Annotated in this window: 99 protein-coding genes, 2 tRNA genes and 1 pseudogene (2 of these 102 running past the window's edge); 49 read left to right on the forward strand and 53 right to left on the reverse strand. The window is 71.9% G+C overall.

The window, feature by feature from the left end:
* Positions 1 to 207 carry the 5' end (the start) of a translational GTPase TypA gene (gene typA, locus ACTWPW_RS03025; RefSeq protein ID WP_443167882.1) on the reverse strand. The gene continues 1,644 nt to the left of window position 1, outside the view, so 207 of the gene's 1,851 nt are visible here — the first part of the coding sequence; it begins with the start codon at positions 205 to 207; its stop codon lies beyond the left edge, outside the window.
* Positions 208 to 455: 248 nt separating this feature from the next.
* Here typA and ACTWPW_RS03030 point away from each other — a divergent pair, with 248 nt between their 5' ends.
* From ACTWPW_RS03030 to ACTWPW_RS03050, 5 genes are all read left to right on the forward strand, one after another.
* A complete protein-coding gene (locus tag ACTWPW_RS03030; protein WP_443167883.1) occupies positions 456 to 1,199 on the forward strand; it encodes an AMP-binding protein in 744 nt (247 codons plus the stop codon).
* A 52-nt stretch (positions 1,200 to 1,251) separates the two neighbouring features.
* A complete protein-coding gene (locus ACTWPW_RS03035; RefSeq protein WP_443167884.1) occupies positions 1,252 to 3,666 on the forward strand; it encodes a LuxR C-terminal-related transcriptional regulator in 2,415 nt (804 codons plus the stop codon).
* A gap of 78 nt (positions 3,667 to 3,744) precedes the next feature.
* Entirely contained in the window at positions 3,745 to 4,125 is a 381-nt protein-coding gene (locus tag ACTWPW_RS03040) for an AMP-binding protein (RefSeq protein WP_443167885.1), read from the forward strand.
* Between the two features lie 88 nt (positions 4,126 to 4,213).
* Positions 4,214 to 6,640: a LuxR C-terminal-related transcriptional regulator gene (locus ACTWPW_RS03045; protein WP_443167886.1), complete on the forward strand. Its 2,427-nt coding sequence runs from the start codon at positions 4,214 to 4,216 to the stop codon at positions 6,638 to 6,640.
* Positions 6,641 to 6,677: 37 nt separating this feature from the next.
* Positions 6,678 to 7,415, forward strand: a complete 738-nt coding sequence (locus ACTWPW_RS03050; RefSeq protein WP_375111343.1) for an alpha/beta hydrolase — start codon at positions 6,678 to 6,680, stop codon at positions 7,413 to 7,415.
* A 237-nt stretch (positions 7,416 to 7,652) separates the two neighbouring features.
* On the opposite strand, the gene ACTWPW_RS03055 is transcribed toward ACTWPW_RS03050, so the two are convergent.
* The 3 genes and pseudogenes from ACTWPW_RS03055 to ACTWPW_RS03065 all read right to left on the reverse strand — a co-directional run.
* Complete coding sequence (locus ACTWPW_RS03055) at positions 7,653 to 9,086, reverse strand: aldehyde dehydrogenase (RefSeq protein ID WP_375111342.1); 1,434 nt, start codon at positions 9,084 to 9,086, stop codon at positions 7,653 to 7,655.
* Between the two features lie 124 nt (positions 9,087 to 9,210).
* The gene (locus tag ACTWPW_RS03060) at positions 9,211 to 11,319 is read right to left on the reverse strand and encodes a hypothetical protein (RefSeq protein WP_443167887.1); all 2,109 of its coding nucleotides are present in this window, start codon (positions 11,317 to 11,319) and stop codon (positions 9,211 to 9,213) included.
* 74 nt (positions 11,320 to 11,393) lie between these two features.
* A pseudogene (locus ACTWPW_RS03065) lies at positions 11,394 to 12,269 on the reverse strand (M14 family zinc carboxypeptidase); the annotation flags it as partial.
* Between the two features lie 166 nt (positions 12,270 to 12,435).
* Here ACTWPW_RS03065 and ACTWPW_RS03070 point away from each other — a divergent pair.
* The gene (locus tag ACTWPW_RS03070) at positions 12,436 to 13,332 is read left to right on the forward strand and encodes a coiled-coil domain-containing protein (protein WP_375111340.1); all 897 of its coding nucleotides are present in this window, start codon (positions 12,436 to 12,438) and stop codon (positions 13,330 to 13,332) included.
* Here the strand turns inward: ACTWPW_RS03070 and ACTWPW_RS03075 are convergent.
* Positions 13,314 to 14,627, reverse strand: coding sequence for a GH1 family beta-glucosidase (locus ACTWPW_RS03075; RefSeq protein WP_443167888.1), 1,314 nt, complete (start codon positions 14,625 to 14,627; stop codon positions 13,314 to 13,316). The two genes, ACTWPW_RS03070 and ACTWPW_RS03075, sit on opposite strands and share 19 nt — an antisense overlap.
* Before the next feature lie 91 nt (positions 14,628 to 14,718).
* On the opposite strand from ACTWPW_RS03075, the gene ACTWPW_RS03080 reads away from it, so the two are divergent.
* Positions 14,719 to 15,357 carry a TetR family transcriptional regulator gene (locus ACTWPW_RS03080; protein WP_375111338.1) on the forward strand — a complete coding sequence of 213 codons (639 nt, stop codon included), beginning with the start codon at positions 14,719 to 14,721 and terminating at the stop codon, positions 15,355 to 15,357.
* Positions 15,358 to 15,418: 61 nt separating this feature from the next.
* Here ACTWPW_RS03080 and ACTWPW_RS03085 read toward each other — a convergent pair whose 3' ends face one another.
* Entirely contained in the window at positions 15,419 to 16,342 is a 924-nt protein-coding gene (locus tag ACTWPW_RS03085) for an aldo/keto reductase (RefSeq protein ID WP_443167889.1), read from the reverse strand.
* A 90-nt stretch (positions 16,343 to 16,432) separates the two neighbouring features.
* On the opposite strand from ACTWPW_RS03085, the gene ACTWPW_RS03090 reads away from it, so the two are divergent.
* Both ACTWPW_RS03090 and ACTWPW_RS03095 read left to right on the forward strand, forming a co-directional pair.
* Positions 16,433 to 16,792 carry a MerR family transcriptional regulator gene (locus ACTWPW_RS03090; protein ID WP_364115179.1) on the forward strand — a complete coding sequence of 120 codons (360 nt, stop codon included), beginning with the start codon at positions 16,433 to 16,435 and terminating at the stop codon, positions 16,790 to 16,792.
* A gap of 36 nt (positions 16,793 to 16,828) precedes the next feature.
* The gene (locus ACTWPW_RS03095) at positions 16,829 to 18,280 is read left to right on the forward strand and encodes a penicillin-binding transpeptidase domain-containing protein (RefSeq protein WP_375111335.1); all 1,452 of its coding nucleotides are present in this window, start codon (positions 16,829 to 16,831) and stop codon (positions 18,278 to 18,280) included.
* Positions 18,281 to 18,284: 4 nt separating this feature from the next.
* Here the strand turns inward: ACTWPW_RS03095 and ACTWPW_RS03100 are convergent, their stop codons facing one another.
* Positions 18,285 to 20,135, reverse strand: a complete 1,851-nt coding sequence (locus ACTWPW_RS03100) for an ABC transporter ATP-binding protein (RefSeq protein WP_443167890.1) — start codon at positions 20,133 to 20,135, stop codon at positions 18,285 to 18,287.
* Positions 20,136 to 20,218: 83 nt separating this feature from the next.
* On the opposite strand from ACTWPW_RS03100, the gene ACTWPW_RS03105 reads away from it, so the two are divergent.
* The 5 genes from ACTWPW_RS03105 (at position 20,219) to ACTWPW_RS03125 (ending at position 26,943) form a co-directional block, all read left to right on the forward strand.
* Positions 20,219 to 22,573 (forward strand): ATP-binding protein, encoded by a 2,355-nt coding sequence (locus tag ACTWPW_RS03105; protein WP_375111333.1) that lies wholly within the window; start codon positions 20,219 to 20,221, stop codon positions 22,571 to 22,573.
* A 331-nt stretch (positions 22,574 to 22,904) separates the two neighbouring features.
* A complete protein-coding gene (locus tag ACTWPW_RS03110) occupies positions 22,905 to 23,678 on the forward strand; it encodes an AMP-binding protein (RefSeq protein ID WP_364115187.1) in 774 nt (257 codons plus the stop codon).
* 154 nt (positions 23,679 to 23,832) lie between these two features.
* Entirely contained in the window at positions 23,833 to 25,134 is a 1,302-nt protein-coding gene (locus ACTWPW_RS03115; protein ID WP_443167891.1) for an ABC transporter substrate-binding protein, read from the forward strand.
* Positions 25,135 to 25,198: 64 nt separating this feature from the next.
* On the forward strand, positions 25,199 to 26,086 hold the full coding sequence (locus ACTWPW_RS03120) for a carbohydrate ABC transporter permease (protein ID WP_364115191.1): 888 nt from the start codon (positions 25,199 to 25,201) through the stop codon (positions 26,084 to 26,086).
* Positions 26,083 to 26,943 (forward strand): carbohydrate ABC transporter permease, encoded by an 861-nt coding sequence (locus tag ACTWPW_RS03125; RefSeq protein ID WP_375111331.1) that lies wholly within the window; start codon positions 26,083 to 26,085, stop codon positions 26,941 to 26,943. Before ACTWPW_RS03120 ends, ACTWPW_RS03125 begins: the two co-directional genes overlap by 4 nt.
* Here ACTWPW_RS03125 and ACTWPW_RS03130 read toward each other — a convergent pair.
* The 9 genes from ACTWPW_RS03130 to ACTWPW_RS03170 form a co-directional block, all read right to left on the reverse strand.
* Positions 26,933 to 27,937 (reverse strand): 2-hydroxyacid dehydrogenase, encoded by a 1,005-nt coding sequence (locus ACTWPW_RS03130; protein ID WP_443167892.1) that lies wholly within the window; start codon positions 27,935 to 27,937, stop codon positions 26,933 to 26,935. The two genes, ACTWPW_RS03125 and ACTWPW_RS03130, sit on opposite strands and share 11 nt — an antisense overlap.
* The gene (locus ACTWPW_RS03135; protein ID WP_443167893.1) at positions 27,934 to 28,557 is read right to left on the reverse strand and encodes a histidine phosphatase family protein; all 624 of its coding nucleotides are present in this window, start codon (positions 28,555 to 28,557) and stop codon (positions 27,934 to 27,936) included. The genes ACTWPW_RS03130 and ACTWPW_RS03135 overlap by 4 nt, the downstream gene beginning before the upstream one ends.
* The gene (locus ACTWPW_RS03140) at positions 28,554 to 30,002 is read right to left on the reverse strand and encodes an FGGY-family carbohydrate kinase (RefSeq protein WP_443167894.1); all 1,449 of its coding nucleotides are present in this window, start codon (positions 30,000 to 30,002) and stop codon (positions 28,554 to 28,556) included. The genes ACTWPW_RS03135 and ACTWPW_RS03140 overlap by 4 nt, the downstream gene beginning before the upstream one ends.
* Complete coding sequence (locus ACTWPW_RS03145) at positions 29,999 to 31,474, reverse strand: FGGY family carbohydrate kinase (RefSeq protein WP_443167895.1); 1,476 nt, start codon at positions 31,472 to 31,474, stop codon at positions 29,999 to 30,001. Before ACTWPW_RS03145 ends, ACTWPW_RS03140 begins: the two co-directional genes overlap by 4 nt.
* Positions 31,474 to 32,697, reverse strand: a complete 1,224-nt coding sequence (locus tag ACTWPW_RS03150; RefSeq protein WP_375111521.1) for a sugar ABC transporter permease — start codon at positions 32,695 to 32,697, stop codon at positions 31,474 to 31,476. The genes ACTWPW_RS03145 and ACTWPW_RS03150 overlap by 1 nt, the downstream gene beginning before the upstream one ends.
* Positions 32,698 to 32,702: 5 nt before the next feature.
* Positions 32,703 to 33,470, reverse strand: a complete 768-nt coding sequence (locus tag ACTWPW_RS03155) for an ATP-binding cassette domain-containing protein (RefSeq protein WP_443167896.1) — start codon at positions 33,468 to 33,470, stop codon at positions 32,703 to 32,705.
* Positions 33,470 to 34,567: an ABC transporter substrate-binding protein gene (locus ACTWPW_RS03160; protein ID WP_375111325.1), complete on the reverse strand. Its 1,098-nt coding sequence runs from the start codon at positions 34,565 to 34,567 to the stop codon at positions 33,470 to 33,472. The genes ACTWPW_RS03155 and ACTWPW_RS03160 overlap by 1 nt, the downstream gene beginning before the upstream one ends.
* A 131-nt stretch (positions 34,568 to 34,698) precedes the next feature.
* Positions 34,699 to 35,664 carry a sugar-binding transcriptional regulator gene (locus tag ACTWPW_RS03165; RefSeq protein ID WP_375111324.1) on the reverse strand — a complete coding sequence of 322 codons (966 nt, stop codon included), beginning with the start codon at positions 35,662 to 35,664 and terminating at the stop codon, positions 34,699 to 34,701.
* A 124-nt stretch (positions 35,665 to 35,788) separates the two neighbouring features.
* Complete coding sequence (locus ACTWPW_RS03170) at positions 35,789 to 36,766, reverse strand: ArsR/SmtB family transcription factor (protein ID WP_375111323.1); 978 nt, start codon at positions 36,764 to 36,766, stop codon at positions 35,789 to 35,791.
* 59 nt (positions 36,767 to 36,825) lie between these two features.
* Here ACTWPW_RS03170 and ACTWPW_RS03175 point away from each other — a divergent pair, with 59 nt between their 5' ends.
* Positions 36,826 to 38,025, forward strand: a complete 1,200-nt coding sequence (locus ACTWPW_RS03175) for an MFS transporter (RefSeq protein WP_375111322.1) — start codon at positions 36,826 to 36,828, stop codon at positions 38,023 to 38,025.
* Here the strand turns inward: ACTWPW_RS03175 and ACTWPW_RS03180 are convergent.
* Positions 38,022 to 39,005 carry a LacI family DNA-binding transcriptional regulator gene (locus ACTWPW_RS03180; protein ID WP_375111321.1) on the reverse strand — a complete coding sequence of 328 codons (984 nt, stop codon included), beginning with the start codon at positions 39,003 to 39,005 and terminating at the stop codon, positions 38,022 to 38,024. The genes ACTWPW_RS03175 and ACTWPW_RS03180 overlap by 4 nt on opposite strands.
* 68 nt (positions 39,006 to 39,073) lie before the next feature.
* Between ACTWPW_RS03180 and ACTWPW_RS03185 the strand changes: the two genes are divergently transcribed.
* The gene (locus ACTWPW_RS03185) at positions 39,074 to 40,246 is read left to right on the forward strand and encodes a CynX/NimT family MFS transporter (RefSeq protein WP_443167897.1); all 1,173 of its coding nucleotides are present in this window, start codon (positions 39,074 to 39,076) and stop codon (positions 40,244 to 40,246) included.
* A gap of 19 nt (positions 40,247 to 40,265) precedes the next feature.
* Positions 40,266 to 40,934: a hypothetical protein gene (locus ACTWPW_RS03190; protein ID WP_443167898.1), complete on the forward strand. Its 669-nt coding sequence runs from the start codon at positions 40,266 to 40,268 to the stop codon at positions 40,932 to 40,934.
* Here the strand turns inward: ACTWPW_RS03190 and ACTWPW_RS03195 are convergent.
* Entirely contained in the window at positions 40,903 to 41,445 is a 543-nt protein-coding gene (locus ACTWPW_RS03195; protein WP_375111318.1) for a cysteine dioxygenase, read from the reverse strand. The two genes, ACTWPW_RS03190 and ACTWPW_RS03195, sit on opposite strands and share 32 nt — an antisense overlap.
* A 20-nt stretch (positions 41,446 to 41,465) precedes the next feature.
* Positions 41,466 to 42,407: an amidohydrolase gene (locus tag ACTWPW_RS03200; RefSeq protein ID WP_443167899.1), complete on the reverse strand. Its 942-nt coding sequence runs from the start codon at positions 42,405 to 42,407 to the stop codon at positions 41,466 to 41,468.
* 241 nt (positions 42,408 to 42,648) lie between these two features.
* Here ACTWPW_RS03200 and ACTWPW_RS03205 point away from each other — a divergent pair, with 241 nt between their 5' ends.
* Positions 42,649 to 43,638 (forward strand): LacI family DNA-binding transcriptional regulator, encoded by a 990-nt coding sequence (locus ACTWPW_RS03205; protein ID WP_375111316.1) that lies wholly within the window; start codon positions 42,649 to 42,651, stop codon positions 43,636 to 43,638.
* Here the strand turns inward: ACTWPW_RS03205 and ACTWPW_RS03210 are convergent.
* Both ACTWPW_RS03210 and ACTWPW_RS03215 read right to left on the reverse strand, forming a co-directional pair.
* On the reverse strand, positions 43,633 to 44,973 hold the full coding sequence (locus ACTWPW_RS03210) for an aromatic amino acid ammonia-lyase (RefSeq protein WP_443167900.1): 1,341 nt from the start codon (positions 44,971 to 44,973) through the stop codon (positions 43,633 to 43,635). The two genes, ACTWPW_RS03205 and ACTWPW_RS03210, sit on opposite strands and share 6 nt — an antisense overlap.
* A gap of 9 nt (positions 44,974 to 44,982) precedes the next feature.
* Positions 44,983 to 45,363, reverse strand: a complete 381-nt coding sequence (locus ACTWPW_RS03215) for a phage holin family protein (RefSeq protein WP_364115225.1) — start codon at positions 45,361 to 45,363, stop codon at positions 44,983 to 44,985.
* Between the two features lie 134 nt (positions 45,364 to 45,497).
* On the opposite strand from ACTWPW_RS03215, the gene ACTWPW_RS03220 reads away from it, so the two are divergent.
* Positions 45,498 to 45,779: a hypothetical protein gene (locus tag ACTWPW_RS03220; RefSeq protein ID WP_364115227.1), complete on the forward strand. Its 282-nt coding sequence runs from the start codon at positions 45,498 to 45,500 to the stop codon at positions 45,777 to 45,779.
* A 236-nt stretch (positions 45,780 to 46,015) separates the two neighbouring features.
* Here ACTWPW_RS03220 and ACTWPW_RS03225 read toward each other — a convergent pair whose 3' ends face one another.
* Positions 46,016 to 46,849 carry an FAD:protein FMN transferase gene (locus ACTWPW_RS03225; protein WP_375111314.1) on the reverse strand — a complete coding sequence of 278 codons (834 nt, stop codon included), beginning with the start codon at positions 46,847 to 46,849 and terminating at the stop codon, positions 46,016 to 46,018.
* A gap of 69 nt (positions 46,850 to 46,918) precedes the next feature.
* Entirely contained in the window at positions 46,919 to 47,620 is a 702-nt protein-coding gene (locus tag ACTWPW_RS03230; protein ID WP_375111313.1) for a hypothetical protein, read from the reverse strand.
* Between the two features lie 51 nt (positions 47,621 to 47,671).
* Between ACTWPW_RS03230 and ACTWPW_RS03235 the strand changes: the two genes are divergently transcribed.
* The 3 genes from ACTWPW_RS03235 (at position 47,672) to ACTWPW_RS03245 (ending at position 49,361) form a co-directional block, all read left to right on the forward strand.
* Positions 47,672 to 48,064 carry an OsmC family protein gene (locus ACTWPW_RS03235; protein ID WP_375111312.1) on the forward strand — a complete coding sequence of 131 codons (393 nt, stop codon included), beginning with the start codon at positions 47,672 to 47,674 and terminating at the stop codon, positions 48,062 to 48,064.
* Between the two features lie 248 nt (positions 48,065 to 48,312).
* Complete coding sequence (locus ACTWPW_RS03240; RefSeq protein ID WP_375111311.1) at positions 48,313 to 49,239, forward strand: nucleoside hydrolase; 927 nt, start codon at positions 48,313 to 48,315, stop codon at positions 49,237 to 49,239.
* A gap of 45 nt (positions 49,240 to 49,284) precedes the next feature.
* Positions 49,285 to 49,361 (forward strand) — tRNA-Lys (locus ACTWPW_RS03245).
* Between the two features lie 48 nt (positions 49,362 to 49,409).
* Here the strand turns inward: ACTWPW_RS03245 and ACTWPW_RS03250 are convergent.
* The 3 genes from ACTWPW_RS03250 to ACTWPW_RS03260 all read right to left on the reverse strand — a co-directional run bounded on the left by ACTWPW_RS03250 (position 49,410) and on the right by ACTWPW_RS03260 (position 51,150).
* Positions 49,410 to 49,742: a hypothetical protein gene (locus ACTWPW_RS03250; RefSeq protein ID WP_375111310.1), complete on the reverse strand. Its 333-nt coding sequence runs from the start codon at positions 49,740 to 49,742 to the stop codon at positions 49,410 to 49,412.
* 81 nt (positions 49,743 to 49,823) lie between these two features.
* Complete coding sequence (locus ACTWPW_RS03255) at positions 49,824 to 50,252, reverse strand: nucleoside deaminase (protein WP_375111309.1); 429 nt, start codon at positions 50,250 to 50,252, stop codon at positions 49,824 to 49,826.
* Between the two features lie 31 nt (positions 50,253 to 50,283).
* Positions 50,284 to 51,150, reverse strand: a complete 867-nt coding sequence (locus ACTWPW_RS03260; RefSeq protein ID WP_443167901.1) for a DUF4429 domain-containing protein — start codon at positions 51,148 to 51,150, stop codon at positions 50,284 to 50,286.
* Positions 51,151 to 51,200: 50 nt separating this feature from the next.
* On the opposite strand from ACTWPW_RS03260, the gene ACTWPW_RS03265 reads away from it, so the two are divergent.
* Entirely contained in the window at positions 51,201 to 51,782 is a 582-nt protein-coding gene (locus ACTWPW_RS03265) for an HD domain-containing protein (RefSeq protein ID WP_443167902.1), read from the forward strand.
* On the opposite strand, the gene ACTWPW_RS03270 is transcribed toward ACTWPW_RS03265, so the two are convergent.
* Positions 51,779 to 52,489: a FadR/GntR family transcriptional regulator gene (locus ACTWPW_RS03270; RefSeq protein WP_375111306.1), complete on the reverse strand. Its 711-nt coding sequence runs from the start codon at positions 52,487 to 52,489 to the stop codon at positions 51,779 to 51,781. The genes ACTWPW_RS03265 and ACTWPW_RS03270 overlap by 4 nt on opposite strands.
* 146 nt (positions 52,490 to 52,635) lie before the next feature.
* On the opposite strand from ACTWPW_RS03270, the gene ACTWPW_RS03275 reads away from it, so the two are divergent.
* The 5 genes from ACTWPW_RS03275 to ACTWPW_RS03295 are packed head-to-tail and all read left to right on the forward strand — an operon-like array spanning position 52,636 to position 59,119.
* The gene (locus ACTWPW_RS03275) at positions 52,636 to 54,240 is read left to right on the forward strand and encodes an ABC transporter substrate-binding protein (protein WP_375111305.1); all 1,605 of its coding nucleotides are present in this window, start codon (positions 52,636 to 52,638) and stop codon (positions 54,238 to 54,240) included.
* A complete protein-coding gene (locus ACTWPW_RS03280; RefSeq protein ID WP_375111304.1) occupies positions 54,237 to 55,196 on the forward strand; it encodes an ABC transporter permease in 960 nt (319 codons plus the stop codon). The genes ACTWPW_RS03275 and ACTWPW_RS03280 overlap by 4 nt, the downstream gene beginning before the upstream one ends.
* Positions 55,193 to 57,208, forward strand: coding sequence for a dipeptide/oligopeptide/nickel ABC transporter permease/ATP-binding protein (locus ACTWPW_RS03285; protein WP_443167903.1), 2,016 nt, complete (start codon positions 55,193 to 55,195; stop codon positions 57,206 to 57,208). The genes ACTWPW_RS03280 and ACTWPW_RS03285 overlap by 4 nt, the downstream gene beginning before the upstream one ends.
* Positions 57,201 to 58,190, forward strand: coding sequence for an oligopeptide/dipeptide ABC transporter ATP-binding protein (locus tag ACTWPW_RS03290; protein WP_443167904.1), 990 nt, complete (start codon positions 57,201 to 57,203; stop codon positions 58,188 to 58,190). The genes ACTWPW_RS03285 and ACTWPW_RS03290 overlap by 8 nt, the downstream gene beginning before the upstream one ends.
* Positions 58,187 to 59,119: a dihydrodipicolinate synthase family protein gene (locus ACTWPW_RS03295; RefSeq protein WP_375111301.1), complete on the forward strand. Its 933-nt coding sequence runs from the start codon at positions 58,187 to 58,189 to the stop codon at positions 59,117 to 59,119. The genes ACTWPW_RS03290 and ACTWPW_RS03295 overlap by 4 nt, the downstream gene beginning before the upstream one ends.
* Here ACTWPW_RS03295 and ACTWPW_RS03300 read toward each other — a convergent pair.
* The 6 genes from ACTWPW_RS03300 to ACTWPW_RS03325 form a co-directional block, all read right to left on the reverse strand.
* Positions 59,111 to 59,380 carry a DUF1876 domain-containing protein gene (locus ACTWPW_RS03300; protein ID WP_375111300.1) on the reverse strand — a complete coding sequence of 90 codons (270 nt, stop codon included), beginning with the start codon at positions 59,378 to 59,380 and terminating at the stop codon, positions 59,111 to 59,113. The two genes, ACTWPW_RS03295 and ACTWPW_RS03300, sit on opposite strands and share 9 nt — an antisense overlap.
* Before the next feature lie 95 nt (positions 59,381 to 59,475).
* A complete protein-coding gene (locus tag ACTWPW_RS03305) occupies positions 59,476 to 60,432 on the reverse strand; it encodes a sugar kinase (protein ID WP_443167905.1) in 957 nt (318 codons plus the stop codon).
* The gene (locus ACTWPW_RS03310) at positions 60,429 to 61,220 is read right to left on the reverse strand and encodes an IclR family transcriptional regulator (protein ID WP_443167906.1); all 792 of its coding nucleotides are present in this window, start codon (positions 61,218 to 61,220) and stop codon (positions 60,429 to 60,431) included. The genes ACTWPW_RS03305 and ACTWPW_RS03310 overlap by 4 nt, the downstream gene beginning before the upstream one ends.
* 48 nt (positions 61,221 to 61,268) lie before the next feature.
* Positions 61,269 to 62,381: a winged helix DNA-binding domain-containing protein gene (locus tag ACTWPW_RS03315; RefSeq protein WP_443167907.1), complete on the reverse strand. Its 1,113-nt coding sequence runs from the start codon at positions 62,379 to 62,381 to the stop codon at positions 61,269 to 61,271.
* Positions 62,382 to 62,463: 82 nt separating this feature from the next.
* On the reverse strand, positions 62,464 to 64,014 hold the full coding sequence (locus ACTWPW_RS03320) for a clostripain-related cysteine peptidase (protein WP_443167908.1): 1,551 nt from the start codon (positions 64,012 to 64,014) through the stop codon (positions 62,464 to 62,466).
* The gene (locus tag ACTWPW_RS03325) at positions 64,014 to 65,009 is read right to left on the reverse strand and encodes a hypothetical protein (RefSeq protein ID WP_443167909.1); all 996 of its coding nucleotides are present in this window, start codon (positions 65,007 to 65,009) and stop codon (positions 64,014 to 64,016) included. Before ACTWPW_RS03325 ends, ACTWPW_RS03320 begins: the two co-directional genes overlap by 1 nt.
* Positions 65,010 to 65,219: 210 nt before the next feature.
* On the opposite strand from ACTWPW_RS03325, the gene ACTWPW_RS03330 reads away from it, so the two are divergent.
* From ACTWPW_RS03330 to ACTWPW_RS03345, 4 genes are all read left to right on the forward strand, one after another.
* On the forward strand, positions 65,220 to 68,681 hold the full coding sequence (locus ACTWPW_RS03330) for a helix-turn-helix transcriptional regulator (protein ID WP_443167910.1): 3,462 nt from the start codon (positions 65,220 to 65,222) through the stop codon (positions 68,679 to 68,681).
* Between the two features lie 84 nt (positions 68,682 to 68,765).
* Complete coding sequence (locus ACTWPW_RS03335) at positions 68,766 to 69,797, forward strand: substrate-binding domain-containing protein (protein ID WP_375111293.1); 1,032 nt, start codon at positions 68,766 to 68,768, stop codon at positions 69,795 to 69,797.
* Between the two features lie 46 nt (positions 69,798 to 69,843).
* Positions 69,844 to 70,845 carry a hydroxyacid dehydrogenase gene (locus tag ACTWPW_RS03340; protein WP_443167911.1) on the forward strand — a complete coding sequence of 334 codons (1,002 nt, stop codon included), beginning with the start codon at positions 69,844 to 69,846 and terminating at the stop codon, positions 70,843 to 70,845.
* A gap of 48 nt (positions 70,846 to 70,893) precedes the next feature.
* Positions 70,894 to 72,822 carry a serine/threonine-protein kinase gene (locus ACTWPW_RS03345; RefSeq protein WP_443167912.1) on the forward strand — a complete coding sequence of 643 codons (1,929 nt, stop codon included), beginning with the start codon at positions 70,894 to 70,896 and terminating at the stop codon, positions 72,820 to 72,822.
* Between the two features lie 11 nt (positions 72,823 to 72,833).
* Here the strand turns inward: ACTWPW_RS03345 and ACTWPW_RS03350 are convergent, their stop codons facing one another.
* From ACTWPW_RS03350 to ACTWPW_RS03360, 3 genes are all read right to left on the reverse strand, one after another.
* Positions 72,834 to 76,736 (reverse strand): protein kinase domain-containing protein, encoded by a 3,903-nt coding sequence (locus tag ACTWPW_RS03350; protein WP_443167913.1) that lies wholly within the window; start codon positions 76,734 to 76,736, stop codon positions 72,834 to 72,836.
* A gap of 106 nt (positions 76,737 to 76,842) precedes the next feature.
* Positions 76,843 to 77,397, reverse strand: a complete 555-nt coding sequence (locus ACTWPW_RS03355) for a GNAT family N-acetyltransferase (protein ID WP_375111289.1) — start codon at positions 77,395 to 77,397, stop codon at positions 76,843 to 76,845.
* Positions 77,398 to 77,409: 12 nt separating this feature from the next.
* Positions 77,410 to 77,895, reverse strand: coding sequence for a shikimate kinase (locus ACTWPW_RS03360; RefSeq protein WP_375111520.1), 486 nt, complete (start codon positions 77,893 to 77,895; stop codon positions 77,410 to 77,412).
* A 62-nt stretch (positions 77,896 to 77,957) separates the two neighbouring features.
* Between ACTWPW_RS03360 and ACTWPW_RS03365 the strand changes: the two genes are divergently transcribed.
* Together ACTWPW_RS03365 and ACTWPW_RS03370 are read left to right on the forward strand one after the other, a co-directional pair.
* Complete coding sequence (locus ACTWPW_RS03365; protein WP_364115281.1) at positions 77,958 to 78,239, forward strand: hypothetical protein; 282 nt, start codon at positions 77,958 to 77,960, stop codon at positions 78,237 to 78,239.
* A gap of 13 nt (positions 78,240 to 78,252) precedes the next feature.
* Entirely contained in the window at positions 78,253 to 78,636 is a 384-nt protein-coding gene (locus ACTWPW_RS03370; RefSeq protein ID WP_364115283.1) for a ChaB family protein, read from the forward strand.
* A gap of 224 nt (positions 78,637 to 78,860) precedes the next feature.
* Here ACTWPW_RS03370 and ACTWPW_RS03375 read toward each other — a convergent pair whose 3' ends face one another.
* The 3 genes from ACTWPW_RS03375 to ACTWPW_RS03385 form a co-directional block, all read right to left on the reverse strand.
* Positions 78,861 to 80,690 (reverse strand): transketolase, encoded by a 1,830-nt coding sequence (locus ACTWPW_RS03375; RefSeq protein ID WP_375111288.1) that lies wholly within the window; start codon positions 80,688 to 80,690, stop codon positions 78,861 to 78,863.
* 79 nt (positions 80,691 to 80,769) lie between these two features.
* Positions 80,770 to 81,783: an SDR family oxidoreductase gene (locus tag ACTWPW_RS03380; RefSeq protein ID WP_375111287.1), complete on the reverse strand. Its 1,014-nt coding sequence runs from the start codon at positions 81,781 to 81,783 to the stop codon at positions 80,770 to 80,772.
* 7 nt (positions 81,784 to 81,790) lie between these two features.
* A complete protein-coding gene (locus ACTWPW_RS03385) occupies positions 81,791 to 82,048 on the reverse strand; it encodes a hypothetical protein (RefSeq protein ID WP_375111286.1) in 258 nt (85 codons plus the stop codon).
* A gap of 54 nt (positions 82,049 to 82,102) precedes the next feature.
* Between ACTWPW_RS03385 and ACTWPW_RS03390 the strand changes: the two genes are divergently transcribed.
* The 3 genes from ACTWPW_RS03390 to ACTWPW_RS03400 are packed head-to-tail and all read left to right on the forward strand — an operon-like array spanning position 82,103 to position 84,188.
* Entirely contained in the window at positions 82,103 to 83,155 is a 1,053-nt protein-coding gene (locus ACTWPW_RS03390; RefSeq protein WP_375111285.1) for a DNA topoisomerase IB, read from the forward strand.
* Between the two features lie 45 nt (positions 83,156 to 83,200).
* Complete coding sequence (locus tag ACTWPW_RS03395) at positions 83,201 to 83,449, forward strand: BON domain-containing protein (protein WP_364115293.1); 249 nt, start codon at positions 83,201 to 83,203, stop codon at positions 83,447 to 83,449.
* On the forward strand, positions 83,433 to 84,188 hold the full coding sequence (locus tag ACTWPW_RS03400) for a metallophosphoesterase family protein (protein WP_375111284.1): 756 nt from the start codon (positions 83,433 to 83,435) through the stop codon (positions 84,186 to 84,188). Before ACTWPW_RS03395 ends, ACTWPW_RS03400 begins: the two co-directional genes overlap by 17 nt.
* A gap of 22 nt (positions 84,189 to 84,210) precedes the next feature.
* Here the strand turns inward: ACTWPW_RS03400 and ACTWPW_RS03405 are convergent, their stop codons facing one another.
* Together ACTWPW_RS03405 and ACTWPW_RS03410 are read right to left on the reverse strand one after the other, a co-directional pair.
* Positions 84,211 to 85,992, reverse strand: a complete 1,782-nt coding sequence (locus ACTWPW_RS03405) for a PP2C family protein-serine/threonine phosphatase (RefSeq protein ID WP_443167914.1) — start codon at positions 85,990 to 85,992, stop codon at positions 84,211 to 84,213.
* A 134-nt stretch (positions 85,993 to 86,126) separates the two neighbouring features.
* Complete coding sequence (locus tag ACTWPW_RS03410) at positions 86,127 to 86,276, reverse strand: GPGG-motif small membrane protein (RefSeq protein WP_165959640.1); 150 nt, start codon at positions 86,274 to 86,276, stop codon at positions 86,127 to 86,129.
* Positions 86,277 to 86,347: 71 nt separating this feature from the next.
* Here ACTWPW_RS03410 and ACTWPW_RS03415 point away from each other — a divergent pair, with 71 nt between their 5' ends.
* Positions 86,348 to 87,301 (forward strand): TIGR03557 family F420-dependent LLM class oxidoreductase, encoded by a 954-nt coding sequence (locus ACTWPW_RS03415; protein ID WP_443167915.1) that lies wholly within the window; start codon positions 86,348 to 86,350, stop codon positions 87,299 to 87,301.
* 7 nt (positions 87,302 to 87,308) lie between these two features.
* Here ACTWPW_RS03415 and ACTWPW_RS03420 read toward each other — a convergent pair whose 3' ends face one another.
* Complete coding sequence (locus ACTWPW_RS03420) at positions 87,309 to 87,794, reverse strand: DUF1360 domain-containing protein (RefSeq protein ID WP_443167916.1); 486 nt, start codon at positions 87,792 to 87,794, stop codon at positions 87,309 to 87,311.
* A 70-nt stretch (positions 87,795 to 87,864) separates the two neighbouring features.
* Between ACTWPW_RS03420 and ACTWPW_RS03425 the strand changes: the two genes are divergently transcribed.
* The gene (locus ACTWPW_RS03425) at positions 87,865 to 88,461 is read left to right on the forward strand and encodes a nucleotidyltransferase (protein ID WP_364115303.1); all 597 of its coding nucleotides are present in this window, start codon (positions 87,865 to 87,867) and stop codon (positions 88,459 to 88,461) included.
* 8 nt (positions 88,462 to 88,469) lie between these two features.
* Here the strand turns inward: ACTWPW_RS03425 and secA2 are convergent, their stop codons facing one another.
* From secA2 to ACTWPW_RS03445, 4 genes are all read right to left on the reverse strand, one after another.
* Complete coding sequence (gene secA2, locus ACTWPW_RS03430) at positions 88,470 to 90,650, reverse strand: accessory Sec system translocase SecA2 (protein ID WP_443167917.1); 2,181 nt, start codon at positions 90,648 to 90,650, stop codon at positions 88,470 to 88,472.
* A gap of 142 nt (positions 90,651 to 90,792) precedes the next feature.
* The gene (locus ACTWPW_RS03435) at positions 90,793 to 91,716 is read right to left on the reverse strand and encodes a DMT family transporter (RefSeq protein ID WP_443167918.1); all 924 of its coding nucleotides are present in this window, start codon (positions 91,714 to 91,716) and stop codon (positions 90,793 to 90,795) included.
* A gap of 178 nt (positions 91,717 to 91,894) precedes the next feature.
* Entirely contained in the window at positions 91,895 to 92,710 is an 816-nt protein-coding gene (locus tag ACTWPW_RS03440) for an SAM-dependent methyltransferase (protein ID WP_375111278.1), read from the reverse strand.
* A 90-nt stretch (positions 92,711 to 92,800) separates the two neighbouring features.
* Positions 92,801 to 93,880 carry an acyltransferase family protein gene (locus ACTWPW_RS03445; protein WP_443167919.1) on the reverse strand — a complete coding sequence of 360 codons (1,080 nt, stop codon included), beginning with the start codon at positions 93,878 to 93,880 and terminating at the stop codon, positions 92,801 to 92,803.
* Positions 93,881 to 94,028: 148 nt separating this feature from the next.
* On the opposite strand from ACTWPW_RS03445, the gene ACTWPW_RS03450 reads away from it, so the two are divergent.
* From ACTWPW_RS03450 to ACTWPW_RS03460, 3 genes are all read left to right on the forward strand, one after another.
* Positions 94,029 to 94,373, forward strand: coding sequence for a PRC-barrel domain containing protein (locus ACTWPW_RS03450; RefSeq protein ID WP_364115313.1), 345 nt, complete (start codon positions 94,029 to 94,031; stop codon positions 94,371 to 94,373).
* Positions 94,374 to 94,468: 95 nt separating this feature from the next.
* Entirely contained in the window at positions 94,469 to 94,843 is a 375-nt protein-coding gene (locus ACTWPW_RS03455) for a VOC family protein (RefSeq protein ID WP_375111276.1), read from the forward strand.
* Between the two features lie 177 nt (positions 94,844 to 95,020).
* The gene (locus ACTWPW_RS03460) at positions 95,021 to 95,986 is read left to right on the forward strand and encodes a DMT family transporter (RefSeq protein ID WP_375111275.1); all 966 of its coding nucleotides are present in this window, start codon (positions 95,021 to 95,023) and stop codon (positions 95,984 to 95,986) included.
* On the opposite strand, the gene ACTWPW_RS03465 is transcribed toward ACTWPW_RS03460, so the two are convergent.
* Complete coding sequence (locus tag ACTWPW_RS03465; protein WP_443167920.1) at positions 95,913 to 97,049, reverse strand: FAD-dependent monooxygenase; 1,137 nt, start codon at positions 97,047 to 97,049, stop codon at positions 95,913 to 95,915. The genes ACTWPW_RS03460 and ACTWPW_RS03465 overlap by 74 nt on opposite strands.
* Before the next feature lie 84 nt (positions 97,050 to 97,133).
* On the opposite strand from ACTWPW_RS03465, the gene ACTWPW_RS03470 reads away from it, so the two are divergent.
* Positions 97,134 to 97,736 carry a TetR/AcrR family transcriptional regulator gene (locus ACTWPW_RS03470; protein WP_375111273.1) on the forward strand — a complete coding sequence of 201 codons (603 nt, stop codon included), beginning with the start codon at positions 97,134 to 97,136 and terminating at the stop codon, positions 97,734 to 97,736.
* A 94-nt stretch (positions 97,737 to 97,830) separates the two neighbouring features.
* On the opposite strand, the gene ACTWPW_RS03475 is transcribed toward ACTWPW_RS03470, so the two are convergent.
* The 3 genes from ACTWPW_RS03475 to ACTWPW_RS03485 are packed head-to-tail and all read right to left on the reverse strand — an operon-like array spanning position 97,831 to position 101,473.
* Entirely contained in the window at positions 97,831 to 98,448 is a 618-nt protein-coding gene (locus ACTWPW_RS03475; protein ID WP_443167921.1) for a VOC family protein, read from the reverse strand.
* Between the two features lie 22 nt (positions 98,449 to 98,470).
* Complete coding sequence (locus ACTWPW_RS03480) at positions 98,471 to 100,861, reverse strand: nSTAND1 domain-containing NTPase (RefSeq protein ID WP_443167922.1); 2,391 nt, start codon at positions 100,859 to 100,861, stop codon at positions 98,471 to 98,473.
* Between the two features lie 21 nt (positions 100,862 to 100,882).
* Complete coding sequence (locus ACTWPW_RS03485; protein WP_443167923.1) at positions 100,883 to 101,473, reverse strand: GNAT family N-acetyltransferase; 591 nt, start codon at positions 101,471 to 101,473, stop codon at positions 100,883 to 100,885.
* A gap of 126 nt (positions 101,474 to 101,599) precedes the next feature.
* Between ACTWPW_RS03485 and ACTWPW_RS03490 the strand changes: the two genes are divergently transcribed.
* Genes ACTWPW_RS03490 through ACTWPW_RS03500 form a run of 3 tightly spaced genes read left to right on the forward strand, consistent with a single transcriptional unit; the run spans position 101,600 to position 105,011 of the window.
* Positions 101,600 to 102,802 (forward strand): acyl-CoA dehydrogenase family protein, encoded by a 1,203-nt coding sequence (locus tag ACTWPW_RS03490; RefSeq protein WP_375111269.1) that lies wholly within the window; start codon positions 101,600 to 101,602, stop codon positions 102,800 to 102,802.
* Positions 102,799 to 103,962, forward strand: a complete 1,164-nt coding sequence (locus tag ACTWPW_RS03495; protein WP_375111268.1) for an acyl-CoA dehydrogenase family protein — start codon at positions 102,799 to 102,801, stop codon at positions 103,960 to 103,962. The genes ACTWPW_RS03490 and ACTWPW_RS03495 overlap by 4 nt, the downstream gene beginning before the upstream one ends.
* Complete coding sequence (locus ACTWPW_RS03500; RefSeq protein WP_443167924.1) at positions 103,959 to 105,011, forward strand: acyl-CoA dehydrogenase family protein; 1,053 nt, start codon at positions 103,959 to 103,961, stop codon at positions 105,009 to 105,011. Before ACTWPW_RS03495 ends, ACTWPW_RS03500 begins: the two co-directional genes overlap by 4 nt.
* Here ACTWPW_RS03500 and ACTWPW_RS03505 read toward each other — a convergent pair.
* Complete coding sequence (locus tag ACTWPW_RS03505; protein WP_364115335.1) at positions 104,982 to 105,572, reverse strand: TetR/AcrR family transcriptional regulator; 591 nt, start codon at positions 105,570 to 105,572, stop codon at positions 104,982 to 104,984. The genes ACTWPW_RS03500 and ACTWPW_RS03505 overlap by 30 nt on opposite strands.
* Before the next feature lie 173 nt (positions 105,573 to 105,745).
* On the opposite strand from ACTWPW_RS03505, the gene ACTWPW_RS03510 reads away from it, so the two are divergent.
* Positions 105,746 to 106,513, forward strand: coding sequence for a nuclease-related domain-containing protein (locus tag ACTWPW_RS03510; RefSeq protein ID WP_364115337.1), 768 nt, complete (start codon positions 105,746 to 105,748; stop codon positions 106,511 to 106,513).
* 33 nt (positions 106,514 to 106,546) lie between these two features.
* Here ACTWPW_RS03510 and ACTWPW_RS03515 read toward each other — a convergent pair whose 3' ends face one another.
* Both ACTWPW_RS03515 and ACTWPW_RS03520 read right to left on the reverse strand, forming a co-directional pair.
* Positions 106,547 to 107,920 (reverse strand): vWA domain-containing protein, encoded by a 1,374-nt coding sequence (locus tag ACTWPW_RS03515; RefSeq protein WP_443167925.1) that lies wholly within the window; start codon positions 107,918 to 107,920, stop codon positions 106,547 to 106,549.
* The gene (locus ACTWPW_RS03520) at positions 107,913 to 108,752 is read right to left on the reverse strand and encodes an AAA family ATPase (RefSeq protein ID WP_364115341.1); all 840 of its coding nucleotides are present in this window, start codon (positions 108,750 to 108,752) and stop codon (positions 107,913 to 107,915) included. Before ACTWPW_RS03520 ends, ACTWPW_RS03515 begins: the two co-directional genes overlap by 8 nt.
* A gap of 100 nt (positions 108,753 to 108,852) precedes the next feature.
* Here ACTWPW_RS03520 and ACTWPW_RS03525 point away from each other — a divergent pair.
* Together ACTWPW_RS03525 and ACTWPW_RS03530 are read left to right on the forward strand one after the other, a co-directional pair.
* A tRNA-Lys gene (locus tag ACTWPW_RS03525) sits at positions 108,853 to 108,926 on the forward strand.
* Between the two features lie 221 nt (positions 108,927 to 109,147).
* Positions 109,148 to 109,441 carry the 5' portion of a hypothetical protein gene (locus ACTWPW_RS03530; protein WP_375111265.1) on the forward strand. Its footprint extends 99 nt past the window's final position, so the window shows 294 of its 393 coding nt (coding positions 1-294); the start codon lies at positions 109,148 to 109,150; the stop codon falls past the right edge of the window.

Here is a 109,441-nt window from a genome sequence, read left to right on the forward strand (position 1 = left end):
GTGCTTGACCGCGGTGTTCTTCGCGAGAATGGTGATGCCCTTCTCGCGCTCGAGGTCGTTGGAGTCCATGACGCGGTCGTCGACATCCTGGTTGGCGCGGAATGCCCCGGACTGCCAGAGCATGGCGTCGACCAGCGTGGTCTTGCCATGGTCGACGTGCGCGATGATCGCGATGTTCCGCAGGTCGTCGCGGCTGTTCAAAGGCATGATGACGTCTCGCTCTGTGTCGTGGGGTCGGCCGCGCGAAGTCGCGACCTCATAAGTCTAGTTGATCCCCCCTCATGGCAGGAGCGGGGCGAGATGGCGGTGAGCGTACGCGCGGGCGTCCGCGTAGTTAAGGAGGGGCTCCTCAGGGCCGGGATCGCGCCGGGCGACGTCGTGGGCTGGCCTACATACATAGCCGGTTGCACAATTGTGCGCATGGCAATCGTGGACCGCGTCCTTAGATTGGCGGCATGACCTGGACAGAGCTGGTTATGGCGGCGGCACCGATGCAGGGCGATCAGCCGGCGGTGAGCGACGTCAGGACCGGCGAGGTGCTGTCCTACGCGGCATTCGGGAGACGGGTCACCCGGGCCGCACAGGGATTGCGTGCCCAGGGCCTGCGTTACGGCGACCCCGTTCTGGTCAACGTCCCCCTGGGCGCCACGCTGCCCGTGGCGGTGCACGCCGTGGCCTGGGCCGGCGGGGTCGCGGTGCTCGGGGCCGCCGGCGAGGCCCGCATGATGATCGCCCAGGACCACTACGACCCCGCGGCCGTGAAGGTGGACCAGGTCTTCTCCTTCCGGCCGGCGCCGGGCGCCAGGCCCTTCGCCGAGCTGTTGTCCAGCGGCGCGGTCGAGTTCGGGCCGCTGGCGGGGCCCGCGTTCACGCTCAGCGGCGAGCGGGTGTTCGACAACACCGAGCTGGCGACCGACCTGCGCAGGCTCGCCGCCCGGCTGGTGATCGGCAAGGACGACGTCGTGATCAGCGCGGTGAGCGAGCCGTTCCGTGGCCTGCGGGTGATCGATTTAGCCATGATGTCCGGCGCCCGCGTCGTGGTCGCCCATGAGCCGAGCCTGGTCGGCTGCCGCGTGCTGGCCCAGGAACGCCGGGCCACGATGGTCGTCGCACCGTATGACCTCGCCAGAAGGCTGCTCGGTGACCCCATCCTGCGCGTCGTCGACGAAAGGGCGGTCGTGAGCTCGCTTGGCCTGTGAAAAGTGCGACACTGTGGGAGAGTGTGATCCTTCCGCGACGCAGGGTGAGCACATGCCAGATTCCCCCCGGCACAACCTTCCGGCAGAGCCCAACCGGTTCGTCGGCCGCGAGCGTGATCTCGACGACCTGCACGACCTGTTCGGCGAGACGCGCGTGGTGACGCTGTGCGGGGTCGGCGGCATCGGGAAGACCCGGCTGGCCCTCCAGGTCGCCGCCAGGCTGGTGCCCGCCTTCCCGGACGGTGTCTGGCTGGTCGAGCTGGCCAGGTTCGGCCGCCCGGAGCTGGTGGAGCAGGAGATCGCCGGCGTGCTCGGCGTGCGTGAGGAGGCCGGCCGCCCCCTCCTCGACACCATGACGGCCAGGCTCCGCGACCAGCGCTGCCTGCTGCTGCTGGACAACTGCGAGCACCTGGTCGACAGGTGTGCCGAAGTGGCCGCGGCGCTGGTCGCGGCCTGCCCGTCGCTGCGCGTCCTGGCCACCAGCAGGGAGCCGCTGCGCATCGCCAGCGAGCTCATCTGGCGGGTGCCGCCGCTCGACCTGCCCGACCCGGGCACGCCGGACGCCGAGTCGGTGCAGCTGTTCATGGACCGGGCGGCGGCCGCCGGCACCCGGCTGGGCCCCGAGAGCCTGCCCGACGTGGTGCGCCTGTGCCGGGCGCTCGACGGGCTGCCGCTGGCGCTGGAGCTGGCCGCGGCCCGCACCAGCCTGCTCAGCCCCGGGCAGATCGCCGACCGCATAGACGACCGGTTCTCGCTGCTCACCACCGGCGGCCGCACCGCTCCGGTCCGGCAGCGCACGCTGCTGGCGGCCGTCGAGTGGAGCTACGACCTGCTGTCGGCGAAGGAGCAGGTGCTGCTGCGCAGGTTGTCGGTGTTCGCCGGCGATTTCGACCTCGACCTGGCCGAGCAGGTGTGCGCCGAGCGGCCGATCGGCGCGAGCGAGATCGTCGACCTGCTCGGCGGCCTGGTGGACAAGTCCCTCGTGCTGTGCGACGAGAGCCGCAGGCGCTACTGGCTGCTGGAGACGATCAAGCGTTACTCCGTCGAGCGGCTCGAACAGGCCGGCGAGCGCGAGGTCCTGCGCGAGCGGCACCTCAACGTGCTCTGCGAGCTGCAGGAGCGCCACTTCAACCGGGAGATGGTCGAGCCCGGCGTGCCGTGGTCGCGGCGGCTAGAGGCGCTGACCGCGAGCCGGGCCCTGGTCGACGACCAGCGGGTGGCGCTCGAATGGGCCGCCGAGTCCGGCAACGTGGCCCTGGGCCTGCACCTGTGCCGGACCAGCACGGGCCTGCTGCCCATCGGGGGCAACCTGACGGAGATCGTCGGCTGGATCGAGCGGCTGCTCTCGCTCGATGCCACCGGGGTGTCCGGCGATGAGGTCGCGCACGTCAAGGCCTACCTGGCCTACGGGCTGGAGGCCCGAGACGAGCTGAGCCGGTCGCTGGAGGTGGCGGAGGAGAGCCTGGCCGGGATGGCGCCGGACAACGTGTTCCCGCGCTGCGTCATGCACAGCCTCGTGGTCGTGGTGCTGCTGCGCATGGGCCGGGCCGACGAGGCGCTGCACCACGCGGAGGAGGGCCTGGCCGCCGCCGTACGCTCCGGCGACCTGTGGAACCAGGCGGCGGGGCTGGCCGGGTTGTCGGCGGTGGCCCTGACCCGCGGCCGGTTGCGCGAGGCGCAGCGGTCCGGCGAGGAGGCGCTCGCCCGGGCGAGCGAGCACGGTCACCGCTGGCTGATGGCCAGGACCGCCGCGCAGCTCGGCTCGGTGGCCGAGGCCCGCGGCGACCTGGTGACCGCCAAGGCTCAGTACGAGCGGGCCGTGCCCTGGCTGCGCGAGCTGGGCGGCGATCTGGAGCTGGCGCGCTGCCTGGCCCGGATCGGCAGGGTGGCGGCGATGCTGCACGAGTTCGGCGTCGCGCGGGAGCGGCTGGCGGCCAGCCTCGCACTGGGCCGGGCGACCGGTCAGCGGCAGGGCGTGGCCCGCTGCCTGGTCGGGCTGTCGGTGCTGGCCGAGTACGAAGGCGACCTGGAGGGCGCCGTGCTGGCGGCCGCGGCGGCGGCCACGCTGCGCGAGTCCATCGGCCAGCACTCCGCCACGATCAGGATCGAGGAGCTGCTCGGCCGGGCCCGGACCAAACTGGGCGACGGCCGCACGACCTCGCTGTGGTCGCGGGGCCGGGCGATGAGCCCCGACGACGCCGCCCGCCACGTGCTGGAGGGCGAGCGGCTGGCCCCGCGGACGCCCGTGGCGGCCGAGCCCGTCCGGCACACGCTGCTGACCGCCCGCGAGCTGGAGATCGCCGGTCTGCTCACCCGGGGGCTGTCCAACCGGGCCATCGCGGAGGAGCTGGTGATCAGTCCCGCCACGGTCGCCCGGCATATCGCCAACATCATGGAGAAGCTCGGCTATACCTCGCGGGCCCAGATCGCGGTCTGGGCGGCCGAGCATCCGGGCGCCTCCGGGTAGGGAGTGGCACGCTTCTGCATAGGGATCTGCATATTCCGCCCCATGTGTGCACGAGACGCCCTCCTTACCGTGGGCCACATGGATGAGCGCATCGTGATGGTGGATTCGGGCACCGGCCTGAAGCTCACCGAGGAGCAGTTGGACGAGAGGTCCGCGGTCGCGGCCGTCCAGTTGCGGCGCAGGGGAGTGCGCGCTGGAGACACCGTGCTCATCTGCCTGCCCGTCGGGCCCGACCTGCTGGTGGCGACCGACGCGGTGATCGCCGCGGGCGGCGTCGTCTGGCCCCTGCCCGCCGATCTCGACGCGGCCACGCTTCAGGACCGCATCCAGGAGAGCGGCGCCCGGGTGATGGTCTCCAACGTCCGGCAGGCCCTGGACGCGGCGGACGAATCACGCGTACGGATCATCATGAGCGTCGCCGACCTGAGCGCCTCACATTCGTATCCAGCCGGTCGCTGACTCTGCACGCAAAGTGATCGCATCGGCCCGCCCGGCGGGGGAGACTTGGCGCGAAAGCTGATCCTCCCGCGAGCACCTGGGCCCCGACATGACCGTGCAAGCCCCCCACAACCTCCCCGCAGAGCCCAACCGCTTCATCGGACGCGCGCGTGACGTGTCGGAGCTGAGCGCGCTGGTCCGGGAGGAACGCGTGATCACGCTGAGCGGCGTGGGCGGCATCGGCAAGACCCGGCTGTCGTTGCGCGTGGCGGCGCAGGCGCGGCCCTGGTTCGCCGACGGCGTGTGGCTGGTGGAGCTGGCCCGCCTCGGCAGTCCCGCGCTGGTGGCCGGCGAGCTGGCCGGGGTGCTCGGCGTGCGCGACGAGATCCCGGGGCGGCTGCTCGACGGCCTGCGCGTACGCCTGCGCGACGCCAGCACGCTGATCGTGCTGGACAACTGCGAGCACCTGGTCGAGCACTGCGCCGAGCTGGTGGCGGAGCTGATCGCCGAGTGCCCGGGCCTGCGGTTCCTGCTCACCAGCCGGGAGCCGCTGCGCATCCCGGGCGAGCTGATCTGGCGGGTGCCGCCCCTGGAGCTGCCCGACGCCGACCATCCCGACGCCGAGTCGGTGCTGCTGTTCGTGGAGCGCTCGCTCGCGGCCGGGGCGCGCGGGGTGACCGGCAGCATGGACGACGTCGTACGCCTGTGCCGCGCGCTCGACGGCCTGCCGCTGGCCCTGGAGCTGGCGGCGGCCCGCACCAGCCTGCTGAGCCCCGGGCGGATCGCCGACCGCATCGGCGACCGGTTCAGGCTGCTGACCACCGGCCCCCGCACGGCTCCCGCCAGGCAGCGCACGCTGCTGGCGGCCGTCGAGTGGAGCCACGACCTGCTCATGCCCAAGGAGCGGGTGCTGCTGCGCCGGCTGTCGGTGTTCGCGGGGCTGTTCGACCTGGAGCTGGCCGAGAGGGTGTGCGCCGACGGGGGCGTGCTGCGCCGGGCCGAGCTGCTCGACCTGCTCGCGGGCCTGGTGGACAAGTCGCTGGTGCTGCACCATGGCGGGGCCGGCCGCTACCGCCTGCTGACGACCATCCGCCAGTACGCCGCCGACCGCCTCGCCGAGGTCGACGAGGTCGCGCGCCTGCGTGACCGGCACCTGCGGGTGATCTGCGAGGAGATGGAGCGCTGCTACGAGGGCGGCTCGCTGGACCCCCGGATGCCGTGGCCGGAGCGGTTCGCGTACTTCGCCAGGGGCCGCACCCTGCTCGACGACTGCAGGGCCGCGATCGACCGGGCGGTGGAGTCCGGCAACCCGGTGCCGGGGCTGCGCCTGGCCCGCGCGGCGCTGGCGATCCTGGCCGTGCGGGGCGACCTGGCCGAGAGCGTCGGCTGGCACGAGCGGCTGCTCGCGCTGGACGTGTCGCAGGTGCCCGCCGACCTCCTGGCGGTGGCCAGGGGCGCGCTGGCGTACGGGCTGGAGGCCGGTGACGAGCTGGGCCGCGCCGAGGAGCTCATCGTGCAGGCCATCGAGGAGCAGCGGCGCCACCCGTACACGCACTGGCTGGGCATCACCTACGGCGTGGCGCTGACCGTGTTCTTCCGCACGGGGCAGAGCCGGCGGGCGCAGCTCTGCCTGGAGGAGCTGGAGGCGGCGGCCACCGCCCACGACGACCTGTTCAACCTGGCGACCGTCAGGATCGCCCAGCTCAACGTGGCGCTGTTCCACGGGCGGTTGCGCCGGGCGCAGCGCTACGGCGAGGAGGCGCTCGCCCTGGGCCGGGAGGCGGGTCACCACTGGACGCAGGCCAGGGCGCTGACCCACCTCGGCGCGGTGGCCGAGGCGGCGGGCGACCTGGAGGCCGCCATGTCCTACCACGCGGCCGCGCTGCCGCTGCTGGAGGGCATGGGCAACGTGGTCGAGCTGGCTCGCTGCCGGGCGCAGATCGGCCGGGTGGCGGCCGGGCTGGGCGACCACGCCACGGCCAGGGAGCACGTGGCCGCGAGCCTGGAGCTGAGCAGGCAGTCAGGGCAGCGCAGGGGGATCATGCGCGCGCTCATGGCCCTGTCGGCCCTGGCCCGTGCTCAGGACGACCTGGAAGGCGCCGTGCTGGCCGGTGCGGCCGCCACCGCCCTGCGGGAGTCCATCGGGCAGTTCGGCACTCCTGGGCGCGTTCAGGAGCTTCTGGCGCTCGCCCGCGGCAGGCTCGGCGCGGGCCGGGTGACGCTGCTGTGGGCCCGGGGCATGGAGTGGCCGCCGGAGGAGGTGGCCAGGCGCGTGCTGGACAGCGAGGCCGGGCAGGCGCCGCTGCCGGTCTCCGTGGCGGGCCCCCGGTACGGCGGCCTGACCGCCAGGGAGCGGGAGATCGCCGCGCTGCTCACCCGGGGCCTCAGCAACCGGGCCATCGCCCAGGAACTGGTGATCAGCCCGGCCACCGTGGCCCGGCACATCGCCAACATCATGGACAAGCTGGGCTTCGACGCGCGCTCGCAGATCGCGGTGTGGGCGGCCGAGCACGGGATCGACGCCGGGCGTATCTAAGCTCATATCCATGCCTTTCGCGCCCAACTTTCCCGTCATGCTCAGAACCGAGGACGGGGTCCGCATCGACGCCTCGCACACCCCGGCGACCCGCACGTCCGGCCGCACGGACGTGGGCATCGTCGTCGCGCACGGCTTCACCGGCTCCTGGCGGGAACGCACCGCGCGCCGCATCGTGCACGTGCTGAGCGGGTACGGCGGGGTGATCGCGTTCGACTTCCGTGGCCATGGGCGCTCCGGGGGCGAGACCACGGTGGGCGACCTGGAGATCCTCGACGTGGAGGCCGCGGTCCGGCACGCCCGCGTGATCGGCTACACCAAGGTGGCGGTCGTGGGCTTCTCCATGGGGGCGTCGGTGGCCCTGCGGCACGCGGGGCTGCGCGGCGGGGTGGACGCGGTGGTGGCGGTGAGCGGTCCGGCCCGCTGGTACTACCGGGGCACCAGGCCGATGCGCCAGGTGCACTGGGCCATCGAGCAGCCGGTCGGCCGGTTGGCGGCCAGGGTGGCCAAGCGCACGAGGATCGCGCGGGGCCGGTGGGACCCGATCCCCATGCCGCCGCACGAGGCCGCCGCGCTCATCTCGCCGACGCCGCTGCTGATCGTGCATGGGGACGCGGACACGTTCTTCCCGCTGGACCACGCCGAGCAGCTCTACGCCGGCGCGCGGGAGCCGAAGGAGCTCTGGGTGGAGCCCGGCTACGGGCACGCGGAGGCCGCGGCCACCCCCGAACTCGTCCGCCGGATCGGCAAATGGATCTCCTCGAACTTTTCCTGAAGGAAAGACGTCTACCTAGGGCGGATGGAAGGAAACCGCCGGGAGAAAGTCCCTGGGGAAGGAAACCGTCGATGCGGTGGACGTGGGACATACTGCTGTAGTCAGGCGGTTGCCCACAGTGGCCTGCGTCCAGCAGGCCGCTGCGGGCAGCGAGGTTGGCACCTAGCGTCGCGGGGGCGCGCTGGGTGGCATCCGTGCACAAAAGGGCCCCGCAGATTCTTGCGGGGCCCTTCCGTCTCAGCCCAGGCGGGCGATCGTCTTGTACTCGAGGTAGCTGCCGAGGCCCTCGGGTCCCAGCTCGCGGCCGATGCCGCTGGCCTTGAAGCCGCCGAAGGGGGCGTTGGTCTCCAGCATGAAGCAGTTCACGCCGTACGTCCCCGTACGCACCCGGCGGGCCACGTCCATGCCGTGCTCGGTGTCGGCCGTCCACACCGTGCCGGCCAGGCCGTAGTCGCTGTCGTTGGCGATGCGTACGGCGTCCGCCTCGTCCTCGTAGGGGATCACCGACAGGACCGGCCCGAAGATCTCCTCGCGGGCGATCCGCATGTCGTTGGAGACCCCGGCGAAGACGGTGGGCGAGACGTACCAGCCGCGGTCGAACGGCCGGTCCAGGCCGCCCACGACGACCTTGGCGCCCTCGTCCATGCCGATCTTGATGTAGCCCTCGACCCGCTCCTGCTGCCGCTTGGCCACCAGCGGGCCGATGCCGGTTCCCGGGTCGGCGGGGTCGCCGACGGCCTGGGAGCTGACCATGCCCGCGATCGCGTCCACGACCTCGTCGTAGCGCCGGCGGGAGGCCAGGATGCGGGTCTGGGCCACGCACGCCTGCCCGTTGTTCATGAGGGAGGCCATCGACAGGAAGCCCATGCTGGCCGCCAGGTCGGCGTCGTCCAGGATGATCGCGGCCGACTTGCCGCCCAGCTCCAGGCTGACCCGCTTGAGCTGCTCGCCGCAGATGGCCGCGATGCGCCGGCCGGCCGCCGTCGAGCCGGTGAAGGCCACCTTGTCGACGCCCGGGTGCGAGATCAGGTGCTCGCCCACCTCGCGGCCGGCGACCACGATGTTGAGCACGCCCGCCGGCACGCCGGCCTCGGCCGCCCACTCGGCCAGCAGGTACGCGTCCAGCGGCGTCTCGGGCGCCGGCTTGAGCACGATCGTGCACCCGGCCAGGAGCGCGGGCGCGACCTTGGTCATGGTCACGAACTGCGGCACGTTCCACGGCACCACGGCCGCCACCACGCCCACCGGCTCCCTGCGCACGGTGATCGGGCCGAACAGCCCCGGCCGCTGCTCCTCCTGCTCGAACGTCCTGCCCAGCTCGGCGTAGAACTGCAGCATGCCGAGCGGCTGCGGCGCCTGCGCGAGGTTGGAGAACGTGATCGGCGAGCCCATCTCCTCCGTGATGAGCTGGGCCATCTCGGCCTGCCGCTCGTTGTAGATCGCGGCGAGCCGGCCGACGACCTCGGCCCGCTCGGCGAAGGACATCCGCGGCCAGGGCCCGTGGTCGAACGCCTCCCTCGCGGCGGCGACCGCCCGCTCCATGTCCTCGGCCGTGCCTTCCGGCACCCGCCCGACGACCTCCTCGGTGTGGGGGGAGATGACGTCGATCGTCCCGGTGCCCGCGGGGGCCACCCATTCGCCCCCGATGAACAGCGTGTCGTGCTGGCGCATGTCGTGAGCCTCCTGCTTGACCGAATGCTTGCTTGATACCGGTATGCCTCAAGGTGACCGAACCATGTTCTGTCCGGACACGCAAGAGGGGTGCGGCGCGTACGCGCCGCACCCCTCGCGGGCGTCAGCGGGAATCGCCGAGCAGGTGTTGCATGGAACGCTTGACCAGGTCCGTACGCTTGGCCAGGTCGCTCACGGTCTCGACGCCGAAGCCGAGGTAGACGGTGTCCTCCGTGACGATGCCGCCGCCCTCCTCGAAGAGCTGGTCCGTACGGAACCAGTTGTTGATCGACGGCGAGGAGCCCTCAGGCGGTGCCCCGACGGCCCAGCCGCCCAGGTCCGACTCGAACGAGGTCGACTCGGCCGCCGTGCCGTCCAGGGTGACGGCGAAGTCGTCCAGGAAGACGCCCGCGCCCTGGGTGGCCCAGTCGCTGATGTAGGAGATGGAGATCTCGACCTGCTTGCCCGCGTACGGGGTCAGGTCGATCTTCCACTGCTGCCAGCCGCCCGAGTTGCCGGAGGCCGCGTGCCACGCGCCGGAGGTGCCGGTCGGCTCGCAGTTCACGCCCTGGTAGCGCTGCGTGAACGGGTGGATCGTGCGCCAGCCGCCGCTGTTCTCGGTCAGGCAGCTGTCGCCGGCCTCCTGGGTGGTGTGCCCGTTGGCGTCCGGCAGCGTGGTCCAGTCGTCGCCGCCCGCCGTCCGGGCCTCGACCGTCAGGAAGTCCCAGGCGGCCTCGGTGTCGTACGAGGTCCAGAACGACAGGTCGCCGCTGGTCCGGCCGGTCAGATCGATGGTCTTGGTCAGCCGCTTCCACGAGACGTCGGCGATGCCGCTGTAGACGTCCCAGGAGCCGGTGTGCGGGTCGAAGGGGCCGCCCGGGCGTACCCACTTGACCTGGGCCGAGCTGCTGAACAGGGGGAACTGCTGGGCGGGCAGGATGGCCGAGGTCGCGACGAACGAGTTGGTGTGGCTCGGCTCGATCGTGGCGCTGAAGCCGTCGAACTTCCCGCCACTGCCCTGCAGCGCGAACGGCTGACCGGTGGCGTGGTCGGTGCCCGCGTCGTCGAAGAAGACGTAGGCGCCCAGGTAGTACTGCTGGAAGTCGTTGAACACCGGGATGCAGGGCGGGTCGTCGTCCACCGTGCACTCGGGGTTCTCGGGCTGGTCGGGCTCGTAGTAGTAGGAGCCGTTGAAGTTGGCCGCGTACGAGGGGTACTTGCCGGCGTGCAGCAGCTTGCCGCCCTCGTTCAGGTAGTCGCGGACCGCCAGCTCGGTGTCCACGCCGCCCTTGGACGTCGTGCCCGGCACCTGGCCCTGCGACCTCGGGATGATGTCGTCGCCGGTCTCCCAGACCACCGCGTCGTAGTGGCTGAGCACGCCCAGCGGGTGCGGGGCCTTGCGGCCCATCTTGTCCATGTCGTACACGTCGGAGCTGTAGCCGGCGGCCTGGAGGGCGGCGGCGTACTCGTCGGCGTACTTGGCCTCGGTCACGCCCTGCGCCGGGCTCAGGCCGGTGACGTCCTCGGTGGCCAGGATCAGCACCTTGCCGCCGATGTCCGTGGCGACCGTGTAGGTGAAGTCGGCGCTCCTCTTGCCGATCGAGCTGAACCAGACCTTCACCTTGTCACCCGGCCGGGTGCCGGTGATCTTGCCGCGCAGGCGGTGGTAGTAGCGGTTGTAGCCCTTGCCGTACCGCTCGCCGCCCTTCCACTCGCCGGTCAGGACGGTCTTGGTCCGGCCGCCGTTGACCTGGTAGTTCAGGAAGACCGGGCCGAGCTTGCGCTTGGCGTTGACCTGGACGACCTGGTCCCGGCCGTAGCTGAACTCGAACGGGTCGAGCTCGAAGTCGGGCGTCCTGTTGCCCAGATGGGTGACCGGCTCGACCGGGTTGACCGCGGACCTGGCCACGTCGAGCGCGAACGGCAGGTTCTTCTCGAACTCCGCCTGCACCAGCGCCTCGTCGTCGGGGAAGACGAAGCCGCAGCCGTCGCAGCCCTCGTTGAGCTCGGGCGTCCACGACAGCGTCCCGTACTGGAAGTGGGCCTGGTCGTTGGTGTCGCCGTTGGTGGTGTACAGCTCGGCGCCGAGGTCGGGGTCGAAGCCGGGGACGGCCGGGTTGGCGTCGTCGCCGGTGAGCGCCTCGTAGATGGGGTTGTCCGCGGTCTCCGTGGCGATCTGCACGCCCATCGGGTAGAGCAGCAGCGGGCCGTACGAGTGGTAGTTGAGCTGCATCTCGAACTTGACCCGCCGGAGCAGGCCGTCCAGGCCTTCGTCTCCGGCTCGCTGGCCGGGCCGGTGCCGCGGTAGGTGTCGCTGCTGGGGATGCTCGACGAGCCTTCCTCGTCGTAGTGGAAGTTCGTGGGGAAGTTCCGGTTCGGGTCCACGCCGTCGCCGCGGGTGATCTGGCCGTCGCCGTTGTTGTCGCGCAGGTTCTTGCGCCACAGGCGGTTGCCCTCGGTGAAGGTGAAGTCGTACCCGTCGGGGTTGGCCACCGGCACGAACCACAGCTCGGTCTTGTTGAGCAGGTCCCTGAGCGCGCCCTTGTTCGCGACCACGTGCTTCAGCAGCCGCATGTCCACCTCGGTGGAGATCCACTCGCGGGCGTGCTGGGTGGCCGAGAAGAGGGTCGAGGGCTTGAGTCCGTCGGGCAGCAGCCTGGCGCCCGTGCTGACCTTGACGGCCAGGATGTCCTGGCCCTGCAGCGACTTGCCGATCGACTGGAGCTTGACGACGTCCTTGTTGGCCTTCGCGATGGCCTTGAGCTGGTCGGCGATGCCGCCGGGCTCGGAGTAGGACTTGAAGACGGTGTAGCCGCCGGCCGCCTGGGCCCTGGCCGCTTCGAGCTGGGTCTGGCCCTGCGGGTTGCGCACGGGCTCCGGTTTGTGGCCGAGCTTCTCCAGGACGTCGAGGTCCGCCTGGGCGGCGGTCAGCTCGATGTGCTCCTTGTCGCCCTTGGACTGCTGCTGGACGACGTCGAAGCCCTTCTCCCTGAGCGTCTGGGCGGTGCCCGGCGGGCTTTCTAGCTGGTACAGCTCGATGCGGTCGCGGGCCGGCAGGGGGTCCACGGACGCCTCGGCGGTCGTGGCCACGAGAGAGGTGCCTAAGCCGAGGATGACGGCCGCGGCGAGGGTTAATGATCGAGACACGGTCTGCCCCTTCGCAGAGACGGAATCGATCGCCATCTCAGACCTTTGGAGCGATCTATACAAGGCCCAACTTTTCGCCGCACCCCAATTTGGACAAAAGCCTAAAAACCTCACCAAAGGTGCGGCAGTTCGGGCGTTCAGATGACAGGAATCAAGATCATCTTCTATAGTTTCGGTCCGTCTATGAGGGGAGGGGACGGGTGTGAGAATCTGGCGGCTCGCCGTTCTTGTCGCCGTCCTCGCCGGGCTGGTCGCACTGCCCACCCCACCGCCCGCCGCGGCCGATCCCAGCCCTGCTGAGCTGCGCAGACTCACCAAGCAGGCGGAGCGCCTCGAGGAGCTCTACCGGGGTCAGATCCAGAGCCTGGAGGACATCAAGCTCCAGGCGAAGAAGGCCACCGACACCTCCGGCAACCTGGAGGCCCAGCTCAGGGCCGCCCAGGCCGAGGTGACCCGCATCGCCCAGACCTCCTACATGGTGGGCCCCATCGACGGCATGCAGCTCCTCGCGCCCAGCACGGACCCGTACAAGATGCTGGGGCAGGCCGCCAACATGACCTACATGGCCAACGAGCGGGCCAAACGCGTCGAGAGCATCAAGAAGCTGATCGACAAGTCCAAAGATGCGAAGGTCAACGCCAGCGAGAAGATCGAGAAGCTGCGCAAAGAGATCAAGGTCATGCAGGGCAAGCGTGACGAGATCGAGAAGCTGCTCAACAAGTACGGCTTCCAGCAGCCCGGCGGCTCCGAGGGCCTGACGCCGCGCATGATCTCGGTCCGCGCGGAGATCATGCGGAACTTCCCCATGAGGTACGGCGTCGGCTGCCTGCGCCCGGGCGACCCCGGTGAGCACGGCAAGGGCCGGGCCTGCGACTTCATGATGTCCAGGGGCGGCACCGTGGCCGGCGGGGCCGACGCCGCCAACGGCGACGCGCTGGCCGCCTGGCTCATCAAGAACGGCCCCCGGCTCGGCGTGATGTACATCATCTGGAAGCAGCGCTACTACGACATCCGGTCAGGCGGCGGCTGGGACCCGATGTCGAACCGCGGCGGGGCCACCGCCAACCACTACGACCACGTTCACGTGTCGGTGTTCTGACCCTTCAGGAACTCCTTGAACCAGTGGTAGGACCGCTTCGGGGTGCGCCGCTGGGTGGCGAAGTCCACGTGCACGAGGCCGAACCGCTGGTGGTAGCCCTCGGCCCACTCGAAGTTGTCCAGCAGCGACCAGACGAAGTAGCCGCGCACGTCCACACCCTCGGCCATGGCCTGCCGCACGGCGGCGATGTGCCGGTCGAGGAAGTCGACGCGGGCCTCGTCCTCGATCGTGCCGTGCTCCGTGGGGGTGTCCGGCTGGGAGCAGCCGTTCTCCGTGATCAGGATCGGCGGGAGCGCGGCGCCGTAGCGGGACTTGAGGCCGGTCAGCAGCTCGCGCAGGCCGTCGGGGACGACCGGCCAGCCGAAGGCCGTGGTGGGGTGGCCGGTGATGCCCGCGTCGGAGAAGGGGAGCCCGTCGCCGGTGGGGGCGGCTATGCGGGTCGGGTTGTAGTAGTTGATGCCCAGGGCGTCCAGCGGGGCCGCGATGGTCGCCAGGTCGCCGTCCCGGATGAAGTCCAGGCTCGGGGTGTAAGCCGACAGGTCCGGATATCTGCCGAGAAGTATGGGGTCGTTGAACAGGCGGTTGTGCAGGACGTCGTACGCGTCGGCCGCCTTCAGGTCGGGCTCCTCCTGCGAGGCCGGCCAGACCGGCGTGCAGTTGTTGGTCAGCGCCACCTGGCGCGCGCCCGCCGCCCTGAGGGCCTGGACGGCCCGGCCGTGGGCGAGCAACTGGTGGTGGGCGGCGGGGAGGGCGTCGGTCATGAGGAACCGGCCGGGGGCGTGGACGCCCATGGCGTAGCCGAAGGCCATGTGGACGAACGGCTCGTTCAGCGTGATCCACAGCGGGACGCGGTCGGCCAGGCGGGCGGCGACCGTGGCGGCGTAGTCGGCGAAGAGCTCGCAGACGTCGCGGTTCAGCCACCCGCCGCGGTCCTCCAGGGCCTGCGGCAGGTCCCAGTGGAACAACGTGGGCACCGGTTGCACCCCGGCCGCCAGCAGGGCGTCCACCAGGCGGTCGTAGAAGTCCAGGCCCCGCTCGTTCACCTCGCCCGAGCCCAGCGGGAGGACGCGCGGCCAGGCGATCGAGAAGCGGTAGGCGTTCACGCCGAGGCCCGACATGAGCGCGACGTCCTCGCGCCAGCGGTGGTAGTGGTCGCACGCCACGTCCCCGGTGTGCCCGTCCCTGGTGCGGCCGGGCTCGCGGGCGAAGGTGTCCCAGACGGACTCGCCCCTGCCGTCCTCGCCGGTGGCCCCCTCGATCTGGTACGCGGCCGTGGCCGTACCCCACAGGAACATCCCTGGCCTCCACTGCTACGCGAGTAAGGCTCATGTTAACTGAGGCCAAAGTCCCTGACTTCAGCTCCCGGAAATGCGTCAGGATGGGGACATGACCAGTACCTTGCGCCGCCGCCCCGCTCAGCGCCGGAGTGTCGAGCGCGTCGAGCGGATGCTCGACGAGTGCGCGCTCCTGCTCGACGAGGTCGGCTACGAGGCGCTGACCACCAAGGAGGTCGCGCGCCGGGCGGAGGTGCCGATCGGCACGTTCTACCAGTTCTTCCGCGACAAGCAGGGCCTGGTGCGGGCGCTGGCGCGGCGCAACCTCGAGGCGTTCCTCCAGCGGATCATCGAACGCATCCCGCTGGCCGACCTGGGCCACTGGACCGACCTCGTCGACCTCGCCATCGACGAGTTCGTCGACATGAAGCGCACCACGCCCGGGTTCGCGGTGGTGGACTTCGGCGAGGTGCTCACCGCCCCCGGCGGGCCGAGCGTCGAGGGCAGCAAGCGGGCGCTCGACGAGACGCACGAGAACAACGTCGTGGTGGCCGAGCGCCTGCGCGCGCTGACGCTGGAGCTCCTGGACGCCCCCGTGGGCCCGGGGCTCGACCGGGCGCTGCTGGTGGCGGTCGAGGCCACGGACGCGGTGCTCAAGCTGGCCTTCCGGGCCGACCCGGGCGGCGCCCCGGAGCTCATCGCCGAGTGCAAGCTGCTGGTCCGCCGCTACCTGGCCGACCACCTTCCCTGATCGCCGCCGGCGGCGTCCGGACAGGCGGCGACCGGACAGGCGGCGGCCAAACAGGGGGCGTCTAACAGGCGGCGTCCATGCGGGCGCGCAGCTCGGCGTCCAGCTTGAGGCCCGACGCCCCGATGGCCTCCTCCAGCTGCTCCATCGTGGACACCCCCACGATGGGCACGACCCCGCCGGCCATGAGCCAGGCCAGGACGACCTGGTTCGGGGTGGCGCCCAGCTCGTCCGCCACCTCGTGCAGGACGGCCAGGCGCCGCGTCGTGCCCGGGTGGTCGTAGATGTCGGCGATCGGCCGGTCGGGTCGCGTGTAGGCGCCGAACATCAGCGTGTTGTACGCCCACAGCGTCAGGTCCGGCTCCGCGGCCAGGTAGTCGAGCGTCTCGTCCGAGACCAGCGTGTGCCCCGCCTCGGCGGGCCTGGTGTTCGGCCGGGGACGCAGGTAGGTGTGGCGGAGCTGGAGGTAGGTGTAGGGCATCCAGCCGCGCGCGCCGGAGACGTTCCTGGCCCGCTCCAGCCGCCAGGCGGCCATGTTGCTGGCGCCGAGGCTACGGATCTTGCCCGCCCGGGCCAGCTCGTCGAACGCCCCCAGAGTCTCCTCGATCGGGACGGAACGATCCTCGATGTGCGACCAATACACATCGATGTAGTCCGTCCCCAATCTCCTGAGGCTGCCCTCCGCGCCCCTGGCGACGGTCGCCGCGGACAGCCCCTCCGCCGAGTCGAGGGTGGTGTCGCCGGGGACGGTGGGCCGGGCCCCGACCTTCGTGCTGATGAAGACCTCCTCCCGGTTGCCGCGGGCGGCCAGCCACGCGCCGATGGCCAGCTCGCTCTCGTCGCCCGAGCGGCCCGCCACCCAGAACGGGTAGTTGTTGGCCGTGTCGAGCATGGTGCCGCCGGCCTCCTGGAACCGGTCCAGGATGGCGAAGGTCTCCTGCATGCCGACGGTGGTGCCGAACGGAATCGTGCCGAGTGCGATGTTCATGGGGCCGACTCTGAGAGCTGGAGCGCACTCCATGTCAAGCCTCTCCTTTCGGTTGACCTGGAGTGCACTCCAGGTGGGATCCTGAGGGGTGTGAGCGTGTACACACCTGCGGAAGTCGTCGAGGAAACCGGCTTCAGCATCGACACCCTTCGCTACTACGAGAAGATCGGGCTGCTGGAGCGCATCGGCCGGAACGCGGCCGGACAGCGCCGGTTCAGCCAGGAGGACGTCGGCTGGCTGGGCATGGTGCGCTGCCTGCGCGACACGGGCATGCCCATCGCCACGATGTTGCGCTTCGCCGAGCTCGTACGCGCCGGCGACCACACGATCCCCGACCGCATCAAGCTCCTGGAGGAGCACGACCGGCAGGTCCAGGCCCAGATCGACAACCTCGCCGAGCGCCAGCGCTACATCCACCACAAGATTTCCTACTACCGCAGCGTCCTCTAGCCCCGCCTTTGCGGCCAGGTTGCTAAACCAAGATCCATGGCTGCATCGAGGGCGAGATGGATCAACGTCCCGCTGCTCCGCGTCGCCAGGCTGTGCGCGGCGATGCTGTTCGTGCTGCTGGCGCACGTCACCCTCATCCAGGCGTTCGGCTCGTCCGCGCTCAACGCCGACCGCAGGAACGAGCGGCCGCTGATCGACAGGTACGCCCACCCGCGCGGCGACATCCTCACCTACGACGGCACGCCCATCGCCACCAGCCTGCCGAGCGGCGGCGGCCCGTACCATTACCGGCGCGTCTACCGGCACGGCGAGCAGTACGCGGCCGTCACCGGGCACGTGTCGCTGCATCGCTCGACCGGCATCGAGCAGGCGCAGGACGGGGTGCTGTCGGGGGACGACGCCAAGGTCAAGGTCAGGTCGATGGTCCGGGAAGGAGGCGTCGAGGGGGCCGACGTCAGGCTGACGATCAGCGACCGGGCGCAGCGGGCCGCGTACGAGGGACTGGCGGCGACCGGGGTCCCTGGGGCGGCGGTGGCCATCGACCCGGCGACCGGGGCGATCCGGGCGCTGGCCACGTACCCGTCGTACGACCCGAACGGCCTGACCACGTTCGACCGGGCCCGGCTCGCCGAGGAGACCCGGCGGCTGCGGCGGGCGCCCGCGCAGCCGCTGCTCAACCGGGCGCTGAACCAGCTCTATCCGCCCGGGTCCACGTTCAAGCTGGTCACCACGGCGGCGGCGCTGGCGTCGGGCGAGTACACCCCGTCCGCCCTGGTGGACGCGCCGGCCCGGCTGCGGCTGCCGGGCACGCCCACCTACGTGCACAACGCGAGCAACTGCGGGAGCGCGCGCCCGACCCTCATGTACGCCTTCCAGATGTCCTGCGACACGGCGTTCGCCAACATCGGGCTGCAGGTCGGGCAGGACCTCCTGCGGGACCAGGCGGAGGCGTTCGGGTTCAACGCGACGGGCCTGCGGATCCCGCTGACCGCGACGCCCAGCCACTACCCGCCGACGATGGACCGGTCGCAGACGGCGCTGGCGGCCATCGGCCACCACGACAACCGGGTGACGCCGCTGATGGTGGCCATGCTGTCGGCGGCGGTGGCGAACCACGGGGTGCTGATGCGGCCGTATCTGGTGGAGGAGGTCCGGCTGGCGGACGGCTCGGTGATCAACCGGGCGGGTCCGGTGCCGTACCGGACGGCCGTGTCGCCGGAGCTGGCCCGGTATCTGGCGGCGATGATGACGATGGTGACGCACGCGGGCGGCACCGGGGCGGGGGCGGCGATCCCCGGGGTGCTGGTGGCCGCGGAGGCGGCCACGTCGCAGGCCGTGCCGGGGACGGGCGACCACGCGCTGGTCACGGCCTTCGCGCCGGCGGAGGCGCCCGAGGTGGCCGTGGGGGTGGTGCTGGAGCGGCCGGGGGAGCGGGCGGACGCGGTGTCGGCCATCGCCCGGGGGATCATCGAGGCGGAGCTGTCGTGAAGGATCAGCGGTAGGCCGTGGCCTGGAGGGTGTAGAGGCCGTCGAGGGACATCAGGGTGTCGTGGTCGCCCTGTTCGGTGATCTGGCCGTGGTCGAGGACGTAGATGCGGTCGGCGTAGCGGACGCTGGCCAGGCGGTGGGTGATGAGCAGGACGGTGCGGCCGTCGGAGTGGGCGCGGATGCGTTCGAAGAGGGCGTGTTCGGCGCGGGCGTCGAGGGCGGCGGTGGGTTCGTCGCAGATGAGCAGGGCGGCGTCGCGGTGGAAGCCGCGGGCGACGGCGATGCGCTGCCATTGGCCGCCGGACAGCTCGTGGCCGTCTTTGAAGCGGCGGTCCAGCAGGGTGCGGTAGCCGTGGGGGAGTTCGGCGATGACGTCGTCGGCGCCGGCCACGGCGGCGGCGGCGTGCAGGGCGGGTTCGCCTTTGCCGGTGCCCATGGTGATGTTGTAGCGGGCGGTGAGGGGCCAGCGGGTGTGGTCCTGGGCGATGACGGCGGTGCGCAGGCGGAGCTCTTCGGGGTTGACCTGGCGCAGGTCGGTGTCGTCCCAGCGGACGGTGCCGGTGTCGGGTTCGTAGAGGCCCGACAGGATCTTGGCGAGGGTGGTCTTGCCGGAGCCGTTCTCGCCGACGAACGCGATCACCTCGCCGCGTTTGAGCTCGATCGAGACGCCGCTGAGGGCCGGTGACTCGGCGCCGGGGTAGGTGAAGGTCACCTCTTCCGCCGTTATGCGGTCGAAGGTCTCCGGCATGGGCTCGTGGCGGTCGCAGGGGAGGCGGTGTTCGGCGTCGGCGCAGAACTCCAGGAAGTCGGTGAAGTAGAGGCCCTCCTCGTAGAGGCGGTTCGTGGCGTACATCAGGTTGCCCAGCGAGGTCTGGGCCGAGCGGATGGCCAGCACCGCGGTGCCCGCCACGGCCAGTGGGATCGCGGCGACGGCCAGCAGGACGCCCAGGGCGCCGTAGACCAGGGCCGCGCCGAGGCCGCCGAGCGCCTCCCCGGCCAGGCGGGCGAGCATCTGGCGTCTGGCCAGGCCGAGCATGACGTCCTGCTCGGCCTTCGCCACCGCGTCGTACATGCGCAGCAGGAAGCCGCGCATCGTGAACGAGCGCACCTCGGCCGCCGGCTCGCGCTCCGCCAGCAGCTCGCCGATGATCCACTTGCGGCGGTTGGCCGGGATGAGGGCGTAGAGGGTGGCGTAGCGCATCTTGGCGCTGCGGACCATGGCCCAGGCGTCGGGCAGCACGGCCAGCAGCAGGAGCGGGAGCAGCACCGGGTGCAGCACGCCGAGCACGCCCGCCACCGCGACGATGCCGACGGCGGCCGTGACGACGTCGACGGCCGCGCTCACCACCGAGTCGGCCATCATCACCCCGCGCAGCCTGGCGCGCTGCAGCGCGTCGTGGAACTCCGGGTCGTCGTAGGACACCAGGCTGACGCGGCTGGTCAGGCCGTAGAGGCGCTCCTCCGTCAGGCGGGTGACCTGCGGGTCGAGGCGCGACTGCGCCCAGCCGGCCCCGGCCTGCGTCACCGTGCGCAGCACCGCCGCCGCGCCGACCAGCGCCAGGCTGGGCAGCGCCGCCATGACGCGGTCGGGCGTCGGGCCCTCGCTGAACAGGGCGGTCAGCACGCCGGTGGTGGCCAGCAGGCCGAACGCGGTGAACACACCGCCGAGCAGGTTGAGCACGACCGTGGCCACCGCGTCGCGCGGGCTGGCCCGCCAGGCCATGCTCATCGCCTGGCCGACCAGGGAGGGCAGCCTTCTGGCGATGGTCAGGAAGCCGACCTCGGCCAGCTTGTCCGTATGGGCGTGCCAGTCGGAGAAGGAGATCTCACCGAGCTCGAGCGGCTCATCGGCCATGCCTTGAGTGTGCCCACCGGTGCTGACACTTCTCCATCGAATATGTCTGGGCGCGGCGCGTAGTTGGTGACACACTCACAGTGATGCTGCGATCCGTGGACTTCGCCAACCTGCCGGCCGAGCCGAACACCTTCGTGGGCCGGGAGTCCGATGTGGATGAGCTCGTGCACCTGATGCGCGTCTCGCGCGCCGTGACCCTGTGCGGCGCGGGCGGCATCGGGAAGACCCGGCTGGCCCTGCGGCTCACCGCCAGGATCGCCTCCTCCCATCCGGGCGGTGCCTGCCTGATCGAGCTGGCCGACCTGGAGAAGGGCGCGCTCAGGGGGCACGTCGCCGCCGCGCTCGGCATCGCGGGCGACCTGGCCGAGACGATCGGCGACCGGCGCGTGCTGCTGCTGCTCGACAACTGCGAGCCGGTCATCGGGGAGTGCGCCGAGCTGTGCCGCGACCTGCTGAGCGCCTGTCCCGGGGTGACGGTGCTGGCGACCAGCCGCGAGCCGCTGCGGGTGCCGGGAGAGACGGTGTGGCGGGTGCCGCCGCTCTCGGTGAGCGGGCCGGAGAGCGAGGCGGTGCGGCTGTTCGTGGCCAGGGCCACCGCCGCCAGGCCCGCGTTCGAGCTGACCGAGGAGACGCGGCCGCTGGTCGTGGAGCTGTGCCAGGCACTCGACGGGCTGCCGCTGGCGATCGAGCTGGCCGCCGCCATGGTCCGGGTCCTGTCCGTGGGGCAGCTGGTCGAGCGGCTCGACGACCGGTTCAGGCTGCTGGCGGGCGGTGCCCGCACCGCTCCGGCCCGGCACCGTACGCTCAGGGCCACGGTGGACTGGAGCTACCGGCTGCTCTCCCCGCAGGAGCGGCTGCTGCTGCGCCGTACGGCCGCCTTCCGCTCCTCCTGGACCCTCGACCTGGCCGAATGGGTCTGCTCCGGCCCGGGGCTGGCGGAGGAGGAGGTGCTGCCCAGGTTGTGCGACCTGGTGGACAAGTCGCTGGTGGCCCTCGACGGGGAGGTCGCCGGGCAGGCGCGTTACCGGCTGCTGGAGACCGTCCGCGAATACGCGCTGGAGCAGCTCGTCGAGTCCGGCGAGGAGGCCGAGCTGCGGCGCCGGCACCTGACGGCGCTGGCCAGGCTGTCGGGGCGGGTCAGGGAGGCGCTGGCCCCGGGGGCGCGCACGTCGTGGCCCGTGGTCGAGCGCTACATCAACCTGTTCGACGGGCTGAAGGCCGAGGTGAGCTCCGCCTGCGACTGGTCGATCGCCATCGGCATGCCGGAGGCCGCCCTCGGCCTGCTGACCGACCTCCGCTTCCTGCTGATCGGCAGCGGCCGCAAGCTCGACATGGCCGAGCGGCTCGACCGGCTGCTCGCCCTCGACGCCCCGCAGGTGCCCCAGGCGCTGCGCGGGCAGGCCACGATCCTGCGCGGCGAGCTGGCGCTGGCCGCCGGCGACGTCGAACCGGCCCTGCGGCACGCCCGCGCCGGGCTCGACCTGTGCGCCGCCGCCAAGGACGTGTACGGCGAGGCCGTCGGCACGATCGTGCTGGCCCAGCTCACCGGTGAGCAGGAGGCGCTGAACCGCGCGCTGGAGACGGCCAGGCGGTCCGGCGACCTCATCCTGGAGTCGCTGGCCCACGGCACGAGGGCACGCTTCGGCCTGGACCAGGGACGCCTGCACGAAGCCCAGCGGGGGTTCCAGGAGGTGCTGTCGATCAGCGAGGAGCTCGACAACCACTACGGCCAGACCTTCGGCCACATCGGCCTGGCCCAGGTCGCCAGGCGGACCGGCGACCCCGCCGCCGCCAGGCGGCACTACGAGTCGGGGCTGCGCCTGCTGCGGCACGTGGACGCCAGGCAGCACATCGTGAGCTGCCTGGCCGGGCTCGGCCGGGTGGCGCTGGACCAGGGCGACCTGGTGGAGGCCAGGGCCCGGCTCACCGAGGCGCTGGTGCTGAGCCGGGACGCGGGCCTGCGCGCCGGCATCGCCAGGCGGCTGAGCACGTGGGCCGGCCTGGTCACGGCCGAGGGCGACCACCGGCGGGCGGTCCTGCTGGCGGCGGCCTCGGTGGCGCTGGGCGGGCGGCAGCCGGACGCGCGTACCGAGGACGTGCTGCGGCCCGCCAGGGAGAGTCTCGGCGAGGCCGTCGTCGGCGTGTTGTGGGCCGAGGGCACCAACCTGACCGCCGACCAGGCGGTGGCCTGCGCGCTCGACGGCGCGCTGCCCGCGCCGCCGGCCGTGCCGGTCGTGCCGGTCAACCAGGACAGCAGGCTCACGGCCCGGGAACGGGAGATCGCCGAGCTGGTGGCCAGAGGGCTCAGCAACCGGGCGATCGCCGACGAACTGGTCATCAGCCCGGCCACGGTCGCCCGCCACGTGGCCAACATCCTGGCCAAGCTGGGCTTCTCCACGCGTACACAGATCGCCGCATGGGTGATCGGCAGCCGCTGAATCACCTGCCTGTCTACACATCCCGGTTACATCGTCGAATGGCCATGTCAGCGCATGTGCCGTGGCCCTCTGCACGCCTACCGTTCTTCCTGTGATCGACCGCACCGCGCGTTCCTCGCCCCTCGCGACGGGGTCGCCGCGGCCGATCGGTCGGGGACGTCACGCGTCCATGCGGAGCCGGGCCTTCTCGGAGGGGTGGGGGCCTGGCTCCGGGCGCGTGACAGCGGGCTCGAGTCGCGCAGGGCTCGGGCCCGCCCCACCCGCGAATGCACAACCGCCTACATACATCGGTGGATGTTGCGGCCGCCCCGGCGGCCGTACCTTGTCGGGCATGAAGCCCACCGCCTCGACCACCGGCACCGTGATCCACGAAGTGTTCCGCCGGGCCTACGAGCGCGGCGACCGCCCTGCCCTCATCGATCTGCGGGGCGGCCACGTCTATGGCTACCGCAGGCTGGTGACCGAGGTGACCAGGGCGGCCTCCGGGCTCGTCCGCAGGGGCGCCCGGCGGGATCAGGTGGTCGGGGTGCACGTCTCCACGGCCGGCGCGCAGACGCTGGCGGCGCACACGGTGGTGGCCGCCGGTGGGGTGGCCACGCCGATCGATCCGGCCCTGGGCGCGGCCGAGGTGGCGGCGTGGCTCCTGGAGTGCGACGCCCGCACGCTGATCACCACGCCGGACCTCGCGGAGACGGCGATCCTGGCGGCCGAGCGGTCCCGCGTGCGCCAGGTCGTCTCGCTGGGCCCGGCGCTCGACACGATCGACTTCCGCTGCCTGCTCACGCTGGAGCCCACCGCGCTGCCCGCGCTCGACGCCAAGCGCCAGGACGCGCTCCTGCTCGCCGGCGGCCGCCGCCTGTCGCACGCCGACCTGCTGGCCAGGATGGCGGAGCTCGACCTGCCCGTACGCCTGGCCGAGTCCGACGTCGTGCTGACCACGTGGCTGCCCGACGGCGGCTGCGACCTGCTGGCCCTGGTCGGGCTCGGGGTCTCGAAGGGCGCGCTGGTGGTCGCCGCCGACGGCGGCGATCTTCCCGGCACCAGCTACGACTTCGGTGTCACCGTGGTGACGGGCCCCGGCGGGACGCTGGAGCGGCGCGGCTGAGAGCGCTCTCTACCGAAGGCGCCGAATATCCCGAATATGCGGAGCTGTTACCGCCCATCCCTTGACGACGTGCGGCGGAAAGTGGGTTGATAGCCGTTGTTGACAACGTTGTCAGAATCACCAACTTCGGGGGGCTTCGAAGGGATGGTGTGGGATGCGACGGTGGTTAGCGGCCCTATCGATCACGATGGTGAGCGTGCTGGGCCTGGCGGCCTGTGGCAGCGGCGACGGCGGTGGGCAGGCCACAGGGGCGCCCGCAGCCAGCGGCAGCGGCGAGAAACAGCAGGTTGAGGTCTTCTCCTGGTGGACGGGCCCCGGTGAGGCCGACGGCCTGCAGGCCATGAGAAAGATCTTCGAACAGCAGAATCCGAATTACACCTTCTTCGACGCCGCGGTGGCCGGTGGCTCGGGCGACAAGGCCAAGGCGCTGCTGCAGTCGAAGCTCCAGGCGAACACCCCGCCCGACACCTTCCAGGGGCACGCGGGCGCCGAGTTGCAGGGCTACATCAAGGCGGGCAATCTCGAGGACCTGACCTCGCTCTATGACGAGCTGAAGCTCAAGGACGTCTTCCCCGCGCAGCTCGTCGAGCAGATCAGCGTGGAAGGCAAGATCTACTCCGTGCCGGTGAACATCCACCGCTCGAACGTCATGTGGTTCAACCCGACCGTGCTCAAGGACGCCGGGGTCACGGGCGCGCCCAAGACGATCGAGGAGTTCATCGCGGCCCTGGAGAAGGTCAAGGCCAAGGGCAAGGTCCCGCTGTCCATCGGGTCCGAGTGGACGGTCACCCACCTGCTGGAGAGCGTGCTGCTCGGCTCGCTCGGCACCGACGCCTACAACGCGCTGTTCAAGCCGGGCGCCGACTGGAACAGCCCGCAGGTGACCACGGCGCTGCAGAACTTCGCCAAGATCATGACGTACGCGGGCGACCCGCAGGACGACTGGCAGCCCGCGGCCAAGCAGGTGGCGGACGGCGAGGCGGCGTTCAACATCATGGGCGACTGGGCGTACGGCTACTTCCACAACCCGCCCGAGGGCGGCCTGGGCAAGACCTCGAAGACGGACTTCGACTGGGCGCCGTCGCCCGGCACCGAGGGCACCTACATGTGGCTGTCCGACAGCTTCACCCTGCCCAAGGGCGCGAAGAACCGCGAGGGGGCCATGGCCTGGCTGAAGGTGGCCGCCAGCAAGGAGGGCCAGGACGCCTTCAACCCGAAGAAGGGCTCCATCCCCGCCCGCAAGGACGCCGACCAGTCGCTCTACACCGACTACCTGGCCGACGCGCTGAAGGACTGGTCGGGCAACAAGCTCGCCGGGTCGATCCAGCACGGCGTGTCGGTGAACCAGCCGTGGCTGGCCTCGATCAACGAGGCGGTCGGGCTGTTCATCGGCACCAAGGACGTCAAGGCCCTGCAGCAGGGGCTGTCCGACGCCGCCACGGCCAACGCCCAGTAGATACGGCACGTAACTGCCGGGTGCGGCAGGCGCAGGAGCGCGCCTGCCGCGTCCGCGGGAGGGAATGGTTGTGAGGCGGGCGCGCACGTGGCTGCCCGGACTCCTGCTCGTCACGCCGTCGATCATCCTGATCGGCGTCTTCGTGTACGGCATGCTCGGCTGGAACTTCCGGCTGGCCATGACCGACCAGCACGATGAGGTGTCCGAGGGGAAGTTCGTGGGGCTGCAGAACTTCGTGGACATCTGGGACCTGCCCCGATGGCACCTCTCCGTGCGGCACGCGATCGTGTTCACGATCGTCTTCGTGGCGGGGGCGCTGGTGCTCGGGTGGCTGCTGGCGTTCCTCATGGAGAAGGGGATCTGGGGCGAGGGGACGTTCCGGGCCATCTACCTGTTCCCGATGGCCATCTCGTTCGTGGCGACCGGCATCGTGTGGCGGTGGCTGATGAACTCCGGGACGGAGGAGCGGGCGGTCGGGCTGAACCGGTTGCTGGACTGGTTCGGGCTGCCGCAGTGGCAGTGGTTCCGGGATCCCGACTGGGGGATGGCCGCGATGGCGCTGCCGGCGGTCTGGCAGATGTCCGGATATATCATGGCGCTTTTCCTGGCCGGGTTCCGTGGCGTGCCCGAGGAGCTGCGCGAGGCGGCCCGGGTGGACGGCTGCAACGAGTGGGGCGTCTACCGGCACGTGGTCCTGCCCCTGCTCAGGCCGGTCACGTTGTCCGCGCTGATCATCCTGGGGCACATCTCGCTCAAGGTGTTCGACCTGATCGTCGCCGTGTCGGGGAAGGCGATCGTCACGGACGTGCCCGCGGTGTTCATGTGGGTGGCGGTGTTCGACTCGCACGATCCCGCCAAGGGCGCCACGATCGCGTCCTACATCGTGCTCAGCGTGGCGATCTTCGTGATCCCGTACCTGGTCTGGTCGGTGCGTAAGGAGAGGCGTTCATGACGGCGGTGGCCGGGCGCAGGTCGGTGGGCTTCGCGTGGGCCCGGTTCGTGCTGCTGATCCTCTTCGTGGTGGTCTTCCTCATCCCGATCTACGTGTTGCTGGCGACCAGCTTCAAGCCGCTCACCGAGGCGGATCCGGGCCAGGCCTGGAACCTGCCGCGGACGTGGACGACCGAGGCGTGGCGGGTGGCCTGGGAGAAGCTGGCCCCCGGCCTGTGGAACAGCGTGCTGCTGGCGGTCCCCGGGTCGCTGCTGTCGTGCGTGCTGGGCTCCATGAACGGCTACGTGCTGTCCAAGTGGCGCTTCCCCGGGGCGGACGTGCTGTTCACGCTGTTCCTGTTCGGGATGTTCATCCCCTACCAGGGGGTGATGATCCCGCTGGTGCAGCTCCTCGTGGGGCTGAACGAGCTGACCGGGCTGCAGGGCGTCTTCTACGGCGGCATCCCGGGGCTGGTGCTGGCGCACGTGGTGTACGGCATTCCGATCTGCACGCTGATCTTCCGCAACTACTACGTGACGATCCCCGACGAGCTGATCGAGGCGTCGCGGGTGGACGGCGCCGGCATGTTGCGGGCGTACTGGTCGGTGGTCCTGCCGGTGTCCGGGCCCGCGATCGCCGTGGTGATCATCTGGCAGTTCACCTCGTTGTGGAACGACTTCCTGTTCGCCGTCTTCCTGACCGGGCCGACGAGCTGGCCCACGACCGTGATGCTGAACAACATCGCGGGCGCGCAGGCCACCCCGTACAGCCAGCAGATGGCGGCGGCCATCCTCGCCTCGATCCCGACGATGGTGATCTACGTCGTGCTGGGGCGGTTCTTCATGCGGGGGCTGATGGCGGGGGCGCTCAAGGGGTAGCCACATGGGCGAGCGGCTCGCCGCGTACGTAGCGGGCCACGTCCGCGGCCACGATCGAGGCCGCCTTCATCGCCGTCTCCTTGCTGGCCCCGGCCAGGTGCGGGGTCATGACCAGGTTCGGCGTCGTGAGCAGGCGCGAGCCCGGCGGGATCGGCTCCTCCGGGAAGACGTCCACCGCGGCGCCGAACAGGTGGCCCGAGTCGAGCGCGTCGCACATGGCGTCGTAGTCGAGCAGCGCGCCCCGGGCGCAGTTGACCAGGACCGAGCCCCGTGGCATGGCGGCGAGCTCGGCGGCGCCGATCATGCCGGCGGTCTCCGGGGTGGCGCGGGCGTGCAGGGAGACGAACCGGGAGCGTTCGAGCAGCTCGGGCAGCTCGACCCGGCCCGGCACGTCCACGTACGGGTCGTGCACCAGGACGTTCGCGCCGAAGCCCGCCAGCATGCGGGCCACGCGGCGGCCGATCGCGCCGTAGCCGACCAGGCCCACCGTGCTGCCCTCCAGCTCGGGCCCGACGTTGTCGTAGGTGTAGTAGTCGCCCCGCCACACGCCCCCGGCCAGGTCGGCGTGCGTCCGGGGGATGCGGCGGGTGGCGGCCAGCAGCATGGCGAGGGTGTGCTCGGCGGTGGCCACGGCGTTGCGGCCCGGCGCGTACGTCACCGCCACCCCCGCCCGCGCGGCCGCCTCCAGGTTCGCGTTGACCGGCCCGCCCCTGCTCACGCAGAACAGCCGCAGGTCGGGCGAGGCGTCCAGGACGCGCTTGGTCAGCGGCGCCATCTGGGTGACGCAGACCTCGACCCCGCGCAGCGCCTCGATCAGCTCGTCCTCCACGTCGGAAGCCTCGTCCACCTCGCCCACGCGGCCGAACGGCTTGACCGGCCACGGCAGCGTCAGCTCGCGGATGTCCACCTCGCCGGGGACCTCGCGCCTGAGCGCGTCGACGAACAGGCGGTTCTGGACGAAGTGGTCGCCTGCGGCAAGGACTTGGATGGTCAACGAACGGCTCCAATCGGAGAGTTGTACTGCAGCATGGCCACCTGTCCGGCGTCGGGTCCCGTCAGGCGCAACTCGGTCAGGGCGCAGTTGTCCAGGCGCGGGAACAGCCGCCGGTACTCGCCCAGCGGCACCCCGATGAGCCGGCACAGCGCGAGCCTGATGGCGGTCGTGTGCGCGACCACCAGCACGCGGGCGTCGGGGTGCGCGGCGGAGACGTCCCGCAGCGCGGCGACGAAGCGGGCGGCGGCCGCGTGCGGGTCCTCGCCGCCGGGCAGCGGATGCGCGGCGGGGTCGGCCTCGAAGGCGGCGCGGGCCTCGGGGAAGCGGGCCTTCATCTCCGCGGAGGTGAGGCCGTCGCCCTGGCCGAAGTCGAGCTCGCGGAGGCGGGCGTCGGTTCGCACGGGCAGGCCCGCCTTGGTGGCGGCGGTCTCGGCGGTGATCCGCGCACGGTTGAGCGTGGAGGCCCACACGGCGTCGAGGCCGGCCTGCTCGGCCCAGCCCGCCAGCTGGGCGGCCTGGTCGTGGCCGCGCGGGGTCAGCTCGATGTCGCTGATCCCGGCGTAGCGGTTCTCGGCGTGCCAGACGGTCTCGCCGTGGCGGACGAGCACGAGGTCGGTCATGTGGCGGTCCTCTCGCGGGCGTGTTCCGCGGCTCTCGTGTCGAGCCAGCCGCGCCCCTCCAGCTCGGCGACGAAGCGCAGGTACGGCTCCCGCAGGTCGGCCCCGGACGGCTCCACGACCGCGCGGGTCCTGATCATGCGGGCCGGGTCGCCGCCCGCCAGCACGGCCATGCCCAGGGCGGGCTCGGCGTTCTCGCGCAGGGTCACGGGGCGCTCCAGGACGTCGGCCCGGAGCCGGGTCCAGTACGCGCTCCTGGTGGCGCCGCCGGTCAGGATGATCTCGCCGGTCACGGGTGCGCCGAGGAGGTCGAGGTAGTCGAAGCAGAGGCGCTCGACGAAGGCCGCGCCGAGCAGGATGGCGGCGTAGCGCTCGACGTCGTCGGCCGGCTCGCCCAGCGTGAACCGCTCGGCGCCGGGGGCGGCGAACGGGAACCGCTCGCCCCGGGAGACGAGGGGGTAGGTGACGGCGGGGGGCACGCGCACGCGGCCGGGCCCCAGGCGGTAGCGTGCCGCGGCCTCCGTGCTCAGCGCGTCGAGGTCGCGGTCCGGCAGGTCGCCGGTCAGGACGCCCGCGCCCGTGCTCGACGCCCCGCCGGGCAACCACGAGCCGTCGGGGGCGCGGTGCGAGTACACCACGCCCAGAGGGTCGTGGATCAGCTCCTTCGTGACGCCCTTCAGCACCAGCGTCGTGCCCAGCACCGAGTTCCAGCTCCCGACCCGCTGGGCGCCCGCGCCGAGCTGGGCCGCGCAGCCGTCCGTGGTGCCGGCGATCACCGGGGTGCCGGCCGGGATCCCGGTCTCCTCGGCCGCCGCCGCGCAGACCACGCCGAGGCGGGTCCCGGGCCGGACGACCTCGGGCAGGAGGCCGGCGGGCACGCCCAGCGCGTCGAACACGTCGGCGGGCCAGCGCTCCTCGATCAGATCCACGCCGGTCTTGAGCGCGTTGCTCAGGTCGGTGGCCACCTCGTGCCCGGTGAGGCGCCGGTTGACGAAGTCGCTCTGGTGGGCCAGGCGGGCGCCCGCCGGGGCGTCGCGCAGCAGCCACAGCAGCTTGGGCAGCGCCCAGTTGGGCTGCATGCGCCGGTAGCCGAGCCGCTCCCACACGTGCGCGCCGGCCTCGTTCACCCGGCCGGCGTCGGCGCGGCGGTCGTCGTACATGAGGGCGGGGGTCAAAGCACGGCCGGAGGCGTCCGTGAGCAGGACCGTTCCAGATGTGGCGGCCACCGCGACGCCCTCGACGCGCTCGCCGGCGGGCAGGTCGCGCAGTGCCGACCGGGTGGCGGCGGCCAGCTCGCGCCACCACTGCTCGGGGTCCTGCTCGTGGCGGGGCCCTTCGCGGTGGCTGGTCAGCGGGCGGCTCCCGGTGCCGAGCACCCGGCCGTCGCCGGTGACGGCCAGCGCGCGCACGCTCTGCGTGCCGAGGTCGATGCCGATCCACCCGCTCATGTACGACCTCTCATGGCGCCGAGCAGCGGCCAGGCGCCGGCGTCGGTCGCGCGCAGGGCGAGGAAGTCCTCGAACCAGCGGTCATAGAACCCGCGGCGGGCGGGGTCGGGCTCGACCGCGTCGCGCAGGCGTACGTGCCGGCCGGCCGCCGCGGCGATGGACGGCTCCGCACCGGTCGCGGCCAGCCCCACCAGGTACGCCCCCCGCGCCCCCACCTCGGCGTCGGCCGACCGGCGTACCGGCAGCCCCGTGACGTCGGCGATCAGCCCGAGCCAGGTGGCGCTGGCCGAGCCGCCCCCGCACACCCGCAGCTCCGTCGGCGCGGCACCGGTGGCCACCAGGCAGTCGCGGATGACCATCGTGAGCCCTTCGAGCACCGCCCTGGCGACGTGCTCGCGGCCGTGCTCGAACGACATGCCGAGCAGCGCCCCCCTGGCCAGCGGATCGGAGAACGGCGCCCGCTCCCCGGCCGGCGACAGGTACGGCAGGAACGCCAGCCCGCCCGCGCCCGGCTCGCTCAGCAGGGCCAGCTCGCCCAGCTCGGCCGGATCGCCCAGCCCCAGCAGGCGGCACGTCCACTGCACCACCTCCGTGCCCGCGAACGTGGGGAAGGCCCGCAGGTAGCCGCCGGGCAACGCGATCGTGATGCCGGTCGGTGAGCCCTCCAGGTCGGGGGACTCGACGACGACCTCGGTGCAGAGCGTGGTGCCGAGGATGCCGCACGCCTGCCCGGCCGCCACCGCGCCCGCGCCCAGCGCCGTGGCGGCGATGTCGTAGGGGGCCATCACGACCGGCGTCCCGGCGGCCAGCCCCAGCTCGGCGGCGGCGTGCGGGGTCAGCTCGGCGACGGGGCAGGGCCGGACCGGGGGAAGCAGCCGCTCGGCCCACTCCAGGCCGAACAGTCCCAGCAGCTCCGGCGAGTACGCCCGCGCCCGCAGGTCCATGAACGGCGCCGAGGCGTCGGACTCGTCGGCCACCAGCTCCCCGGTCAGCCGGGAGAAGATCCAGCCGCCGCAGGTCAGCATCGCGCTCGACCGGTCGAGGCGGGCGGGGTCGTTGGCGCGCAGCCAGGTCAGGATGGCATGCGGCAGCCCGGAGGCCGCCGAGGAGCCGTTGCGGCGGAAGGCCGCCGCCGCGAGCCCCGACCGGGTCCAGTCGTCCACCGTGGCGGCCGCCCTGGCGTCGTTCCAGAGGATCGCGGGGCCGGTCGGCGCGCCGGCGGCGTCCACCAGCCAGCAGCCGTCGCCCTGTGCCGTGACCGCCACGAACTCGGCGCCGCCCACCTGGGCCGCGACCTCGCGCACGGTGGCCGCGACCGCGTCCCAGACCGCGCCCATGTCCTGCTCGGCGTGCCCCGGCGCGGGCCTGGACACCCCCGTCTCGCGCCGGGCGACGGCGGTCTCCGCGCCCGAGGAGTCGTATCCGACCGCCTTGATGACCGTGGTCCCCGCGTCCACGCAGATGATCGCCATCAGGCCCTGCCGTGGGAGGTCCTCGACCGGCGCGACACGGAGTCGACGATCACGGCGAGCAGCAGCACGGCCCCGGTGACCACGAACCGGATCGAGGAGTCCAGGTTGAGCAGGGTCAGGCCGCTGGAGATCGACTGGATCACGATGATCCCGAGCAGCGCGCCGAACGCCGTGCCGCGCCCGCCGAACAGGCTCGTCCCGCCGATCACGGCCGCGGCGATCGCGTTGAGGTTGACGTCGCCCGCGCCGCTGCTCTGGTTGGCCGCCGCCAGCCGGGCCGCGGCCAGGATGCCGCCGACCGCGGCGAACGTCGAGCAGAGCACGAACACGGAGGTGTAGATCGCCTTGACGTTGATGCCCGCCCGCCGCGCGGCCTCCACGTTGCCGCCCACGGCGTAGACGGCCCGGCCCCACTTCGTCCGCGACAGCAGGTAGTGCATGATCAGCACCAGCGCCACGAAGAAGACGAACATCCAGCCGACGCCGCGGGTCTGGCCGAGGTACCAGACCACGAACGCCAGCACCACCAGCAGCGCCACGCTCCTGACGGCCAGCGTGGTGACGCTCCTCGCCGACAGCCCCGCCCTGCGCCGCCCCCGTGCGTGCAGGAAACCGCTGGCGAACAACCAGACGGCCGCGACCACCGCGAACGTGTACGACAACCACGCCGGTACGAAGTCGAGCTGCGCGAAGTTCACCAGCCCCGAGTCGAACGGCAGGTTGATCGACCCCTTGGTGCCCAGCACGTACAGCTGCAGCCCGAGGAAGGCCAGCAGCCCGGCCAGCGTGATCACGAAGCTGGGCACCCCGAAGCGGTTGAAGAGCTGCCCGTACACCCACCCGATGACCGCGCCCATGACCACCGAGGCCGCGATCGCCAGCCAGACCGGCAGGCCCTCGCTCACGAACAGCACCGCGAGCACCGCCCCCGACAGGCCGCTGACCGAGCCGACGGACAGGTCGATCTGCCCCACCAGCAGCACGCACACGATGCCGAGCGCGATGATGCCGACGGCGGCGGACTCCAGCGTGAGGTTCACCAGGTTCGCGCTGGACAGGAAGATCGGGTTCAGGATCTGCAGCACCGTCCAGATGACCACGAGCCCGACCACGACCGGGATGACCCCCAGGTCGCCGCCGCGGGCCCGCTCGACGATGTCGGCGAGCGCGCCGCGCAGCCCGTCGCGGTTCTGCAGCCGCTCGTCCTGGCGGTCGGTGGTCATTGCGGTCACGACTGTCCTTCCTGCCCGCGCGCCGCCCGCCTGGACACCACGTTGTCGGTGGCGCCGGTGATGGCGGCGATGATGTCCTCGGTGGAGACCTGGTCCACGTCGAACACTCCGTTGTTGCGGCCGAGCCGCAGCACCGCCACGGTGTCGGCGACGGCCTTCACGTCCGCCATGTTGTGGCTGATCATGATCACGCCCAGGCCGTTCTCGCGCAGCCGCTCGACCAGGTTGAGCACCTCGGCCGTCTGGGCCACGCCCAGCGCGGCGGTGGGCTCGTCCAGGATGATGACCTTCGGGTCGCCGAGCAGCGACCGGGCGATCGCCACCGTCTGCCGCTGGCCGCCCGACAGCGCCGCCACCGGCACCCGCACGCTGGGGATCTTGGCGGAGAGCTGGCGGAGCAGCTCCCACGAGCGGGTCTCCATGGCCACGTCGTTCAGCCGCAGCGGGCGGATCTCCTGGCCGAGGAAGAGGTTCTGGATGACGTTGAGGTTCTCGCAGAGCGCCAGGTCCTGGAAGACGGTGGCGATGCCCAGCTTGTGGGCGGCGGCCGGGGCCGGGATCTCCACGTCGCGGCCCTCGAACGTGATCGTGCCCGAGTCCGGCGGGTGCACGCCCGAAAGGATCTTGACCAGCGTCGACTTGCCCGCGCCGTTGTCGCCCACCACGGCGACGACCTGGCCGGCGTCGACGTCGAGCTCGATGTCGGTGAGCGCGGCCACCGCCCCGAAGGTCTTGTTGATGCCGCGCAGGGAAAGGACGCTCATTACTTGATTCCGAGCTCTTCGCAGCCCTTGGCGTACTCACCCGTGCACACGTCGGCGGCCTTCATGATGCCGCTGTCGAACAGCACTTCCTTGATGTTCTCCTTGGTCACGACCGTGGGGACGAACAGCTCGGACGGCGTGTTGTACAGCGTGGCCTTGCCGGCGGGCTTCTTGCCCTGCATGAACTCCCAGGCCACGTTCGCCGACGCCTCGGCCACGATCTTGATGGGCTTGGAGATCGTGTTGTACTGGTCGCCCGAGACGATGCGCTGGGCGGCGGCGATCTCGGCGTCGTTGCCGGTGACCGGCGGCACCTTCACGCCGGCGGCCTTGAACGCGGCGATCGAGCCGCCGCCGGTGCCGTCGTTGGCCGCGACCACGCCGACGATCTGGTCCTTGAACTGGGTGATCTGGCCGCTGACCCAGGTCTGCGCCTTCTCCGGCTGCCAGTCGGGGGTGTCGTACTCGGCCAGCAGCTTGAACCCGCTGGGGTCCACCGCGCTGTGGATGCCCTTCTTGATCAGCCCGGCCGCCGCGTCCGTGGGCGAGCCGTTGACCTGGAGGATGCCGCCCTCGGCCTGCTCGGCCTTGAGATGGTCGACCAGGGACTGGGCGATCATGGAGCCGATCTTCTCGTTGTCGAACGAGATGTAGTAGTCGGCGGGCGTGGCCGGGATCGGGCGGTCGTAGGCGATGACCGGGACCTGCTGCGACTGGGCCGTCTTGACGATGGTGGCCGCGGCGGCGGAGTCGACCGGGTCGAGCACGATGGCCTTGACCCCCTGGGCGAGCGCGCTGTTGGCCTGCTGCTGCTGCTTGGCCGCGTCGGAGTCGGCGTTCTGGTAGATGACCTCGCAGCTCGGGCAGAGCTGCTTCATCCTGGCCTCGAACAGCGGCTTGTCCTGCAGCTCGTAGCGGGTCGAGGCGAGGTCGGGCATGAGGAAGGCGACCTTTGCGCCCTGCAGGTCGCCGCCGCCGGGGTTGCCGCCGGTGTCCCCGCTGGTGGAGCCGGATCCTGAGCCGCACGCGGCCAGCACCGAGCCGGCGAGCACTGCCACTGCGGCGAACGCGGTGGTCCGCATCTGAGCTCTGTTCACGGGTTCATTCCTCACTCGCTGATCAATGACGCTCGCTGCCCCCGAGACAGGGACATGCCCTCACAGGAGGGCACGTCCTGTGGTGCGGCTCACGTTAGCGCGCGGTCAGAAACTTTGTCCAGCAAAAGTGTTCAGAGCTGGTGGGCGGCTGCGACCAGGCCCTCCGCGGTGGGGGTGTCGGTGACGAGCTGGTTGAAGTAGCCGCCCCTGGCCCCGGCGACGATCGAGAGCACCTTCTCCGCGCCGACCGCGACGGCGATCGTGTGCGGGATGCGGCGCAACTCCTCCAGCTTCGTGGCGACCAGGCGCTCGCTGCCCGGGTACGTGATGGGGGCCCCGTCGCGGTCGTAGACCCGCATGCACACGTCGCCCACGGCCTGGCGCAGGCTGTCGGCGTCGCGCGGCATGAGGGAGGGCACCATCTGCCGCATCAGCGGCGCAGAGCCGACGCCCACGATCGCGCACTTGGCGTGCGCCCACAGGTCCATGACCCGCCGTACGGACGGCTCGTGCTGCAGCGAGTAGAACAGCTCGGGGCCGGGCAGGGCCGGCGCGTAGAGGTAGGCGGGCACGCCGCCGGAGCGTTCGGCCAGGATGCGGGTGGTCTCGTTGGTCTGGAACCAGGGCTGGGGCTCCTCCTGGCCGCCCACGGCCGGCGCGATCGTGACGCCCGGATACTGGCCCAGGCCCTGGCGGGCGCACTCGTAGACCGTGGTGCCCGAGGAGACCAGCACGACGTCGCCCGACTCCAGGCCGACGGCGGCCAGCGCGCGGGTCACGCCGGGTGCCAGCCAGGGGCCCAGCGCCGGGCCGCTGACCTTGGGGACCAGGTAGACGCGCTCCAGGTTGAGCGCCTGGGCCACCTCGGCGGCCAGCGGGCCGTCCTCCAGGGTGGCCGGGCGGTGCACCTTGATCTCGACGATGCCCTGCCTGCGGGCCTCGGTGAGCAGGCGGCTCACGGTCGCCCGGCTGACGCCGAGCCGCTTGGCGATGTCGCCCTGGGTGGCGTCCTCCATGTAGTACTGCTGGGCCGCCGCGTACATCAGCTCATGGGGGAACCTGGCCTGCGCCTCTGGTGCGACGTCGGCGGCATTCATGCGCGCGCTCCTGGTTGCGTTGCGTGAACAAAGTTGCAGAACTGATGCGCAAAGACTACACCGGTGTGCTCGTCCCTCCCCGTCGTACGTCGCCGGAGGTCCACGAGGGAGGCGAGGGACGGCGTCAGCCGCCGAGCAGGGCGTCGCCCAAGGGGGTGCGGGTGTACAGGACGCTGCGGCCGGTGCGGGTGCCGGTGATGAGGCCGGTCCTGCGCAGGGCGGAGACGTGGCCGCCCGTCGTGCCCAGGCTCTGCCCGAGCAGGGCGGCGAGCTGGGTGGTGGTGGCGGGTTCGGCCAGCTCGGCGAGGATGCGGGCACGGCTGCGGCCGATCAGCGCCGCCAGGTCCGCGCCGGGCGCGGGCACCGGGACCGCGGTGCCCCGGGCTGGGTAGATCATCGCGTACGGCCAGGCGTCCTCCAGGTAGGTGCCGATGTTGTCCAGGAACGCCGAGGGCAGGAAGAGCAGCCCCTTGCCGTCGAGCCGGTGGATCCGGCCGGTGGACATCATGTCGATCTCGATCCGGCCGCCGGCCCGCCAGTGCACGCGCGGGCTGAGGTCCTCCAGCGCCGCCTGCCACCCGTACGCGGCCAGCCGCCCCGCCCGCTGCGCCACGTCACGCTGCAGGATCGCGCGGAACCGCGGCCACTCGTGGGACAGGACGTACGTCCACAACGCCTCGTACGCGTCCGCGAACCGCGCCACGACCTCCGGCCCCAGCAGCAGGTCCCTGACCCAGCCGGCCACGGGCGGGCGCTTGGCCAGCACCCGCGCGATCTCGGCGTGCGCCTGCTCCAGCGGCGTCGCGCGCATGGCGGCCAGCTCCGCCTCGAACGGCACGTCCACGGCCGTGGGGGGCGGCGCGATGAAGTCGACGTTGGCGTCCCCCTTGTTGCCGCTGATCGCGGCGGCCGCCCTCAGCGCGGGGTGCTCGCGCACCAGCCCCTCGTACGTCTCCCGCCACCGCGCCACCCACGGCCCGTTCACGCCCGCCCGGTAGCGGCCCGCGAGCACCCACTGCGCGTGCATGGTCTCGATGAGCGGCGAGATCGCGAACCTGCTCGCCATCAGGTCCTGCGGGACGACCTCGATCGTCACCATCATCTTTCGGTTATATCCGAAAGAGTCGCCCCGATGCGGGACCGGGCCACACCATCGGGACCGTGAAGGGCGCGACGTTCGGCGAGGTGTTCGCCGTCAAGGAGTTCCGGGTGCTGTTCGGCAGCTTCGTGCTGCTGGTGGGCGCCGACGGGATCAAGATGCTGGCCCTGTCCGTGCTGGTGTACGCGCGGACCGGGTCGCCCGGGCTCTCGGCCGCCGCGTACATGGCCGGGTGGCTCCCGTACATCGCGGGCGGGCTGTTCCTGCTCTCGCTGGCCGACCGGATGTCGCCGCGGGCGCTGATGGTGGTGGGGGAACTGGTCAGGGCGGTCACCTGCCTGCTGCTGGCCTACGCCGGGCTGCCGGTGTGGGGGTTGCTGGTCCTGGTGCTGGTCACGGGGTTGTTCTCGCCGGTGTTCTTCGCGGCTCGGGCGGCGATGCTGCCTGAGGTGCTGCCGGGGGACGCGTTCGTGCTGGGGCGTTCGGTGCTCAACGTGGCCTCGGCGGGCGCGCAGATCGCGGGGCTGGCGGTCGGGGGCGCCTTCCTGGCCGTCACCGGTCCGTCGGGCGCGCTGGCCGCCACGGCCGGGTTGTCCGTGGTGGCGGCGGTGGTGCTGCGGTTCGGGCTGCCCTACCGGCCGGCGCGGGGTGCGGACGGCCCGGGCGGGGCGGGGGCGGTGCGGCAGACGTTGCGGGTCAACCGGCTCTTGCTGGCCGACGGCCGGGTGCGCGGGCTGCTGCTGGCCGCATGGCTGCCGTGCGTGTGCTTGGCGGGGGCGGAGGCCATGGTGGTGCCCTACATGGGCGGGCAGGGGCAGGCCGGGGTGGTGCTCGCGGCGGCGGCCGGCGGGATGGCGGTCGGGGAGTTCGCGGTCGGGCGCTTCGCGGCGCCGGAGCTGCGCGAGCGGCTGTCGTTGCCGCTGGCGGTGCTGCTGGGGGTGCCGTGGCTGGCGTTCGCGTTCACGCCGGGGGTGGTCTGGGCGGCCGTGCTCGCGGCGGTGGCGGCGGCCGGGCTGTCGTACCAGCTCGGGTTGCAGCGGCGGTTCGTGGACGTGGTGCCCGAGGAGGTGCGGGGGCAGGCGTTCGGGCTGCAGTCGGCGGGGCTGATGACGGGGCAGGCCGCCGGTGCGGCGCTGGTCGGGGTGCTGGGCGAGGTGATCGCGCCCTCGTACGCGATCGCGGCGGCCGGTGGTGCGGGCATCCTGGTGGCGCTCGCGCTGGCGGGCGTGCTGCGGCCCGCCCGGGCCCAGGTCCGGACCTAGCCCGTCAGGGTCTCGCCCGAGCCGCGGGCGATGAGGCGTACCGGGAGCTCGATGTGCTCGGGCGGGCCCGAGTCGCCGCGCAGGCGGCGGAACAGCAGCTCGGCCGCCACCCGCCCCATCCAGTACGGGTCCTGCGCGACCACGCTCACCCCCGGGTCGAGCAGGTCGGCCAGCTCGAAGTCGTCGAACCCGACCAGCGCCGGCCGCCGCCCCGCCAGCGCCCGCAGGGTGGTCACGGTGTAGCGGCCGTTGCCGGTGAACAGCGCCGTCGGCGGGTCGTCGAGGGCGAGCATGCGCTCCAGGTCGGCGCGGACCGACTCCAGAGCCGGCGGCCGCATCGCCACCAGGCGCTCGTCGAAGAGCCCGCCCAGCTCCGCCCGGTAGCCGCGCAGCCGCTCGGCCGCCGTGAAGATCGCCGGGTCGTCGCCGAGGAAGGCGATCCTGCGGTGGCCGTGGACCAGAAGGTGGCGTACGGCCTGCCGGGCCCCGCCCACGTTGTCGGTGAGCACGGTGTCCACGTCGATCCCCGCCCCCGGCGGCCGGTCCGCGAACACCACGGGCGTCCCCGCCTCCAGCTCGGACCGCAGGTAGGTGTGGTCGTCGCCGGCGGGCACCACGATCAGCCCGTCCACCCTGCGCGCGCAGAACGTCTCGACCAGCTCGCGCTCCCTGCCGGGCTCCTCCCCGGACGAGCCGCTCAGCAGCAGGCAGCCGTGGTCGATCACGACGGCCTCCACGGCCCTGCTCAAACCCGAGTAGAACGGGTCCGCGACGTCCTCGATGACCAGCCCGATCGTGGCGGTCGTGCCCCTGCGCAGCACCCGGGCGCTCTCGTTGCGGCTGTAGCCCAGCCGGTCGATGGCCGTGCGTACCCGCTCGGCGGTGGCCGGGTGCACGCCCGGCTCGCCGTTCACGACGCGCGAGACGGTCTTCAGCGCCACGCCCGCCGCCGAGGCGACGTCCTTCATGGTCGGTCTCACGCCAGGATCATTTCCTAATCGGGAGGGGTAGACAACGTTGTCAAGGGCTTGTGCGAGAGTGGTCCTCTATGTCGTTGAGATCCGCCTTGCTGGTCATCGGATTCGCGCTGGCCGCGCTCAACCTGCGCCCCGCCATCGCGGGGGTCTCCCCGCTCCTCGACGAGATCATGAACGACGTGGGCCTCTCGCCCGCGGGCGGCGGCGCGATCACCACCGTCATGGTGGTCTGCCTGGGCGTATTCGGTCCGCTCACGCCGATGCTCGCCCGGCGCGTGGGCCTCGACCGCACGCTGCTGGCGGGCCTGCTGGTCATCGCGGCGGGCCTCGCGCTGCGCGGACTCGACGGCGCTCCCGTGCTCTACCTCGGCTCGGCCCTGGCCGCCACCGCGATCGCCGTGATGAACGTTTCCATGCCCGGCATCGTCAAGCAGCACTTCCCCACTCAGGTCAACCTCATGACCGGCGTCTACGTCTCCTGCGTGGTGGCGGGCGCGGCGGCCGCCTCCGCGCTGGTGATCCCGCTCGAACACGCCACCGGGTACGGCTGGCGCGGCGTCTCGTCCCTCCTGGCCGTCCCCGCGCTGCTGGCGGCGCTGCTCTGGCTGCCGCAGGCGCTGCGCAAGCAGCCTGGCGGGCCGACCGGGCCCAGACCCTTCCGCACGGTGCTGCGCAGCCGGGTCACCTGGTACGTCACCGCGCTCATGGGCCTGCAGTCGCTCACCTTCTACGTCATGCTGGCCTGGCTGCCGACGATCTACCTGGAGGCCGGCCTCCCCGCCGACCAGGCCGGTTACCTGCTCAGCCTGACGAACCTGGTCCAGGTCGGCACCTCGCTCGCGGTCCCCGTGCTGGCCGGGCGGCGCGCCTCGCAGGTGCCGTACGTGGTCGGGGCCGGCGTCCTGACCGTGCTCGGCTACCTGGGCGTGCTGCTGGCCCCGACCACCCTCCCGTGGTTGTGGATGGTCGTGCTCGGCATCGGCCAGGGGGCCTCGTTCGCGCTGGCGCTGCTGATCATCGCACTGCGGCCGGCCGATCCCGCCACGGTGACCGCTCTGTCGGCCGTGGCGCAGTCCGTGGGGTACGTGATCGCGGCGCTCGGGCCGCTGCTGTTCGGGTTCCTCAGGCAGGTGTCGGGCGGCTGGACGGTGCCGCTGGCGACGGGGCTGGGAGTGATCGCGGCGCAGATCGTGGCTGGGTGGTTCGCCGGTCGCCCTGCTACTTTAGGTAAGGCTAACCTTTAGATTTCCCGGGAGTTCCAGCGTGTTGACCGAGACCCTCCAGCGTGTTGCCGACGGGCGTGGCGGGGTGTTCGGGGTGGAGCCCGGCCTGGTCGTCGAGCCCGACGAGAGCTGGACGCCGGTCGGCGAGCTGGTGCGGGAGCCGTACACGTTGTTGTGCCGGCTCATCGACGTGCCGGCCGCGCGCTGGAACGCGCCACGGCACGTCGGCGCGGCGCTGTTCTGGAAGACGTTCGGATACTGGCACACGCTGCCGATGGCGCTCGGGTGGGCGCTGGACGGGCGGGTGCCGGTCATGCGGCTGGCGGACACGTACTTCAAGGTGTCGGACGCCGGGGTGACGCTCGCGGCCACGCGGGTGAGCTGGGGCGCCGGCGCCTCCGCGATCGCCGGGGCGCTGGAGGAGGCGCAGCGGCCGCTGGTCGAGGCCATCGGCTCCGTCGCCAAGGTGGGTGAGCGGACGCTGTGGGGCTCCACGACGGAGGCGATCGCCCACCCGCTGGTCTCGATCGTGCCCGGCGACTACATGAGCCTGCTGAAGGAGGTCGGCCGGCCGGTCGACGGGCTCGTCGAGCCCGCCGACGACGGCTTCTTCCGCAGGACGTGCTGCCTGTGGATCACGCTGCCGGACGTCGAGCCGTGCGGAACCTGCTGCGTGCTCAGGCCACGGAGCCGATCGGGTCGTCCATAGGCCGCAGCTCGTCGGCGTAGCTCACCGACACGCGGCGCATGACGCCGCTCGGGTCGATCGAGTACTGGCCGAGCCGCCACAGCGGCGGCGAGTAGGCGTGGATCGAGACGCTCTCGTCCACCGCGCCGGTGAGCCGGTGGATGTGGTCGGGCCCGAACGAGAACGACTGCCCCTCCGGCACCACGGTCTCCAGGTGCTCGCCGCCGATGCGCGGGTTGCACTCCCGCAGCGCCCCCCGCACCACGTGCACGGCTCCCGAGGAGATGTCGTGGTCGTGCCAGCCCGTGTCGTCCTCTGGGCGCCAGCACAGCAGCCAGACGTCCACGTACGCGTCGCGGTAGAGCGAGGCGTAGTGGCGCCCGCCGTCCGCCGGGAAGTCCACCTGGTCACGCCACTCCTCCGGGCGGGCGGCCAGCTCGTCCACCAGGTCGCGCAGCTCACGGCGGTCGAGAGTGCGCTCCGGGAGCCCCGCACAGGTGCCCCCGTCCTGGATCTGCTCAGTGGTGCTCACGTACGAGTCTCCTTCCCTGCTCATGGCCTCACTCCGTTCGGCGGGCCCGGTCGCCACATTCCCCCGCCTTCTCCCGCTCCGGTCGTTTCGCTCCCGCCGCTCCTGCAGTCGGCGGCACTCCCGCGCAGTAGCCGGCGGGGGTTGACGACCGTGATGGCATGGCCGGCGGCCGCGCCGAGTCCGGGGTCGGGGGCGGTGGCGTAAGGAGCGTCGGAGCCGTTGACCACGACGTCGATGCCGAGCTCGCGGACGATGGCGTCGATGGCGCGCGGGCCGTACGAGGAGGTCTCCACGAAGAAGTCCCGGTCGACCAGGCCGCGCCCGCCGCCGCCCCGGGTGATCAGACGCTCCGAGTGCAGCGGCGCCAGCCCCGCGAGGAGCGCGAAGCAGACCCGCAGCCGCGGATGCCGGGGCCGGACGACGGCGTGGAAGTAGTGCCAGGCCGCGTGCATCTGCTGCACGTACGGCACCAGCGCCGGCCACCACGGCGGCGCGCCGGCCATGGGGGCGGCCGGGCCGGGGTGCACGAACAGCGGCAGGTCCCTGGCGGTCAGCACCTCCAGCAGCCGGTCGTCGGGCTCGGCCGTGGCGGGGATCTGCAGACCCGCGAAACCGCGGTCGAGATCCTTGGCCAGGCGGTCCGGGTCGGGCTCGCTGTGGCAGGTGGCCGCCCACGCCCCGAAGGGCTCGCCCAGCGCCAGGGCCCCGTCGTGATAGGCGTCGATCAGCGGCCGGCCTTCTTCGGGAGGCAGGAACTCGATGCCCAGCGGGCTCGACAGCGACACCAGCGCCAGCTCCAGGCCGGTGGTGTCGCGGTGCTCGTGGTCGGCGGGATCCACCTCGTACGGCGGCTCGCCGTCGAGGATCAGCGTCCAGCCGTCGAGGCGGGGAGGGGAGGTGCGGGCGCGCAGGGCATCGACGAACGCGCCTGTCCACAGGTGCTGATGCACGTCGACGCTCATGGTCGCGGCCCTCCTTCCGCTATTTCCTACTCACAATACATGTAAACGCCTCACGCTGTGATGTCTCCCTTGTGAAACGCTTCAGTGATACGGTTCAGTGAACCGCTTCACTTGGCGCTTGTCAACGGGTGCCGCCCTGCCGGACGGTGACGCGCCCGGCGAGTCCCCCACCGCGTGGCGAACCCGACAGGATCGTGGCGGGAAATCGGCGTCTGTCGGTGCTACGCAATAGGCTGGCGTAATGCCTCGCAAGAGAGCGACGATCCGTGAGGTGGCCCAGGCCACAGGCCTGTCACCGGCGGCCGTCTCCTACGCGCTACGCGGCCTGCAGGTGTCGGAGGAGACGATGGAGCGCGTGCGTGCCGCGGCCGCCGAGCTCGGCTACGAGGCCGATCCCATCGCCAGAGCTCTGGCCAGCGGGCGCACCGGCATGATCGGCCTGCTGTGCGGCTCGCTGGAGGACCTCTGGCAGCAGTCCCTGGCGGTCGGCATCAGCAGGGGCCTGCGGGAGAAGGATCGCTACGCCCTGATCCTCGACGCGGTCGGCGACCCGGCCAGGGAGCGGGCCATGGCCCAGCAGCTCCGTGACCAGCGCGTGGACGGGATGATCGTGCAGCCGATCGACCCGGCGGCCGCGTTCTGGCCCGAGCTGTGCGAGTCGGTTCCGGTGGTCGCGATCGGCGACTCGATCTCCGGCACGGCCGGCGAGGTCGTCTTCGACAACCGGCGCGGGGTGACGCTGGCCCTGGAGCACCTGCGGGCCCTGGGCCACCGCAGCATCGCCGTCCTCACCCCGACCCGGGCCAGCACGCCCGACCGGCCCGCCGACGTGCACGTCACGGCCGAGGCCGAGCGGCTGGGCCTGGACATCGAGGTCACCACCGCCCCTCACGGGCTGGCGGGGGCCACGGCGGCGGCCCACGAGCTGCTGAGCGGCAACAAGCCGAGCGCGGTGTTCTGCTTCGCCGACTCCATCGCCTACGGGGTCTACGCGGCGGCGCAGGAGCTCGGTATGTCCGTGCCCGGCGACGTGTCCGTCATGGGCTACGACGATCATCCGATGTCGGGCCTGCTCACGCCGGGGCTCACGACCGTCGACTGGGACATCGACGGCATCGTGCGGGCGGCGGTGCGGCTGATCGCGGCGGCCGCGGACGGTGGCACCAGGCGGCGGCGCGTCGTGCAGAAGCCCACGCTCAGGGAGCGCGGCTCGGTCGCCCAGGCGTCATAGCCGGTGCGGCGGGTGCCGTGACAGGGCGCGGCGGGATTCCTCCAGGTCTTCGGTGAGCGGGCGGTCGGGCGTGGCCGGGTGGAGTGCGCGGGCGGCGGCGGTGCGCTCGCAGGCCAGCACGACCTCCAGGGGCTCCAGGCAGCGCAGGGTGTGGCGGGCGGCCTGGGTGGCGAAGCCGGCGTGGTCCTCCGCGCCCCGCGAGATCACCGCCGTGCCCGTCGTCACCGGGGTCGCCAGGTGGCGGAGGTCGGACAGCGCGTCCTGGGCCACGTACTCGAGGATCAGGGCTCCCGAGGCGCCGGGGCTGTCGGCGAGGAAGGGGAGATGACCGGTGTAGGCCGGGTCCATGAGGGTGGCCAGGCGGGCCGTGCTGAGCTGGGCCGTCTGCACGAGCGCGGCCCGCAGCGCGTCGAGGGCCAGGGCCACGGGGGCCGAATGGAAGTTGCCGTTGTGCCAGGCCAGGCCGCCGGCGATGAGGGGGTTCTCGGTGGGGGAGTTGAGGTCGACCTCGATCGTGGCGACGGCTCTCGCGAGGGCGTCCAGGGCGGCGCCGTGCACCTGGGCGAAGGCGCGGAAGCCGTACGGGTCCTGGATGCGGGTGGTGGGCTCGTGGGAGAGCAGGCCGCGCAACCGGGCGGCCACCGCGGCCTGGCCGGGATGCGGCCGGGCCTCCTGCACGGCGGCGGCCAGCGGCTCGGCCGAGGCGTCCACGGCCGTGAACGACATCGCGGCCACGTCGACGGCGGCGTCGAGGAGGAGGCGCAGGCGGTGACCGGCGATGGCGGCGTCGGCCAGGGTGGCCGCTCCCGAGCTGATGAACGGCAGCGCGTCGCCCGGGGCGAAGTCGTGGCGGGGCGGGTCGGCGGGGGCTCGCTGGGGGTCGCGGTGCCAGGGGAGCTCGCCCAGGAGGCACAGGGCCGTGGTGGCCAGCGCCGTGAGGTCGCCGGTGCCGATGGCGCCGTACGTGCGCAGCGGCGGGGTGTAGCCGTGCTCGATCGCGTACGCCAGCGCCCGGCAGACGGCCGGATCGACGCCGGAGCCGCCCGCGAGGAGCTGGTTGAGCCGGACCACGAGCATCGCCCTGGCCCGGGCGGGCCCGATCGGCGGGCCGGCGCCGCACGCGTGGCTGCGCAGCAGGCCGAGGCCCGCTCCCTCCAGCATGACGTCCCGGTTCGCCCCCACCCCCGTGCTCTTGCCGTACACGGGGCCGGTCAGCTCCTGAGCGGTGGCCCACGCGGCCCGGGCCCGATCCAGGGAGGCGATCGTGACCCGGGCCCCGTCGTACGCGGCCTGGTGGACCTGCGCGCAGGTCAGGCCGGCGCCGTCGAGCTCCATAGGGAAGGGTCAGTCGTTGTCGGGGATGAACAGGCCGAGCAGCCAGCTCACGACGCTGATGATGATCGCCCCCCAGAACGCGGCCGGGTAGAAGTTGTCGACATGGAAGGGGATGTCCAGCTCGCCGGCGATCCAGCTCGTCAGCAGCAGCATGGCCGCGTTGATGACGAGCAGGAACAGTCCCAGTGTCAGCACGATGATCGCGCAGCCGAGCGCCTTCACGATGGGCTTGACGATGGCGTTGATGACACCGAAGATCAGGGCCACGAGCAGCAGGACGCCCCAGTATCTGGCCGTGTTGGTGGGGGCGTCCACATCGATGCCGTCGATGAACTGGATGGCCACCCACAGGGCCACTGCCGCGGCGATGGTTCTGATGATGAATCTCACGCTGGTTGATCCTCCCACTTGTGATCGGCGCTGCGATAGGGGCGCAGTCACTACGATGCCCTTCGGTCACTGTCGGTAGTCGCCGGTTATCGTCGGTCCAACGGGGGGAAGAGGCGTGCAGGGGAGGGATCGAGATGGACGCGAACGCGAACGGGCTCGAGTCGCTGCCGGCCGACGAGTTGCACGATCGGGCGGTGCGTTACGCCGTGCGCCATGGGGACCTGGGGTTCCTGTGGGAGTTGCTTAAGGTGATCCCGGCGGCGGAGGCCGCCAGCGGTCATTCCAACGAGACCGCCAACGACCTCAGCAAGGTCTCCGCGCTGCTCAGCGACGCCATCGCGGCGGGTGAGGGCAAGCTCGGCGAGGCACTGCGGCCGATCTACATCGAATATCTGCGCAAACATCCCGACGCCTAGGCGTCGCCGCTTCGAGGGAGGACTTCGCGCATACGTCTTCGGGTCGGTCTTCGGGGCCTGGGTTCTGCGGCGGGTGCCGGTCCCGATGGCCGGGGTCGGCCCACCGCGGGGCCCCGGCCGGCCCCGCCGGATCGGCGGGCCGGCTCGTGGGGCGCGGCTGCTTGGAGCTGAGGAACGCGGTGCGGCACGCCGGGCTGGGCGGGCTGGGCGGCCTGGCGGTGTCGGTGGTGGGCGGGTCAGCCGGCCAGGCGGGTTTGGGCGGTGCTGTAGCGGGCGAAGCCGGGGGTGGTGAGCTCCTGGCCGTCGTGGGTGACGATCATGGTCTCGTACGGGCCCGAGCGGGCCAGGTCGGTGGCGAAGCGGCGGCCCGGCAGGGGGCCCATGGCGTAGATCGCGGTGGCGTAGGCGTCGGCCAGGCCGAGGTCGGGGCCGATCACCGTGACCCAGCCCAGCCCGGTCTGGACCTCTCCGGTGTGCGGGTTGACGATGGGCGCGCCGCCGGAGGTGGCCAGGCCCAGGTCGTGGGCGAAGACGACCTTGCGTACGGTGTCGTCGCGCGGATCGCGCACCCCGACGCGCCAGCGTTCGCCCGGGGCGGCCGAGCCGCGCACCCTGATGTCGTTGCCCGCGGTGATGCGGTGGTCGCCGGCGCCGGCGTTGGACAGCGCCCGCGACAGCCGCTCCAGCGCCCAGCCCTTGATGTAGCCGGAGGGGTCGATCACGCCGTTGATGCGGGCCTCGAACCAGCCGCCGGTGGCCTCGCTGAGCTCGTCGCAGCGGTGCAGGACCTCGACGAGCTCGGGGATCTGCCTGATCGTCTGGCCGCGGTTGAGCCGGCCGATCTGGCTGTCCTCCTTGGTCGGGCTGAAGGTGTCGTCCACCCATCTCAGCCAGGCGAACGCGTTGTCCAGCAGGGGGATGAGCTCGCGTGCCGGGAGGGCGGTGCGGATGTCCACGCTCACCGGCATGCCCATGACCATCTCGACACGGGCGCTGCCGGGGAAGGTCATCATCGCGGCCTCGGCGATATCAGAAGTCGTCGCGGACTCGGCGATGTCAGAAGTCGTCACCTTGCCTCCTTGCCTGTCGCCTACGCTTTCAGACGGGGCCCACGCTTCCAGACCGGGCGTATGGTAGGCCTAAACCCTTTGCCCGGATTTGAAATGAATCTGTGACCTCGGGACAGCAAGGCGTGACAAGGCTCCGGCGACGTACCGCTTGAACGGCCGCGGGCCCGCCACCAGCACCTCGCGCTCGGCGATGTCCGGGATCTCCCGGCTCAGGCCGGAGGCGCTCACCCGCTCCTTGACCCGAGGATCGTGCTCGGCGCCCACGACGAGGATGAGGTCGTAGCGGGCCGCGAGGTCGCGCAGCTCGTCGGTGACGCGCTCGGTGCGGTAGACGGCCACCGTGTCCGTCGCGCTCGCCAGTCGCTCGCGCAGCGCGGCCGGGTCGAGGCCGGTCGCGATCAGGAGCGCCGGTCTGGTCGTGTGGGGCACCCGGTGGCTCCAGACCGCCATCACCGCCGCCATCGCGTAGAGCAGCAGCGAGCCGGCCCGGCTGAGGCCGGTCACGTAGGCGGTGGAGCTGAACTGGTGTGCCACCAGCAGCGCCCCGGCCAGGTAGCCGCCGAGCCGCAGGCGTTGCCTGGCCTCCTCGGTGCGCAGGTAGTCGGCGGCCTTCACGCTGAGGAAGCCGAGTGCCACGAGCAGCGCCGCGGCGGCGTAGGCGGTCGGAGTCCACGGGTAGCCGTAACTCGGCTGGATCGCACCGAACTCGGCGACCGCGACTCCGCACCAGAAGAGGATCGGGCCCTGATCAGCATTCGCCTCGCTAGCCATGGCTCCACGATCCTGAACGAACATTAAAGGTTTCTGAGTAGGGTCTGAAACATGGCTAACGTGCGTGTCGAGCGGACTGAAGAGGGCGGATTCCGGGCTACCAACGCCCGTGGCGCCGAGGTTCTGATCGGGGGCGGCGACGAGGACGGGGTGTTCACTCCGGTCGAGTTGCTGCTGGCGGCGGTGGGCGGGTGCAACATCGTCACCGTCGAGCCGCTCACCGCCAAGCGGGGGCACCGGCTGGTGCGGCTGGCGATGACGGTGGGTGCGGAGAAGGTCGAGTCGAACAAGCTCGGCCCGGTGACCATCACGTACGACGTGGAGCTGCCGTCCGAGGAGGCCGACGAGGTGTTCCGGGCGGTCGCCGGTCGGGTGCACGAGAAGTACTGCACGGTGAGCAGGTCGCTGCAAGAGGGGACGGAGGTTCGGTTGGAGCTTCCGTAGGTGGATTAAACAGATATTCGACCCCGTTATGACGCGACCGTTGCATTCGTCTCGGTAGCGTTGGAGCAGGTCAGGAGCACTGCAACTGACCGAAGGACCTTCACCGATGCGGACGCGGAGGGGGACCGCGGTTCGCAAGTGCGGGACCGCCGGCGTTTTTGGGGGAAAGCGCCGGCCTGGACCGCCGCCGATCGGGCCGGGCAGCTTTGGGGGAACTGCCCGGCCCGATCCATGCGTATCCTCCGGACGTGAAGAAAGTTCTCATTGATTGCGATCCCGGCATTGACGACGCGCTCGCGCTGGCCCTGGCCGCCGGCTCCACCGGCTCCCTCGACCTCGTCGGCGTCACCACGGTGGGCGGGAACGTCGATCTCCCGCTGACCACGGCGAACGCGCTGGCGTTGCGGGAGTTCCTCCAGATGGGCGACGTGCCGGTGACGCCGGGCAGCGCCGGCGCCCTGATGCGGCGGACGGTCAGGGCCACCGCCGTGCACGGGCTTACCGGGCTCGGCGACGTGGTGTTGCCGGCACCGGTGCGGGGGCCGTCGGAGGGGCACGCGGTCGACTTCATCGTGGAGACGCTGCGGGCCGCGCCCGGTGAGATCACGCTGGTGGCCGTGGGACCGCTGACGAACATCGCCCTCGCCGTACGCCGCGAGCCGCGCGTCGTCGAGTGGGCCCGCGACCTGGTCATCATGGGCGGCTCCTACACCCGCGGCAACCACAACCCGGCCGCCGAGTTCAACATGCTGGCCGATCCCGAGGCGGCCGCGATCGTGTTCGAGGCCGGCTGGACGGTCAAGATGCTGGGGCTCGACGTGACGCTGTCGGCCGTGGTGACCTCGGCGGTGCTGGAGCGGATGCGGCCGCTCGGCCGGCTGGCCGACCTGCTGGTGCCCGCCGCGCAGTTCTACGGGGTGGTGTCGGCCGAGGGCGGGCCGGCCATCCATGACGCGTGCGCGGTGGCGTACCTGCTGGATCCCGGTCTCTTCACCTGCGTGCCGGCCGTGGTGAACGTGGAGACGGCCGGGCAGTACACGAGGGGCATGACCGTGACGGACTTCAGGATCGGCGACCGGGAGGCGAACGCGCTGGTGGCGACCTCCCTGGACGTGAAGGGCTTCTGGGACCTGGTGGTGGGGACGTACGAGAGGCTGGCCGTCCGGCTGGGCTGACACGGGCGCGGGCACTGGCCGGCGGCTGATAGAGTTACTTCTGTTGCGCCGCTAGCTCAGTTGGTCAGAGCAGCTGACTCTTAATCAGCGGGTCCGGGGTTCGAGTCCCTGGCGGCGCACCATCACAGCGAAACGGGCACTGTCCACCGGACAGTGCCCGTCGTCGTTTCTCAGGCCGGTCGCTCGTCCACGCCGACGGCGCCGACGCCGCTGGTGAAGATGCCGCCGCAGTAGCCCTGGGACTGACCGGAGCCGCCCGGTGGGAGCGTCACCCACTCGCCCACCACGTCCGGCGCCCGCCCGCAGACCACCACGGCCCGGAAGATCCAGGTCCGGTCCGTGGGGTTCTGGCAGGAGGCGATGCCGAGGTCGCGGTCGTTGGCGTGTACGAAGGTGTCGCAGTCGAGGATCGTGGCCGCCGCCGAGGCGGACGGCGCCGGCCACGCCGACAGGAGCGCGAAGGACCCGGCCACGGCCGCCGCGATGCGCATTCCCTTGAACATTTGCCCCTCCAGGACCAGAGATCGACCATCACTTTCCGCAGTCGATCGTATGCAAGGAGTGGCGAAGCTGAAAGCGGTTATTCAGCGGTAGTAGCCCTCGACGGGTACGCGTGCCTCCTCGTACAGGGCGGGGCCCTCGGACGGAGGGTCGGTGAAGGAGCTGCCGGGCGGCTTGAGGCCGTCGAGCTGCTCGCCGGACAGCGCGTACACCACCTTGCCCAGGCCCGAGCGGGCGATGGCGCCCGCGCACATGCCGCAGGGCTGGCAGCTGGTGTACATCGTGGTCGTGGCCGCGGCGGCGGGATCGAGCTCGCGGGCGGCCCAGCGGGCCAGCTTCAGCTCGGGATGGGCGGTGATGTCCCGGTCGGTGAGGGAGCTGTTGCGCTCCTCGGCCAGGATGGTGCCGTCGGGGCCGGCCAGCAGCGAGCCGAACGGCGGATTGCCGCCGGCCCGGGCCTCGGCGGCCAGGGCGATCGCCCGGCGCAGCAGTTTCTCCGCGTCATATGTCACTGTGGCTCCTGGAGTCTTTCCGGGTTGATGGTCACGAGTCCTGAAGGCGGCGGATCATGGCCTGCTTGGCCGTCGCGAACTCCTCGTCCGTCAGCACGCCCGAGCGGTGCAGCTCGCCGAGCTCGCCCAGCCGGCGCAGCACCGCGTCGTGCACGTCGTCGGAGACCGGCGCCGGGGAGGCAGGGGGCAGCTCGGGCGCGTCGCGCGGGAGGCGGGCGAGCACGGCCGCGGCTACCAGGGCCGTCGCGCCGCCGAAGCGCTGGATGCCCCAGGACACGCAGCGCAGGTCCTTCTGCGGCGGCCTGGAGCTCGGGCCCTCGCCCTTGATCCGGAAGCGCAGCGTGCCGTAGCTCATGCCGGACTGCGGCCGCCACTCCACGCCGGAGATGTCCGGGAGCGGGAACTCCTGCGGGCCCGCCTTCTCCTTCTCCGTGCTGGCCCAGCCGGTCCACTCCAGCCGCACCCGCTCCCCGTCGAAGAACGCGGTGCCGTCGCCGGCCGTGGCCGAGATGGGCACGTTCGGGACCGGGAGCAGGTAGTCGTCGCAGGGGCCGCTGGGGGTCTGGTAGACGAGCAGGGTGTCGCGGATCTCGTCGGCGAAGTATTCGGCGGCGCCCGCCCGGGTCTTCGGGACCGCCAGCCGGTAGGGGTCGGCGGGCGCGGTCAGCGTGCCGGCGGCGGCGTCGGACAGCGCGTCGGCTCCCTTCCGCAGCCGCAGGCGCAGGTGGCCGCCCTTGCGCGAGGGCTCGAACGCCACGCCGGCGATCGCCTCCAGCGGCACCATCACCTCGCCGAGGGTCCTGCGCAGCTCGTCCACGTCCTTGCCGCTGCCCGGGACGATTCGCAGCATTTCCCCATTGAACGTCCACGACCCATCGGCGACAGCGATCTCGGCCATATTCTCACCCTAAGACACGCTCGCGGCACGATCACCTACGAAGGAGCGGGATGGAGATCTTCACCGGCTGGCCGTCCTGGGCGCATGCGGAAGGTCCGCTGCGCACGGCGCTGCCGCCGGCCACCGTGGGCGCCCTGCGCGAGGCCCTGGCCTTCGCCGGGCGCAAGCACGGGGTGCAGCAGCGGCCCACCGGGCGGCCCTACCTGGAGCATCTGCTCGAGGCGCTGGAGGTGGCCGTGTCCGGCGCCGGGGTGAGCGACAGGGACGTGCTGGTCGCGATCGTGCTGCACGACGTGCTGGAGGACACCTCCTGCACGGAGGGTGACCTCGCGCGGCGGTTCGGCCCCGAGGTGGCGGCGCTCGTGCGGTGGGTGACCAAGCCCCCCGGCGGGGTCAAGGCCGACTATCTGGCCTCGCTGGTCAAGGCGCCGCACAAGGCCGTGCTGGTCAAGCTCGCCGACCGGGTGAGCAACGTGCAGGAGCTGCAGCGGATGCCGTGGCGGTTCCAGCGGCGCTACTACCTGGAGACCGTCGCGTACATCATGCCGCTGGCCGGGGCCCACCCGTGGTTCGCGGAGTGGTTCGGGGAGTGGCGCCGCAGGTGGCGGCGGGTGGAGAGGTGGCCGGGCTAGGTTTTGATCTTCGCGACGCGGTTGCGTACGCCCTCGAAGTGCGCGTGTACGGCGGCCACGGCGGCGGCCCGGTCGCCGGCCAGGACGGCGGTGTGGATGTCGCGGTGCCGTTTGGCGACGTCGGCCGAGGGCTCGTCGGGTGCGCCCAGGGCGTCGCGGAGCTGGTAGTAGACGTCCCAGAACGCGCCGAGGAGCTGGCTCACCAAGGGGTTGCCGAGCGGGCGGTAGAGCAGGTCGTGGAAGAGGCGGTCGGTCTCGGGGGAGACCGGGCCGGCCTCGGCCTCGGTCTCCATCCTGGCCATGACGGCGGCGACGGGCGCCAGGTCGACCTCCGGGCCCAGCTCGATCAGGCGCTCGACGAGGCCGCTCTCCAGGATCTCGCGGATCTCGATCAGGTGGGCGAGGTGGTTGGCGCCGTTCTGCAGGGTGATGCGGCTGTGGAAGGTCAGCTCGTTGACCAGGCCGGCCAGGGACATGCGGCCGACGAACATGCCGAAGCCGTGGCGGATGTCGACGATGCCCACCGCCTGCAAGGCCTTCAGCGCCTCCCGGATGGAGTTGCGGCTGACCTGGAGCTCTTCCATGAGCTCCGACTCCGTGGGGAGGGGATCCCCGGCCACCAGCCCGCGCCTGACGATGAGGTCCTTGACGCCCTCCTGGGCCTCGGCGGCGCGGCTGGGGCGCGCCGGACGCGGGACTGTGGTCATGAAAAATCCTTTCGCCGTAGGTAACATTCCGGAAATCTTCTGTTGACCTCAAGCAGCGGCTGCGTTTAGCGTCCACTTTACGCACAAGATAGGACATGGGATGTCCCACGTTCCATATCCCCTCCAGGTCAGCCGCAACTCCATCCGTGAGCTCTGAGTTCAGTCGCCGCGACTTCCTGCGTTACAGCGGGGCGACGGGTGCGGCGGCGTTCGTCGCGGCCACGCTCTCCGCTTGTTCCGGAGGCCCGGCCTCGACCGGTTCGGTCGGCGCGGGATCGAACAAAGACCTGATCACCGCCGTCATCGGGTACGGCAACGACCAGAGCTGGGATCCGACCCAGACGGCGTCGGCGTTCGCGATGGCCGGGATCAGCCATGTCTACGAAGGGCTGCTCGACACCGACCCGGTCACCCGCGAGCCGTACCCGGCGCTGGCCACCGCGCTGCCGGCCGACCTGAACGCCACCACCTGGCGGTTCACCCTCAGGGACGGCGCCAAGTGGCACGACGGGCAGCCGGTCACGGTCGACGACGTGATCTTCACCTTCGACCGGATCCTGGGCCCCGACAACGTCCTGACCGGCAACTTCTTCAAATCCTGGCTCCAGGAGGTGAAGAAGGTGGACGAGCGGAACGTGGAGCTGGTCTTCAAGTTCCCGTTCCCCGACGCGGCGCCCCGGCTGACGATCGCGAAGATCATGCCGAAGCACGTGTTCAGCCAGGCGGGGGCATGGGACCAGGCCAAGGGCGGCAAGGCGGTGGGTTCGGGGCCGTACAAGCTGGCGGCGCACAACCCCAAGTCCAACACCTCGTTCGAGGCGTTCGACGGCTACAACGGGCCCCGGCCGGCCACGGTCAAGAAGATGAACTGGCTGACGATCGTGGACGCCGCGGCCCGCGTGGCCAAGATCTCCGGTGGGTCCGCCGAGGCGCAGATCGCCGACAACATCCCGTACGCCAACGTCGAGCAGCTCAAGCAGCAGGGGCTGACGGTCGAGGGCGGCAAGGGCATGAACCACATGTTCCTGATGTTCAACACCGGCACGAAACCGTTCGACGACGTACGGGTGCGCCAGGCCCTGCACTACGCCATCGACAAGCAGAAGATGATCGACGTGGCGCTCAAGGGCCACGGCACCGCCTCCAGCTCCTTCCTCAACGAGGGGCACCCCGACCACAAGCGCGCCTCGGTCGTCTACGACCACGACCCCGAGAAGGCCAAGGCGCTGCTGAAGGAGGCCGGGGTCAGCAATCTGACGATCAATCTCATGGCCGTCAACGTGAGCTGGATCGCGGACTGCCTGCCCACCATCGCCGCCTCCTGGGAGGCCATCGGCGTCAAGACCACGCTGGAGCCGCAGGACACGGCCGCGTTGTTCACCAAGATGGACCAGTTCCAGGACTATCAGGTGGTCGCCGCGGCCTCGAACCCCAACCAGTTCGGCATGGACGCCGACCTGATCCTGCACTACAACTACGTGCCCGGCGGCCTGTGGATGAAGTACAGCCACTGGGACGGCACCAAGGACGCCGAGAAGCTGTTCGCGATGATGGACGAGGCCGGCAAGGAGACGGACAAGGCCAAACGGACCGAGCTGATCCACGAATATCTGGACTTCGTGGCTGAGCAGGCCATCCTCTACCCGGTCGTGCACAACGAGCTGATGACGGCCTGGGACCCGAAGAAGATCTCCGGCATCCGCGCCCAGCCGTACCCGGGCATCAACCTGCTGCAGGCCAAGAGGACATGACCCTCGTCGCCCGGATGCTGCTGCGGCGGCTCCTCATCCTGATCCCGCTGGTGCTCGGCGTGGTCGCGTTCGTGTTCATCGTCATGCGCTTCTCCGGCAGCAAGCCGGAGTACGCCTACTTCCAGGGCGCGAACCCGACCCCCGAGCAGATCCACCAGTTCCAGCTCGAGAACGGCCTGCTGGACCCGCTCCCCCTGCGCTATGTCCGCTTCGTCGCCGACCTCGCGCAGGGCGACATGGGCACCAGCGTGCTCACGAAGAAGCCGGTCATCGAGTCGGTGACGACCGCGCTGCCGCTGACGTTGCAGCTCACGTTCCTCGGCCTGGCCGTGGCGGTGGTGCTGTCGCTGGTCTTCGGCGTGACGGCGGCGATCTTCCGCGACCGCTGGCCCGACCAGGTGATCCGCATGGTCTCGCTGATCGGGGTGGCGGCCCCGGCGTTCTGGCTGGCCCTGCTGATGATCCAGTGGCTGGCGGTGGGGGAGGGGCTGTTCCCGACCGGCGGCTACATCAACCCGGCCGACTCGCTGGCCGGCTGGCTGCAGTCGATGACGCTGCCCGCGCTGTCGCTGTCGCTCCCGATCGCCGCCCAGCTCACCCGCATCATCCGCACGTCGATGGTGGAGGAGCTGGACCGCGACTACGTACGCACCGCGGTCGGCAGCGGCCTGCCGCCGATCGTGGTCGTCGGCCGGAACGTCCTGCGCAACGCCCTGATCAACCCGCTGACCGTGCTGGGCCTGCGCATCGGCTACCTGATCGGCGGCACCGTGGTCATCGAGACGATCTACGGGCTGCCCGGCATGGGCCAGCTCATGATCAACGCCGTGCGCGACGGCGATCCGGCCGTCGTCCAGGGCGTGGTGCTGACCATCGCGGTCGGCTTCATGGTCGTCAACCTGGTCGTCGACGTCCTGTATCTGCTGGTCAACCCCCGCCTCAGGAGCGCCACATGAGACAGTTCCAGCTGCGGCGGGGACTGGCGGAGCGCCTGTCCCGGCCCGGCATCGGGTTCCGCCGGATGAAGCCGCTGTCGTGGCTGTCGGTGGGCATCATCGCGGTGGTCGTGCTGGCCGCGCTGCTGGCACCGTGGATCGCGCCGCACTCGCCGTACTTCCAGGAGGCCGCCGGCGGCGGCCCGTCCGCCGCGCACTGGATGGGGCTCGACAGCGCCAACCGCGACATCCTGTCCAGGCTCCTGTACGGCGCCCGCTGGTCGCTGATCATCGGCCTGGGCGCCACCGGGCTGGCCCTGGTCACCGGGGCGATCATCGGCGCCGTCGCGGCCACCTCGCGCCGGGCCGTGGACGAGACCCTCATGCGGCTGCTCGACGTCATCATGGCCTTCCCCGGCATCGCGCTGGCCGCGGTGCTCGTGGCGGTGTTCGGTGGCAGCATCCCCGTGCTGGTCATGGCGATGGCCTTCCTCTACATGCCGTCGGTGGCCCGCGTCGTCCGGGCCAACGTGATCGCCCAGTACGGCGAGGACTACGTCGCGGCCGAGCGCATCATCGGCGCCCGCACGCCGCACATCCTCGTCAAGCACGTCGCGATCAACTGCGCCGCGCCGGTGCTGGTGTTCTGCACGGTGATGGTGGCCGACGCGATCGTGTTCGAGGCGTCGCTGTCGTTCATCGGCGCCGGCGTACGCCCGCCGAACCCCTCCTGGGGCAGCGTCATCGCCGACGGCAAGAACCTGGTGCTGCTCGGCGGCTGGTGGGCCACGGTCTTCCCCGGCCTGCTGATCCTGATCACCGTGCTCGCCCTGAACATCCTGGCCGAGGGCATCTCCGACGCCTGGGCCGCCCCGGCCGCGCGCAAGGCCCAGGTGCGCAAGGACGACGCGTTCGAGCAGGCCAAGCCCGGCTCCGGCGAGGTCGTCGAGCTGCCCGGCCTGGCCGAGGCCGCGCGCCGGCTGGCCGAGCGGGCCCGTCCGCTGCCGCAGGGCCCGCCGATCCTGGCGGTGGAGCGGCTGCGGATCGGATTCCCCAGAAGGGCCGGCAGCGTCGCGGACCCGGCGACAGGGGATGTCGCGGACCCGGCGACAGGGGACACCGCGGACCCGGCGACTGTGGACGTCGTGGACGGCATCGGCTTCGAGGTGCGTCCCGGGGAGGTGCTCGGCCTGGTCGGCGAGTCCGGCTGCGGCAAGTCCCTGACCGCGCTGACCATCATGGGCCTGCAGCCCCGCGACGCCCGCGTCAGCGGCCACGTCCGGTTCGACCAGCGGGAGCTGCTGGCCGAGTCGAAGCGGGCCCGGCGCCGCCTGCTCGGCCACGAGATGGCGATGATCTACCAGGACGCCCTCTCCTCGCTGAACCCGGCCATGACCATCAAGGCCCAGCTCAAGCAGCTCACCCGGCGCGGCGGCCGGCGCAGCCCCACCGAGCTGCTGGAGCTCGTCGGCCTGGAGGCCCGCCGCACCCTGTCGGCGTACCCGCACGAGCTGTCGGGCGGTCAGCGGCAGCGGGTGCTGATCGCGATGGCGCTGTCGCGCGAGCCCAAGCTGATCGTCGCCGACGAGCCCACGACGGCGCTCGACGTGACCGTGCAGGCGCAGGTCATCGAGCTGCTGCTGAGGTTGCGCGAGGAGCTGGGGTTCGCGCTGATCCTCGTCTCGCACGACCTCGCGCTGGTGGCCGACGTGACCGACCGCGTGGTGGTCATGTACGGCGGCCAGATCGTCGAGACCGGCGTCACGGCGACCCTGGTCGGCAACCCCGCCCACCACTACGCCCGGGGCCTGCTGGGCTCGGTGCTGTCGCTGGAGTCGGGGGCCGAGCGGCTCACGCAGATCCGCGGCGTGGTGCCGGCCCCGGCCGACTTCCCGCCCGGTTGCCGGTTCGCCGACCGGTGCCCGATGGCCACGGACGTGTGCCGTACCGAGCGGCCGGTGCTGGAAGGCGACGCCGAGCACGCGGTGGCCTGCCATCACCCGGCCCGTGTGGAGAGTGAGCAGCATGCTTGAGCTGAAGGACGTGCACGTCGTGCACAAGGCCCGCTCGGGCGGCGTGTTCTCGCGCGACCGCGTCCACGCGCTGACCGAGGCGAACTTCGCGATCGGCCCCGGCGAGACGGTCGGCGTCGTGGGGGAGTCGGGGTGCGGCAAGTCCACGCTGGCCAAGGTGCTGGTGGGCCTGCAGCGGCCGACCTCGGGCACCGTCACGTTCCGCGGCCGGGAGCTGTGGGGGCTGAAGGAGCCAGAGCGGCGCCGGCTGATCGGGTCGAACGTGGGGATGATCTTCCAGGATCCGTCCACGGCGCTCAACCGGCGGCTGCCGATCCGGCAGGTGCTGCGTGACCCGCTCAACGTGCACCGCCGCGGCACCCCGGCCCAGCGCGAGGCCCGCGTGCGGGAGCTGCTCGACCTGGTGGGGCTGCCCGCGAGCGCGGCCGACGCGCTGCCGAGCCAGCTGTCCGGCGGGCAGCGCCAGCGCGTGGCCGTCGCCAGGGCGCTCGCGCTGGAGCCCGAGCTGGTGGTGGCCGACGAGCCGACCAGCGCGCTCGACGTGTCGGTGCGGGCGCAGATCCTCAACCTGCTGCTCGATCTGAAGGAGCGGCTCGGGCTGGCGCTGGTGTTCGTCTCGCACGACATCCAGACGGTACGCAGGATGAGCGACCGTGTGGTCACCATGTACCTCGGGCGGATCGTCGAGCAGACCCCGGCGCAGGCGGTGCCGCTGGGCGCGCGGCACCCGTACACGCGGGCGCTGTTCTCGGCCACGCCCGGGCTGATCTCGCCGATCAACCCGATCCCGCTGGTGGGCGCCGTGCCGTCGGCGACCAGACCGCCCAGCGGATGCCCGTTCCGTACGCGGTGCTGGCGGGCAGATGACCTCTGTGCGGCCGAGTGGCCGGCGGCGGAGATCGAGGACGACCACCTCTTCCACTGCCACCACCCGGTGGCCGCGGGAGCGACCGATCTTGAACTGATCCAGGAGCGCGTATGACGTCTTCCCACATCGCCGGGTCCGCGACGCTGACCGGTGTCATCCCGCCGGTCTGCACGCCGATGACCCCCGAGTACGAGGTGGACACCGCCTCGCTCGTCCGGCTGATCGATCACCTGCTCGACGGGGGCGTGGACGCGCTGTTCGTGCTCGGGTCGTCGTCGGAGGTGGCGTACCTGACGGACGCGCAGCGGCGGACGGTGCTGGACACCGTGGTCGGGCACGCGGGCGGGCAGGTGCCGGTGCTGGCCGGGGTGATCGACATGACCACGCCGCGGGTGCTGGAGCACGCGCGGGTCGCGGCCGGGGCCGGGGCGTCGGGGCTGGTGGTGACGGCGCCGTTCTACACGCGTACGCATCCGGAGGAGATCCGCACCCACTTCAGGACCGTCGCCGCGCGGACCGGGCTGCCGGTCTACGCCTACGACCTGCCGGTCTCCGTGCACACCAAGCTGAGCGCCGGCCTGCTGCTGGAGCTGGCCGCCGAGGGCGCGCTAGCCGGGGTGAAGGACTCCAGCGGCGACGACGGCGGGCTGCGCGAGGTCATCCTGGGCCGCGAGGCGCCGTTCAGCGTGCTGACCGGGTCCGAGGTGACCGTGGACTCCGCGCTGTGGATGGGCGCCGACGGCGTGGTGCCGGGGCTGGGCAACGTGGACCCGCAGGGGTACGCCGAGCTGTACCGCTGCGCCTCCCGCGGCGACTGGGAGGCGGCCAGGGCGGAGCAGGAGCGCCTGGTCAGGCTGTTCGAGATCGTCCGCGTCGGCGGCGCGCGCATGGGCGGCAGCTCGTCCGGCCTCGGGGCGTTCAAGGCCGCACTTCACCTGCGCGGCGTCATCGACTGCCCGATCACCGCGCTCCCGCAGATCCCGCTGAACGACGACGAAGTCGGGCGGATCGGCAAGCTCCTGGCGAGCGCCGGGCTATTGTGATCTGCCCACCGGGCTCGCCATCTGGGCCACGTCCTCCGCGCCGTCCTCGATCAGCTTCGACGCCAGCTCCGACAGCGCCCGCCCGACGGCCAGCTCGTCCCCGATCCCCGGCACCGGCCGGTCGTCCGGATTGCGGCGGGCGTGTGCCACGCTCTCGTGCCGCTTTCCGTCCGGGGTGAACAGGACCGCCGTGGCCGTGGTCAAGGCGTCGTCGTCGTCCTCGCTGATCCAGATCTGCACGTTCCACTGCTTGTACTCCATGACGACCACCTCCCTACGTCCAGCCTCCTCCCGGGAGGGGCGGACGTAAAGGTGAGCGGGTCGGCCTTCGGCGTGGGCGGCCCGCTCGTCGCTCTCTAGCGGCTCACGCCGTCGGCGGGGCTCCGCAGCAGGTCCAGGTCGGCTCGCCGGGGCAGGCTCTCCCAGTCGCCCTGCGAGGTCACCGCGAACGCCCCGGCCGCGCACGCGGTGCCGAGCCGCTGCCCGGGCTCCGCCCCGGCCAGCCAGTCCGCCAGCCAGCCGGCCGCGAACGCGTCCCCTGCCCCGACGGAGTCGACCTCGGTCACCCGGTACGGCTCCGCCCGGCGTACGACGCCGTCGGACAGCTCCATGGCCCCCCGCGCCCCGAACTTGACCAGCACGTGCCGCGGCCCCAGCGCCGCCAGCGCCCTGGCCAGCTCCTCGGCCCCCGCGACGTCGGCGATCAGCCGGCCCTCGGCCTCGGTCGCGAACAGCACGTCCACGTCGCCGGCCGTGTCGCGCAGCCAGGCCCCGGCCTCCTCCGGCGTCCACAGCGCCCGCCGGTAGTTGACGTCGAGCGAGACCGGCACCCCGGCGGCCCGCGCCTCGGCGATGGCGTGGCGGACGGCCTCCCGCGCCGACGCCGAGAGCGCGGGCGTGATGGCCGAGACGTGCAGCATCCGGGCCGACCTGATGAGCTCCGGGTCCAGGTCGGCGGCGCAGAGCCGCGAGCCCGCGCTGTCCTTGCGGTAGTAACGCACGTCGATGAGGTCGGCCGTGCGCCTGCCCTTGATCATCAGGCCGGTGGGCGCGCCGGGGTCGGGGATCGCGTGCACGTCCACGCCCTCGCCCGCGAGCGTCGCCCGGATCAGGTCGCCGAACTCGTCGGCCCCCACCCGGCCCACCCACGCCGCGCGGTGGCCGAGCCGGGACACGCCGATCGCGACGTTGGACTCGGCGCCGCCCAGGCCGAGGTCGAAGTCGCGGGCGAAGCGCAGCGGCCCCGTGCGGCGGGCGGCGAACAGCGCCATGGTCTCGCCGAAGGTCACCAGATCGGTCGTCGGTCGCGTCATCGGCTCCGGCCACCCAGCTTTCTCGATATCCGGGCCGCCGCCCCGGCCACCAGCGGCCCCAGCTCGCGCACCCGCGCGGCGGTGATCCGCGAGGTGAGGCCGGAGACGGAGACGGCCGCGGTGACGGCGTCGTCGTGGTTGAAGATCGGCGCCGCGACGCAGCGCACCTCGGGCTCGTTCTCGCGGTCGTCCACCGCGTAGCCGCGGCGCCGGATGTGCGCCAGCTCCGCGCGCAGCCGCTCGACGTCGGTGATCGTGCGCCTGGTCCGGGGCTCCAGGACCAGCTCGGTCAGGATCTCCTCGGGCTGCCAGGCCAGGATGGCCTTGCCGACCGCGGTGGAGTGGAGGGGGCCGCGGCTGCCGATGCGCGAGGCCATGCGGACGTTGGCCTCGTTCTCCACCTTGTCGATGTAGACCACGTGCGGCGGGTCGTAGACGACGAGGTGGACGGTCTCGCGCACCTCGCTCATCAGCCGGTGCGACTCCTCGGCGGCCACGGCCCGCAGGTCGAGGGTGGCGAGGTAGGCCTGCCCGAGGCGGAGCGTGCCGTGGCCCAGCCGGTAGGTGCCGGTTCTGCGGTCACGATCGAGCAGCCTGGCCTCGACGAGGGGCACGGTCAGGCGCAGCACCGTGCTCTTGGACAGGCCCACCGCCTCGGAGAGCTGCGTCAGCGACAGCCCCGAGTGCTCGCGCACGTGGTCCAGCACGGTCAGGGCGCGCCTGAGCGAGGCGGACTGGTTGCGTTCCTGCACGGTGCCCAACCTACCGATGAAACCGCAGTGCAACATGTTGTTCTGCACTGCACAACAGGCCGGGCCGAGGGGCGGCGGCCGGTGTCAGGACTTGGAAGGGCCGTCGAAGACTGAAATTTCATGCTTGTCGCCCGGGGCGAGGAACTCCAGCAGCCGCCGGGCCTCCTCCTCGACCTCGTCCAGGGCCTTGATCGGCTCCCACTGGTGGAGGTTGAGGGTGGAGGTCCCCTTGGTCCGCGTGACCGTCCAGTCGCCGGCCGTGACGCCGTCCACCAGGATGGCGCGCGGCATCACGTTGGTGCCCATGAAGCCCCGGAGCGCCGCGAACCCGGTCTCGGTGATCACCCTTGACCGGTCGGCGTGGGAGAGGAAGAGGTTGTCGAAGTCGTACATGAGGCGCGGGGGCGCCGGGGCGTCCTCGGCGGGGCGTACGGCGTCGGGCAGGTCGTACAGGGTCCTGCCGCTGTCGTCCCTGAACCTGACCAGGTCCATTGACTCCACCACCTCGCCCAGCCGGGTCAGCCCCGACCAGGTCTGCACGTCCATCACCGACGCCGGCCCGAACGCCGCCAGATAGCGCCGCACCAGCTCGGCCGGCGTCATCGGCGGCGTCGCCCGCCGGGCCTCGGCGCCGAGCCAGGACTCCGCACTGGTGTGCGCGACCGGCCCGCTCCTGCCCCACAGGCCGCGCGGCGGCACCTGCACCAGCGGCACCAGCCAGCGCACCCCCTGGCCCAGCGCGTGCGGGTCGTTGTCCGGCCACCGCTCGGCCAGCGCCCGCCCCAGGTCGGCGAACGTCATCGGCCGCTCCGCCAGCAGCGCCCGCCCGGTCGCCGCCAGCTCGTCCAGGTCCACCCCCGCCAGTCGCTTGCCGAACGTCGTCCGCGTCATGCGCTCGGTGACCTGCTGCAGCAGCGGCCGCATGGCCAGGCAGTCGCGCCCGCTGACCAGGTGGATGGTGGAGCGCTGCAGCGCGATGCGGACGAGCTCCCTGGAGAGCAGCAGGGCGGCGGCGTCGTCGGGCGCGAAGCCCTCGACGCGGTTCCAGAGCCCGACGTACCAGGTGTGCGGGGTCTGTGCCTGGAGCCCGCCCAGGCGCTCCACGACCTCGACGACGGGGAGGCCGGTGCGGCGCAGCAGGTGCTGTCTGTCCAGCGTGGCCCGATTGAGCGCCCTGCGGCTGATGAGGGGATCCATGGCACAAAGGTAGGGGCTATTGCGGCCGGTCCCGGGCCGCAATAGCCCCAGCGGCGCCGGCGGATCGCCGGCATGTGGCCTCCTAACGCCTGATGGTACGCGCGTTCGCGTAATCTCTGAGGAATTCGTCCCACTCTGTGTGCTGGGCGAGCTGGAGGTCCGCGTAGAAGCGCGAGATCGTGCGCTCCATCGGGAAGTACGCGCTGATCCCGCCGCACGCCTCCACCTTGTCGCCCTGGTGTGCCTCGTTGACCACGAAGCCGCCGGGCGTCTGGACGGCCAGCAGCTTGTCGGCCACCGAGGCCAGCGTCGGGTCGGTCCGCGAGTCCGCCACCAGCGCCAGGCAGACCGTCCGCAGGTCCACCAGCGACCGGTCGAAGTGGAAGCGGGTGGCCACCGACTGGACGCTGTCCACCACGGACCGGTTGGCGCGCACCTGCTGCCGCAGGCCGGCCGCCAGCGACTGGAACTCGCCCATGAACTCCTCGATCCGCGTCGCGTCGACCGCGCACTGCGTGACGGTCTGGTGCGCGCCGCGGTAGGACCTGGCGTACTCCTCCACCACGACCCGCCCGAGCTCCCGCGCGTCCATGCGCGGGTTGGCCGCCATGGCGGCCAGGATCTCGGTGTACGGCCAGCCCTCGTTGGGCTCCAGCTCCTCCGAGCTCACCACGACGGCGGCGTGCTCGCGGAGCTCGTAGCAGACCTCGAGGTTGCTCATCAGGCAGGCGTCCATGCCCAGCAGGTCGATCGGCCGGCCGAGCTCCTCGTGGACGCGCCGCATGACGTTGCGCAGCTCGATGGTGTCGAGGGAGTGCAGCGTGCCGTCGTCGCTGGCGATCGCGCGGTCCTGCCCGGTGGGCAGCTTGAGCACCTCGCCCAGCGACGTCGTGAACACGGCCTTGGTGATCTCCGGGGTCTCCGTCAGCCTGGCCAGCTCGGAGAAGGCGGGCTCGCCCTCGGCCATGGCCATGCGCGGGGCCCGCCGCACGTATCCCGTCTCGATGTCATGCCGGACCGTGCGGCCCCTGACCTGGGTGTAGATCTGGTCGAGGTCGTCCGGGGTCCAGCCGCCTCCGTGGTTCCAGACCACGAGCGCGTACCGCCTGGCGGGGGCCTGGCGGGCGGCCCAGCGGACGAAGTCCAGGAGGGTCTGCGGGTGGCCGGAGTCGACCGGCGGCTGCAGCTCCTCGATCAGGTCGGGGGCGCCGCCGGCGCTGATCTCCATGTGCTGGGCCCGGCCGCCGGCGTCCTGCCGCTTCACGAACGCGGTGACCCGGACGCCGTTGTACGACTGGACGGCACGCAGCTCCTCCAGGTCCCGTCCCGCGGCGTCGGACAGGTTGTTGTTGCCGGCCATGTAGACCATGAAGTTCCACTCGGCCGGTTCGTCCGAGTGCGTGCGGCGTTCCTCGGTCATGGCCCGGGTCCGGCCGAGCGCCCGCCACGTGCCCGGGCCGGCCACGCCGTCGGCGGGCAGGCCCTCGCGCTGCTGGAGGCTCAGCACGGCGCCGTAGGTGGCGCCGCCGAAGTACCCGTCGGCCTGTACGCGGTAGCCGCGGGCGCGCAGCGACTCCTGGAGCCGCCTGACCTCTTCCCCTCTGCTGCCGAGTCGCAGCGTGGGCCCGGCCATCAGTCGGCGGCCCAGTGGAAGTTGAGGCACTTGCCGTCGGGCGACAGGTCGCCGATCGGGATGACGTACATCGGCGTGTGCTCGCCGAACATCCTGGCCTTCCACAGCACGATGGCGCCGCCGGCCTGCACGGACCTGGACTCGAAGGTGGCGTACCGGTCGCCGTCGGTCTCGACGAAGCAGATCTGCCGGTGGGTCTCGTCGGTGACCTGGATGCCCTTCCACCACATGGAGTGGGGGGCCAGGCTGAGGCGGACCTCGGTGGTGCCGGGGGGCGCGGGGGTCTCGGTCAGGTGGAGGACGTCGCCGTCGCGCAGGCGGTGGGCGCCGACCAGGTCGCTCCTGCTGATCCTCATGAGCTGGATCGGGTCGCGGCCGGGCATGCGCTCGTACCTGATGGGCGTGCGCTGGTCACCGTGCACGATGGCGAGCAGGTCGGGCAGCTGGGCGATGATCGCGGGCAGCGTGGCCTGCACGATGGGACCGAAGTAGCGCTGGTTGAGCTCGCGGTCGGTGACGCGTACGGGGTGCTCGGAGCGGTTGCCGTGCATGGTCTGCAGCAGGCCGGGGAGCACCTGCATCATGATCGGCGCGATGGTGCCGATGAGCTGCGGTACGAACTGGAGGAAGCGCTCCTCCTCGTTCTGGTCGGTGTCGGCCTTGGGCGGGCCGAAGGAGAGGAGCTGCTCCACGAGCGGCGGGATGATGGCCTGCACGACCGGCATGAGGACGGCGGCGACGTCCATGAACGAGCGGTCGGCGGCGAGCTGGGCGTAGGCCTCGGGGAGGGCGTACCGCTGCGGTTGCTGCTGGTACTCGACGGGCCGGTGCTCCCTCCGCGGCCCCATCGGCAGCAGGTGTTGCTGGTGCGGACGTGCGCCGAACTGGTCTGCTGCCTGGTGGGTCAGCTGGAGGCCCTGGAGGATCGTGGGGAACAGCACGTTGAGAATCCGTGCCTCCGCTCCCCGCTGCTCCTCTGCGATGTAGGACGGCATGATGTTCTCCCGGCATTTGGGGGCATTCGTCCACGTTGGACGCTATGAACGCTCTGTGCCGCGAGCATCAGGGAACGCCCTGGGGATAACCCCGGGGCGTTTCCCTAATGACCGAAAGAGCTGACTCGGGTCAACGGGACACTGGACGGTTGTCGGAGCAAGGCACACGATGAACTTTGGCCTGGCGACTCCGGCGAGGGGGTGAGACCGATGGCGACGCGCGCCCTTCGCAGCGGCCCCGAGCGCTCCCGGGACGAACAGTTCGTCGGCCGCTGCCGCGAACTCGCGGTGCTCCACGCTCAGCTCGGTCGCGTCTGCGAGGGGCGGTCCGGCCTCGTCGTGCTGGAAGGACCGGCCGGGATCGGGAAGACCGCGCTGGCCGGGGAGTTCCTGTGCGCCATCGAGAACGCGGTCGTGCTGGAGATCAGCGGGGACGAGGGCGAGTCCGAGCTGCCGTACGGCGTGCTGGGGCAGCTCGGGGCGCAGGTGCAGCAACTCCCGGACGCGCTGGCCGGGCTGGCGGGGCCCGGGGCGCAGCTGCGGCCGCTTCCTGACACGCCGGCGGGCCGCGGGACGCAGGCGCAGCGGCTCCCGGACGCGCCGGTGGGGCGCGGGGCCCAGGCGCAGCGACTCCCGGACGTGCCGGTGGGGCGCGGGGCCCAGGCGCAGCGGCTCCCGGACGCGCCGGTGGGGCGCGGGGCGCACGTGCAGCGGCTCCCTGACGCGCCGGCGGGGTTGGCCGGGCCCGGGATGTTCGTGTGGCCCGATCCGCTGGTGGTCGGGGCCGGGCTGCTGGAGCTGCTGGCCAGGCTGCAGCAGAGCGCGCCCGTGGTCGTCGCGATCGACGGGGCCGACTGGGCGGATCTGCCGTCGTTGCAGGCGCTGACGTTCGCGCTGCGGCGGCTGCGTACCGATCGGGTGCTGGCCATCGTGATCGTCAGGGAGGACGACCACCCGCGGCTGCCGGACGGGCTGCGGCGGCTGCTGCGCAGCGGCGCGGCGCTCCGGCTGCCGATCGGCGGGCTCAGCGCGCGCGAGCTCCAGGCGCTCAGCGCCCGGCTGGGGCCCGTACGGCTGACGCCCCAGGCCGCCGAACGGCTGCACGAGCACACCAAGGGCGTGCCGCTGCACGCGCGGGCGCTGCTCCAGCAGGTACGCGCCGAGACCCTGGCCGACGTGGACGCCCCGCTGCCGGCGCCGCGGGCGTACACGACGCTGGTGCTGGGGCGGCTCGGGCAATGCGACCCTGCGGCGCAGCGGCTGCTGACGGCGGCCGCCGTGCTCGGGACGTCCGCGCCGCTGCACCTGGTGGCCCGGATGGCCGAGCTCGCCGAGCCGCTGCCGGTGCTGGAGCAGGTGACGGGGGCGGGGCTGCTCGTGGAGTGGCGTACGGGGGCCGGGGTTTCGGTGGGCTTCCCGAACCCGCTGGTCAGGGCCGCCATCTACCACGACCTCGGACCCGCGACACGGCGGCGGCTGCACCTGCTGGCCGCCGAACTGGTGGGCGACGTCGTGCACCGGCTGCACCACCGGCTCGCCGCCGCCGACCAGGTGGACGGGGAGCTGGTGCGGGAGGTGGCGCTGGTGGGCCGGCGACAGGCGGCGGCGGGGCGCTGGTCGAGCGCGTGCGGGTGCCTGACGCGGGCGGTGCAGCTCACGGGGGAGGGCCCGGAACGGGACCGGCTGATCGCCGAGGCTGTGGAGGCGCTGCTGGCCGCCGGTCGGCCGGTGGCCGCCGGCGCGCTGGCCGGGCAGGTGGCGCCGGGCGGTGATCCGGCGGTGCGCGACTACGTGCTGGGGTCGGTGGCGTTGGTGGCGGGGCGGGTGGGGGAGGCGGTGCGGCGGCTGGACCACGCGTGGTCGCAGGCCAAGGGCGACGGGCGGCTGAGGGCGGGGGTGGCGGCGCGCCAGGCGATGGCCGCCCTGCTGCGGGGCCGCGGCCCGGACGCCGCCCACTGGGCCGAACGCGCCCTCACCACCCCACCCCCCGCTCCCCTCCCGCCGGACGGTGACCGACCCTCGGGGGGTGACGGGCTTTCGGAGGGCGACCGGCTTCTGGAAGGGGACCAGCCGTCGGACGGACACCGGCCTGTGGAGGGTGACCGGCCTTCGGGGAGTGCCCGGCCTTTGGACGGTGTCCCACCTTCGGGAGGGGGCCGGCCTTTGGACGGTGTCCCGCCTTCGGGGGGCGAGCCGTCGCGCTCGGCGGGATCGCCGTCGGGCGGGGTCCCGGGGGATGGGCGCGCGTCTTCTGCGCAAGGCGAGCTCCTGGGGGGCGGGGTGGCACTGCCGGAGGGCGGCCCGTTGCCGGGGGCGGAGGGCGGGCACTCCGCGGGCACGCTGCCGTCCCACGGTGGGCGGTCTTCGCGCGACGCGCTGCCTTCGGCGGGGGAGTCGCGTTCGGTGGCGCCGCCGTCGGGCGGGGGAGCGGTGGGTGGGTGTGCGGGGTCGTTCGAGGCCGGGCACGGGGTTGGTGGGGAGCTTGGGAGGTTTGCGTGGCTTGTGGGGTTGGGGTTGGCGGGGCGGGTCGAGGAGGGGGTGGCGGCTTGCGGTGAGTTGCCGGTGCCGGGTCAGGCGTCGGCGGGGGAGCTCGGTGCGTTGCTGGGCCGGGGCGTGTTGCGGCTCTGGGCGGACGATCTCGCCGGTGCCCACGCGGACCTGCTCGGACTGCTCGCCGCCGGGGCCGATCGGTCGGCGCCTTTCCAGCTCCTGGTGGCCGTCGCGCTCGCCCAGGCCGAGTACCGGCTCGGCCGCTGGGACGAGGCGGTCGGGCACGCCGAGGTCGGCGTCTCGACCGCCGACGACTTCGGCCAGGCGTGGCTGGCGAGCTACGCCCACGCCGTGGCCGCCCTGGTGCCGGCCGCCCGGGGCGAGTGGGAGCGGGCCACCACGCACGTACGGGCCGCCCGCGCCGCCTGCTCGCCCGACAACACCTCCGCCCAGGTCAGTACGGCCGCCGCCGAGGCCCTGGTCGCCACGGCACGCGGCGACCACGACGCGGCCGTCACCGCCCTCATGCCGCTCACCCGCACGAACCTCCCCGACGAGCCGGTCGTCGTGCTCTGGCGTACGCTGCTGGCCGACGCCCTGGTCAACGCCGGGCGGCCGGAGGAGGCCGACGCGGTCCTGGTGCCGTGCGAGCTGCTGGCCCTGGACAAGGAGCGGCGCAGCGTCCTGGCCGCCGCCGCCCGCGCCAGAGCCGGGCTGCACGCCGCCAGGCACGAGCCGGTCGAGGCGGAGACCTGTTACCAGGTGGCCCTGGAGCACACCGCCAAGGTCGACATGCCGTTCGAGGAGGCCAGGATCCAGCTGGCGTACGGAACGTTCCTGCGCCGCAGGGGCCGCAGGTCGGCGGCCGCCGAGCAGCTCGAGGCGGCCCAGCTCACGCTGTCCCGACTGGGCGCGCTGCCGTACCTGGAGCAGTGCGATCTGGAGCTGGCCGCGAGCGGGCGCGCGGTGCTGCGCCCGCAGGACACCGCCAGGCTGGGGCTGACGCCGCAGGAGCACACGGTGGCGGTGCTGATCAGCAGGGGGCTCACCAACCGGCAGGCGGCGCGGAAGCTCGTGCTGAGCGTCAAGACCGTCGAGTACCACCTCAGCCACATCTACACCAAGCTCGGCATCACCTCCCGTACGGCGCTCATCGGGAGGTTGAGCGATCTCGGCGAGTAGGACACCCTGGCCTCCTCGTGATCGAACGAAAGGAAACGTTCAGAACGAAGCTAGGATCGGGACCACCATCCCGAAGGAGCTTCCGTGTCCGTCGATCAGCGCCACAGGCTCATCCTCAGCCGGGTACGCGACCGCGGCTCGGCCCGGCTGGCCGACCTGGCCGAGGAGCTGGGCGTCTCGGCCGTCACCCTGCGCAGGGACGTCGAGCACCTCGCCACCCGCGGCCTGCTCACCCGCGTGCACGGCGGCGTCACGCTCCCGGCCGAGGCCCGCACGCCCGCCCTGGCCGGCCCGCCCCCGACCATCGGCATGCTCGTCCCCACCGCCCACTACTACTACCCGGGCGTGATCAAGGGGGCCCAGGAGCAGGCGGCCAGGGCGGGGGCACGGCTGGTGCTCGCCATCTCCCGCTACGAGGCCGCCGAGGAGCGCGCCCTGGTGCGCCAGCTCGTCGAGGAGGGCGCCGACGGCCTGCTGCTGACCCCCAGCGGGGAGCCCGGCGCGGCGCGGGCGCCATGGCCGGCCGGGCTGGGCGTGCCCGCCGTGCTGGTGGAGCGGCGGGCCGAGCCGGCCGGACCGGAGTCCCACCTCGACTCCGTCGCCTCCGACCACGCCCACGGCGCCTACCTGGCCGTACGCCACCTGGCCGACCTGGGTCACCGCAGGCTGGCCGTCGTGGCCGCCCCGAGCCCCACCGCGCCGGGGATCAAGGCGGGCGCGCGGGCGGGCGCCGCGGCCCTGGGCCTGAACGCCCCGGGGCACCTCGCCATCGACCGCGCGCGGCCGCCGGAGCAGCTGGTGGCCGACGTGCTGCGGCTGGTGCGCGAGGGCGGCGCGACCGGCCTGCTCGTGCACAACGACGAGGACGCGCTCTCCCTGGTCAGGCACCTGAGCGCGGCGGGGGTGGACATCCCGGGCGAGGTGTCGCTGATCGCGTACGACGACGAGGTGGCGGCGTTCTGCTCGCCCTCGCTCACGGCCGTGGCGCCGCCCAAGGAGGAGGTCGGCCGGTGCGCGGTGGACCTGCTGCTCCGGCGGCTGGCGGAGGGCCCCGGCGCGGTGGTCCACCACCTGTCCCTCCTGCCCGAGCTACGCGTACGCGAGTCGACGGCGTAGCTTTCGTTATGATCGAATTGATCGTATTGACCTTCGGGGGAGCGAAATGACGGAGAACCGGCCGAAGACCCTGCTCGCGATGGGGCCCGAGATCGCCTCCCGGCTCGTCACCGGCCCGGTGCGCGAGCGGCTGGTCGCCGTCGCCGACGTGGACCCCGGCCTGGTGGCCGCCGACTTCGCGGACCCGGCCGTGGCCGGCGCGCTGGCCGAGGCGGAGGTGCTCTACACGAGCTGGTACTGCCCGCCCGTCACGGAAGAGGTGCTGGCCCGGGCGCCCAGGCTGCGGGCGATCGTGCACGCGGCCGGCAGCGTCAAGCACCACGTCACCGAGGCGTGCTGGCAGCGCGGCCTGCTCGTCTCCTCCGCGGCGGCGGCCAACGCCGAGCCCGTCGCCGAGTACACGCTGGCCGCCATCCTGTTCACCAACAAGCGGGTGCCGGACATCGCCCGGCTCTACCGGGAGCGGCGGGCGCCGCTGGACCTGGACGGTCTCTTCCCGGGGTTCGGCAACTACCGGCGCACGGTGGGCGTCATCGGGGCGTCCAAGATCGGGCGGCGGGTGATCGAGCTGCTGCGGCCGTTCGAGCTGGACGTGCTGGTCGCGGACCCGTACCTGACCGAGGATCTGGGCGTGCCGCACGTCGAGCTGGACGAGCTGTTCGAGCGGTGCGAAGTGATCAGCGTGCACGCGCCCGCGCTGCCGGAGACCCGGCACCTCGTGAACGCCGCCCGCCTCGCGCGCATGCGCGACGGCGCCACGCTGATCAACACGGCCCGCGGCGCGCTCGTCGACCAGGACGCGCTCATCGCCGAGCTGGCCTCCGGGCGGCTGTACGCGGTGCTCGACGTCACCGAGCCCGACCTGCTGCCCCCCGGCTCACCCCTCTACGACCTGCCGAACGTGCTGCTCACCCCGCACATCGCCGGATCCCTCGGCGGCGAGCTGGCCCGCATCGCCGACCTGGCCGTGGACGAGCTGGCCAGGTACGCCGCGGGCCTGCCCTTCGCGCACGGCGTGGCGGTCGAGGAGCTCGCCACCATCGCCTGATCAACGCTCTGATGACGGGGGCCCCGGATCGGCCCTACGCTGCTCTGCATGCACAAACGGGTGATCGACGGCCGCTTCGAGCTCGCGGAGCGGCTCGGTGGCGGGGGCATGGGCCTGGTGTGGCGGGCCTGGGACGTGGCCCTGCACCGCGAGGTCGCGCTCAAGGAAGTACGCCCGCCGGACCCCTCGATGGACGAGCAGGACCCGGCCGGCGCGCGCGAGTTGCGGGCCAGGGTGCTGCGCGAGGCCCGCGCCCTGGCTCGGCTGAACCATCCGCACGTGGCCACGATCCACCACATCGTGGACCCGGGCGAGCAGGGTTACCCGTGGATCGTCATGGAGCTGGTCACCGGCGGCTCGCTGCAGGACCGCATCCAGCGCGGCCCCATGACCCCCATGGAGGCGGCCCGGCTCGGCCGTGAGGTCCTGTCCGCGTTACGGGCGGCGCACGCGGTCGGCATCCAGCACCGTGACGTCAAACCCGCCAACGTCCTGCTGCGCGAGGACGGCCGGTCGGTGCTGACCGACTTCGGCATCGCCGCCGTACGCGAGTCCACGAGCCTCACGGCCACCGGGTCGTTCATCGGCTCGCCCGAGTACATGGCGCCCGAGCGCATCAACGGCGTCGAGGGCGACCCGGCCTCCGACCTGTGGTCGCTGGGCATGATGTTGTACGTGGCGGTGGAGGGGCGGCATCCGCTGCGGCGGAGCACCACGCTGGCGACGCTGGCGGCCGTGCTCAACCAGGAGGTGCCGCCCCCGGAGCACGCCGGGCCGCTCGGCCCCGTGCTGTCGGCCCTGCTCACGAAGGACCCGGCGGGCAGGCCGGACGCCGAGACCCTGGACCGGATGCTGGCGGCGGCCGGCGAACCGGGGGCCGTCGCGCCCCCGATGCCCCAGGCGGGGCCGTACGCGCCCGGCCCCGCGATGACCCCGCCCCCACCGCACCTGGCCCCGGGCCCGATGGGCTCCGGTCGGATGGGCTCCGCGCAGATGGGGCCGGGCGCGGTCGGGGCCGGGCCGATGGGCACGGGTCCGAGCGGATCCGGGCCGTCCGGGCCGGTGCCGCCTGCGCACACCGTGCCACCGGGGCATGGCGGGCAACCGGGTTACGGGGGGCAACCGGGGTACGGCGGGCAGCAGGGGTACGGCGGGCAGCCCCCTTACGCCGGGCCGCCGGCCGCCGGGCACACGGTGCCGCCCGGTTACGGGGGAGCGCCCCCGTGGGGCAAGGAGCCGGTCTCGCATGCGGGCACCCTCAACACCCGCCGCTCCCGGCGCAAGGGCGTCAGGGGAGCGGGGCTGGCCGTGTCCCTCTCGGCGGTCGTGGTGGCGGGTGTGCTGGTGTGGCGGCTGCTTCCCCCCTCCGGGGACGACGGCGGCGAGCCCCAGACCAACCGGCTGACGATGACCGACGTGCCCGCCGCCACCGGGACCCCGCGCGCCTCCGCCACCGGCGAACCCACGGACGCCACCGGGGAACCCACGGACGACACCGGGGAACCCACGGACGACACCGAGGAACCCGCCGAGGAGAACCTGCTCACCCCCGCCGGGATCCGGAGCATGATCGCCAAGGTGAAGCCGGCCATCGGCGGCACCAAGATCGTCAAGATGACGGTGTACCCGACCTACGCCTCCATCGACGCCCCGCTCAAGCGAGACCCGGAGCTCTACGACAGCTACGACTACCGCGACGGCGCGGTCTCCGGCTCGCGGACCGGCGGCAAGGTGGACACGCCCCTGGTGGATCTGGCCAAGTTCAACTGGGACGCCCTCCCCGCGCTGATCAAGAGGGCGAACAAGGACCTCGGCGTGCCCAAGCCCACCTCGCGCTACGTCATCGTGGACCCCGACTACTCGTTCGCCTCGACGCGGCAGGTGCTCCTGGTCTACGTCTCCGACGACTACCACCGGGGCGGCTACCTGGTGGCCAGCCCGCAGGGCAAGGTGCTCAAGCTCTACCCGGACAGCTAGGCACCCGCCGGTCAGCAGACGTCCTGGTAGCCGCTCTCCGGGATCAGCCGCGACCACTCCGCCCTGCTCAGCTGGCCGCCCGCCCTGGCGCACACCTCCTGCGCGGTCAGCGCGGGGTCGACCGCGATCTCGCGTACGGTGCCGTCGAGCGCCACGCCGCGCAGCCGCCGGCCGTCCTGGCTGAAGGCCGGCCCGGCGGCCCACGAACCGACCTGGCCGACCTCGCGCAGCGACCTGGTGTCCCACAGCGAGGTACGGGTGGCGTCGATGGCCAGCAGGCCGCCGTCCGGGGAGAAGCGCAGCTCGTCCACCGGGGCCGTGCCGGTCTCGATCGTGCCCAGCGGCACGCGCTCGCGTACGTCCCACAGCAGCACCCGGCCGCCCTCCAGCCCGAACGCCAGCCTGCGCCCGTCCGGCGAGAAGGCCAGCGCGGTCGCGGCCGCCCCGTCGCCGGCCCTGGCCGCCAGGACCAGCGGGGTGACCTGGCCGGTACGCAGGTCGAGCAGCTTGGCGCCGGCCGCCAGCGTCGAGCCGTCCGGGCTGAAGGCCAGCGCCAGGTCGCCCGCGCCCTCGTACACCTTGATCCGCCGCCCCGTGCGCACGTCCCACGTCTCCAGGGTGTGGCCGCGCGCGGTGGCCACCGTGCCGCCGTCGGGGGAGAGCGCCACGGCCGGTACGTCGCCGCCCGCCTCGATGGCGGTCACCTGCCTGCCGCCGGTCACCTCCCACACGGTCACCGGGTCGCCCGCCACGGCCAGCAGCCGGCCCGCCGCGTCGAAGGCCAGGTCGCCGGCGGCGGTGACGCGGCCCAGCTTCCTGCGATCCTCGGTGTCGGTGAGCTCGATGGTGTTGCCGACCTCCTTGGCCGCGACGCGCCCGTTGCCGGAGAAGGCGGCGATGTGGCCGTCGTCGGACGGGACCGGCAGGCCGGCGACGTCGAGCGAGACCACCGAGCCGATGCCGCTGAGGTAGCGGAGGGAGTGGCCGTCGGTGGAGAACGCCAGGCCGTGGCCTGGGTCCTTCAGGGGGTAGGAGCCTGCCAGGCGGCGCTCGGCCACGTTCCAGACCCGTACCTCGCCCTCGACGGGGAGGGCGAGCAGGTGGCCGTCGGGGCTGAAGACGAGCGGGCCGGCCGACGAGCCCGGGGTGGCCTCCAGCCCGTCCACGACCTCCACGCCCCAGGCCCGATCCTTCGGCTCCCCGGGGTCGCGCCCTGCGGACCGTCCTGCCTCCGGCTCGCCACTGCCCGGCCGCCCCACCTGCGGCTCCCGCGTCTTCCCGCCGACGGCCCCGATCCTGTTGCCGTCGGCTCGGGTGGCGCTGTCGGCCCCGGTGGCCCGTCCGTCGACTCCGGTCACACCGCTGTCGGGTCCGGTCGGGTGGCTGTCGGCCGAGGTCGGGCGGGTAGCGGGTCCGGTGGCGCGGCCGTCGGAGCGGGTCGGCGTCGTGGTGCCGGTCGGGCGGGTTCGCCCGGTCGTGGGGGCGGGGTCGCGGGTGTCCGCGATGGTGGTGCGCGTCTCCGGTGGGCCCGCGTCGGCGGACGGGCCGCCCTTCACGCGGAAGGTCCGCACACGGTCCGAGCCGGTGGCGGCGGGCACCCAGGTGTCGGCGGTCTGCGGTGCGGTAGCGCGCGGGCCCTGGGACGCTCCCGGGGTCGGCATGGCGACCACCCCGGAGCTCGGCGGCGCACCCGTGGCGGCGTCCGGGGCCTGGGACGCGGCGGTGGCGCCAGGGTTCTGGGACGTGGCTGGGCGGGCCGCCGTGTCGGGGGGTGGTGTCGGGAGGCCGTTGGCCAGCACGTCGTTCGTGCCGGGGGGAGCGGGCGTGCCGGCCGGGTCGGGGGCGTCGAGGGTGTTCGCCCGTCCCGTACGGGCCGCGTCCCTGGGGCCCACGAGCGTGACCCCGTCGCGCCCCGCCACCGCCAGCGTGACCCCGTCGGGACTGAACGCAAGGGCGGGCGCCGCCGCGTCCGCACCTGTGAGCGGCTCGACCTTCACGACCCCCGTCCTGACCCGGCGCGGCGCCAGCTCCCAGAGCTCGACCCGCCCGTTCAGGCCGGAGAGGGCCGCCCGGGTCCCGTCGGGAGACAGGGCCACCTTCCGGTCGGTCACGTCGAACAGCACCCGCGTGCCCCGGTAGACCCGGGTCCGGTTCCCCCGGCTGATCGCGTAGACGGTCTCGGCGGGGGCCTGCCCGGTGGTCACGTCGAACGTCCGGCCGGCGGTCAGCTCGGCGTAGCGGCCGTCGTCGCTCAGCGCCGTGCTTCCCGCGGGCAGCGCGTACGAGGCCACCTGCCGACCCCCGGCGACGTCCCACACGGTGACGGAACCGGTGTCCCACCGGACCAGCTCGTCCCCGCGCAGCAGGTAACGCGCCCGCGCGTCCGCCCCGGGGTCGGTGAACACGCCCAGCTCCGGCTGCACCAGCGACGCCTGCAACGCCGCCCGCGCCTCGAACACCGGCGACATCCGCCAGGCGGCCACGCTCAGCCGCATCGCCGTGCGCGGATCGGACGTCCGCATCGCCTCCGCCCGGGCGGCCACGGCGCGGGCGTCGGCGTCGATCAGTCGGCCGCGCAGGTCGTTCTGGCCGTGCACGGACACGACCGTCATCGTCACCGCGACCGCCAGCACGCCCGCCACCGTCGCCAGCGAGGGGATCAGGAGCTTCCTGCGCTGCTTGGACAGGGCCACGCTGTCGTTGAGGAAGTCGCGTTCGAGCTGGTTGAGACGTACGTGGCGGCGCTTGGTCGCGGCCCAGCCGAGCGCCGTGTCGAGCTCCCGCCCCCGGAAGAGGTGGCTCCGGCCGCGCCGGTGTTCGGACCAGTGCCGGGCGGCCTCGCGGATGCGCCGGTGCACCGGCATGCCCTCGCGCTCGTCGGCCACCCAGCCGCGCAGCCGGGGCCAGGCCCGGTAGAGCGCGGCGCTGGCCGGGGCCACCCGGCTGTCGCTGACGGCCACGAGCTTGCCCACGGCGGTCTCGGCGGGCGGCACGCGTACGCTGCGGCGTACCAGCAGGCCGGCCTCCATGAGCGGGCCGAGCACGTCGCCCTCGTCGTGCGGGCTGTCGCCGTCGAGCAGGCGCAGCAGCAGCCCCGGCACCTCCTCCTGCTGGCGGGGCGTGAGGGAGAGGTAGGCCGCCTCGGCCACCTCGCCGAGCGACCGCGTCCGCGCGTACGCCTCGGGCGGCCGCAGCCCGGCCTCGCTCTCGACCAGCAGCTCGGCCGCCGCGGGCCGGTCGGCGGGATCCTTGGCCAGCGCCCGCCCCACCAGCTCGCACAGCGGGTCCGGCAGGCAGCTCAGATCGGGGTCGACGGTCAGCAGCCGGTGCATGATCCCGCCGAGGCTGTCACCGCGGAACGGATCGCGCCCGGTGGCCGCGAACAGCACCACCGCGCCCCACGCGAACACGTCGGCCGCCGCCTCGGCGGCCTGCCCGGTCAGGACCTCGGGAGCCAGGTAGGTGCACGTCCCGCCCACCGGTGCCGCGGCCGGCAGCCCCAGCTCGATCACCTTGGGCCCGTCGTCGGCCAGCAGCACGCTCTCCGGGTTCAGCCCCCGATGGGTCAGCTTGGCCTCGTGCAACGCGGCCAGCGCGACCGCCAGCGCGCCGGCCAGCGCGACCAGCTCGTCACCCGCGTACGGCCCGTTCAGCTCGACCGCCTGCCGCAGGTCGGGCCCGTTCACGTACTCGCTCACCACGTAGGGGACGCCCTCGTCGGACCCGACGGCGACCACCTCCGCCAGGTGGCGGCAGGTCACCCGCTCGAACCGGCGCCCGACCTCGCCCCGCGGCACGGTGACGGCGAACCTTCGGCCCTCGTCGTCGTAGGCGTCGTAGACGATGCCGCGCCCGCCCGCGCCGAGCCTGGCCGACAGCCAGTAGCCGCCGAGCCTCTCGGGGTCACCGGGCACCAAGCGCATCGTCACTGATGCTTAGATGCACGACACCGCCCATTGGTTGTCCGGAATGACGCCACAGGTCCCCCGCGCGCCTCGGGGGACCCATGTGTCATGATCATTATGCCAGGCTCCGGGATCTCGCCTGCCACTCCGGCCGGAGCACGGCCATGAGCACGGAGTCGTGCCACTCGCCGTCCCACAGCAGCGCGTCGCGCTCGACGCCCTCCTCGACGAAGCCGACCTTCTTGTAGACGTGCCGCGCCCGGTCGTTGAAGGCGTAGACGCCCAGCCGGATCCGGTGCAGCGGCGTCGTGCCGAAGGCGTGGTCGAGGAGCAGCTCGATCGCCTCGGTGCCGTAGCCCTTGCCGAAGGCCCGCGGGCCGATCAGCGCGATGCGCAGGTTGCAGGACAGGTTGCCGGCGTCGAGCTCGTTGAGCACGATCTCGCCGACGAACTCGCCGTCCGCCGTGATCGCCAGGTCGAGGCGGTCGGCGTGGTCGCCGCGGGTGGCGTACCACCGGCGCAGCCGCGCCTCGTCGAACTCCCCGTGCGAGCCGGTCAGCCGGTGCACCTCCGGGTCGGAGACGAGCTCGATGAGGCCCGCGAGGTGCTCGGGGCCGACCGGGCACAGCGTCACGCGCTCACCCTTCAGGGTGGGTTTCTCGGCGAACATCCCCTCTGGCTATCAGTCGCGATCAACCTCGGGCAAACCCATTTTCCGCAGCACCGCGTCCCGCACCTGCTCGGGGCTCATCACGCCGACGTCGCAGACCAGGTCCGCCACCTCCCGGAAGTACGGCTCGCGGCGGGCCCGCATCGCCGCCGGGGCGTACTCCGGCCGGTGCGTGCTGGTGCGCATCCGCTCGGCCAGCACCTCGTCGGCAGCGTCCACCCAGACCACGAACGCGCCGCCCAGCGCCTCGCGCACCTGAGGGCTCTCGACCGTGCTGGCCGCCGCCGCGATCACCTTCGGCTCGCCCGCCAGCCCGTCGAGCACGTGCTCGGCCTCGTACCGGTGCAGCGCCTCCTTCCCCTCCTTGGCGGCGATCGGCGCGGAGGTGCCGCCGTGCCTCTCCTCGAGGTACTGGTCGCTGTCGGTGAACGGCAGCCCGAGAGCCTCGGCGATCAGCCGGCCGGAGGTCGTCTTGCCGGAGCCCATGAGTCCGATCATCACGACTGGTTTGTTTTTCGACATGTGGATAGAGGTTCCTTCGTGTCAAGGAGGTAAATCTGATGACCATCGCCGGAAGCATCATCCTCATCATGCTCGGTGCGATCCTCACCTGGGCCGTCGAGTTCGACCTCGCCGGTCTCGACATCAACGTAGTGGGCGTCATCCTCATGCTCGGTGGTCTGGCCGGACTCCTGTTCGGCATATACAGGATCAGCGTCACCCGCAGGGCGGTCGGCCCCATCGACGAGCCGGTCCACCGCCACGAGGTCTACGAAGAGCCTGAGACCCGCCGGACCGCCGTGTACGAGGAGCGCCGCCACTACGACGAACCACCGCTGTAGGAGGTGAATCGACATGCCAGCCGTTGAAGAGCTGCCGTCGACCATCAAGCGTTCGCCCAAGAAGGCGCAGAACACGTGGATCAAGGCGCACGACTCGGCCGTCAAGGAGTACGGCGAGGGGCGGCGCGCGCACATGACCGCGTTCGCCGCGCTCAAGCACTCCTTCGAGAAGGTGGGCGACCACTGGGAGCCGAAGGCGCAGAAGGGGCCCTCGGACAAGGGCGCGACCGACCGGTCCGGCCGGACGGCCGAGGGCGTGGACGCCAACGCCAGCAAGGAACACCTGCAGGGCGTGGCCGCCAAGCTCGGCGTGCGCGGCCGGTCGAAGATGACCAAGCAGGAGCTGGTGGGTGCCATCAAGAAGGCGAACAGGAAGGCCACGGCGAAGTCCCGCTGACCGTCGCGCGGCCCGCCGCGCGAACCGTGGCAGGGACCATGGCGCGGACCGTCGCGCTGATCAGAGGGCCGGCGAGCTTCGTCGGCCCTCATCCATGCCCGCCCGACGTCACTTCCGCGGAAATCACGGGGGAAGTCACAGCAGGGGAAGTCACAGCTGGGGACGTCACCGTAGGGAAGCCCCCTTAGGGGAAACCACCGTAGGGGAAGCCACCGTAGGGGAAGTCACAGCAGCCGCTTGACGGCCTCGGCGATGGCGGTGCGGTCGATGCGGGCGTCGGCGAGCTGCTCCTCCGGGGTCGCCGATCCGGGCAGCCCCGTCACGGCCAGCTTCACCACCCGCGGCCCCAGCTCGCTCACCGCGTCCATCACCGCGTCGCCCAGCCCGCCCTCGATCCGGTGGTCCTCGACCGTGATGAGGTTGCCCGTGGTGGTGGCCGCCTCGACCAGCACGGCCGTGTCGACGGGCTTGATCGAGTACAGGTCGATCACCCCCACCGGGATCCCGGACTCGTGCAGCGCGTCGGCCGCGGCCAGCGCCTCGTGCACGGTCACGCCGGCGGCCACGATCGTGGCCCGGTCGCCGGGCGTGTGCCGCAGCACCCGCGACCCGCCCACCGCGAACCGCTCACCCGGCTGGTAGATCACCGGCGTGTCGCCCCGCGTGGTCCGCAGGTACGACACGCCCTCCAGGTCGGCCATCTCGGCGATCAGGGCGGCCGTCTGGTTGGCGTCGCACGGGTAGAGCACGGTGCTGCCGTGCACGGTCCGCAACATGGCCAGGTCCTCCAGGCCCATCTGCGACGGGCCGTCCTCGCCGATCGCCACCCCGGCGTGCGAGCCGACCAGCCGGATGGAGGCCCGGCTCACGCCGGCCATCCTGATGAAGTCGTGCGCCCGGGTCAGGAACGCCGCGAACGTGGCCGCGTACGGCTTCCAGCCCCGCACCTGCAGCCCGATGGCGGCCGCCACGAGCTGCTGCTCGGCGATGTACATCTCGAAGAACCGCTCGGGGAACTCCTTGCCGAACGTCTCGGTCTTCGTCGAGTCCGCCACCTCGCCGTCCAGCGCCACGACGTCCCCCCGGGCGGCGCCGAGCGCCGCCAGCGCCTCCCCGTACGCCGTGCGCGTGGCGACCTTCTCGCCCACCGGGTAGGAGGGCAGCTCCATCCCGTTGCTCTCGAACCGGTACGGCGCGGACCCCTGCTCGGGCCCGTGCACCTCGACCCGCACGGTCCGGGCCCCGCCCAGCTCCTCCACCGCCTTGTCCGGATCCTTCAGCGCCTTGCCGTGGGCGCCCTCGCGGTTCTCGACCTCGAGCACCCCTTCGCCCTTGCGGGTCTTGGCCAGGATCACGGTCGGCCGCCGGCGCGTGTTGCGGGCGTCGCTGAGCGCGTAGTCGATCTGCCCGGGATCGTGCCCGTCGATCTCGATAGTGTGCCAGCCGAACGCCCCGAACCTGCGCGCGTAGGCCCCCGTGTCCCATCCGTGCCGGGTGGGTCCCCGCTGCCCGAGCCGGTTGACGTCCACGATCGCCGTCAGGTTGGCCAGCCCCTCGTCGCCCGCGTGCTCGGCGGCCTCCCAGATGGATCCCTCGGCCAGCTCGCTGTCACCGCACAACACCCAGACCCGGTACGGCACCCGCTCCAGCCGCCCGGCCATCGCCACCCCCACTCCCACCGGCAGCCCCTGCCCCAGCGAACCGGTGGCCACGTCCACCCAGGGCAGCCGGGGCGTGGGATGGCCCTCCAGACGGCTGCCTCTTCGCCGGAACGACAGCAACTCCTCGTCGCTGATCACGCCGGCCGCCTTGTAGAGGGAGTAGAGCAGGGGAGAGGCGTGCCCCTTGGAGAAGATCAGATGGTCGTTGGCGGGGTTGTCGGGGTCGTCGAAGTCGTAGCGGAGGTGGCAGGCGAACAGCACCGCCATCAGGTCGGCGGCGGACATGGACGAGGTCGGATGGCCGGAACCGGCCTCGGCGGCGGCACGTACGGAATCGACGCGCAACTGCGCCGCCAGTTCGGCCAGGTACTGAAGATCGCGTTCAGGCATCATGACCTCCTCGAGACGGTTTCTGCCCCGCCTACCCCGACGCCCGCGCTTAACTCGGCGCGGGCGTCCCGGGAGAAGGGGGTCAGGAGCGCCTGAGGCGGCGCAGGGCGGCGACGCCGGCCGCCGCCGCGCCCCCGGCCAGCGACAGGAGGACCGGGCGGCGGTGCTGGGAGAGCCAGAGCTGGGGGCTGCGGGCGTGCGAGCGGTGGTCGAACGAGCCGTGGGCGCCGTAGTCCGCGGACTCGTCGGCCGGCTCCCACAGGTTCGACACGCCGCTGGGCTCCTTCTCGTCCGTGAGCTGGGACTGCACGCCGGTCCTGGCCAGGTAGCGGTCCACCAGGGCCGGGGCCACGCGCTGCGCCAGGAGGGTGGCCGCCGTGCTGATGCCCACCCAGTACTCCTTGCGCTCCGGGTGCTCGGCGGCGTACACGATGGCCCTGGCCGCCACCTCCGGCTGGTAGATCGGGGGGACGGGCTGGGGGTGCCGGCGGAGCTTGGACAGGACCCAGTCGAACTGCGGGGTGTTGACCGCGGGGAGTTGTACGAGGGTGACCCGGACGTTGCTGCCGTCGCCCATGAGCTCCGTGCGGACCGACTCGGAGAAGCCCTTGATCGCGTGTTTGGCGCCGCAGTAGGCCGACTGCAGCGGGATGCCGCGGTGTGACAGGGCCGAGCCCGTCTGGACGATCGCGCCGGCGTTGCGCGGGCGCATGAGGTCCAGGGCCACCTTGGTGCCCCAGACGTAGCCCAGGTAGGTGACGGCGGTGGTGCGTTCGTACTCGTCTGGGGATATGTCGGTGAATTTCGCGAACACGGAGGAGAAGGCGGTGTTTATCCAGACGGATATCGGGCCCATCTCCGTCTCGATGCGCTCGGCCGCGTGCCGTACCTGCTCGTAGTCGGCCACGTCGGCCTCGTATACCTTGCCGGTCCCGCCCTCCGTCCCGACGTCCACGGCGGCGGCGCCCAGGCCGGTCGTGCCCCGGGCGATCAGGGCCACCTTGGCACCCCGCGCGCCCAGCTCGCGGGCGACCGCGCGCCCGACCCCGCCGCTCGCTCCTGTCACCACGACTACCCGCCCTCGAAGTGGTGCCATGCCGAGATCAGCCCGCCTCTCCGTCGTGGCGCCGCTTCTGGCGGCGTACGGCCAGTGTGATGTCGACCACCGTGGCGATGCCCAGCAGGATGGCGATGCCCGCCAGGACGGGCGCCCCGGTGATGAGCCCCAGTACCGTGAACGCGAACAGGAACACCAGGATGAACGACCCCACCCTGATGTGCACCACGTCGCTCGGGGTGGCGGGCACCATGGCATGGCCCTGGCGGTCCCGCTCCTCGTGCCACTCTCCTTTGTCAACCATGCCGCTCACCTGCCCGTCCCGTTTGGTGCCTAACGTCCTGGGTAGCGCCCCTCCGTGCCCGAGCCAGATCCCCACGCGGCGTCGCCGGCCGGCGACCCCTGCGTCGACCTGCGCCCGAGCGACCAGAGCGAGCCCGGCATCGCGCGCCGCCGGCGCGGGCGCGGTTTCAGCTACACCGGGCCCGACGGCCGCCCGGTGCGCGACCCCGCCACGCTCGCGCGGATCAAGGCGCTGGCCATCCCGCCGGCCTGGCAGGACGTGTGGATCTGCACGTCGCCCGACGGGCACCTGCAGGCCGTGGGGACGGACACCGCGGGGCGCCGGCAGTACCGCTACCACGACGTGTGGCGCGAGCAGCAGGACCGCGCCAAGTTCGACCGGGTGCTGGAGGTGGCCGAGCGGCTGCCCGCGTTCAGGAAGGCTGTGGACGACCAGCTCAAGGGGCGCGGGCTGACCCGGCAGCGGGTGCTGGCCGCCGCCGCCCGGCTGCTCGACATCGGCTTCTTCCGCATCGGCGGCGAGAGCTACGACACCTACGGGCTGGCCACGCTCAGGATGGAGCACGTGACCTGCGCCGGAGGCATCGTCACGTGCTCCTACCAGGCCAAGGGCGACGTGGAGCGCGAGGTCGAGGTGGCCGATCCGGGGGCGTGCAAGGTGCTCAGGGCGCTCAAGGCGCTGGGCGAGCAGGGCGAGCTGCTGCGTTACCGGCACGCGGGCGGGTGGAGCGACATCAGGAGCGAGGACATCAACGAGTACCTGCGCGAGATCATCGGGTACGAGGTCACCGCCAAGGACTTCCGCACCTGGCACGCCACCGTCCTGGCGGCCGTGGGGCTGGCGGTGTCCCGGCCGGCCCGGCACGCGGGGCGGACGGGCAAGCAGCGGGCCGTCACCCGGGTGATGCGCGAGGTCGCCGAATACCTGGGCAACACGCCCAGCGTGGCCAGGGCGTCGTACGTGGACCCGCGCGTGGTGGAGGCGTACGACCAGGACAGGACCATCGCGGCGGCGCTGACCGAGCTGGGAGCGGACGCCGACTTCGGGCAGCTCGCCACGGCGGGCCCGGTGGAACGCGCGGTCATTGAGCTGATACGTGCCGTTTGAGCTGTTCATACCCGGGCATGCGGCGACAGAAGAAGGAGGCGAGCGATGGAAGCTCCGCAGTACGTCGCGGCCCGTGTCCAGCAGGCGCTGGCCGAGGACGGACGCACCCACGAGCTCGGAATCCGCGTCGACATAAGAGGCGACCAGCTGTTCCTACGCGGTCAGGTGAGCGGTCCCGAGCAGCGCGAGCGGCTCGGCCAGGTGGCGCACGAGGCCGCGCCCGAGCTCCACGTGCACAACGAGATCAACGTGGTGGACCTCACCGAGCCAGGGGAGGATGAGCATCTTGACTGACCTTCGCATTGCGGCCGTGGGTGACATTCACCTGGGCGAGGACGTCAAAGGCCAGTACAGGAAGAGGCTCGAGGGCATCGAGGACCGCGCGGACGTGTTCATGCTGGCGGGAGACCTGACCCGGCACGGCACGCTGGAGGAGGGCCGGGTGGTGGCCGACGAGCTGCGCGGCCTGCCGATACCGGTGGTCGCGGTGCTCGGCAACCACGACTACCACTCCGACCTGCAGTACGAGATCGCCGCCGAGCTGCGCGACGCCGGCGTCATCGTGCTCGACGACGACGGCGTCGTGGTGCAGTGCGGTGACAAGAAGCTGGGCGTCGTCGGCGGGAAGGGGTTCGGCGGCGGGTACGCGGGCAAGTGCGCGAGCGAGTTCGGCGAGCGCGAGATCAAGAACTTCGTCTCCCACACGCGCTACATCGCCGAGGCGTGGAAGGTCGCGCTGAAGGAGATCGTGGCCGACGAGCGCGTCGTGCTCTCGCACTACTCCCCGATCAAGGAGACGCTGGAGGGCGAGCCGCACGAGATCTACCCCTTCCTCGGCAGCTACCTGCTGGCCGAGGCGGTCGACACGGCCGGGGCCGACCTGATCCTGCACGGGCACGCGCACAAGGGCAGCGAGAAGGGCATGACGCCGGGCGGCATCAGGGTCCGTAACGTCGCGCTGCCGGTGCTCGGCAAGGCCTACGCCGTCTACTGCCTCGAGTGCGAGGACGGCTATCGCGGCGAGGGCGGCTGACCATCCCCACGAGCGAGGGCGGCTAGAGCACCCGTACGGCGAGGACGCACACATCGTCCTCGGCCGCCTCGCCTCCCAGACGCTTGAGCAGGCAGGCGATCACTTCCTCCGGATCGTCGCCGCAGCAGAAGTGCGCGGCCTGGATCAGCGCGTCCATACGGGCCGCCATGTCCTGCCCGCGCCGCTCGACGATCCCGTCGGTGTAGAGGATGAGGAAGTCGCCGGGCTCCAGCCGGGTCGTGGTCAGGTCGTACTCGGTGACGTCGAAGGCCCCCAGCATGAGCCCCGGCGCCGGGTCCAGCAGCCGCGCCCGGCCGTCCCTGATCAGCACAGGAGCCGGATGGCCGGCGTTCGTCCAGCGGTACGTGCGCTCCGCCGGGTCGAAGTGGCCGATGATCGCGGTGCCGGTCACGGTGACGCCCTGGTTGGAGTGCACGATGAGGTCGTTCAGCCAGGTGGCGAGCTGGTCCGCGGACGCCCCCGTGTAGGCCAGCCCGGCCAGGCCCGCCCGCATCTGGATCATGAGGCTGGCCGCCGTCAGCCCGTGCCCCATCGCGTCCCCGATCGCCAGCAGCACCCGGCCGTCGGGCAGGTGGCGGGCCTTGAACCAGTCGCCGCCCAGCCGGATGAGCTCCTCGCCGGGCAGGTAGCGCACCCCGATCGTCAGCCCCGGCATCTGGATGAGCCCGCGGCGGAACGGCAGGATCGTGTCCTGCAGCCGGACGGTGACGTCGTGCTCCTCCTCGGCCCGCCGGCGCTGCGAGAGCGCCTGCTCGTGCGCCACGGCCAGGGCCCGCTCCCTGCGCCGGTTCCTGGTCACGTCCTGGACCAGGAAGCGCACCTTGACCGGCACTCCGTCGGTGTCGAGGATCGGCTCGCCGTACACGCAGAGGTGCCGCACGCCGTGCCGGTGCTGGATCCTGAACTCGTTCTCGACCGCCTCCCGGTGTTCCAGCAGCGAGCGAAGGTGCTCCTCGACGATCGGCAGGTCGTCGGGCACCACCGAGGCCGGCAGCTCCTCCAGCGACATGGGCCCGTCGGAGCGGTCGCGGCCGAGCATCTCGTACATCTGCGGCGTCCACAGCGTGCGCTCCGTGGCCAGGTTCCACTCGCCCCAGCCCAGCTCGGCCAGGCGCTGGGCGCGTTCCCAGCCGGAGACGAGCAACTCCTCGTCGTCGAGGGGCCGCCAGCTCACCAGCAGCCCGTCATCCACCCGGGCCGCGCGCACGCTGAGCGTGGCCGGCCAGAGCAGGTGGTCCAGCACCTCCACGAACTCCAGCGCCTCCCGGTGCACGGGCTCGCCGCTCTCGTAGACCGCGATGCAGTCGTCGAGCAGCCCCGAGCCGGCCACCCCCGGGCTCGCCGTCATGAGCCGCCGCCCCGCCAGCTCCGCGGCCGTACGGCCGGCCACGGTCCTGGCGTGCCGGTTGGCCGCGAGGATCAGGAAGTCCACGACGCGGCCCGTGGCGTCGTGGACGGGGGTGAGGTAGAGGGCGGAGGCGTGGACGGCCTCCAGCATGCCGCGCACCCCGACGGGCACGTCGAGCGGGCCGACGGCCTCCTCGGACGGGCGCTCGATGCCCCTGGCGACCTCGATCGGGGCCAGCCCGCTGTGCCGGGCCATCCTGGCGAGCTGCTCGGCCGCCTCGACCGGGCGGATGTTCAGCTCGGTCGCGAGGCGGGCGGTGGCCTCGTCCAGGATGGCCTGGTCGCGCATCTGATGACGCAGCCGCAGGAGCTGGTCACGGACTCTCGCCGAGGCAGCCCCGGTCTCGTAGCGGCTGAACGGCGGATATTGGCTCACCCGCTCCTCATTCCCCTGGGAGGGGAAAGGAGGGGCGTCACTACGGATATTTCGACAAAACTAGTGCACCGCCGGACCGTTCTCGGGGATCGGCCCGGCGGCGAAACGGGTGGGGAACCGGGTGAATGGTCCCCTTAGACATTGAAGATGCTGACCCCGCCCGGGCCGACCAGGAATCCGAGGACGATGAGAACGATCCCCCAGAGCAGGTCGCGCCTGGCCAGGATCACGTAGATCCCGGAGATGACGAGAATAACCGCGATGATCCAGAGCAAAGTAGCCATGGGCCTGCAACTGCCCCCAGGAACGACCGCTTAACATGTTTCCCCCCGGGGCGACGGGCAGGGGAAAAGTTATGACGACCTTCGGTTATTTCCTGTCGTGCGAGGAACACGGCCCGAAAGAGCTGGTACGCCAGGCCAAGGCCGCCGAGCGCGCCGGCTTCGAGGCCCTCTGGATATCCGACCACTTCCATCCCTGGCTGGACGAGCAGGGGCAGTCCCCGTTCGTCTGGTCCGTGATCGGCGCGCTGGCCGAGGCCACGTCCCTGCCCATCACCACCGCGGTGACGTGCCCCCTGATCCGTACCCATCCGGTGGTCATCGCCCAGGCCACGGCCACCACGGCGGCGCTGACCGGCGGCCGCTTCCGGCTCGGCGTGGGCACCGGCGAGGCGCTCAACGAGCACGTGATCGAGTCCCGCTGGCCCCCGCTCAGCGAGCGGCTGGAGATGCTGGAGGAGGCCGTCGAGCTGATGCGGGAGCTGTTCACCGGCAAGCTGGTGACCCACCGGGGCCGCCACTACCAGGTGGACACCGCCCGGCTCTACACGCTGCCGGAGGAGCCGGCGCCCATCCTCATGTCGGGGCTGGGCCGGAAGTCGACGGAGCTGGCCGGCCGCCTGGCCGACGGTTACGTCTCGACCGCGCCGGACGCCGACTCCGTACGGGCCTTCCGCGAGGCGGGCGGCGCCGGCAAGCCGGCGCTCGGCGGGCTCAAGGCCTGCTACGCCGCCGACGAGGGCTCGGCCCGCAAGACCGTGCACCGCCTGTGGCCCACGCAGGGCATCAAGGGCGAGGCCTCCCAGATCCTGCCGCTGCCCCGCCACTTCGAGCAGCTCGCCGAGTCGGTCACCGAGGACGAGGCCGTGAACGGCAGCCCGGTCGGCCCCGACCCCGAGGTCCACGCCCGCTCCATCCGGCAGTACGTGGACGCCGGGTTCGACGAGGTCTACGTCAACCAGATCGGCCCGGAGCAGGACGCGTTCTTCGACTTCTACGAGCGCGAGGTCCTGCCACGGGCCCGGTGACCGGGGACTACTCGGCCGACTTCATCAGCTTCGCGTAGGCGAGCTGCAGCCAGTCCGAGATCGCCACCGCCGTCATGGTCGCGCCCACGAGCCGGGTGACACGGGGAGCCAGCACGAGGCCTGCGGCGTACCCGGTGGCCACCCACTGCGCCAGGCAGAACGGGCAGGCGAGCAGCTCGCCCAGCGCCCCGCGCGGCTTCTCCTGAACCTCGGAGGGGCCGCCGGGGCCTTCGTACCGCGTGAACGGCGCGCGCAGCGGGCTGGTCACGGGATCCTTGGCCAGGCGGCGCGACACCTTGTGCGTGCACGCGGCCATCAGCAGCAGGTCCATCACCCCGACGTGGTCGGGGAGCCGCCGCCCGGCCAGCAGCGCCGCGACGGTGGCCACGCCGACAGTCCCGCCGTACGCGCTGAGAATCCCGGCGTAACCGCCCAGCGGCCGGTCATGATCGCCTTCGTAGGACTGTTCGGTCTTCTCGAGGATTTCGGTCATAGGTTCAGGCGCTACCCGGAAGGCCTCGCATCCAACGTCTAGCCGACCATCGTTCGGGTAGCCCGTTCACATGAGTAGCCACGGCCACGCGGTCACCGACGCCATCCTCGACACGCTCAAGCGCGCGAGTTCGGGGCTCAAGGACGCCGGGGTCAAGTTCGCGCTGGCCGGCGGATGCGCCGCGTACGCGCGGGGGGCGGCCCCTTCGCTGCACGACGTGGACTTCGTCCTCACCGAGCACGACGTGCCCGCCGCGTTGGAGGCGCTGCGCGGGCTGGGTTTCCAGACGGCAAAGCCGCCGGAGGACTGGCTGGTCAAGGCGTACGACGAGGGGCGGCTGGTGGACCTCATCTTCCGGGTGTCCGACCTGCCCATCACCGACGAGCTGCTCGACCGGGCCGAGCCGCTGAAGGCGTCGGCGGTGATCGTCCCCGTGCTGGAGGCCACCGACCTGGTCATCTCCTGGCTGCTGCCGCTGTCGGAGCACGCCTGCGACTACGGCGCGCTGCTGGCGCAGGTGCGCGCGCTGCGGGAGCAGGTGGACTGGCCGAGGGTGGCCGCCGTGACGGCCAAGTCGCCGTACGCGACCACGTTCATCACGCTGCTGGAGAGGCTGGGCGTGCTGGACGGGCCCGTCGTGGCGTGCGGCGAGCCCAAGTGGCCCTGATCAGCTGATCAGCCGCGGCGGGTCGCGGCGGTGACCCGCTTGAGGATGCGGTCCCACTCCGTGCCGAACGGGTTGTCCTGCACGAGGTACGTCCAGGTCGCCGTCGGCCGCTTGAGATCCGGCTCCGGAGCCTCGAACGACTCCAGCGAGCGCCGCTCCACCTCGGCCAGCAGCGATTTGTACTCCGCCACCGCCTCCCGGTGGAACTCGTCGATCGGGCTCATCCGGCCCAGCGCCCGCAGGTGGATGCCCTCGCGCAGGTCGGTCAGGAACGCCAGGTGCTCGGTCCAGCAGCGGTCGATGGCGTGCAGCACGATCTGGCGGGCCGTCTCGTCCCTGGTGTCCTCCGGCATGGCCGCCCAGCGCTCGGGGTCGGCGGTCTCGAGGGCCTTGGCGGCGGCGTCGCCGTGCAGGACCTTGTCCCGCCATTCGAGGATCAGCTCGCGCTGGTGCTCCAGCAGCCGGGTGTAGCGCCACGTGTTGCGGTGGATCTCCAGGTTGACGCCCTCGGCGACGCGCTGGGCGTGGCCGACGAGGTAGGCGCCGCGCCGGTGACGGACCAGGCCGTCGGCGTCGGCGGCGGGCGGGCGCTCGTCGGGGACGAACTGGGTGATCAGATCATCCTTCATGCTGACGAAGAAGACCGAGCCGCCGGGGTCGCCCTGGCGGCCGGCGCGGCCCCGGAGCTGGTCGTCCAGGCGGCTGCTGGCGTGGCGGCCCGAGCCGATCACATAGAGGCCGCCGAGCTCGGCCACGCCCTCGCCGAGGCGGATGTCGGTGCCGCGCCCGGCCATCTGGGTGGAGACGGTGATGGCGTCGCGCTCGCCCGCCCGGGCGATGATCGCGGCCTCTTCCGCGTCGTTCTTGGCGTTGAGCACGACCGGCTCCAGGCCGCGCCGCTGCAGCAGCTTGGCGAGGTTCTCCGACTCGGCGACGTCGAGCGTGCCGATGAGGATGGGCCGGCCGCTCTCGTGGACCGTCTGGATCTCCTCGACCAGCGCCGCGTCCTTGTCGGGGACGGTCGGGTAGACGCGGTCCGGCTCGTCGGTGCGCACGCACGGCCGGTTGGGCGGGATCACCGCGACCTTGAGCCCGTAGAACTCGCCGAGCTGCTCGCTGACGGCCACGGCCGTGCCGGTCATGCCGCAGATGTGCGGATAGCGGCGGATCAGGCCCTGGACGGTGATCGAGTCGAGGATCTCGCCCTTCTGGCTCGGCGGCAGCGCCTCCTTGGCCTCCACGGCCGCCTGGAGGCCGTTGGGCCAGCGCTGCAGCAGCGCCACCCGGCCGCGCGAGGGGTTGATGAGCTGCACCTTGCCGTCGCGCACGATGTAGTCGACGTCGCGGGCCAGCAGCGCGTGGGCGTGCAGGGCCAGGTTGAGCTCGATCAGCGCGCCGGGCTCGTGCTCGTCGTAGAGCTCGACGCCCAGGAGGTTCTCCACGCTGTCGGCGCCCTTGGGGGTGAGGTAGACGTTGCGCGCCTGCTCGTCGATCTCGTAGTGGTAGCCGCGGACCAGCTGCCTGACCAGCGCCGCCATCTCCGGCACCGCGCTGCCCGGGTCGGCGGCCCCGGCCATGACCAGCGGCACGCGGGCCTCGTCCACCAGCACCGAGTCGGCCTCGTCGATCAGCGCGACCTCGGGCGCGGGCACGATGATCTCGGTCGCGTCGGTGCGCAGGCGGTCGCGCAGCACGTCGAACCCGATCTCGCTGACCGGCCCGTAGGTCACGCTCTTCGCGTACGCCGCGCGCCGCTCCTCGGGCGAGGAGTTCTGGTCGATCCAGCCCACGCTGACGCCGAGCGCCTCGTAGAACGGGCCCATCCACTCGGCGTCGCGCCGCGCCAGGTAGTCGTTGACCGAGATGACGTGCACGCGCTTGCCCTGCAGGGCGTAGCCGGCCGCCGCCATGGCCCCGGAGAGGGTCTTGCCCTCACCGGTGGCCATCTCGGCGACCTTGCCGTCGAGCAGGGCCAGCGTCCCCAGCAACTGCACGTCGTAGGGTCGCAGGCCCAACGTCCGGTCGGCGGCCTCGCGCGCGACGGCACAGAACTCGGCAAGGTCGCTCATGTCCGGCGCCGGCAGCTCGTCGAGCCCGCGGATGCGGTCGGCCCGGGCGTCCGCCGCCTTGACGATCTTCTGATAGGGCGTGAGCGGGACGCCTCCCGGACGATCCAGGAGGTTCCTCATTATTCCCTTGAGCGAGGCCACAGTTCCTCCAACGCACGCATCGCCGACACCGTTCCCGCTGCCAGAGGAGGGGAGCGGAGCGACGATTCGGCAAGCGTCGCCGTACCGGACCTTAACTCATCCGGCCGCCCGCGCCGTCACATCACGCCGCTTCGGCACGTGCGGCGAGTACCGCGACGGCGGCGAGCAGCAGCACGCACCCCGACCAGGCGAGCGGGGTGAGCCGCTCGCCGAACAGGACCACGCCGAGCAGCGCGGCGCCGACGGCCTCGCCGAGCGAGATGATCGACACCGTGGTGGCCCGCAGGGCGGTCAGCGCGCGGAAGAACAGCCCGTACGCCAGCGCGGTCGGCACCGCGCCCAGGTAGACCAGCAGTGCCACGGACGTCCAGGTCACCTCCGGCACCACTCCTTCGGCCAGCGCGAACGGCGCCAGGCAGGCCGCGCCGACGACGAACCCGCCGATCGCCATGGCCTGCGGGTCGCCGTCCCGGTGCCGCCGGGAGTAGAGCGTGACCCCGGCGTACCCGGCGGCCGAGGTCAGGGCGAAGGCGATGCCGGCGACGGAGGACATGCGGGCCTGCGCAACGGTCTCGGCCGTGAGCAGGACGAGCCCGGCCAGCGCGACGGCCAGCGCGACGAGGGCGACCCGGCCGAGACGCTCGCGGAGCAGGAAGCGGCTGCCCAGGGCGGTGAAGACGGGGGTGGCGCCCATCGTCACCACGGTGGCCACGGCCACGCCGGAGTGGGCGATGGCGGCGAAGTAGGCGGTCTGGTAGACGGCCATCCCGGCGCCGACGACCAGGACACGCCCGTTGAGGTGCCCGCCGAGACCTCCGGCCGCGCGGGCGCCGCCGGAGATGCGGGCAGAGGCGCGGGCCGCGGTGCGGCCGTTGGCGAGGAGCAGGAGGAAGGCGGCGCCGAGGAGGTAGCGCCACAGGGACACGCCGACGGGGCCGAGCCCGCCCGTCTCGAAGAGCAGGGATCCGGCGGCGCCGCCGGTGCCCCAGGCGGTCGCGGCCACGGACACGTAAACGGCGCCCCGCCGGGCGGAGACATGGGTCATGACAGGAGTTCTCCGGATGGAGTGGTCGGAATGGGCCCGGTGTGCGGGCAGCAACCACCCCCGGATCGGTCAGACCCGGAATCTCAGGAAAGGCCGCCCGCTAGCGGGCCGGCGGCGGGGAGCAGATGAGACGTCGCGGCATGGGCCTCACCCTATCGGGCGCCGGACCGGGGCCGCCTCACGGTTTCCGCGCGACCCCGCCCAGCAGCACCTCTTCCCAGGAGGTGAGCGGGCCGGGGATGCGCTCGTCCGGATGCCATTCGGGGAAGTGCACCACGCCCGGCTCCACCAGCACCAGCCCGTCGAAGAACCGCGCGATGGCGGCCCTGTCACGGAAGTGGCCGGTGCCCATGGTGGCCTGCAGCATCACCTCCAGCGCCTTGGCCTTGGGGTTGTCCGAGGCCAGGAAGTTGGAGGCGGCCAGGTGGCTGCCCGGCGCCAGCGCGTCCATGTAGCGCCGCATCAGCGCGTGCGGGTCCTCCTTGTCGGAGAACAGGTGCAGCAGCCCGACCGCCAGGATCGCGGTGGGCTGCGACAGGTCGATCAGGCGGCGCAGGGACGGGTGGCCGAGCACGGCGTCCACGTCGCGCGCGTCGGCGGTGATGGCGTCGGCGTACGGGTTGCCGCTGAGTATGGCCTTGGCGTGCGGCTCCACCATCGGGTCGATGTCCACGTAGACGACCCTGGAGCGGGGGTCGGCGAAGTGCGCGACCTCATGGGTGTTCTCGACCGTGGGCAGCCCGGCGCCGAGGTCGATGATCTGCCGGATGCCTGTCTCGCGGATCAGGTAGTCGACGACCCGCCCGATGAAGGCGCGGTTGCACCAGACGAGGTCGACGACTTCCGGCACCGCGGCCTTGAGCTTGCGCGCGACGGAACGGTCGGAGGCGAAGTTCTCCACGCCGCCGAGGAGGGCATCGTGCACCCGGGCCACACTCGGTCGTTCCCGATCGACCCCTGGGGGAGCCCACTCCTGCTCGGCGCTGAGACCCATCCGGCCTCCCTCTCGCAGTCCGTGCGCGGATCGTATCCAGACCTGGGGCTCCTACGCCCGACCTGGCGAGGGGTTGTCAGGAAAGTCACGTCAGCCTGTCGGGCTCCCCACCGGCGGCGCGGCGTGCGCGGGCTGCCGCTTCGACAGCAGCCGCTTGAGCCAGGGCGCGAGCGGCCGCTCCACGAACCGGTGCACCAGGTACGCCGCCCCCAGCATGACCGCGATCACCCCCACGAGCAGCACGTACTTGTTGACCATGCCCTCCAGGCGGGCGAACAGGATGAACCCGACGTGCGCGTGCAGCAGGTACAGCGGGTACGTGAGCGCCCCCGCGGTCACCAGCCACGGCCGGGCCAGCACGTTCGTGACCCGCAGCGCCACGAACGTCATGATCAGGAAGATCACCACGACCACGGCGGTGATGACCACCGGCGAGTACGTCACCGAATACCGCTCGCCGACCGCCTCGGCGTACCCGATGGCCCGGTAGACCGCGTTGCCCAGGCAGATCGGCACCAGCAGCGCGATCTGCCAGTCCAGCCCGAACCGGTAGAGCATGAACAGCGCCATCCCGGCGATGAAGTAGTGCGAGAACTCGGACTGGACGACCAGATCCGCGATCCCGGGCAGCACCCCCACCTCGACCAGGAGCGTCAGCGCCAGCCAGCCCCACAGGCCGGCCATGATCCGGCCCCGTGTCATCCCGATCCAGGTGAAGACCAGTATGAGCAGGTAGAACCGCATCTCGGCCCACAACGTCCAGTAGACGACGTCCACGTTTTCGATGTTCGGTATGGCCTGGAACATCGTCAGATTGGCCAGCACCTGCGGCAACGACACCTGGAACAGGCCGTGACCCAGCGCCACGGTCACCACGGCGGTGACCGCGATGCCCACCCAGTACGCGGGATAGAGCCGGACGATCCGCGACACCACGAACTGCCTGGGGGTCCTGCCCCAGGCGCTCATCAGCACCACGAAGCCACTGATCAGGAAGAACAGGTCCACGCCGAGATAGCCGTACTTGGCCCACGCGCTCTCCGTGACGAACGTCACGGTGGTCTTCCCGCCGGCCCAGCCGGAGAAGACGTAGTGGTACAGCACCACGCACAGTGCCGCCAGCAGGCGCAGCCCGTCGATCTCGTATAACCGTTCTGCCCTGGTTCGCATGGCTTGCTCCCTTCCGTAGTCAAGAGGGTGGCGGCATCAGCTTGAAGGATGGTTAAGGATCGTCAAACGCATTGTTACGGGTTTACACGAAAATCCACGGGTAGTTGATGGCTTGCCCGAGAAAGACGGAAGAGAGAGGAAGAGCCCGATGGAGCTCTGGAACTATCGTCCTGACGTCTATGACCGCGGGCACGCCCTGGACCTCGTGGGCTACCACGTCCAGGCGACCGACGGGAAGATCGGGTCCGTCGATGAGGCGACGTACGAGGTCGGCGAGAGCTACGTGATCGTCGACACCGGTCCTTGGATCTTCGGTAAGAAGGTCATGCTCCCGGCCCAGGTGATCACGAACATCGATCCCCAGGAACGCAACGTGTTCGTGGCCCGTACCAAGGCCGAGATCAAGGACGCGCCCGAATTCGACGAGGGCACGTTCAAGGAGCCCGAGTACCGTACGCGGCTGGGGGACTATTACGGCCGCTTCCCCGGGTGACTCACGTGTCGCAAGAGGAGGGCCGCGCCGATCGGGCGCGGCCCTTCTTGCGTTCCTGACAGAAGATGGCAGGTATGCCTGGCAGGCTCGACGGCATGACAACGAAAGCGAAGCTGCTGGCCTTCACCATCGACTGCTCCGACCCCCGGGCGCTGGCCACGTTCTACTCCGAGGTCACCGGGATGGAGATCACGTACGCCGAGGACGAGTACGCCGCCATCACCGACGGCACCACGAGCATCTACTTCGGCCGCGTAGCGGAGCGCGAGCCGGTCGTGTGGCCGAGCCCCGACAAGCAGTTCCACCTCGACTTCCGGGTGCCGGACATCGAGAAGGCGGCGAAGGAGTACGTCGCGCTGGGGGCCACCAGGCCGGAGTTCCAGCCCGGCGTCACGGACGAGGGCACCCGCTGGATCGTGCTGCGGGACCCGCAGGGGCACCTGTTCTGCGTCTGCCCCGAGCAGTCGTGATCGCGGTAACCGATCGGTCCGGTACCTCAGCTCGGCATCAAGGATGCGCCACATGTCCGTGCTGGTCAGAGCGGCCTTAAGGCCATTTATCAGCCTAAAGGATGACTCTGGGGCTTCGCTGGGCTCTTAAGCTGGAGCAATGCTCCTGAAAGGATCCCTGCTCCTGCGTGGGCCGCGATGACGTGGGTCGGCATGCTCATCGCCCTGGCAGGGGCGCTGGGATACGCGTTCGGCGCCGCGCTGCAGCAGTACGAGGTGGTGGCCGAGGGCGCTTCGCTGAGCCTCGTGAAACGCCCTCGCTGGTGGGTCGGCGGCATCATCTCCTTCACCGGCGCCTGCCTGCACGCCGTGGCCCTGAGCTTCGCGCCGCTGGTCGCCGTGCAGCCGATCAGCGTCGCCACGCTCGTGTTCGCGGTGCCGCTGGCCGCGTTCATGTACGGCCGCAAGCCGTACCGCGCGGAGATCCTCGGCTCGATCGCCGTGGCGGTCGGCCTGCTCTGGCTCATGCTGCTGGTGCCCACGCACAACGTGACGCCCAGGCTGAGCGACGGCGCCGCGCTCGGGTTCGTGGCCGTGATCGCGGTGGTCACGCTGGTCACGCAGGTGCTCGCCAGCCGGGTCCACGGCGCGTCCAAGGCGCTGCTGCTCTCCGTGGGGGCGGGCGCCGTGACCGCGAGCGTGTCCACGTTCGTGCGCGTGGTGGGCGGCGGGATGGAGGGGGACTGGGGGCGGCTGCTCCACTGGTTCACCCTGGCCGTGCCCGTGCTGCTGGTCTGCGCGGTGGTGCTGCTGCAGCGCTCGTACGCGGTGGGCTACTTCGGCATCGCCTACGCCGGCGTACAGGTCATCGACCCCATCACCTCCGTGATGGCCGGGGCGATCCTGCTCGGCGAGCCGCTGCCCACCTCTCCCTCGACGGCCGTGCCGGCCCTGATGGCCGGTGCGCTGACCATCGCCGGCACGATCACGCTGGGCCGCCTGGCCCCCGATCACCACGCCAAACCGGCGACCCCCGCCCCCGCCATCGCCCCCGCTCCCGCCCCGGCGCCCGTGGCGGTGGAGCGCACGGTCACCGTCCAGGCTCCGCCGGTGGACGCCACCGCAACATCTCGTCCATCGACCGCAACATCAGATCTGGGCTGAGCCGGGCCGCGGCCGACAGGCCGAGATCGCGCAGCCGCACCGCCAGCGGGTTGCGCAGCATGGTCATCCGGCACAGCGTCATCGACCGCCGCACGATCTTCATGGTCCGCTCCCTGCGGGCGGCGCTGTAGGCGGCCAGGTCGCCGCCGGCCAGGTGCGCCAGCACGACCCCGTCCTCGATCGCCTGGCAGGCGCCCTGCCCGAGGTTCGGCGTCATCGCGTGGGCCGCGTCGCCGACCAGCGCCACCCGGCCCTGGTGGTAGGCGGGCAGCGGCTCGGCGTAGGAGTAGATGTCGTTCCGGATGATCCTGGCCGGGTCGGCCGCCGCCAGCAGCGCCGGGATGGGCTCGTGCCAGTCCCCGAACCTGCGCAGCAGCTCCGCGCGCTCGTCCGCGTACACGGTCCCGGCGGGCAGCACGTCGGTGGCGTAGACGTAGACGACGTCGCCGGCCAGCGGGTGGATGCCGAACACCGTGCCGCGGCCCCAGCTCTCCGACCGGGGGATCGCCAGGCCGCCGCGCGGGACGAGGGCGCGCCACGCCGTCACCCCCGAGTACGCGGGCCCGGGATGCTCCGGGAACAACGCGCGCCGGGTGGCCGAATGGATGCCGTCGGCCGCCACGACCAGGTCGGCGTCCAGATCACCGGCCGCCGTGCGGACCACGCCCTTCTCGGCGTCCGCCCCGGACACGGCCGTGTCCAGGCGCAGGCGGTCCCGGCCGAGGGCGTCCATGAGCACCTCCATGAGCGTGGCCCGCAGCATGACCACCACCGAGTCGCCGTACCTGTCGCCCGCCGCCGCCTCCGTGGTGTGCGTGAGCCAGCTCCCGTTCGACCGGCGCAACCCGAAGGGCCCCTCCGCCGTGGCGAGCCCGCGGATCCGGTCGCCCAGGTCGAGGGAGTCGAGGGCCTTCAGCGCGTTGGCGGCGATCGCCAGCCCCGAGCCGACGGGCTCGATCTGCGGCACGCGCTCCAGCACGGTGACGTCCCACCCCTTGCGGCGCAGCGCCACCCCGGCGGTCAGCCCGCCGACACCCCCGCCGATCACCACAGCCCTGGCCATGGCCGCCTCCCCTTCAACTACGTCTGTAGTGCCACCCTACTACGCCTGTAGTGAGGTCTCACTACCGCTGTAGTATCAGGCTCCGTGAAGCGCGCTGACCTGGTCGCCGACACGGCCATCACCCTGCTGGCCGAGCGCGGCATGCGCGGCCTGACCCACCGGGCCGTGGACGAGGCCGCCGACCTGCCGCCCGGCTCCACCTCCAACCTGGCCCGCACCCGGGCGGCGCTGCTGGAGCTGACCCTGTCACGGCTCACCGACCTGGAGATGCGCGCCCTGTCCGGTGCGTACGGGGGGCCGTACGACCTGGCGGCCCTGCCCGCGCGCATGGCGGAGGCGCTGCACACCCAGCTCTCCGACCGCCGCCGCACCCTGGCCCGCTACGAGCTGGCCCTGGAGGCGACCCGCCGGCCCGAGCTGCGCGAGATCTACGACCAGGCCGGACGGCGCTTCCGCGACCCGGCCGTCGCCATCCTGACGGCCCTCGGCTCCCCGGACCCGGTCCGGCACGCGCGCAACCTCGTGGCGTTCGGCGAGGGCCTGATGTTCGACGCCATCGCCGGCGCCGGCACCGTCCCCACCCTCCAGGACCTCAAGGACGCCCTGAACGAACTCCTGACCGGCATGCTCGGCGGCCCCGCGCGACAAGGGGACCCACCAGCAGGATCGTCGCCCGTCGCGACCTGAAGCTCGGCCACCGCGTCCATGACCTTCCGCATCCTGAGCGGCGACCCTGGGCCACGGCAGCGCATCTCGCCCTCCGGGACTTGTCCCAGGCCGGTCAGAGCGTCACGGGACCGTACCGCCCGGACAACACGGCGGTCAGGCCCGGCCGGGAGGCCTCGTCGAGGTCGAGCCGTACGTCCACGGCCGCCAGGTCCCGCCGCACCGCCCCGGGGTCGGGGTGCGCGCCGCGCAGCGACACCAGCTCGACCGCCGGCAGCCCGCTCTCCGCCGGGTGCCGCGTGGCGCCCCAGTCGATCAGGAACGGCACCAGCCCGTCGTGGCCGGCCCGCTGCGGCGGGGTGAGCCGCCAGCTCAGCAGGTCGCCGGAGGCCGTGCGCCGCGACATGTCCGCCGGGTCGCCGGGGTCGTAGCCCCGCTCCCGCGCGCTGGCGGTCACCGCGTCGATGCCCGTCACCGCCACCGCCCAGTTCACCAGCGCAGGCGCCGCCAGCGAGTCGATCCGGAACCACCGGGGCCCGGCCGGCGCCTCCTGCTCGGGATCGGGCCCGACGATCTCCAGATAGCTCCGGCCGCCCAGCGCGAGCAGGTGGTTACGGGTGCCCAGGCCCAGGTGGCGCCCGCCCACGGCGGCTCGCACGCCCAGCAGCCGCTCCAGGTCGGCCACGGTCTGCCGCAGATCGGGGGTGGCATAGACGAGATGGTCCACAGTCATGCCGTGCATTGTGCCGGGCGCGTCAGCACGCCTCGCGATAGGGCACCTCCGGCAGGTGCTCGCGCCACTCCTCCGGCGAGAGCGGCCCGTAGTGCTCGCACACCCACGCGCCCGGGTCGGCGGGAGCGGCCGGCCGCGCCAGGTCGATGGTGAGGACCGTGCCCCGTCCGGCCAGCACGCGCAGCCACCGGCCGTCCCCGGACAGCGCCGCCTGCGCCGGCCGGTCGGCGGACGCCGGGACCTGCCGGTCGGCCAGCAGCGTCCCCTCCGCCAGCCGCCAGACCCGCACGCGGTCGCTGTCGGTGCTGACCAGCAGCCGCCCGTCCGGGCTGAAGCGCAGGTGGCCGGGGGAGGGGCGCAGCCTGGTGTAGCGGGCCGGGACGCCGTCGAGGCCGTAGACCTGGATGCCGGTCTCCTCGGCGATGGCCACCCGCTCCCCGTCGGGCGCGAACGTCGTGTACTCCCACGGCATCCGGTCCAGCCAGGGCGCGGGCGACGACCGGCCGGTCCGCCTGATCTCCGACCGTTTCCCGTCGAACACCAGCGCCACCCGGTCGCCCGGGCCGACCACGGCGTACTCGCCCACGTACGCGGCCCGCCCCGCCCGCAGGTCCCAGGCCCACCGCTCGCCCGACTGCCGGGCGGCCGCGAACAGCAGGCCGCCGCCCGGGCTGAACCACGCCGACTGCTCCCCGGGCGCGCCGAGTCCCCGGCCGAAGGGGCGGCCCAGGGTACGGGTGCGCAGGTCGTACAGGTAGGACCGGTCGACCCCGACCAGCGCCAGCGTGCGTCCGTCGGGTGACCAGGCCATCGCGCGCACGCTCTGCACCGGCCCCGCCGTGGTGGTGAGCGTCCGGCCCGACGCGAGGTCGTACAGGCGCAGCGTGCCCTCCTCCAGGGCGGCGAGCACGGACCCGTCGTCGGTGACGGCGTGCAGCGTGCGCGGCCCCGCGTGCGGGTCGGCGAACACCCCCACCGCCGCGTCCTGGACCGCCAGCGCCCGCCGGGTCTCGGGGATCGGCGCCAGCCGCCACGCGGCCAGGCTCAGCTTGCGCGCGGTCACCGGGTCGGCCGGTCGCAGCACCTCCGCCCGGGACGCCGCCACCCTGGCCATCGCCTCGTCCAGCCGCCCGTCGGCGACGCCGCGCTGCCACAGCGCGAGCAGCGCGGCCACCATCGCCACCGACAGCAGCCCCGCCATGGCGGTACGCCGCCGGCGCGCCCGCCGCCGCACCGTGGCGATCCCCGCGTCGAGGAACCGCTGCTCGCCCGCGTTCAACGTCACCCGCCGCCGCCCGCCGGCCGCCCACGCCAGCGCCCGGTCCAGCGGCTCCCCCCGGAAGAGCCGCCCCTCCGGCCGTCCGCCCGCCTCCCACCGCCGCGCCGCCGCCACCAGCTCCCGGTGCACGGCCAGCCCTTCGCGCTCGCCGTCCAGCCACTCGTGCAGCCGCGGCCAGGCCCGCAACAACGCCGCGTGCGCGATGGCGGGTGCGGCCCGGTCGCTCAGGAGCCCCGCCTCCCGGTACGCCGCCAGCACCCCGTCGATCGCGGCCACCACGTCGGCGCCCCGCCCGGCGACCAGCTCGTCCCTGGAGGCGCTCACGACGGTGTCGGCGCCGTCGGAGTCGAGGCCCACCAGCCGCAGGAACACCTCAGGCACCACGTCCTGCTCCGCCGGGCTGAGCTTCAGATAGACGGCCTCGGCGCGGGCTCCGAGCGGCGGGTCGTCGACGGGTTCGGGGGGAAGCAGCCGGCCCTGCTGGGACTGGGGCGCGTCGAGCAGGGACATCAGGAGCTGGCGGGCGTTCGGGCGGCGGTCGGGATCGCGGTCGAGGGCGGCGGCCACGAGCCCGCGTAACGGGCGGTCCAGCCGCTCGCCGCCGCCTAATCGTTCGTCGTCGCCGTAGGCGGCGAAGACCAGCAGCCGCCCCCAGGCGTGTACGTCGTCCGGCGGCCCGCCACCCCCGCCCGCCAGCCCCAGCCCGACCAGCCGGGGCCCCTCGGACCCCAGGACGACCTTGTCCGGCGTGAGCGCCCCGTGCGCCGCGCCCGCCTCGTGCACCGCCGCCAGCGCGGTGGCGGTGGCGGCGGCCAGCCGGTAGAGGTCGTCGCCGGTGTACGGGCCGTGCCGGTCCACGACCTGGCGCAGGGTCGGGCCCTCGATGTACTCGCTGACCAGGTAGGGAGGGTCGCCGTCCAGGCACGCCTCGGTCAGCTTGGCGACCGACAGCGAGCGGACGTGCCCGGCGGCCGCGGCCGAGGCGGCGAGCCGGGCCCTGGCCCCGTCGTCCAGCAGGCACGGCACGCCCAGCGCGTGGCGGGTGCCGGACTCGTCGTACGCCTCGCGCACGACGACCTGCCCGCCGCCGTCGAGCCGGGCGCCGAGCCAGTAGCCCCCCAGCCGATCAGTCATGCGGGATGAGACTCCGCCCTTCTAGGAAAGGTTCGAGCGGCCCCCCAACCGGCTACGGTGCTCCGGCCACTCCTCTTCGAGGATGCCGAAATAGACGGTGTCGCGCCAGGTGCCGTCCGGCCTCTTGCGGTGGCGGCGCAGCGTGCCCTCGTGCAGGCCGCCGATGCGCTTGATGGCGTTCTGCGACCTGAGGTTGAGATTGTCCGTCTTGAGCAGCACCCGGTTGTAGCCGAGCGAGAAGGCGTGGTCGATGAGCAGCAGCTTGCAGCTCGTGTTCACGGCCGTGCGCCAGACCGCCCGGCCGTACCAGGTCCAGCCGATCTCCACGCTGGCCTCGAAGCCGGGCACATCGGCGTACGTGGTCCAGCCGACCGCCCGCCCGCTCTCCTTCAGCACCACCGCGAACGGCACGTGCACGGAGTCGTCGATCAGCCCCCGGGCGACCTTCCCCAGCTCCTGCTCCGAACGCGGGGCGGCGCTGGGCAGCCAGCGCCAGACGTCCTCGTCCCCGCCGCCGGCGGCGAACAGGTCGGGCACGTGGTCCATGGTGAGCGGCTCGAGCCGGACGACGTCGTTCTCGAGCACCACGGGAAAGGGCAGCTTCGCGGTCATGGCGGCAACCCTATGAGGCCACTCGGGTCACGTTCATGGCCACCTGCACCCTTTTACGGGGAACCACCTGTCTTTACGGGGAACCACCTGTCGACACTCATACCGGCCGGTCGGTAGGCTCTCGGCATGGACTTCGCCTTCGACAAAGTCACCGAGGACCTGCGGGAGCGACTGCTCCGCTTCATGGACGACTGCGTCTACCCCGCCGAGCCCGCTTTCGAGGAACAGGCCGCGGCAAGCGGATGGAGCCCGCCGCCGCTGCTGGAGGACCTGAAGGACGAGGCCAGGCAGCGCGGCCTGTGGAACCTGTTCCTGCCCGGCGACCACGGCGCGGGGCTGACCAACCTCCAGTACGCACCTCTGGCCGAGATCATGGGCCGGAGTCCGGCCATCGCCCCCACGGCCACCAACTGCGCGGCACCCGACACGGGCAACATGGAAGTGCTGTCCATGTTCGGCAGCGAGTGGCAGCGCAAGGAGTGGCTGCGGCCGCTGCTCGACGGGGAGATCCGCTCGGCGTTCGCGATGACCGAGCCCGACGTGGCCTCCTCCGACGCCACGAACATCGCGACCTCCATCGTCCGCGACGGCGACGAGTACGTCATCAACGGCCGCAAGTGGTTCATCTCCGGCGCGATGAACCCCAACTGCAAGATCTTCATCGTCATGGGCAAGACGAACCCCGACGCGCCCAAGCACCGCCAGCAGAGCATGATCCTCGTCCCCCGCGACACCCCCGGCCTGCACATCAAGCGCGGCATGCACGTGTTCGGCTACACCGACGCCGACCACGGCGGGCACGCCGAGATCGTGTTCGAGGACGTACGCGTGCCGGCGGAGAACCTCATCGGCGAGGACGGCGGCGGCTTCGCCATCGCGCAGGCCAGGCTCGGCCCCGGCCGCATCCACCACTGCATGCGCCTGATCGGCATGGCCGAGCGCGCGGTCGAGCTGATGTGCCGCCGGGCCCTGGCCAGGACCACGTTCGGCAAGCCCGTCGCCCAGCAGGGCGTGATCCAGGACTGGATCGCCGAGTCCCGCATCAAGATCGAGCAGGCCCGCCTGCTCGTGCTCAAGACCGCCTGGCTCATGGACACGGTGGGCAACCAGGGCGCCCACACCGAGATCCAGGCCATCAAGATCTCCACTCCGATCACCGTGGAGTGGATCCTCGACAAGGCCGTCCAGGTGCACGGCGCCGGCGGTGTCTCCCAGGACTTCCCGCTGGCCGCGCTCTGGGCGGGGGCCCGCTCGCTGCGCCTGGCGGACGGCCCCGACGAGGTGCACAAGCGGTCCCTGGCCTATCGCGAGTTGAAGAGGTACATGTGAACGAAGCGGAGATCAAGGAGCGCGTGGCGGCGTTCCTCGGCGAGCACGATCCGAGCGGGGACCGGCTGGAGTTCCTGCGGGCCAGGTTCGATGCCGGGCTGGCCTGGGTGTGGTTCCCCGAGGGGCTCGGCGGCCTCGGCACCTCCAGGGAGCTGCAGCAGGTCGTCGAGCGGGAGCTGGCGGACACGCCGCAGATCAACGGCGGGGTCCAGGGCATCGGCCTGGGGATGGCGGCGCCGACGATCCTGGCGTTCGGCACGGAGGAGCAGAAGCGCCGGTTCCTGCGGCCGCTGTGGACCGGTGAGGAGATCTGGTGCCAGCTCTTCAGCGAGCCCGGCGCCGGGTCCGACCTGGCCACGCTGGCGACCCGGGCGGTCAGGGACGGTGACGAGTGGGTGGTGGACGGCCAGAAGGTGTGGACGTCCGGCGCCCATCACTCCAGGTGGGCCATCCTGGTCACCCGTACCGACCCGGACGTGCCGAAACACCGGGGGATGACGTACTTCATCTGTGACATGCACGCGCCCGGCGTGGAGGTGCGGCCGTTGCGGCAGATCACCGGTGAGGCGGAGTTCAACGAGGTGTTCCTGACCGGCGTGCGGCTCTCCGACGACCTGCGGCTCGGTGAGGTGGGCGACGGCTGGCGGGTCGCGCAGACCACGCTGATGAACGAGCGGGTCGCGATCGGCGGCGCGCCGACGCGGCGGGGTGGTGGCGCGGTGGCGGCCGCGCTCGCGGCCTGGCGGGAGCAGCCCGAGCTGCGCACCCACGACCTGCACCAGCGGCTGCTGTCGCTGTGGGTGGAGGCCGAGGTGACCCGCCTGTCCGGGGCGCGCCTGCGCGAGCAGCTCGTCGCCGGGCAGCCGGGGCCGGAGGGCTCGGGGATGAAGTTGTCGTTCGCCCGGCTCAACCAGGCGCTGACGGGCTTCGACGTCGAGTTCCGGCGGGATCTCGGCTACGACGACTGGACGTTCCGCCGCTCGGAGAACGTCGACTTCTACGGTCGCGGCCCCGGCTATCGCTATCTGCGGGCCAAGGGCAACTCCATCGAGGGCGGCACCTCCGAGATCCTGCGCAACATCATCTCCGAACGGGTGCTCGGCCTGCCCTCTGAACCCCGTGTCGACAAGGACGTGCCCTGGAAGGACCTGCCGCGATGACGCTGCTCTATTCCGAGGTCGAGGAGGAGCTCAGGTCCGCCGTGCGCGGGCTGCTCGCCGACCGCTGCCCGCCCGCCGCGGTGCTGAAGCGGATCGAGTCCGTGAACTCCGTGTACGACCTGGACCTGTGGAAGACGCTGGCCGGCGAGATCGGGGTGGCCGGGCTGCTCGTCCCCGAGGAGCTGGGCGGGGCCGGGGCGTCGGCCAGCGAGGTGGCCGTGGTGCTGGAGGAGCTGGGCCGGGCGGTGGCGCCGGTGCCGTTCTTCACCAGCTCGGTGCTGGCCACGCAGGCGCTGCTGCCGACCCGCGACGCGCTGCTCGGCGAGCTGGCCGAGGGGCGCAGCACGGCCGCGCTCGCCGTGTCGTTCGCCGCGTCGCCCTACCGGCCGGACCGGGGCTCGTCCGTGAGCGTGGACGACCAGGGGCGGCTGTCCGGCACCGTCACCGGTGTGGCCGGCGCCGAGGTGGCCGACGTGCTGCTGGTGCCGGTGGCCGGCGACCTGTACGCGGTGGAGGGCGCCTCGGTCGAGGTCGTGCCCTCGCTCGACCTGACCAGGCCGGTGGCCACCGTCACGTTCGCGCGTACGCCGGCCCGTCGCGTGGGCGCGTGCGACCTGGCCGGGGTGTTGCGGTTCGGGGCCGGGCTGCTGGCCTCCGAGCAGCTCGGGGTGGCCGAGTGGTGTCTCGACACGACGCTGGCCTACGTCAAGGAGCGCCACCAGTTCGCCCGGCCGGTCGGCTCGTTCCAGGCGATCAAGCACCGGCTGGCCGACCTGTGGCTGGACGTGGTCAGGGCTCGGGCCGCCGCGCGGAACGCGGTCGCCGACAGCTCGTCGGTCTCCGTGGCCGTGGCCCAGTCGTGGAACGCCGGGGTGGCCGTGCACGCGGCCGAGGAGGCCCTGCAGCTCCACGGCGGGATCGGGATGACGTGGGAGCACCCCGTACATCTCTATCTCAAGCGCGCCAAGGCCACCGAGATCGCGCTGGGCACGCCCGGCGACCACCGGGAGGCGCTGGCCTCACTCGTCGGAGTCCCCGGCCCCGAGTGAGGCGAGCAGCAGGTCGGCGAAGTGCCTGCCCACCTGGGCGCCGGTCAGCGGGCCGTCCGCGTGGAACCACGTGCCCAGGTGGTGCACCGAGCCGAAGAAGTAGTCGACGACCAGCTCCGCCGGGACGCGGTCGCTGAAGATGCCCGAGCGTTGCCCCTCGGCCACGAGCGCGCGGAAGCGCTCGTGGTAGCGGCGGCGCTCGGCGCGCACGGTCTTCTGCGTCTCGGGAGCGAGCAGGTGGATCGACCGGAAGAAGATCTTCGAGTCGTCGAGGTTCGCGGCCGTGGTCTCCACGACGTCGGCCGCCGCCCGGTGCAGGCGCTGCCGCAGCGTGCCCGGGCCGTCGGCGATCTGCGCCAGCCGGTCCATCTGCATGCGCAGCACCCGGGCGTAGATCTCGTGGAGCAGATCGTCCTTGGAGTCGAAGTAGTGGTACATGGCGCCCTTGGTGACGCCGGCGGCCATCACGACCTCCTGCACCGAGGTGCTCTCGAAGCCACGCTCTGCGAACAGCCGCGTCGCCTCGGCCAGCAGTCGCTGCCTGACCGGTTCCTCTTTCACATGGTCCCCCTTGGTCACCGCCTTAGCATACCGACTGGTCGGTTGATGGGCTTGCGGGTACTAATTCCGTCACCTTAGGCTCGCCTTGGTTGAAGAGCGGGTATCTCTTGATCGGCGAGGGATCTTCGGCGTGGCAGATCCTGCACAACATCTACTCTTTCGGGGAGTTTGCCGTGCCCGGTGGCTCTATCTACGTGCAGCCCAACGAGAAATACACTGGCTCATCCCCGCAGTGGTGGTACGAGAAGTTCTGGCGCGAGGATGCTCCGACCCGGCGCAAGTTCAGGTACGCCAAGGCCGCTGTGGGGTTCGTGATCGGCGTGGCGGTGGCGCTGAGGTTCGACGCGGCAGGTGCGTCCGTCCTGTTCGGCCTGCTGCTGGCGGGGATCGTGGCCGGGGGTGACTGGTTCCTCTACTGGCACGCCTTCCACAAGACCGCCGTGTGGCGCGGGGCGCGCCGCGGCGAGGCGATCACGGGGCGCATCCTGCGCCGGTCGCTCGGCCGGCACGGCTACAGCGTCCTCGACGGCCGGGCCATCCGCGGCCAGGCCTCCATCGACCACCTCGTGATCGGCCCGGGCGGCGTCTGGATCATCGACAACGAGTCCTGGAGCCCGGACACCGAGATCGCCTGCTACGCGGGGCGGCTGTTCTTCGGCGAGAAGTACGGCAGCAAGGTCGCCAAGCCGCTGGTGGAGCGGGCCGAGGCGTTCGCCGAGCTGCTGACGCGGGAGACCGGCGTCCCGGTGGCCATCACGCCCGTGCTCGTGGTGCACTGCGGGCTGCTGCCCAAGGGCGGCATGGTGATGGCCGAGGGGCTCACGCTCCTCAAGCCGGGGCTGGCGGCCAGGCTGATCAAGGACTCCGACGGCGGCGTGCTGAACGAGGCCCAGATCGAGCTCCTGGCCCGCACCGCGGCCCGCGAGCTGCAGAAGGTCTGATACGGCGTCTGACGTCGTCGCCGGATCCGCGACTCACGCCAGGGTCTCGATGAACGCGGTGAGCTGGGCGACGTTGCGGCACTCGTACATGGGGACGATCGTGCCGTAGTCGCTCGCGATCGAGTCTCCCGTGTCCCACTGCGGCTTCGGCTCGGGGTTGAGCCAGTAGGCGTGGCGGGACCTGGACACCAGTGACTTGAGCACGTCCAGGGCGGGCGGCTGGTAGTTGGAGCGGGCGTCGCCCAGGATCAGCAGGGACGTCTTGGGGCCGATCGCGTCGGCGTACCGTTCGGCGAAGCGCTCCAGGGAGTGCCCGTAGTTGGTACGCCCGAAGCGGACCATGTCGGCCTCGTTCGCCAGCCTGGTCATGGCCTCGACGACGTCCGAGCCCGGCAGGAAGAACCGGGTGATCTCGTCCACGGTGTCCACGAAGCCGAACGCCCGCACCTTCGTGAACTGCTCCCGCAGCGCGTACGTGAGCAGCAGCGTGAAGTGCGCGAACGACGAGACCGAGTCGCTGGTGTCGCAGAGGATGACCAGCTCGGGCTTGTGCGGCCGGGGCGGCTTGAAGTGCGTGGTCAGCGGCACGCCGCCGCTCTGCAGCGAGGCCCGCATGGTCCGGCGGAAGTCGAGGCGTCCCCGGCGGCCCTTCCTGTGCTTGATGGTCAGCCGCGCGGCCAGGCGCCGGGCCAGCGGGTGGACCTCCCTGCGCAGCCTGGCCAGGTCGGCCTTGGTGACGCGGAGGAAGTCGATCTGGTCGAGCGGGGGGCGTACGGCGGAGCGGGCGATGCGCTCGATACCGGAGTCCTCGGCGATGCGGCGGCGCACGTCGGTGGCGACGGCGTCCTCGAAGCGCCTGAGCCCGGAGGTGACGCGCTGGCGGACGGTCTTCTCCGCCAGCCCGCCGCGCTCGCGGCCCTGAAGGACCTCGCGCAGGATGCCCGCCATCAGGGTCTCGGGCGACAGGGCCCGCATGACGCTGTAGGAGAACCAGTTCTGCCGGCCGGGCCCGGCCTCCTGCCGGCCGAAGCGCTCGACCATGGCCCGGGCGAACTCGCGCATCTCCTGCTCGGAGGAGCCGGTCAGGAGCCCCGCCAGATGCGCGCGCAGCTCCTTGACCTCGGCCTTCTCCAGGTCGATCCCGCCGCGGGGCCGCGCAAGGGACAACCCGCTGGTGGACGGCGGGAACCACAGGTCGAACAGCACGTCGAACCCCGGCCGGTAGGCGGGCTTCTTGACCAGCGTCGCCGCGTACGCCGCGCGCAGCGACTCCCGATCGGCCAGCTCGATCACCCGCATGGCGTTCGCCGCGTCCAGCCCCTCGGCCACCGACACCGGCACCCCGGCCTCCCGCAGCGCGTGCACGAAGCCGACGTGCCGGTCGACCAGCGACCCGCGCTCAGGCATCGGGCAGCCCCAGCTCCTTGACCGCGCGCACGTGGTCGGAGGCGTGCTTGAGCACCACGCCGAGCGTCCCGGCCACGGTGGCCTCGTCCAGCTCCTCCCGCCCGAGGGCCAGCAGCGTGTTGGCCCAGTCGACGGTCTCGGCCACCGACGGCGCCTTCTTCAGCTCCAGCGCCCGCAGCGTGGCCACGGTCCTGGCGAGCTGCTCGGCCAGCTCGGCCCGGATGGTCGGCACCTGGGCCAGCACGATGTCCCGCTCGCGCTCGGGGGTCGGGTATTCGATGTGCAGGTAGAGGCAGCGCCGCTTGAGCGCCTCCGACAGCTCGCGGGTGGCGTTGGAGGTCAGCACCACGTACGGCCTGCGCGTCGCGGCGATGGTGCCCAGCTCGGGGATCGTCACCTGGAAGTCGGACAGCAGCTCCAGCAGCAGCCCCTCGACCTCGACGTCGGCCTTGTCGGTCTCGTCGATCAGCAGCACGGTCGGCCGCTCGGACCTGATGGCCTTGAGCAGCGGCCGCTCCAGCAGGAACTCCTCGCTGAAGATGTCGTCGTCGGCGCTGGTGGCCTGGATTCGCAGGAGCTGCTTCTTGTAGTTCCACTCGTACAGGGCCCGGGCCTCGTCGAGCCCCTCGTAACACTGGAGCCTGATCAGGTCGGCGCCGGTCGCCTGGGCCACCGCCTTGGCGAGCTGGGTCTTGCCGACCCCGGCCGGCCCTTCGACCAGCAGCGGTTTGCCCAGCGCGGCGGCCAGGAACACCGAGGTGGAGATGGCGTCGTCGGAGAGGTAGTCCACGGCGGCGAGCCGCTCCGTCACGTCGGCTGGCGTGTCGAACATCGATGCTCCTGTCTGAAGGCCGAACTTTATTCTAGCGGGTCGTGTCCAGCTGATTCCGATTCGACCAGGATGCGGATCACCGGTATATTCCTTCCTGCCAGCGCCGCTAGCTCAGTTGGTTAGAGCAGCTGACTCTTAATCAGCGGGTCCGGGGTTCGAGTCCCTGGCGGCGCACCGGCATCCGGGCATCCTCGCGAGACGCGGGGATGCCCGGAGTCGTTTCCGGGCCGGTCAGCGAGGGCCGATCCCGTCCAGGGTGAAGTTCCTGTTCCAGTCCCGCACCCATGCGCGGCCGAAGCCCTCTTTGCCGCGCCGGAGTTCAATGGTTTGACTGTCGGCCGCGCCTGCTATCCATGGCCTGACACGTTGACGACCACGAACGATGGAGCCGCGACATGGCCACGGTCACCTTCAGGGACGAGAGCGCCACCGGTAAGCCGTTGGACGAGTTCACGCTGCCCGACCTGCCGGAGCGCATCTCGGCGCGCGAGCTCGTCCGCCTGCGCGTCCGCGAGGAGGTCGCCCGCTACAACGCGGTCCCGACCGCCCGGTTCCGCGGGCTGGTGCGGCCGGTGGGCGCCGAGGTGGAGCTGAACGGCTACCGCATGGGCGCCACCCGGAGCATCGACTGGGAGCGCCAGGCCGACATCGCCGAGCGGGCGTTCCAGAGCAACGGATTCCTGCTGCTG

Origin of the sequence: Nonomuraea sp. KM90, assembly GCF_052246675.1 — a bacterium.
GTDB lineage: Bacteria > Actinomycetota > Actinomycetes > Streptosporangiales > Streptosporangiaceae > Nonomuraea.

What these genes read in the sequence shown, in the direction of transcription:
- ACTWPW_RS03030 (WP_443167883.1), top strand. Translation starts at nt 456, where the DNA reads ATGACCTGGACAGAGCTGGTTATGGCGGCGGCACCGATGCAGGGCGAT.
- ACTWPW_RS03035 (WP_443167884.1), top strand. Translation starts at nt 1,252, where the DNA reads ATGCCAGATTCCCCCCGGCACAACCTTCCGGCAGAGCCCAACCGGTTC.
- ACTWPW_RS03040 (WP_443167885.1), top strand. Translation starts at nt 3,745, where the DNA reads ATGGATGAGCGCATCGTGATGGTGGATTCGGGCACCGGCCTGAAGCTC.
- ACTWPW_RS03045 (WP_443167886.1), top strand. Translation starts at nt 4,214, where the DNA reads ATGACCGTGCAAGCCCCCCACAACCTCCCCGCAGAGCCCAACCGCTTC.
- ACTWPW_RS03050 (WP_375111343.1), top strand. Translation starts at nt 6,678, where the DNA reads ATGCTCAGAACCGAGGACGGGGTCCGCATCGACGCCTCGCACACCCCG.
- ACTWPW_RS03055 (WP_375111342.1), bottom strand. Translation starts at nt 9,086, where the DNA reads ATGCGCCAGCACGACACGCTGTTCATCGGGGGCGAATGGGTGGCCCCC.
- ACTWPW_RS03060 (WP_443167887.1), bottom strand. Translation starts at nt 11,319, where the DNA reads ATGCAGCTCAACTACCACTCGTACGGCCCGCTGCTGCTCTACCCGATG.
- ACTWPW_RS03075 (WP_443167888.1), bottom strand. Translation starts at nt 14,627, where the DNA reads ATGTTCCTGTGGGGTACGGCCACGGCCGCGTACCAGATCGAGGGGGCC.
- ACTWPW_RS03080 (WP_375111338.1), top strand. Translation starts at nt 14,719, where the DNA reads ATGACCAGTACCTTGCGCCGCCGCCCCGCTCAGCGCCGGAGTGTCGAG.
- ACTWPW_RS03085 (WP_443167889.1), bottom strand. Translation starts at nt 16,342, where the DNA reads ATGAACATCGCACTCGGCACGATTCCGTTCGGCACCACCGTCGGCATG.
- ACTWPW_RS03095 (WP_375111335.1), top strand. Translation starts at nt 16,829, where the DNA reads ATGGCTGCATCGAGGGCGAGATGGATCAACGTCCCGCTGCTCCGCGTC.
- ACTWPW_RS03100 (WP_443167890.1), bottom strand. Translation starts at nt 20,135, where the DNA reads ATGGCCGATGAGCCGCTCGAGCTCGGTGAGATCTCCTTCTCCGACTGG.
- ACTWPW_RS03105 (WP_375111333.1), top strand. Translation starts at nt 20,219, where the DNA reads ATGCTGCGATCCGTGGACTTCGCCAACCTGCCGGCCGAGCCGAACACC.
- ACTWPW_RS03110 (WP_364115187.1), top strand. Translation starts at nt 22,905, where the DNA reads ATGAAGCCCACCGCCTCGACCACCGGCACCGTGATCCACGAAGTGTTC.
- ACTWPW_RS03115 (WP_443167891.1), top strand. Translation starts at nt 23,833, where the DNA reads ATGCGACGGTGGTTAGCGGCCCTATCGATCACGATGGTGAGCGTGCTG.
- ACTWPW_RS03120 (WP_364115191.1), top strand. Translation starts at nt 25,199, where the DNA reads ATGGTTGTGAGGCGGGCGCGCACGTGGCTGCCCGGACTCCTGCTCGTC.
- ACTWPW_RS03125 (WP_375111331.1), top strand. Translation starts at nt 26,083, where the DNA reads ATGACGGCGGTGGCCGGGCGCAGGTCGGTGGGCTTCGCGTGGGCCCGG.
- ACTWPW_RS03135 (WP_443167893.1), bottom strand. Translation starts at nt 28,557, where the DNA reads ATGACCGACCTCGTGCTCGTCCGCCACGGCGAGACCGTCTGGCACGCC.
- ACTWPW_RS03140 (WP_443167894.1), bottom strand. Translation starts at nt 30,002, where the DNA reads ATGAGCGGGTGGATCGGCATCGACCTCGGCACGCAGAGCGTGCGCGCG.
- ACTWPW_RS03145 (WP_443167895.1), bottom strand. Translation starts at nt 31,474, where the DNA reads ATGGCGATCATCTGCGTGGACGCGGGGACCACGGTCATCAAGGCGGTC.
- ACTWPW_RS03150 (WP_375111521.1), bottom strand. Translation starts at nt 32,697, where the DNA reads ATGACCACCGACCGCCAGGACGAGCGGCTGCAGAACCGCGACGGGCTG.
- ACTWPW_RS03155 (WP_443167896.1), bottom strand. Translation starts at nt 33,470, where the DNA reads ATGAGCGTCCTTTCCCTGCGCGGCATCAACAAGACCTTCGGGGCGGTG.
- ACTWPW_RS03165 (WP_375111324.1), bottom strand. Translation starts at nt 35,664, where the DNA reads ATGAATGCCGCCGACGTCGCACCAGAGGCGCAGGCCAGGTTCCCCCAT.
- ACTWPW_RS03170 (WP_375111323.1), bottom strand. Translation starts at nt 36,766, where the DNA reads ATGATGGTGACGATCGAGGTCGTCCCGCAGGACCTGATGGCGAGCAGG.
- ACTWPW_RS03185 (WP_443167897.1), top strand. Translation starts at nt 39,074, where the DNA reads ATGTCGTTGAGATCCGCCTTGCTGGTCATCGGATTCGCGCTGGCCGCG.
- ACTWPW_RS03200 (WP_443167899.1), bottom strand. Translation starts at nt 42,407, where the DNA reads ATGAGCGTCGACGTGCATCAGCACCTGTGGACAGGCGCGTTCGTCGAT.
- ACTWPW_RS03205 (WP_375111316.1), top strand. Translation starts at nt 42,649, where the DNA reads ATGCCTCGCAAGAGAGCGACGATCCGTGAGGTGGCCCAGGCCACAGGC.
- ACTWPW_RS03210 (WP_443167900.1), bottom strand. Translation starts at nt 44,973, where the DNA reads ATGGAGCTCGACGGCGCCGGCCTGACCTGCGCGCAGGTCCACCAGGCC.
- ACTWPW_RS03220 (WP_364115227.1), top strand. Translation starts at nt 45,498, where the DNA reads ATGGACGCGAACGCGAACGGGCTCGAGTCGCTGCCGGCCGACGAGTTG.
- ACTWPW_RS03230 (WP_375111313.1), bottom strand. Translation starts at nt 47,620, where the DNA reads ATGGCTAGCGAGGCGAATGCTGATCAGGGCCCGATCCTCTTCTGGTGC.
- ACTWPW_RS03235 (WP_375111312.1), top strand. Translation starts at nt 47,672, where the DNA reads ATGGCTAACGTGCGTGTCGAGCGGACTGAAGAGGGCGGATTCCGGGCT.
- ACTWPW_RS03250 (WP_375111310.1), bottom strand. Translation starts at nt 49,742, where the DNA reads ATGTTCAAGGGAATGCGCATCGCGGCGGCCGTGGCCGGGTCCTTCGCG.
- ACTWPW_RS03260 (WP_443167901.1), bottom strand. Translation starts at nt 51,150, where the DNA reads ATGGCCGAGATCGCTGTCGCCGATGGGTCGTGGACGTTCAATGGGGAA.
- ACTWPW_RS03265 (WP_443167902.1), top strand. Translation starts at nt 51,201, where the DNA reads ATGGAGATCTTCACCGGCTGGCCGTCCTGGGCGCATGCGGAAGGTCCG.
- ACTWPW_RS03270 (WP_375111306.1), bottom strand. Translation starts at nt 52,489, where the DNA reads ATGACCACAGTCCCGCGTCCGGCGCGCCCCAGCCGCGCCGCCGAGGCC.
- ACTWPW_RS03280 (WP_375111304.1), top strand. Translation starts at nt 54,237, where the DNA reads ATGACCCTCGTCGCCCGGATGCTGCTGCGGCGGCTCCTCATCCTGATC.
- ACTWPW_RS03285 (WP_443167903.1), top strand. Translation starts at nt 55,193, where the DNA reads ATGAGACAGTTCCAGCTGCGGCGGGGACTGGCGGAGCGCCTGTCCCGG.
- ACTWPW_RS03290 (WP_443167904.1), top strand. Translation starts at nt 57,201, where the DNA reads ATGCTTGAGCTGAAGGACGTGCACGTCGTGCACAAGGCCCGCTCGGGC.
- ACTWPW_RS03295 (WP_375111301.1), top strand. Translation starts at nt 58,187, where the DNA reads ATGACGTCTTCCCACATCGCCGGGTCCGCGACGCTGACCGGTGTCATC.
- ACTWPW_RS03300 (WP_375111300.1), bottom strand. Translation starts at nt 59,380, where the DNA reads ATGGAGTACAAGCAGTGGAACGTGCAGATCTGGATCAGCGAGGACGAC.
- ACTWPW_RS03305 (WP_443167905.1), bottom strand. Translation starts at nt 60,432, where the DNA reads ATGACGCGACCGACGACCGATCTGGTGACCTTCGGCGAGACCATGGCG.
- ACTWPW_RS03310 (WP_443167906.1), bottom strand. Translation starts at nt 61,220, where the DNA reads ATGTTGCACTGCGGTTTCATCGGTAGGTTGGGCACCGTGCAGGAACGC.
- ACTWPW_RS03315 (WP_443167907.1), bottom strand. Translation starts at nt 62,381, where the DNA reads ATGGATCCCCTCATCAGCCGCAGGGCGCTCAATCGGGCCACGCTGGAC.
- ACTWPW_RS03320 (WP_443167908.1), bottom strand. Translation starts at nt 64,014, where the DNA reads ATGGCCGGGCCCACGCTGCGACTCGGCAGCAGAGGGGAAGAGGTCAGG.
- ACTWPW_RS03325 (WP_443167909.1), bottom strand. Translation starts at nt 65,009, where the DNA reads ATGCCGTCCTACATCGCAGAGGAGCAGCGGGGAGCGGAGGCACGGATT.
- ACTWPW_RS03330 (WP_443167910.1), top strand. Translation starts at nt 65,220, where the DNA reads ATGGCGACGCGCGCCCTTCGCAGCGGCCCCGAGCGCTCCCGGGACGAA.
- ACTWPW_RS03340 (WP_443167911.1), top strand. Translation starts at nt 69,844, where the DNA reads ATGACGGAGAACCGGCCGAAGACCCTGCTCGCGATGGGGCCCGAGATC.
- ACTWPW_RS03345 (WP_443167912.1), top strand. Translation starts at nt 70,894, where the DNA reads ATGCACAAACGGGTGATCGACGGCCGCTTCGAGCTCGCGGAGCGGCTC.
- ACTWPW_RS03355 (WP_375111289.1), bottom strand. Translation starts at nt 77,397, where the DNA reads ATGTTCGCCGAGAAACCCACCCTGAAGGGTGAGCGCGTGACGCTGTGC.
- ACTWPW_RS03360 (WP_375111520.1), bottom strand. Translation starts at nt 77,895, where the DNA reads ATGATCGGACTCATGGGCTCCGGCAAGACGACCTCCGGCCGGCTGATC.
- ACTWPW_RS03365 (WP_364115281.1), top strand. Translation starts at nt 77,958, where the DNA reads ATGACCATCGCCGGAAGCATCATCCTCATCATGCTCGGTGCGATCCTC.
- ACTWPW_RS03370 (WP_364115283.1), top strand. Translation starts at nt 78,253, where the DNA reads ATGCCAGCCGTTGAAGAGCTGCCGTCGACCATCAAGCGTTCGCCCAAG.
- ACTWPW_RS03375 (WP_375111288.1), bottom strand. Translation starts at nt 80,690, where the DNA reads ATGATGCCTGAACGCGATCTTCAGTACCTGGCCGAACTGGCGGCGCAG.
- ACTWPW_RS03380 (WP_375111287.1), bottom strand. Translation starts at nt 81,783, where the DNA reads ATGGCACCACTTCGAGGGCGGGTAGTCGTGGTGACAGGAGCGAGCGGC.
- ACTWPW_RS03385 (WP_375111286.1), bottom strand. Translation starts at nt 82,048, where the DNA reads ATGGTTGACAAAGGAGAGTGGCACGAGGAGCGGGACCGCCAGGGCCAT.
- ACTWPW_RS03395 (WP_364115293.1), top strand. Translation starts at nt 83,201, where the DNA reads ATGGAAGCTCCGCAGTACGTCGCGGCCCGTGTCCAGCAGGCGCTGGCC.
- ACTWPW_RS03400 (WP_375111284.1), top strand. Translation starts at nt 83,433, where the DNA reads ATGAGCATCTTGACTGACCTTCGCATTGCGGCCGTGGGTGACATTCAC.
- ACTWPW_RS03410 (WP_165959640.1), bottom strand. Translation starts at nt 86,276, where the DNA reads ATGGCTACTTTGCTCTGGATCATCGCGGTTATTCTCGTCATCTCCGGG.
- ACTWPW_RS03415 (WP_443167915.1), top strand. Translation starts at nt 86,348, where the DNA reads ATGACGACCTTCGGTTATTTCCTGTCGTGCGAGGAACACGGCCCGAAA.
- ACTWPW_RS03420 (WP_443167916.1), bottom strand. Translation starts at nt 87,794, where the DNA reads ATGACCGAAATCCTCGAGAAGACCGAACAGTCCTACGAAGGCGATCAT.
- ACTWPW_RS03425 (WP_364115303.1), top strand. Translation starts at nt 87,865, where the DNA reads ATGAGTAGCCACGGCCACGCGGTCACCGACGCCATCCTCGACACGCTC.
- secA2 (WP_443167917.1), bottom strand. Translation starts at nt 90,650, where the DNA reads ATGAGGAACCTCCTGGATCGTCCGGGAGGCGTCCCGCTCACGCCCTAT.
- ACTWPW_RS03435 (WP_443167918.1), bottom strand. Translation starts at nt 91,716, where the DNA reads ATGACCCATGTCTCCGCCCGGCGGGGCGCCGTTTACGTGTCCGTGGCC.
- ACTWPW_RS03440 (WP_375111278.1), bottom strand. Translation starts at nt 92,710, where the DNA reads ATGGGTCTCAGCGCCGAGCAGGAGTGGGCTCCCCCAGGGGTCGATCGG.
- ACTWPW_RS03445 (WP_443167919.1), bottom strand. Translation starts at nt 93,880, where the DNA reads ATGCGAACCAGGGCAGAACGGTTATACGAGATCGACGGGCTGCGCCTG.
- ACTWPW_RS03450 (WP_364115313.1), top strand. Translation starts at nt 94,029, where the DNA reads ATGGAGCTCTGGAACTATCGTCCTGACGTCTATGACCGCGGGCACGCC.
- ACTWPW_RS03455 (WP_375111276.1), top strand. Translation starts at nt 94,469, where the DNA reads ATGACAACGAAAGCGAAGCTGCTGGCCTTCACCATCGACTGCTCCGAC.
- ACTWPW_RS03460 (WP_375111275.1), top strand. Translation starts at nt 95,021, where the DNA reads ATGACGTGGGTCGGCATGCTCATCGCCCTGGCAGGGGCGCTGGGATAC.
- ACTWPW_RS03465 (WP_443167920.1), bottom strand. Translation starts at nt 97,049, where the DNA reads ATGGCCAGGGCTGTGGTGATCGGCGGGGGTGTCGGCGGGCTGACCGCC.
- ACTWPW_RS03475 (WP_443167921.1), bottom strand. Translation starts at nt 98,448, where the DNA reads ATGACTGTGGACCATCTCGTCTATGCCACCCCCGATCTGCGGCAGACC.
- ACTWPW_RS03480 (WP_443167922.1), bottom strand. Translation starts at nt 100,861, where the DNA reads ATGACTGATCGGCTGGGGGGCTACTGGCTCGGCGCCCGGCTCGACGGC.
- ACTWPW_RS03485 (WP_443167923.1), bottom strand. Translation starts at nt 101,473, where the DNA reads ATGACCGCGAAGCTGCCCTTTCCCGTGGTGCTCGAGAACGACGTCGTC.
- ACTWPW_RS03490 (WP_375111269.1), top strand. Translation starts at nt 101,600, where the DNA reads ATGGACTTCGCCTTCGACAAAGTCACCGAGGACCTGCGGGAGCGACTG.
- ACTWPW_RS03500 (WP_443167924.1), top strand. Translation starts at nt 103,959, where the DNA reads ATGACGCTGCTCTATTCCGAGGTCGAGGAGGAGCTCAGGTCCGCCGTG.
- ACTWPW_RS03515 (WP_443167925.1), bottom strand. Translation starts at nt 107,920, where the DNA reads ATGCCTGAGCGCGGGTCGCTGGTCGACCGGCACGTCGGCTTCGTGCAC.
- ACTWPW_RS03520 (WP_364115341.1), bottom strand. Translation starts at nt 108,752, where the DNA reads ATGTTCGACACGCCAGCCGACGTGACGGAGCGGCTCGCCGCCGTGGAC.